Origin of the sequence: Nonomuraea sp. B10E15 (genome assembly GCF_039871615.1) — a bacterium.
Lineage (GTDB): Bacteria > Actinomycetota > Actinomycetes > Streptosporangiales > Streptosporangiaceae > Nonomuraea.
The window spans coordinates 56190-171532 of sequence record NZ_JBDPMB010000005.1 but is presented as its reverse complement, the minus strand read 5'-3'; the positions used below and the strand labels follow the sequence as shown (position 1 = coordinate 171532).

90 protein-coding genes (2 of these 90 cut by a window edge) are annotated in these 115343 nt (G+C 72.8%); 47 read left to right on the top strand and 43 right to left on the bottom strand.

Features of this window, described 5'->3' with window-relative positions; translation table 11 throughout:
- The 3 genes from ABGB14_RS18625 to ABGB14_RS18615 form a co-directional block, all read left to right on the top strand.
- Positions 1 to 826, top strand: partial view of an extracellular solute-binding protein gene (locus ABGB14_RS18625; protein WP_347644934.1) — the 3' portion only. The gene continues 470 nt to the left of window position 1, outside the view; the window shows 826 of its 1296 coding nt (coding positions 471-1296); its start codon lies beyond the left edge, outside the window; its stop codon occupies positions 824 to 826.
- 62 nt (positions 827 to 888) lie between these two features.
- On the top strand, positions 889 to 1734 hold the full coding sequence (locus tag ABGB14_RS18620) for a sugar ABC transporter permease (RefSeq protein ID WP_347645172.1): 846 nt from the start codon (positions 889 to 891) through the stop codon (positions 1732 to 1734).
- Positions 1735 to 1737: 3 nt separating this feature from the next.
- Positions 1738 to 2637, top strand: coding sequence for a carbohydrate ABC transporter permease (locus ABGB14_RS18615; protein WP_347644933.1), 900 nt, complete (start codon positions 1738 to 1740; stop codon positions 2635 to 2637).
- Here the strand turns inward: ABGB14_RS18615 and ABGB14_RS18610 are convergent.
- Positions 2606 to 3403: an aminoglycoside phosphotransferase family protein gene (locus tag ABGB14_RS18610; RefSeq protein ID WP_347644932.1), complete on the bottom strand. Its 798-nt coding sequence runs from the start codon at positions 3401 to 3403 to the stop codon at positions 2606 to 2608. The genes ABGB14_RS18615 and ABGB14_RS18610 overlap by 32 nt on opposite strands.
- Before the next feature lie 125 nt (positions 3404 to 3528).
- Here ABGB14_RS18610 and ABGB14_RS18605 point away from each other — a divergent pair, with 125 nt between their 5' ends.
- The 5 genes from ABGB14_RS18605 (at position 3529) to ABGB14_RS18585 (ending at position 9170) form a co-directional block, all read left to right on the top strand.
- Positions 3529 to 4263 (top strand): response regulator transcription factor, encoded by a 735-nt coding sequence (locus ABGB14_RS18605; protein WP_347644931.1) that lies wholly within the window; start codon positions 3529 to 3531, stop codon positions 4261 to 4263.
- Positions 4260 to 5873, top strand: a complete 1614-nt coding sequence (locus ABGB14_RS18600; RefSeq protein ID WP_347644930.1) for a HAMP domain-containing sensor histidine kinase — start codon at positions 4260 to 4262, stop codon at positions 5871 to 5873. Before ABGB14_RS18605 ends, ABGB14_RS18600 begins: the two co-directional genes overlap by 4 nt.
- Before the next feature lie 187 nt (positions 5874 to 6060).
- Positions 6061 to 6954 (top strand): polyphosphate polymerase domain-containing protein, encoded by an 894-nt coding sequence (locus ABGB14_RS18595; protein ID WP_347644929.1) that lies wholly within the window; start codon positions 6061 to 6063, stop codon positions 6952 to 6954.
- A 3-nt stretch (positions 6955 to 6957) separates the two neighbouring features.
- Positions 6958 to 7635 carry a DUF4956 domain-containing protein gene (locus ABGB14_RS18590; RefSeq protein WP_347644928.1) on the top strand — a complete coding sequence of 226 codons (678 nt, stop codon included), beginning with the start codon at positions 6958 to 6960 and terminating at the stop codon, positions 7633 to 7635.
- 2 nt (positions 7636 to 7637) lie between these two features.
- Positions 7638 to 9170 (top strand): CotH kinase family protein, encoded by a 1533-nt coding sequence (locus ABGB14_RS18585; protein WP_347644927.1) that lies wholly within the window; start codon positions 7638 to 7640, stop codon positions 9168 to 9170.
- Here the strand turns inward: ABGB14_RS18585 and ABGB14_RS18580 are convergent, their stop codons facing one another.
- Positions 9171 to 9746, bottom strand: a complete 576-nt coding sequence (locus ABGB14_RS18580; protein WP_347644926.1) for a hypothetical protein — start codon at positions 9744 to 9746, stop codon at positions 9171 to 9173.
- A 2-nt stretch (positions 9747 to 9748) separates the two neighbouring features.
- Positions 9749 to 10516 carry a hypothetical protein gene (locus ABGB14_RS18575; protein ID WP_347644925.1) on the bottom strand — a complete coding sequence of 256 codons (768 nt, stop codon included), beginning with the start codon at positions 10514 to 10516 and terminating at the stop codon, positions 9749 to 9751.
- A gap of 246 nt (positions 10517 to 10762) precedes the next feature.
- Between ABGB14_RS18575 and ABGB14_RS18570 the strand changes: the two genes are divergently transcribed.
- Complete coding sequence (locus tag ABGB14_RS18570; RefSeq protein ID WP_347644924.1) at positions 10763 to 11098, top strand: hypothetical protein; 336 nt, start codon at positions 10763 to 10765, stop codon at positions 11096 to 11098.
- 66 nt (positions 11099 to 11164) lie between these two features.
- Here ABGB14_RS18570 and ABGB14_RS18565 read toward each other — a convergent pair whose 3' ends face one another.
- Entirely contained in the window at positions 11165 to 11794 is a 630-nt protein-coding gene (locus tag ABGB14_RS18565) for an Lrp/AsnC family transcriptional regulator (RefSeq protein WP_347644923.1), read from the bottom strand.
- A 109-nt stretch (positions 11795 to 11903) separates the two neighbouring features.
- Here ABGB14_RS18565 and ABGB14_RS18560 point away from each other — a divergent pair, with 109 nt between their 5' ends.
- From ABGB14_RS18560 to ABGB14_RS18535, 6 genes are all read left to right on the top strand, one after another.
- Complete coding sequence (locus tag ABGB14_RS18560; protein ID WP_347644922.1) at positions 11904 to 13481, top strand: ABC transporter substrate-binding protein; 1578 nt, start codon at positions 11904 to 11906, stop codon at positions 13479 to 13481.
- A gap of 12 nt (positions 13482 to 13493) precedes the next feature.
- Positions 13494 to 14561 carry an ABC transporter permease gene (locus tag ABGB14_RS18555; protein WP_347644921.1) on the top strand — a complete coding sequence of 356 codons (1068 nt, stop codon included), beginning with the start codon at positions 13494 to 13496 and terminating at the stop codon, positions 14559 to 14561.
- Positions 14558 to 15433 carry an ABC transporter permease gene (locus ABGB14_RS18550; protein WP_347619285.1) on the top strand — a complete coding sequence of 292 codons (876 nt, stop codon included), beginning with the start codon at positions 14558 to 14560 and terminating at the stop codon, positions 15431 to 15433. The genes ABGB14_RS18555 and ABGB14_RS18550 overlap by 4 nt, the downstream gene beginning before the upstream one ends.
- A gap of 253 nt (positions 15434 to 15686) precedes the next feature.
- Positions 15687 to 16508 (top strand): ABC transporter ATP-binding protein, encoded by an 822-nt coding sequence (locus tag ABGB14_RS18545; protein ID WP_347644920.1) that lies wholly within the window; start codon positions 15687 to 15689, stop codon positions 16506 to 16508.
- Complete coding sequence (locus tag ABGB14_RS18540) at positions 16505 to 17416, top strand: ABC transporter ATP-binding protein (RefSeq protein ID WP_347644919.1); 912 nt, start codon at positions 16505 to 16507, stop codon at positions 17414 to 17416. Before ABGB14_RS18545 ends, ABGB14_RS18540 begins: the two co-directional genes overlap by 4 nt.
- Complete coding sequence (locus ABGB14_RS18535; RefSeq protein WP_347644918.1) at positions 17413 to 18486, top strand: M24 family metallopeptidase; 1074 nt, start codon at positions 17413 to 17415, stop codon at positions 18484 to 18486. Before ABGB14_RS18540 ends, ABGB14_RS18535 begins: the two co-directional genes overlap by 4 nt.
- Before the next feature lie 45 nt (positions 18487 to 18531).
- Here the strand turns inward: ABGB14_RS18535 and ABGB14_RS18530 are convergent, their stop codons facing one another.
- Positions 18532 to 19593 (bottom strand): hypothetical protein, encoded by a 1062-nt coding sequence (locus tag ABGB14_RS18530; RefSeq protein ID WP_347644917.1) that lies wholly within the window; start codon positions 19591 to 19593, stop codon positions 18532 to 18534.
- A 229-nt stretch (positions 19594 to 19822) separates the two neighbouring features.
- On the opposite strand from ABGB14_RS18530, the gene ABGB14_RS18525 reads away from it, so the two are divergent.
- Both ABGB14_RS18525 and menC read left to right on the top strand, forming a co-directional pair.
- Positions 19823 to 20596, top strand: a complete 774-nt coding sequence (locus ABGB14_RS18525) for a GNAT family N-acetyltransferase (protein WP_347644916.1) — start codon at positions 19823 to 19825, stop codon at positions 20594 to 20596.
- Positions 20593 to 21693 carry an o-succinylbenzoate synthase gene (menC, locus tag ABGB14_RS18520; RefSeq protein WP_347644915.1) on the top strand — a complete coding sequence of 367 codons (1101 nt, stop codon included), beginning with the start codon at positions 20593 to 20595 and terminating at the stop codon, positions 21691 to 21693. The genes ABGB14_RS18525 and menC overlap by 4 nt, the downstream gene beginning before the upstream one ends.
- Here menC and ABGB14_RS18515 read toward each other — a convergent pair.
- From ABGB14_RS18515 to ABGB14_RS18480, 8 genes are all read right to left on the bottom strand, one after another.
- Positions 21683 to 22360, bottom strand: coding sequence for an ATP-binding cassette domain-containing protein (locus ABGB14_RS18515; RefSeq protein WP_347644914.1), 678 nt, complete (start codon positions 22358 to 22360; stop codon positions 21683 to 21685). The two genes, menC and ABGB14_RS18515, sit on opposite strands and share 11 nt — an antisense overlap.
- A complete protein-coding gene (locus ABGB14_RS18510; RefSeq protein WP_347644913.1) occupies positions 22357 to 24162 on the bottom strand; it encodes a dipeptide/oligopeptide/nickel ABC transporter permease/ATP-binding protein in 1806 nt (601 codons plus the stop codon). The genes ABGB14_RS18515 and ABGB14_RS18510 overlap by 4 nt, the downstream gene beginning before the upstream one ends.
- Entirely contained in the window at positions 24162 to 25220 is a 1059-nt protein-coding gene (locus ABGB14_RS18505) for an ABC transporter permease (protein ID WP_347644912.1), read from the bottom strand. Before ABGB14_RS18505 ends, ABGB14_RS18510 begins: the two co-directional genes overlap by 1 nt.
- On the bottom strand, positions 25221 to 26840 hold the full coding sequence (locus tag ABGB14_RS18500; RefSeq protein WP_347644911.1) for an ABC transporter substrate-binding protein: 1620 nt from the start codon (positions 26838 to 26840) through the stop codon (positions 25221 to 25223).
- Between the two features lie 97 nt (positions 26841 to 26937).
- The gene (locus tag ABGB14_RS18495; RefSeq protein WP_347644910.1) at positions 26938 to 28536 is read right to left on the bottom strand and encodes a helix-turn-helix domain-containing protein; all 1599 of its coding nucleotides are present in this window, start codon (positions 28534 to 28536) and stop codon (positions 26938 to 26940) included.
- A gap of 94 nt (positions 28537 to 28630) precedes the next feature.
- Positions 28631 to 29971 carry a serine hydrolase domain-containing protein gene (locus ABGB14_RS18490; RefSeq protein ID WP_347644909.1) on the bottom strand — a complete coding sequence of 447 codons (1341 nt, stop codon included), beginning with the start codon at positions 29969 to 29971 and terminating at the stop codon, positions 28631 to 28633.
- Positions 29935 to 31803, bottom strand: a complete 1869-nt coding sequence (locus ABGB14_RS18485) for a S9 family peptidase (protein ID WP_347644908.1) — start codon at positions 31801 to 31803, stop codon at positions 29935 to 29937. Before ABGB14_RS18485 ends, ABGB14_RS18490 begins: the two co-directional genes overlap by 37 nt.
- A 454-nt stretch (positions 31804 to 32257) precedes the next feature.
- Complete coding sequence (locus ABGB14_RS18480; protein ID WP_347644907.1) at positions 32258 to 32803, bottom strand: hypothetical protein; 546 nt, start codon at positions 32801 to 32803, stop codon at positions 32258 to 32260.
- 80 nt (positions 32804 to 32883) lie between these two features.
- Here ABGB14_RS18480 and ABGB14_RS18475 point away from each other — a divergent pair, with 80 nt between their 5' ends.
- Positions 32884 to 33075, top strand: a complete 192-nt coding sequence (locus ABGB14_RS18475; protein WP_347644906.1) for a DUF397 domain-containing protein — start codon at positions 32884 to 32886, stop codon at positions 33073 to 33075.
- Positions 33076 to 33408: 333 nt separating this feature from the next.
- A complete protein-coding gene (gene tuf, locus ABGB14_RS18470) occupies positions 33409 to 34575 on the top strand; it encodes an elongation factor Tu (RefSeq protein WP_347644905.1) in 1167 nt (388 codons plus the stop codon).
- A gap of 247 nt (positions 34576 to 34822) precedes the next feature.
- Here tuf and ABGB14_RS18465 read toward each other — a convergent pair whose 3' ends face one another.
- The gene (locus ABGB14_RS18465; RefSeq protein WP_347644904.1) at positions 34823 to 37591 is read right to left on the bottom strand and encodes a glycoside hydrolase family 2 TIM barrel-domain containing protein; all 2769 of its coding nucleotides are present in this window, start codon (positions 37589 to 37591) and stop codon (positions 34823 to 34825) included.
- Positions 37592 to 37655: 64 nt separating this feature from the next.
- The gene (locus ABGB14_RS18460) at positions 37656 to 38810 is read right to left on the bottom strand and encodes an amidohydrolase family protein (protein WP_347644903.1); all 1155 of its coding nucleotides are present in this window, start codon (positions 38808 to 38810) and stop codon (positions 37656 to 37658) included.
- Positions 38811 to 39015: 205 nt separating this feature from the next.
- Between ABGB14_RS18460 and ABGB14_RS18455 the strand changes: the two genes are divergently transcribed.
- The 7 genes from ABGB14_RS18455 to ABGB14_RS18425 all read left to right on the top strand — a co-directional run bounded on the left by ABGB14_RS18455 (position 39016) and on the right by ABGB14_RS18425 (position 45233).
- Entirely contained in the window at positions 39016 to 39390 is a 375-nt protein-coding gene (locus ABGB14_RS18455) for a YbaB/EbfC family nucleoid-associated protein (RefSeq protein ID WP_347644902.1), read from the top strand.
- Positions 39387 to 40292 (top strand): hypothetical protein, encoded by a 906-nt coding sequence (locus ABGB14_RS18450; protein ID WP_347644901.1) that lies wholly within the window; start codon positions 39387 to 39389, stop codon positions 40290 to 40292. Before ABGB14_RS18455 ends, ABGB14_RS18450 begins: the two co-directional genes overlap by 4 nt.
- A 10-nt stretch (positions 40293 to 40302) precedes the next feature.
- Positions 40303 to 40662: a hypothetical protein gene (locus ABGB14_RS18445; protein ID WP_347644900.1), complete on the top strand. Its 360-nt coding sequence runs from the start codon at positions 40303 to 40305 to the stop codon at positions 40660 to 40662.
- A 147-nt stretch (positions 40663 to 40809) separates the two neighbouring features.
- Positions 40810 to 41814: an NAD(P)-dependent oxidoreductase gene (locus tag ABGB14_RS18440; RefSeq protein WP_347644899.1), complete on the top strand. Its 1005-nt coding sequence runs from the start codon at positions 40810 to 40812 to the stop codon at positions 41812 to 41814.
- A complete protein-coding gene (locus ABGB14_RS18435; protein WP_347644898.1) occupies positions 41801 to 42490 on the top strand; it encodes a PIG-L family deacetylase in 690 nt (229 codons plus the stop codon). Before ABGB14_RS18440 ends, ABGB14_RS18435 begins: the two co-directional genes overlap by 14 nt.
- Positions 42487 to 43431: a methionyl-tRNA formyltransferase gene (locus ABGB14_RS18430; RefSeq protein WP_347644897.1), complete on the top strand. Its 945-nt coding sequence runs from the start codon at positions 42487 to 42489 to the stop codon at positions 43429 to 43431. The genes ABGB14_RS18435 and ABGB14_RS18430 overlap by 4 nt, the downstream gene beginning before the upstream one ends.
- Positions 43416 to 45233 (top strand): NAD-dependent epimerase/dehydratase family protein, encoded by a 1818-nt coding sequence (locus ABGB14_RS18425; RefSeq protein ID WP_347644896.1) that lies wholly within the window; start codon positions 43416 to 43418, stop codon positions 45231 to 45233. Before ABGB14_RS18430 ends, ABGB14_RS18425 begins: the two co-directional genes overlap by 16 nt.
- A gap of 70 nt (positions 45234 to 45303) precedes the next feature.
- Here the strand turns inward: ABGB14_RS18425 and ABGB14_RS18420 are convergent, their stop codons facing one another.
- The 3 genes from ABGB14_RS18420 to ABGB14_RS18410 are packed head-to-tail and all read right to left on the bottom strand — an operon-like array spanning position 45304 to position 48786.
- Positions 45304 to 47253 (bottom strand): N,N-dimethylformamidase beta subunit family domain-containing protein, encoded by a 1950-nt coding sequence (locus ABGB14_RS18420; RefSeq protein WP_347644895.1) that lies wholly within the window; start codon positions 47251 to 47253, stop codon positions 45304 to 45306.
- Positions 47250 to 48542, bottom strand: a complete 1293-nt coding sequence (locus ABGB14_RS18415; protein WP_347644894.1) for a condensation domain-containing protein — start codon at positions 48540 to 48542, stop codon at positions 47250 to 47252. The genes ABGB14_RS18420 and ABGB14_RS18415 overlap by 4 nt, the downstream gene beginning before the upstream one ends.
- Before the next feature lie 10 nt (positions 48543 to 48552).
- A complete protein-coding gene (locus tag ABGB14_RS18410; RefSeq protein ID WP_347619463.1) occupies positions 48553 to 48786 on the bottom strand; it encodes an acyl carrier protein in 234 nt (77 codons plus the stop codon).
- A 147-nt stretch (positions 48787 to 48933) separates the two neighbouring features.
- Here ABGB14_RS18410 and ABGB14_RS18405 point away from each other — a divergent pair, with 147 nt between their 5' ends.
- The 4 genes from ABGB14_RS18405 to ABGB14_RS18390 are packed head-to-tail and all read left to right on the top strand — an operon-like array spanning position 48934 to position 63678.
- A complete protein-coding gene (locus tag ABGB14_RS18405; RefSeq protein ID WP_347644893.1) occupies positions 48934 to 50385 on the top strand; it encodes an AMP-binding protein in 1452 nt (483 codons plus the stop codon).
- A 2-nt stretch (positions 50386 to 50387) separates the two neighbouring features.
- Positions 50388 to 51890 carry a condensation domain-containing protein gene (locus ABGB14_RS18400; RefSeq protein ID WP_347644892.1) on the top strand — a complete coding sequence of 501 codons (1503 nt, stop codon included), beginning with the start codon at positions 50388 to 50390 and terminating at the stop codon, positions 51888 to 51890.
- On the top strand, positions 51887 to 58219 hold the full coding sequence (locus tag ABGB14_RS18395) for an amino acid adenylation domain-containing protein (RefSeq protein WP_347644891.1): 6333 nt from the start codon (positions 51887 to 51889) through the stop codon (positions 58217 to 58219). Before ABGB14_RS18400 ends, ABGB14_RS18395 begins: the two co-directional genes overlap by 4 nt.
- On the top strand, positions 58216 to 63678 hold the full coding sequence (locus ABGB14_RS18390) for an amino acid adenylation domain-containing protein (protein ID WP_347644890.1): 5463 nt from the start codon (positions 58216 to 58218) through the stop codon (positions 63676 to 63678). The genes ABGB14_RS18395 and ABGB14_RS18390 overlap by 4 nt, the downstream gene beginning before the upstream one ends.
- Here the strand turns inward: ABGB14_RS18390 and ABGB14_RS18385 are convergent.
- The 4 genes from ABGB14_RS18385 to ABGB14_RS18370 form a co-directional block, all read right to left on the bottom strand.
- Positions 63649 to 64839: a 2-oxo acid dehydrogenase subunit E2 gene (locus tag ABGB14_RS18385; protein WP_347644889.1), complete on the bottom strand. Its 1191-nt coding sequence runs from the start codon at positions 64837 to 64839 to the stop codon at positions 63649 to 63651. The two genes, ABGB14_RS18390 and ABGB14_RS18385, sit on opposite strands and share 30 nt — an antisense overlap.
- Positions 64832 to 65992, bottom strand: a complete 1161-nt coding sequence (locus tag ABGB14_RS18380) for an alpha-ketoacid dehydrogenase subunit beta (protein ID WP_347644888.1) — start codon at positions 65990 to 65992, stop codon at positions 64832 to 64834. The genes ABGB14_RS18385 and ABGB14_RS18380 overlap by 8 nt, the downstream gene beginning before the upstream one ends.
- A complete protein-coding gene (locus ABGB14_RS18375) occupies positions 65989 to 66870 on the bottom strand; it encodes a thiamine pyrophosphate-dependent dehydrogenase E1 component subunit alpha (RefSeq protein ID WP_347644887.1) in 882 nt (293 codons plus the stop codon). The genes ABGB14_RS18380 and ABGB14_RS18375 overlap by 4 nt, the downstream gene beginning before the upstream one ends.
- 164 nt (positions 66871 to 67034) lie before the next feature.
- Positions 67035 to 70439, bottom strand: a complete 3405-nt coding sequence (locus tag ABGB14_RS18370) for a phosphodiester glycosidase family protein (RefSeq protein WP_347644886.1) — start codon at positions 70437 to 70439, stop codon at positions 67035 to 67037.
- A gap of 97 nt (positions 70440 to 70536) precedes the next feature.
- Here ABGB14_RS18370 and ABGB14_RS18365 point away from each other — a divergent pair, with 97 nt between their 5' ends.
- A complete protein-coding gene (locus tag ABGB14_RS18365; RefSeq protein ID WP_347644885.1) occupies positions 70537 to 71736 on the top strand; it encodes a cytochrome P450 in 1200 nt (399 codons plus the stop codon).
- 21 nt (positions 71737 to 71757) lie between these two features.
- On the opposite strand, the gene ABGB14_RS18360 is transcribed toward ABGB14_RS18365, so the two are convergent.
- The 4 genes from ABGB14_RS18360 to ABGB14_RS18345 are packed head-to-tail and all read right to left on the bottom strand — an operon-like array spanning position 71758 to position 77287.
- Complete coding sequence (locus ABGB14_RS18360; RefSeq protein WP_347644884.1) at positions 71758 to 74100, bottom strand: hypothetical protein; 2343 nt, start codon at positions 74098 to 74100, stop codon at positions 71758 to 71760.
- A gap of 53 nt (positions 74101 to 74153) precedes the next feature.
- Entirely contained in the window at positions 74154 to 75005 is an 852-nt protein-coding gene (locus ABGB14_RS18355) for a carbohydrate ABC transporter permease (RefSeq protein ID WP_347644883.1), read from the bottom strand.
- Positions 75002 to 75997: a sugar ABC transporter permease gene (locus ABGB14_RS18350; RefSeq protein ID WP_347644882.1), complete on the bottom strand. Its 996-nt coding sequence runs from the start codon at positions 75995 to 75997 to the stop codon at positions 75002 to 75004. The genes ABGB14_RS18355 and ABGB14_RS18350 overlap by 4 nt, the downstream gene beginning before the upstream one ends.
- A gap of 3 nt (positions 75998 to 76000) precedes the next feature.
- The gene (locus tag ABGB14_RS18345; RefSeq protein WP_347644881.1) at positions 76001 to 77287 is read right to left on the bottom strand and encodes an extracellular solute-binding protein; all 1287 of its coding nucleotides are present in this window, start codon (positions 77285 to 77287) and stop codon (positions 76001 to 76003) included.
- A 384-nt stretch (positions 77288 to 77671) separates the two neighbouring features.
- On the opposite strand from ABGB14_RS18345, the gene pulA reads away from it, so the two are divergent.
- Together pulA and ABGB14_RS18335 are read left to right on the top strand one after the other, a co-directional pair.
- A complete protein-coding gene (pulA, locus tag ABGB14_RS18340) occupies positions 77672 to 80305 on the top strand; it encodes a pullulanase-type alpha-1,6-glucosidase (protein WP_347644880.1) in 2634 nt (877 codons plus the stop codon).
- Positions 80306 to 80501: 196 nt separating this feature from the next.
- Positions 80502 to 81095 (top strand): hypothetical protein, encoded by a 594-nt coding sequence (locus ABGB14_RS18335; RefSeq protein WP_347644879.1) that lies wholly within the window; start codon positions 80502 to 80504, stop codon positions 81093 to 81095.
- Between the two features lie 111 nt (positions 81096 to 81206).
- Here the strand turns inward: ABGB14_RS18335 and ABGB14_RS18330 are convergent, their stop codons facing one another.
- The 5 genes from ABGB14_RS18330 to ABGB14_RS18310 are packed head-to-tail and all read right to left on the bottom strand — an operon-like array spanning position 81207 to position 87172.
- A complete protein-coding gene (locus ABGB14_RS18330; RefSeq protein ID WP_347644878.1) occupies positions 81207 to 83180 on the bottom strand; it encodes a sugar isomerase domain-containing protein in 1974 nt (657 codons plus the stop codon).
- Positions 83177 to 84121 carry a BadF/BadG/BcrA/BcrD ATPase family protein gene (locus ABGB14_RS18325; protein ID WP_347644877.1) on the bottom strand — a complete coding sequence of 315 codons (945 nt, stop codon included), beginning with the start codon at positions 84119 to 84121 and terminating at the stop codon, positions 83177 to 83179. The genes ABGB14_RS18330 and ABGB14_RS18325 overlap by 4 nt, the downstream gene beginning before the upstream one ends.
- On the bottom strand, positions 84118 to 84948 hold the full coding sequence (locus ABGB14_RS18320; protein ID WP_347644876.1) for a carbohydrate ABC transporter permease: 831 nt from the start codon (positions 84946 to 84948) through the stop codon (positions 84118 to 84120). Before ABGB14_RS18320 ends, ABGB14_RS18325 begins: the two co-directional genes overlap by 4 nt.
- On the bottom strand, positions 84945 to 85922 hold the full coding sequence (locus tag ABGB14_RS18315) for a sugar ABC transporter permease (RefSeq protein ID WP_347644875.1): 978 nt from the start codon (positions 85920 to 85922) through the stop codon (positions 84945 to 84947). The genes ABGB14_RS18320 and ABGB14_RS18315 overlap by 4 nt, the downstream gene beginning before the upstream one ends.
- The gene (locus ABGB14_RS18310) at positions 85901 to 87172 is read right to left on the bottom strand and encodes an extracellular solute-binding protein (RefSeq protein WP_347644874.1); all 1272 of its coding nucleotides are present in this window, start codon (positions 87170 to 87172) and stop codon (positions 85901 to 85903) included. The genes ABGB14_RS18315 and ABGB14_RS18310 overlap by 22 nt, the downstream gene beginning before the upstream one ends.
- A gap of 142 nt (positions 87173 to 87314) precedes the next feature.
- Between ABGB14_RS18310 and ABGB14_RS18305 the strand changes: the two genes are divergently transcribed.
- The 5 genes from ABGB14_RS18305 (at position 87315) to ABGB14_RS18285 (ending at position 92595) form a co-directional block, all read left to right on the top strand.
- Positions 87315 to 88088, top strand: coding sequence for a GntR family transcriptional regulator (locus ABGB14_RS18305; protein WP_347644873.1), 774 nt, complete (start codon positions 87315 to 87317; stop codon positions 88086 to 88088).
- Positions 88089 to 88240: 152 nt separating this feature from the next.
- Positions 88241 to 89284: an endonuclease/exonuclease/phosphatase family protein gene (locus ABGB14_RS18300; protein ID WP_347644872.1), complete on the top strand. Its 1044-nt coding sequence runs from the start codon at positions 88241 to 88243 to the stop codon at positions 89282 to 89284.
- A gap of 11 nt (positions 89285 to 89295) precedes the next feature.
- Positions 89296 to 91095, top strand: a complete 1800-nt coding sequence (locus ABGB14_RS18295; RefSeq protein WP_347644871.1) for a metallophosphoesterase — start codon at positions 89296 to 89298, stop codon at positions 91093 to 91095.
- A 190-nt stretch (positions 91096 to 91285) separates the two neighbouring features.
- A complete protein-coding gene (locus ABGB14_RS18290; protein WP_347644870.1) occupies positions 91286 to 92008 on the top strand; it encodes a VIT1/CCC1 transporter family protein in 723 nt (240 codons plus the stop codon).
- A 44-nt stretch (positions 92009 to 92052) separates the two neighbouring features.
- Positions 92053 to 92595, top strand: a complete 543-nt coding sequence (locus tag ABGB14_RS18285) for an N-acetyltransferase (protein ID WP_347644869.1) — start codon at positions 92053 to 92055, stop codon at positions 92593 to 92595.
- A 15-nt stretch (positions 92596 to 92610) separates the two neighbouring features.
- On the opposite strand, the gene ABGB14_RS18280 is transcribed toward ABGB14_RS18285, so the two are convergent.
- Both ABGB14_RS18280 and ABGB14_RS18275 read right to left on the bottom strand, forming a co-directional pair.
- Positions 92611 to 94128, bottom strand: coding sequence for a protein kinase (locus ABGB14_RS18280; protein WP_347644868.1), 1518 nt, complete (start codon positions 94126 to 94128; stop codon positions 92611 to 92613).
- A gap of 112 nt (positions 94129 to 94240) precedes the next feature.
- On the bottom strand, positions 94241 to 94777 hold the full coding sequence (locus ABGB14_RS18275) for an XRE family transcriptional regulator (RefSeq protein ID WP_347644867.1): 537 nt from the start codon (positions 94775 to 94777) through the stop codon (positions 94241 to 94243).
- Between the two features lie 76 nt (positions 94778 to 94853).
- Here ABGB14_RS18275 and ABGB14_RS18270 point away from each other — a divergent pair, with 76 nt between their 5' ends.
- The gene (locus ABGB14_RS18270; RefSeq protein ID WP_347644866.1) at positions 94854 to 95999 is read left to right on the top strand and encodes an aminotransferase class V-fold PLP-dependent enzyme; all 1146 of its coding nucleotides are present in this window, start codon (positions 94854 to 94856) and stop codon (positions 95997 to 95999) included.
- A 20-nt stretch (positions 96000 to 96019) separates the two neighbouring features.
- Positions 96020 to 97393 carry an amino acid permease gene (locus ABGB14_RS18265; protein ID WP_347644865.1) on the top strand — a complete coding sequence of 458 codons (1374 nt, stop codon included), beginning with the start codon at positions 96020 to 96022 and terminating at the stop codon, positions 97391 to 97393.
- Here ABGB14_RS18265 and ABGB14_RS18260 read toward each other — a convergent pair whose 3' ends face one another.
- Positions 97394 to 98029 carry a LysE family translocator gene (locus ABGB14_RS18260; protein ID WP_347644864.1) on the bottom strand — a complete coding sequence of 212 codons (636 nt, stop codon included), beginning with the start codon at positions 98027 to 98029 and terminating at the stop codon, positions 97394 to 97396. It lies immediately after the preceding gene.
- A gap of 464 nt (positions 98030 to 98493) precedes the next feature.
- Here ABGB14_RS18260 and ABGB14_RS18255 point away from each other — a divergent pair, with 464 nt between their 5' ends.
- Positions 98494 to 99300, top strand: a complete 807-nt coding sequence (locus tag ABGB14_RS18255; RefSeq protein WP_347644863.1) for a hypothetical protein — start codon at positions 98494 to 98496, stop codon at positions 99298 to 99300.
- A gap of 264 nt (positions 99301 to 99564) precedes the next feature.
- Here ABGB14_RS18255 and ABGB14_RS18250 read toward each other — a convergent pair whose 3' ends face one another.
- Both ABGB14_RS18250 and pgi read right to left on the bottom strand, forming a co-directional pair.
- Entirely contained in the window at positions 99565 to 99921 is a 357-nt protein-coding gene (locus ABGB14_RS18250) for a spore germination protein GerW family protein (protein WP_347644862.1), read from the bottom strand.
- Positions 99922 to 99974: 53 nt separating this feature from the next.
- Complete coding sequence (gene pgi / locus ABGB14_RS18245; RefSeq protein WP_347644861.1) at positions 99975 to 101618, bottom strand: glucose-6-phosphate isomerase; 1644 nt, start codon at positions 101616 to 101618, stop codon at positions 99975 to 99977.
- A 165-nt stretch (positions 101619 to 101783) separates the two neighbouring features.
- Here pgi and ABGB14_RS18240 point away from each other — a divergent pair, with 165 nt between their 5' ends.
- Together ABGB14_RS18240 and ABGB14_RS18235 are read left to right on the top strand one after the other, a co-directional pair.
- Positions 101784 to 104087 (top strand): phosphoketolase family protein, encoded by a 2304-nt coding sequence (locus ABGB14_RS18240; protein WP_347644860.1) that lies wholly within the window; start codon positions 101784 to 101786, stop codon positions 104085 to 104087.
- Positions 104063 to 105271, top strand: a complete 1209-nt coding sequence (locus tag ABGB14_RS18235; RefSeq protein WP_347644859.1) for an acetate kinase — start codon at positions 104063 to 104065, stop codon at positions 105269 to 105271. The genes ABGB14_RS18240 and ABGB14_RS18235 overlap by 25 nt, the downstream gene beginning before the upstream one ends.
- Before the next feature lie 118 nt (positions 105272 to 105389).
- On the opposite strand, the gene ABGB14_RS18230 is transcribed toward ABGB14_RS18235, so the two are convergent.
- Entirely contained in the window at positions 105390 to 105800 is a 411-nt protein-coding gene (locus ABGB14_RS18230) for an ATP-binding protein (RefSeq protein ID WP_347644858.1), read from the bottom strand.
- 235 nt (positions 105801 to 106035) lie between these two features.
- Between ABGB14_RS18230 and ABGB14_RS18225 the strand changes: the two genes are divergently transcribed.
- From ABGB14_RS18225 to ABGB14_RS18215, 3 genes are read left to right on the top strand one after another with little or no spacing between them, the layout of a single operon-like run.
- Positions 106036 to 106518, top strand: coding sequence for a cation:proton antiporter regulatory subunit (locus ABGB14_RS18225; protein WP_347644857.1), 483 nt, complete (start codon positions 106036 to 106038; stop codon positions 106516 to 106518).
- Positions 106519 to 106526: 8 nt separating this feature from the next.
- A complete protein-coding gene (locus tag ABGB14_RS18220) occupies positions 106527 to 107687 on the top strand; it encodes a cation:proton antiporter (protein WP_347644856.1) in 1161 nt (386 codons plus the stop codon).
- 17 nt (positions 107688 to 107704) lie between these two features.
- Positions 107705 to 108298 carry a pentapeptide repeat-containing protein gene (locus ABGB14_RS18215; protein ID WP_347644855.1) on the top strand — a complete coding sequence of 198 codons (594 nt, stop codon included), beginning with the start codon at positions 107705 to 107707 and terminating at the stop codon, positions 108296 to 108298.
- A gap of 12 nt (positions 108299 to 108310) precedes the next feature.
- Here ABGB14_RS18215 and ABGB14_RS18210 read toward each other — a convergent pair whose 3' ends face one another.
- A complete protein-coding gene (locus ABGB14_RS18210; RefSeq protein WP_347644854.1) occupies positions 108311 to 109168 on the bottom strand; it encodes a helix-turn-helix transcriptional regulator in 858 nt (285 codons plus the stop codon).
- 169 nt (positions 109169 to 109337) lie between these two features.
- Here ABGB14_RS18210 and ABGB14_RS18205 point away from each other — a divergent pair, with 169 nt between their 5' ends.
- Positions 109338 to 110324, top strand: coding sequence for an aldo/keto reductase (locus tag ABGB14_RS18205; RefSeq protein WP_347645170.1), 987 nt, complete (start codon positions 109338 to 109340; stop codon positions 110322 to 110324).
- Between the two features lie 75 nt (positions 110325 to 110399).
- Here the strand turns inward: ABGB14_RS18205 and ABGB14_RS18200 are convergent, their stop codons facing one another.
- The 5 genes from ABGB14_RS18200 to ABGB14_RS18180 all read right to left on the bottom strand — a co-directional run.
- The gene (locus tag ABGB14_RS18200; protein ID WP_347644853.1) at positions 110400 to 111038 is read right to left on the bottom strand and encodes a copper resistance protein CopC; all 639 of its coding nucleotides are present in this window, start codon (positions 111036 to 111038) and stop codon (positions 110400 to 110402) included.
- Between the two features lie 76 nt (positions 111039 to 111114).
- Entirely contained in the window at positions 111115 to 111687 is a 573-nt protein-coding gene (locus ABGB14_RS18195; RefSeq protein WP_347644852.1) for a hypothetical protein, read from the bottom strand.
- A gap of 125 nt (positions 111688 to 111812) precedes the next feature.
- On the bottom strand, positions 111813 to 112781 hold the full coding sequence (locus tag ABGB14_RS18190; protein ID WP_347645169.1) for an acyl-CoA desaturase: 969 nt from the start codon (positions 112779 to 112781) through the stop codon (positions 111813 to 111815).
- Between the two features lie 306 nt (positions 112782 to 113087).
- Positions 113088 to 114227 carry an FAD-dependent monooxygenase gene (locus ABGB14_RS18185; RefSeq protein ID WP_347644851.1) on the bottom strand — a complete coding sequence of 380 codons (1140 nt, stop codon included), beginning with the start codon at positions 114225 to 114227 and terminating at the stop codon, positions 113088 to 113090.
- A 25-nt stretch (positions 114228 to 114252) separates the two neighbouring features.
- Positions 114253 to 115343, bottom strand: partial view of an MFS transporter gene (locus ABGB14_RS18180; RefSeq protein WP_347644850.1) — the 3' portion only. The gene runs 550 nt beyond the window's last position; only the last 1091 of its 1641 coding nucleotides appear in the window; its start codon lies beyond the right edge, outside the window; its stop codon occupies positions 114253 to 114255.

Here is a 115343-nt window from a genome sequence, read left to right as displayed (position 1 = left end):
CAAGATCGGCGCGCAGCCGCCCCAGACGTGGGGCGACATCATGGACCTGGTGCCCAAGTTCAACGCCAAGGGCATCGCGCCGTTCGCGCTCGGCGGCCAGTCGCGCTGGACCAACATGATGTGGCTGGAGTTCCTCTTCGACCGCCTCGGCGGCCCCGAGGTGTTCCAGGCCGTGTTCGACGCGGAGAAGGACGCCTGGAACAACCCGGTCGCCATCGACGCCCTGGGCAAGATGCAGGAGCTGATCAAGGCCGACGGGTTCATCAAGGGCTTCTCCTCGATCACCGCCGACTCCAACGCCGACCAGGCGCTGCTCTACACCGGCAAGGCCGCGATGATGCTGCACGGCGGCTGGACGTACGGCAGCATGAAGACGGACGGCGGCGACTTCGTCTCCGGCGGCAACCTCGGCTACATCAACTTCCCGCCGATCGACGGCGGCAAGGGCGACCCGAGCAACACCGTCGGCAACCCCGGCCAGTACATGTCGATCTCCTCCAAGGCGACCCCCGAGCAGAAGGAGATCGCCAAGAAGTTCTTCGCCACCGAGCTGATGGGCGACCAGGCGGTCAAGGAGTGGGTCGCGACCGGCGCGGTGCCGATCGTCAAGGGCGCCGACAAGGAGTTCGCCGCCTCCGACGACGCCGAGTTCCTCAACTTCGTCTACAACATCGCCGTCAACGCCAAGACGTTCGCGCAGTCGTGGGACCAGGCGCTCAGCCCGACGGCCGCCGAGGTGCTGCTGGACAACATCGCCAAGTTGTTCCAGCTGTCGATCTCCCCGAAGGAGTTCGCCACCAACATGAACGCGGTCATCGGCAAGTGAGCGCGCTCGCGACCTCCGCCACGGCCCCCAAGCGGGAGGGCCGTGGCGGCTCGCTCGCGTGGATGTCCGTGCCCGCGCTGGTGGTCTTCACCGGGTTCGGGCTGATCCCGCTGATCGGGGTCCTCGTCCTCAGCTTCACCTCGTGGGACGGACTTGGCGACATCCACTTCGCGGGCGTCGACAGCTGGAAAACCGTGCTCGCCGACCCGGGGCTGCCGCACGCGTTGTGGGTGACGTTCCTCGTGATGGCCATGTCCTGGGCGGTGCAGACGCCGGCCAGCATCCTGCTGGGCACGTTCCTCGCCAACCACCACCGCTACCGCGCGATCCTGTCCGTGGTGTACTTCATCCCGTTGCTGCTCAGCTCCGCGGCCATCGCCATCGCCTACAAGGCGCTGCTCGACCCGAACTTCGGGCTCGGCGCCGGGCTGCAGATCCCGCTGCTCGTGCAGGACTGGCTCGGCGACCCTTACCTCGCGTTCGGCGTGGTGATCTTCGTGGTGTCCTGGCAGTTCATCCCGTTCCACTCCCTGATCTACCAGGGCGGCGTACGCCAGATCCCGCGCTCGATGTACGAGGCCGCCGAGCTCGACGGCGCCGGCCGGGTGCGCAGGTTCTTCAGCATCACCCTGCCGCAGCTGAAGTACACGATCATCACGTCCTCGACGCTCATGGTCGTCGGGTCGCTGACCTTCTTCGACCTGATCTTCGTGCTGACCGCGGGCGGGCCGGGAGACGCCACCAGGGTGCTCGCCCTGGACATGTACGTGCGCGGATGGCAGGCCAGCCAGATGGGCCTGGCCAGCGTGATCGCGGTCATCCTCGTGCTCGTGGGGCTCGTGCTGGCGCTGGTGCTGCGCCGGCTCGGCGGCCGCGACACGAGCCACAGCCAGCTCGAAGGGGCCTAGAACATGGCGTCCACGCTCACCACGAAGCCCGAGGTCATGGAGGGCGGGCCCCAGCCGCGGCACCGGCGCCGCAACCGGCCCAGGGGCCGGCCCAACTGGCTGGCGGGCCTGGGCTCCTGGATCTGGCTGGCGGTCGTGGTCGTGCCGATCTACTGGATCGTCATCACCAGCTTCAAGTCGCAGAGCAACTACTACGCCGAGAACCCGCTCGTGCCGCCCGGCGAGCCCACGCTGGCCAACTATGTGATGGTCATCGAGTCGGACTTCCCGCTGTACTTCGTCAACAGCGTCGTCGTCACGCTGGGCGCGGTCATTCCCGCGGTGCTCATCTCCTTCATGGCGTCGTACGCGATCATCCGGGCCGGCAAGCGGAGCCGGTTCCTGCGGTTGACGAACTCGCTCTTCCTCATGGGGCTGGCCATCCCGCTGCAGGCCACGATCATCCCCGTCTACTTGATCATCATCCGGCTGCACCTGTACGACTCGCTGCTGGGGATGATCCTGCCGTCGATCGCGTTCGCGATCCCCCTGTCGGTGCTGGTGTTGTCCAACTTCATCCGCGACGTGCCCAAGGAGCTGTTCGACTCGATGCGCCTCGACGGCGCGACCGAGACGGCGATGCTCTGGCGGCTGGCGTTCCCGCTGACGCGGCCGGCCGTGGTGACGGTGACGATCTACAACGCGCTGACGATCTGGAACGGCTTCCTGCTGCCGCTGGTGCTCACGCAGAGCCCCGACAAGCGCACGCTGCCGCTGGCGCTCTGGTCGTTCCAGGGCCAGTACAGCATCAACGTGCCGGCGGTGCTGGCGTCCGTGGTGCTCACCACGCTGCCCATCCTGATCCTCTACGTCGTGGGCCGCCGCCAGCTGCTCAGCGGTCTGACCGTGGGCTTCGGCAAGTGAGGTCACGCCGCAGCGCGGCCTCGTGCAGCGCGAGGTGGGCGAGGTCGCACTCGTAGTAGACGTCGTCGCCGCGGGCGACGTGGCCGGCGAACGCCTCGTCGCCCGCGGCCGCCCGCTCGTGCATGTGGCGGACCAGGTGCTCCAGGCGGGCCCGCGCGGTCGCGACGAGCGCGGCGCGGTCGTCGTCGCCGAGCTCGTACGCGCCGGCGAACAGGCGCAGCCGCCGCGCCTGCTCCTCGACCGGGCGTGCGCCGGCGTGCCGGGGGTCGCTGAGCGGCACGAACCGGTAGGCGGCGTAGGCCACGTCCCAGACGCGGGGCCCCGGGTGGGCGGTGTCGAAGTCGATGAACGCGACCGGCAGCCCTCCGCGGAACACGCAGTTGTACGTGGCGACGTCGCCGTGGCAGATCACCTCGACCGGGCTCACCGGCGGGAAATACCAGACGGCGCCGGGAGGAACGGAGAAGCCGGCGGTGGCGTCGTGGTAGCGGCGCAGCAGCCGGCCGGCCGCGACCAGGGCGTCGTCGGAGCGCACCCATGCGGGCAGCGGATAGTCGGCGGTCCGGCCCGGCACGAAGTCGAGGATCTCGCGGCCCTGGTCGTCGATGCCGTGGCTCCTTGGCGCCCCGGAGAACCCGCGGGCCGCCAGGTGGTCGAGCAGGGCGTGCACGGCCGGCGTCCACGGGCCGGCCGGCCTGCGTACGGTGGCGCCGACCCTGACCACGTGGTTGACGCCGCCTCCGGCCAGCACCTCTTCGTCGGCCATCACATCCCCCTGATCACCGCCGGTCCGGCGGCCAGTGTGGCACGCGGCGCGCGGACCGAGCACGCGAATATCCGGCCTAGGCTGCTCACACACAACTCCCAGGCAGACCGGATACAACAGCCCGCATGGACGCACCGAGCCCCCGCACCGCCGGCAACCCCGTGGTCCTGGTGGTCGACGACGAGCCCAACATCCGCGAGCTGCTCCAGGACGCCCTGGAGCTGAACGGCTTCGCCGTGCGCACGGCCGCCTCGGGCACGCAGGCGCTGGCCCGCGTCGGCGAGGAGCGTCCCGACCTGATCGTGCTGGACGTGATGCTGCCCGACCTCAACGGGTTCGCGGTGGCGCAGAGGCTGCGGCCGGACGGCGGCGGGCCGCCGGTGTTGTTCCTGACGGCGCGCGACACGGTGGCCGACCGGATCGCAGGGCTGACGGCGGGCGGCGACGACTACGTCACCAAGCCGTTCAGCCTGGAGGAGGTGGTGCTGCGCATCCGCGCCATCCTGCGCCGTACGAGTCCTCGCGAGCAGGCGCACGACGACGGGCTGCTCCGCTACGCCGACCTGGAGCTGGACGAGGAGACCCACGTCGTACGGCGGGCCGGGCGTCACGTGCACCTGTCGCCGACGGAGTTCGCCCTGTTGCGCTACCTGATGATCAACGCGGAGCGGGTCGTCAGCAAGCCGCAGATCCTCGACCGGGTGTGGGACCACGGTTTCGGCGCCGACAGCCGGATCGTGGAGTCCTACATCAGCTACCTGCGCCGCAAGATCGACGTGGCGGGCCCGCCGCTGATCCACACGTTGCGCGGCGTCGGCTACTCGCTGCGCGACCAGAGCCTCCTGGACCGCGGCCGATGAGGCCGATCGCGCGGGCCTGGCCGCTGCGCCACCGGCTGCTGGCCGCCCTGCTCGGGTTGTCGGCGGCGGCGCTGGCGGTGTTCGCGACGGCCGGGGTGATCCTGCTCGACCGCTCGCTGCTGTCCCGGGTGGACACGCAGCTCACCGCCTTCGCGGCCACGTTCGGCAAGGGACGGCCGCCGCCCCCTCTCGTGCGGCCGCCGCGCAGGGGTGAGGTGGAGCTGCCCAGCCAGTTCCGGGTGGACTTCCACCGGCCGTCGGGGGCGCCCGCCCGCGCGAGCCCCCGCCCCGCCGACGGGCCGGACGTCCCCGCGGACACCATCGCCGCCCTCCCGCCGCGCCCCTTCACCGTGGCCGGCAGGTCGGGGGACACCGACTGGCGCGCGCTCGTGGTGGCCCTTCCCGACGGCAACCGCGCGGTGGTGTCGATGTCGCTGGAGGCGGCCAGGAGCACCGTGCGGCAACTGCTCGTCATCGAGGTGGCGGCGGGCGCGCTGGTGCTGGTGCTCCTGGGCGCGGTGGCGCTGGCTGTCGTACGGCTCGGCCTGCGCCCGCTGACCCGGATGGAACGCACCGCCACCGCGATCGCCGGCGGCGAGCTCGACCGGCGGGTCTCCGACAGCGACCCGCGCACGGAGACCGGGCGGCTGGGGCACGCGCTCAACATCATGCTCGGCCGCCTCGGCGAGGCCCTGCGCCAGCGCGAGCACTCGGAGCAGCGGCTGCGCCACTTCCTCGCCGACGCCTCGCACGAGCTGCGTACGCCGCTGACGTCCATCCGGGGGTTCGCCGAGCTGTACCGGCACGGCGACCGCGAGCCGGATCCCGCCGTGGCGCGCATCCTCAGCCGCATCGAAGACGAGGCCGAGCGGATGGGCGTGCTGGTGGAGGACCTGCTTCTGCTGGCGCGGCTGGACCAGGAGCGGGCGCTCGACCTGACGGAGGTGGACCTGCACGTCGTCGCGGGCGACGTGGTGCACGGTGCGCGGGCCCGCGCACCGGGACGGCCGATCGAGCTGGTCCTGGACGAGCGGCCGGTACGGGTGACGGGCGACGAACACCGCCTGCACCAGGTGGTCGCCAACCTCGTCGGCAACGCCGTGGCCCACACCCCCGAGGGCACGGCGGTCCGGGTGACCGTCAGCGAGGCCGGCGCCGACGCACGGGCCCCGGCCCGGACGCCGGGAGAGGGCCCCGCCTCATGGGCCGGCGACGGGACGGCGAACGCGAGCACGACCGCGCGGGCCGGCAACGGGACGACGGGCGCACGGGCCGGGAACGGGACGACTGACGCGGGCGGGGTCGCGGGCGCGTGGGTGGGGGCTCGGGTGACCGGACGGGCGGCGGTCATCGAGGTGCACGACGCCGGGCCGGGCATCGCGGCGGAGCATCTGCCGCACGTCTTCGACCGCTTCTATCGGGCCGACGCCGCCCGTTCCCGCGGCAGCGGCGGCACCGGCCTGGGGCTGGCCATCGCGGCGGCGCTGGTCGAGGCGCACGGCGGCCGCATCGAGGCATGCAGCGGCGGCGGCACCACCTTCCGCGTCGTCCTGCCGGTCGAGGGACCGGTCGAGCCGCCGGTCCAGGGGCCGGTCCAGGGGCCGGTCTAGGGGCCGGTCTAGGGGCCGGTCTAGGGGCCGGTCGACGGCCCGGTCGACGGGCCGGTCGAGCCGCAGGCCCAGGGCCGGCGACGTCTGACGCGGCCGCGGCGCGCGTGTTCATCGCCCGGTGCGACAGGGTTCACACACTATTCCCAGGTTGTTGCTGTCCCCTATGGGCTGTCACGAAGGGAGAGACATGCTGCGAAGATTCCGCAGGCGCCCCGTCCCCGCACACAGGCCCGAGGTCCCGGCGGCCGGCGCCCCCGGCGAGGCGGGGCACGCGCTGCGCGCCCCCAGCCGGCTGCACGCGTTCAACAGGTACGAGATCAAGTATCTCGTCGACGCCGCCGTCGCCCGCGAGCTGCGCGACGAGATGGACACCGTGCTCGACCGCGACCGCCACAGCGGCGACGGCGGATACGGCGTCTGGAGCGTCTACTACGACACCCGCCGGCTGCGCTTCTACTGGGAGAAGATCGAGGGCCTCAGGTTCCGCAGGAAGCTGCGCATCCGCCATTACGGCGACCGCTTCGCGGTGACCGGCGAGACCCCGGTCCATGTCGAGATCAAGCAGCGGGTCAACCGGGTCACGCAGAAGCGCCGGGTACGCCTGCCGTACCGGGACGCCCTGCGCCTGTGCGACGGGCGGGAGCAGGTGGGGCACGAGCCGTCCGAGCGGGGCTTCCTGGAGGAGGTGCTCGACCTGGTCTGCCGGCTCGACCTGCGCGCCACCGCGATGACCGGCTACCAGCGGCACGCCTACGTCGGGCGGGGCGCGGACGTGGGCCTGCGGGTCACCTTCGACCAGCGCGTACGCGGCCGCGACCGGGACTTCCACCTGGGCGCGAACGCCGCGAACCGGTTCATCGTCCCGCCCGGCAAAGCGATCATGGAGGTCAAGGCGAACGAGCGCGTCCCCTACTGGCTCACCGACCTGACCGCCGAGCGGAACCTGCAGGTGGTGCGGCTCTCGAAGTACTGCCAGAGCGTGGAGGCGCACGGGCTCGCGCCACGCTCGATCTTCCACATCCCCGGCCACGACCTGGATTCCGGACTCTCGTCGGCCCTGACCGCCCCCGCGGAGGCATGACCCATGGACCTCTCCTTCCAGGACCTGTCCGGCACGTTCAGCGTGGCCGACATCGCGATCGCGATGTCGCTGTCGTTCGTGCTCAGCGCCATGATCGGCTGGGTGTACCGGGCGACGCACCGCAACGTCTCCTACAGCCAGTCCTACGTCCAGACGCTCGTCGTCCTCGGCATGCTGATCTCGCTGATCATGCTGGTCGTCGGCTCGAACATCGCCCGCGCCTTCGCCCTGGTGGGCGCCCTGTCGGTGGTACGGTTCCGCAACGCCATCAAGGAGACGAGGGACGTCGGGTTCATCTTCCTGGTGATGGGGGTCGGCATGGCCGTCGGCACCCGCTTCTACCTGCTGGCCGTGGTGGCCGCCGTGACGATCTCGCTGATCATCATGATCATGAGCAGGTTCAACTGGTTCCAGCTGAACGTGCGCCGCCAGGTCGTCAAGGTGCAGGTGCCGTCGGACGAGGACTACACCCACGCCGTCCAGGACGTCCTGGTCCGGCACACCGACGAGTTCGAGCTGGTCAGCATGGAGTCCATCAGGGCCGGCGCGCTGACCGAGCTGATGTACACCGTCCGGATCAAGAAGGGCAGCGAGCCCGCCGACCTCATCTCCGGGCTGCGGGAGCGCAACCACGGCCAGCAGGTCACGGTGCTGACCGGCTACGACCAGAGCGACCTGTAGCCGTGGCCCGCCTCAGACACCGCATCCCCGTCAGGCTCCGGCACCACTGGAAGCTCGTGGCGGCGTGCGTGGCGTTCCTGGCCGCCTGCTACGGGGTCTTCGGCAGCGGCACCGTCCGCCCGTACGTCACCAGCGTGCGGACCGCCTCGGCCGGCGTCGTCGTCCGGGACCTCGCCGGGTCCAAGGAGCTGTTCGACGCCGCCACGCCGCACGAGGTGGCGCTCACGTTCCGGGACGAGGGCTACCAGGACATGCTGGCGGAGTACTTCAAGGACGGCGACAAGAAGTACGTCGAGGCCGACCTGACCATCGACGGGACCACGATCCCGAGCGTGGGCATCCGGCTCAAGGGCAACTCGACCCTGCACGCGCTGACGTGGAAGGGGGAGACCCGGCCGCGCGACACGTCCGGCCGCGGGAACCCGCCGGAGGGGCTCCGCCCGCCTGACGGAGCCGAGCCTCCCGCCGGCTTCCAGCCGCCGGCAGGCGGGCAGCGGCAAGGCCGCGGGCGCGGCGCGGCGCTGAAGGCCGAGGAGCCGGAGAACCTGCCCTGGCTGATCAGCTTCGACGAGTTCGTCGAAGGACGCCGTTACCAGGGCCATTCCCAGGTCGCGGTGCGCCCGTCCTTGGGTTCGTCGGCCCTGCTGCACGAGGCCGTGGCCATCGCCCTGGTCGGCGCGGCGGGCGAGCCCTCCCAGCGGTCGGCCTATACGTCCTTCTCCGTGAACGGCCGCGCGTCCGCTCCGCGCCTCCTGGTCGAGTATCTGGACGAGGGGTACGCCGAGCGGCTCGGCGACGGCGTGCTCTACAAGTCGCTCGCCTCCGGGAGCTTCACGTACAAGGGCGAGGACCAGACGGCGTACGTCGACGACTTCAAGCAGGTCAACCTGGTGGGCCAGCGCGACCTGCAACCGGTCATCGACCTGATCAGGTGGGTGGAGCAGGCCTCGGACGAGGAGTTCGCGTCGGGGCTGGCCGAGCGGCTGGACGTCGTGTCGTTCGCCCGCTACGCGGCCCTGCAGAACATCCTGCTGAACCACGACGACATGGCGGGCCCCGGCCACAACTACTACCTCTGGTACGACCTGGGCACGAAGAAGTTCAGGGTGATCAGTTGGGACCTGAACCTCGCGCTGAGAGGGGATGCCACAGCCGGTCCCGACGACGCCGTCGGCAGGAGGAGTCCCGGCGACCGAGGCGCCCGCACAGGCCTGCCCGGGCAGGGTGAGCAGGCGGGACAGCAGGGCCGCCCGACCGCCGGTCAGCAGCCCGGCGCCCGGCGTGCCACCGGGCCGCGCGGCGGCCACGCGCTGAAGGAGAGGTTCCTCAAGGACGCCGGTTTCAAGAAGCTCTACGAGCGGGAGCACGCGGCCCTCGCCCGCGACCTGCTGGCCGGCGGCACCGCCACGGCCCTGCTGGACCAAGCGCTCAAGGCGTACGGCCTCAATGCGGGCGCCGACCGGGCGAAGGCGGCCGAGGAGGCGGCCGACCTGCGCGCCACGCTGGAGACCCGCGCCACGTCGCTGGCGGGTTGATCACCGGCGGGAGCGGAACGCCACGGCCGTCGTCGAGGTGATGGCGGTCACCAGCACGACGGTGAGCAGGACGCCGCCCAGGGGGTTGTCTCGGCGGCCCGCCGGCGGGAGGGGACGCCGCGCGCCGGCCCACCCCGACACGGAGGGCGTGAGGCTGGGCGAAGGGGTCGGGGTGAGCGCGGGAACGCGCACCGGCCCCGCCTGGGGCACGGGCAGGGGGGCCACGCGCACCCGCCGGCGCGGACACTCCCCCACCCGCACCCCGCCCGTGCACAACCCGTCGCGGTAGACCGTCACCCGTGGCAGCGCCACCTGGGGTGTGGCCCGCCGCTGGCGGGGCGGCACGGAGATCGAGACTTTCGGGACGGGCCGTCGCCGGGCCGAAACCCTGGGCACGGTCACGCGGCCCGGCCCGGCGGTGACGCCCTTCGGGGGCACGGGGGCGCGTACGGTCACCCGCGGCGCCGGGCCCGGCCACGGCGCCCGGTCGGCCGCCGCACCGTTCGCGTCGGCGCCGGTGACGCCGGCCACGAGCAGGGCGGCGGCGAGCAGCAGCGGAACGCGCCTGAAGGCCACGGTCACAACCCCCCGGCGATCCGGCTGAACTCCTGCAGGGCACCCGCGAACGCCTCGGGCCCGACGGCCAGCGGCCCCGCGAAGACGTGCGCGATGTCCCACGTGAGATAGGTGCCGAAGCCGAGCAGCCCCGCGGTCGCCAGCAGCGGCAGGATGGCCAGGCCGCGCGGCCTGGCCCCGGCCAGGAACGGGAAGACGACGACGAGCGCCCCGGTGAGGATGGTCAGGATCAGCAGCCCGTCGGGCGGTGTCGCGGCGGCGTCGGCGGTGCGCTGGGCGCGCGCGGCGGCGATGCCCCTGATGTGGTCGAGCACGGCCGCCTTGGCGTCGGACTCCTCGTCGCCCGCCACCTCGAGGGCGTGGACCGCGCCGCGCAGCTGGTCCATCCTGGCGCCGCCGACCGGGTCCATCACGCCCTCGGCCATGAGCGGCCACTCGTCCCTGACCACGAACGTGACGTAGTCGTGCAGAGCCCTGCGCACGTCCTGGGGCCCCGTGCCCGGCAGCTCGCCGGCGGCCCAGTAGGCGTCGACCGCGGCCTGGCTCTCGGCGTGGGTGTTGAGCCTGGCGGCGTCGGCCGTGGTCCACGGCACGATGATGGCGATGGCGAACACCAGCAGGAACATGGCCGACAACATCGCCCCCGCGTGGGCGGCGGAGGGGCCGCTGGGATCGCGGTCCTCACCCGCCGCCCTGACCCGCCTGAACACCAGCGCGGTGAGCGCCACGGCGCCCACCGCCGCCAGGATGGAGAGTGTGTACGCCACCATGAGGATCTCCCGAACCCTGTCGACTACGCAGTGCGACATTACTATCACATAGGGCGACGATGGCGGCAGGCGGTGATCGGTAAAGTCCCGGGCGGGTTCCGCGCTCGTGAGGGTTCAGCCGAAGTACTCGCCGTACGGGCCGCCGTGCCGGTGCCGGCTGGACGGATTGCCGATCATTGAGGGGCCTTCCTCGCCATATGTCCAACGAGAGGCTGATATTTCGGGACTTGCAGGGAGCATGGGGGCGTGAATCTCAACGGCCGCAAATTCGTGATGGTGAGCTCGACGGCGAGCGAGGTCGACCTGGACAGCCCGACGGAGTTCCAGTACTGGGAGGCGGACGGGGTGGTGTGGGGCCACTACTCCGGCGACACCGTGACCCACGGGCGCTTCGTCGGCACGCGGGACGGCGACCTGGTGTCGATCAGTTACGCACACGCGCTGAAGGCCGGGGGCACGGCGGGCGGGCACAGCAGCAGCCGCGTCGAGGCCGGGGACGACGGGCGGCTTCGCCTGGTGGAGGAGTTCTCGTTCGAGGGGGACGACACCGTGCACGTCAGCGTGTGCGCCGAGGTGTCCTGACCGGCCCTCGTCACGCGGGCAGCCGTGGCGTCCTGATCAGCCCTCGTCATGTGGGCAGCCGGCCGCTCAGCCCTCCTTGTGGAGGGTGGCGCGGCCCTCGGCGGCGCCGACGAAGCGCATCTTGCCGAGCGGCACCTCGCCCTGCGTCTCCTGGGCGGGCCGCCGCGCCGGCCTGGCCCGGTCGCTGGGCAGCACGTACGGCCGCCTGAGCACCTCGTCGAGGATGAACACGGTCTCGGTCGCCTTCACCGCCGGGATGTTCGCCAGCCGGTCGGTCACCATGGTGTGCACCTCGGCCACGTCGGACACGCGTACCTGGATCATCGCGTCGTGCTGGCCGGTGGTGATCGCGCAGTATTCCACCTGCGGCATCCTGGCCAGCTCGGCCCTGAACTGCTTCCACATCTGCTGGCGCACGGTCACGAAGATCAGCGCGGTGATGCCGAGCCCGGCCCGCACGTGGTCGATCTCGGCCGTGAACCGCTTGATCGCGCCGTCGGCGCGCAGCGCCTCGAAGCGAGTGTAGGCGTTGGCCCGGGAGATGCCCACCCGCTCGGCCAGCGCCGCGACCGAGATCCTGCCGTTCTCGCGCAGGACCTCGAGGATCTTCAGGTGGACGTCGTCCAGTTCGAGACCGATGCCGATCCGTCCAGACTGACCGCCGTCGCCGCCGCCATTTCTAGAAATTTCACTCATCATTACCTCACCGACCTTTATATACGTCTCGCTGGGCGCACGGCGCCTGGACGTTCTGCCGGACAATCCTCCGCATCCCCTGCTGAACGTCCCATCATGGAGGACCTACATGGCGACCCGCTCGCAGACGGCGGCTGTGCTGCTCGCCGGTGCACTCGCCCTCGCCGCCTGCGGAAGCGGCGGCACGTCCCGGACCCCCGCCTCCGGCGGCGGCGGCAAGACCCTCGTCATCGACACGTCCTTCGACCTCAAGACGGCCGACCCCGGCCGCACGTACGAGCCGACCGGGCTCATCGTCGGCAAGGCGGTCTACGAGACCCTCCTCACGTTCGACGGCGCCGACGTAACCAAGCCGGTGCCCGCCCTCGCCGAGTCGTACGAGCTGGCCGAGGACGGCAGGAAGCTGACGCTGGAGCTCAGGCAGGGCGCCACCTTCGCCGACGGCTCGCCGGTGACGGCCGACGACGTGGTCTTCTCGCTGACGCGGGTGCGTGACATGAAGGGTACGCCGTCGTTCCTGCTCGACGGGGTCGAGGTGGCCAGGACCGGCGACTCCACGATCACGCTGACGTCGAAGGCGCCCAACCCGGCGCTGCCGTACATCCTGCCGAACCCGGCGCTCGGCATCATCAACAGCAAGGTCGCCAAGCAGCACGGCGCGACCGCCGACGCCCAGGACAAGGCCGAGCAGTACCTGAACGCCAACTCGGCCGGCTCGGGCCCGTACCGGATCGAGTCCTTCAACGTCAGCAGCCAGGTCGTGCTCACCTCGAACCCGAAGTACTACGGCGCCAAGCCCGCCTACGACAAGGTCGTCATCCGCAACGTCGAGGCCGCCACCCAGAAGCTGAACGTGCAGCGCGGCGACAGCCAGATCGCGCTGAACCTGTCGGGCGACCAGGTCACCGGCATGCCCTCGACCCTGCAGGTGAAGAAGACCGCCTCGGCCAACGTCATCTTCCTGCTGGCCAACCAGGACTCCGCGATCAGCAGGACCACCACGAACCCCAAGTTCGTCGAGGCGGTGCGCAAGGGCGTCGACTACGCGGGGCTGCTGGAGCTGGCCGGCGAGGGCTCGACGCAGGCGCCGGGGGTCATCCCGTCGCAGCTGCTCGGCGCGCTGCCCGCCGACCAGGGCGCCGAGCGGGACGTCGCCGGCGCCAAGGCGGCGCTGGCCGCCGGCGGGCTGTCGAACCCGACCGTGAAGCTGGAGTACCCGACCGAGCTGACCGTGAACGGCCTGTCCTTCCAGCCGCTGGCCGAACGCATCCAGGCCAACCTCAAGGAGGTCGGCATCACGGTGGACCTCCAGCCCGCGCCGGTCAGCACGGCGCTGGACAACTACCGCAACGGCAAGGAGGAGATGGGCCTGTGGTACTGGGGGCCTGACTACCCCGACCCCAGCGACTACCTGGCGTTCCTGCCGGGCAAGACGGTGGGGCTGCGGGCCGGCTGGAAGCCTGGGGCGGCCAAGGAGATCGAGGAGGCCGGGGAGAAGGCGGCCGCGGCGATCGGCGACGGCGCCCGCGAGGAGGCCTTCGCCGACGTGCAGACCAAGCTCAACGCGTCCGGGCCGTTCGTCCCGCTGATCCAGCCGAGCCAGAACATCGTGACGGCCGGGTCGGTGACGGGCCTGGACTACCACCCCGTGTGGACGGTCGACGTCGCCGACCTCGGCGTGAAGTAAGGGATCAGGCAGGTGCCCGACAAGGAGGGTCCGCCCGCCCCGCGACCGCGGCGGACCGCGCATCCGCTGGCCCGCTTCCTGATCCGGCGCCTCCTCCTGGCCGTGCTCATGGCCTGGGGGATCACGCTGGTGACGTTCGTGCTGACCAACCTGGTGCCCGGCGACCCCGTGGCCGCGAACCTCGGCCAGCGGGCGCTCGGCGACCCGGCCATCGTCGCGCAGTGGCGGGCGGAGCACGGCCTGGACAAGCCGCTGTGGCAGCAGTACCTGATCCACCTGCGGGGACTGGTGCAGGGCGACCTGGGCACCAGCCAGCAGAGCCACCGCCCGGTCGCCCAGGACCTCGCCGAGTACGTGCCCGCCACGCTGGAGCTGGCCGGCGCCGCCATCCTGGTCTCCCTGGTGCTGGGCGTGGCGTTCGGCGTGATCGCCGCCCTGCGCAGGGACCGGCTGCCCGACCACGCGCTGCGGGTGCTGAGCCTGGTCGGCATCTCCGTCCCGACGTTCTGGCTGGCGCTGGTGGCGTTCTACGTGTTCTTCTACCGGCTGCAGCTCACCCCGGGCAGCGGCCGGGTGGACGCGGCCCTCGGCTCGGCCCCGCCCGTGACGGGGCTGCAGACGGTGGACGCGCTGCTGGCCGGCCGCTGGGACATCTTCTCCTCGGCCGCCGGCCACCTGGTCACGCCCGCCCTCGTGCTGGCCCTGTACACGATCGGCCTGCTCACCCGCTTCACCCGCTCGGCGGTGCTGGAGGTGCTCGGGCAGGACTACGTGCGCGCCGCCCGCGCCAAGGGCCTGCCGGGGCGGACGATCCTCTTCCGGTACGTCCTGCGCTCGGCGCTGGTGCCCATCATCACCGTGGCGGGCCTGGCCTTCGGCAGCCTGCTGTCCGGCACTGTGCTCGTCGAGGCGATCTTCGCCTGGCCCGGCATCGGGCAGTACGCGTACAAGAGCGCCACCACGCTCGACCTGCCCGCCGTCATGGGCGTCGGCCTGGTGGTGGGCGTCGTCTACCTGGTCATCAACCTGATCGTGGACGTCCTGTACGGCGTCATCGACCCCCGAGTGAGGCTCCAGTGACACGGGACCCCCTGGCCCGCCGGGGCCTGCTCAGGCGGCTCCCCGAGGCGTGGCGGCAGCCGCTGGCCGTGGTCGGCGCCGTACTGGCCGTGGCCTGGATCGTGATCGCGCTGGCCGCGCCCGTGCTGGCGCCGCACGATCCGCTGGCCCAGGACCTGCCGCGGCTGGCCGCTCCAGGACCCGGCCACTGGTTCGGCACCGACCAACTCGGGCGCGACATCCTGAGCCGGGTCCTGCACGGGGCGCGGGTGTCGATACCGCTGACGTTGCTGCTGGTGGCGCTGTCGGTGCTGATCGGCGGGCTGCTCGGGGCGTGTGCCGGATATTTCGGCAGGTGGGTGGATGAGACGATCATGCGGGTGGCGGACCTGGTGTTCGCGTTCCCGACCGTGATCCTGGCCATGGTGGTGGCCGCCGCCCTGGGCGCGAGCCTCGGCAACGCGGTGCTGGCCGTGCTGGTCGTGGCCTGGCCCGCCTACGCCCGGGTGACGCGCGGGCTGGTGCTGGGGGTCCGGGAGCGGGAGTTCGTGCTGAGCGGGCGGCTGCTGGGCTTCTCGGTGTGGCGGTCCCTGCGGGTGGACGTCCTGCCGAACGTGACGGGTCCCGTCCTGGTGCTGGCCACGCTCGACATCGGCACCGCCCTGCTGCTGCTGTCGGGGCTGTCGTTCCTCGGCCTGGGCGCCAAGCCGCCGTCCCCCGAGTGGGGGGCGATGGTGGCCTCGGGCGTGGAGGTGTTCGACAGCTGGTGGGTGGCGACGTTCCCGGGCCTGGCGATCTTGACCGTGGTGCTGGCGTTCAACTTCCTGGGTGACACGCTGCGGGACGCGCTCGATCCCCGGACCGCCCGCGCGATCAAGGAGCGTGCCCTTTGAGCGAGCGAACGAGCCCGCACGGCGACCTGGCCGCAGCTCCGACGGAGGAGGACCGTGACCGAGCGGAGCGAGGGAACCACCCAGCACGGCGACCTGTCGCAGCTCCGACGGAGGAGGACCGTGACCGAGCGGAGCGAGGGAACCACCCAGCACGGCGACCTGTCGCAGGTCCGACGGAGGAGGACCGTGACCGAGCGGAGCGAGGGAACAAATCAGCACGGCGACCTGTCGCAGGTCCGACGGAGGAGGACCTGTGACGTTGGACATCAGCGGGCTGAAGGTGTCGATCGGCGGCAAGGAGATCCTGCGCGGCGTCGACCTGAAACTGGCCGCGGGCCGGGTGCACGGCCTGGCCGGGGAGAGCGGGTCGGGCAAGACCATGACCGGGCTGGCCGTGCTGGGGCTGCTGCCGCACGGCGCCCGGGCGTCGGGCACGATCCGGCTCGGTGAGCGCGACCTGCTGGCGCTGCCGGCCAAGGAGCTGAACCGGGTGCGCGGCGGCGAGGTCGCCATGGTCTTCCAGGACCCGGCGACCAGCCTGCACCCGATGCTGACCGTCGGCAGGCAGCTCACCGAGCACATGCGGCACCACCTTCGCCTGGGCAGGGCCGAGGCGAAGGAGCGGGCGGTGGAGCTGCTCGGCAAGGTGCGCATCCCCGGGCCCGCGGAGGCGTACGGGCGGTTCCCGCACCAGTTCTCCGGCGGGATGCGGCAGCGCATAGCGATCGCCGTCGCGCTGGCCTGCTCGCCGAAGGTGCTGATCGCCGACGAGCCGACGACGGCGCTGGACGTGACCGTGCAGGCGGGGGTGCTGCGGCTGCTGCGCGGGCTCTGCGACGAGCTGGGGCTGGCCGTGCTGCTGGTCACGCACGATCTGGGGGTGATGTCGGCGGTGGCGGACGAGGTGAGCGTGATGAAGGACGGCCTGGTCGTGGAGTCGGGGCCGCGCGGGCGGGTGCTGCGGGAACCGGCCCACGCCTACACCCGCGCGCTGCTCGGCTCCCTGCCCGGCGCGGGCACAGCCGAACCCGGCGAACAACCCGGCTCCGGCCCCGTCCCGGAGGGTGAACGATGAGCCTGCTGAGCGTGGACGACCTGGTCGTCGAGCACCGCTCCCCCGGCCGTCCCGCGGTCCGCGCCGTGGCGGGGGCGAGCCTGACCGTCGGCGCCGGCGAGGTCGTCGGGCTGGTCGGCGAGTCGGGGTGCGGCAAGTCGACGCTGGCCCGCGCCGTCTGCGGGCTCAACCCGGTCACCGCCGGCTCGATCACGTTCGACGGGCAGCCGGTCACCCCGCTCGGGCTGCGGCGCAGGCGGCTCACCGGGATCCAGATGGTGTTCCAGGACCCGTACGCGTCGCTGAACCCGCGCCGCCGGGTCGGCGACCAGGTCGCCGACGGGCTGCGCACCGCGCGGGACACCGTCACCTCACCCGCCGACCTGCTCGAACGGGTCGGTCTGCCGCGCGAGTTCGCGGGCCGGCACCCGCACGAGTTCTCGGGCGGGCAGCGGCAGCGCATCGCCATCGCCAGGGCGCTGGCCGCACGGCCGCGGCTGCTGATCGGCGACGAGCCCATCTCCGCCCTGGACGCCTCCGCCCAGTCGCAGGTGGCCAGGCTGATGCGGGACCTGGCCGTGGACGCGGGCGCGGGACTGCTGTTCATCAGCCACGACCTGTCCGTGGTGCGGCTGATCGCCGACCGGATCGCCGTCATGTACCTGGGCAGGATCGTCGAGGTGGGCGACACGGCGGAGGTGTGGGCGGAGCCGCGGCACCCGTACACGAAGGCGCTGCTGCAGGCCATCCCGCAGCCGGACGGGAGGGGCGTGCTGCCCGCGGAGCTGCCCGGCGACGTGCCCGATCCGGCGAACCCGCCGCAGGGGTGCCGGTTCCATCCGCGCTGCCCGCACGTGATGGACGTGTGCCGCGGCAAGGAGCCGGACTTCGGGCCGGTGGCCTGCTGGCTGCACGAGCCGCCGCGGTGACGCCCCCACCGCGCTCCCCGCAGGACGCCGCGCAGGACGCCGCGCCGGGCGGCGGGTCGGCGGTCAGGGCGGAGGTGGAGGAGGCCCAGCTGATGAGCGGGCGGATGAGCGGGCGGATGGTGGCCGTGCGGGAGGCCATGGCCGGCGCCGGGGTGGATGCCCTGGTGTTGCGGCCGTCACCGGACTTCCGGTTCCTCGGCGGCGGGGAGGGGCCGTACCTGGTGGTGACCCGCGACGCCGTCGCCGAGACCGCCGAGCCCGCCCGGCTGGTGCCGGAGGGGGCGCGGCGGGTCGGCGTGGACCCGGAGATGCGGGTGCGCGAGCTGTTCGGGCTCGCCGTCGAGGCCGAACTGGTGCCCGCCTCCGCCGTGCTGGCGCCGCTGCGGCTGCGTAAGGAGCCGTACGAGATCGAGGCCGTCGCGCGCGCGGTGGCGGCCGCGGAGGAGGTGCTGGGGCAGGCGCGGGAGCTGGCCTGGTTCGGGGCGGGTGAGCGGGCGATGGCCCGCCGGCTGCGGTCGCTGCTGGTGGAGTCGGGCTGCGAGGAGGTGCTGTCGCTGCGGGTGGCGGCGGGCGAGCACACCGCGCGGCCCGCGCACGCGCCCGGTGAGCGGGTGATCAACCCGGGCGACGCGCTGCTGGTCTCGGTGTGCGGGCGGTGGGACGGCTACTGCGCGGAGGTCGCCAGGGTGTTCGCGGTGGCGGAGCCGCCGGAGGACTTCGAGGCGATGTACTCGGTGGTGGCCGCCGCGCACCGGGCGGGCCTGTCGGTGATGCGTCCCGGTGTCCCGGTGGCCGCGGTGTCCAGGGCGGTCGGCGAGGTGATCGACGGCAGCGGGTACGGGCGGTTCGCGGCGGCGCACGCCGGGCGGGGCATCGGGCTCGGGCACGACGAGGGGCCGCGGCCGGGCGAGGACGCCGTGCTGGCGGCGGGGATGACGTTCTGCCTGGAGCCGGCCATCTACGTGCCCGACCTGTTCGGGGCACGGGTGGCGGACGTGGTGGCCTGCACGGACGGCGGGCCGCTGGCGCTGGGCACGAGCCCGCACTCCCTGACCGTTCTGGACCGGTGAGACCGCCCGCACCTCGCACACGGTCCGGTGAGGCGGTCGCGCCGGTCACAGGTGCTCGGACAGCCGGCGGGCCTCGTCCGCCCAGCCCGCCAGGTACATCAGGGCCGCGCCGCGTTCGCGGTAGCGGCGGGCGGCGACCACCGGCCTGCTCCCGCCGTAGTCGAGTTGCTCCTCCCCCGCCCGCGCCAGCATCAGCGGGGCCAGGAAGTCGTACTTGACCGCCGACGCGCAGACCGCCAGCCGTACCAGGCGCTCGTCGCCGCGCCAGCCGGACTCGCGCAGCCCCCGCAGGTAGGACCCGTAGACGGCCGCGTCGAGCTCGGGCAGCAGGGCGGCGGGGAGGAACAGGTCGAAGACGCTGTCGGGGATGTGGTTGCCGACGTCCTCCCCGAGCGCGCCGTCGCCGGTGAACGCCCAGTCGAGCAGCACGGTCTCGCCGTCGCCGTCGATGACGTTGCTGGGCCACAGGTCGAGGTGGCACAGCGTCCTCGGCAGCGCCTCCATGATCGACAGGAACTGCTCGCGGTCGCGGTGCAGGCGTACCAGCTCGGCGCGCAGGCCCGGCGGGAAGTTCTCCGCGACCAGGGGGTGCCGCCAGGCCGCGTCGTCGTCGAGCAGTGCGTACGGCACCCGGTGCGTCGCGGTGTAGTCGCGCAGGAACGACCGGCTCAGCCAGGGCCGCTCCACCTCCCCCGCCGCCCCCTGCGCCAGGCCGAGCCGGAGCCCGAGGCGGGCGTGGCGGTCGACGCCCCAGGAGGTGCCGGGCGCGCCGGACACGTCCTCGATCCACAGCGCGAGGTCGCCGTCGTCCCGCTCGACCAGGTCGAGCAGCCTCGGAGCGCGCAGACCGGCGCCCGCCCACAGCTGCGGCAGGCCGCCGGCGTAGACGTCGGCCTCCCTGCGCCAGTAGTTCCAGTGGCGCGGGTCGTCGGAGTGCCGCCACCCGTCCGGGGCGTCCTTCCGCCGGGTCAGCAGCTTGAGGACGGCCGAGCGCGAGCCCCTGCGGACCCGCCAGATGCCGCCGGTGACACCGTTCTTCGGGTTGTGCGTGAGCGGCTCCATGACGGCGTCGGCGCCGCCGAGCACCCGCGTGAACTCCTCTTCCACCCGGGAAACTCTAGACCGTGACGACGTGAGGGCCGGGTCCCCGGCGGCCCGTCCGGTCGGGCGCGAGGTGCGGGCGAGTTTGAGTACGACGATACAGGCGGGCTCGCGCGCGCCCGCTAGGGCAGCTCGACGAAGGACCGCCGTTCTCTTGGTGGCCGGGCACGAATCCCGGCGGGCGCACCATGGCATACCGTCGCCAGTGAACGCGTCCACGAGGAGGAGCGGCAGGTTGATCGAGGTCAGGGAGCTCCACGAGATGGCGGAGTTCGAGCGGGTCAACGACCTGTTCGAGGACATCTGGCACTTCGGGCCCGGCGACCCGCCCATCACGATGGAGCTGATGCGGGCGCTGTCGCACGCGGGCGGCTACGTCGCCGGCGCCTTCGAGGGCGACCGGCTGGTGGGCGGCTCGGTCGGGTTCCTCGCCGCGGGAGGGGCGCTGCACTCGCACGTCACCGGCACGACGCGGCGCGGCGCCGGGTTCGAGCTGAAGCTGCACCAGCGCCGCTGGGCCCTGGGGCGCGGGATCGAGCGCATCACCTGGACCTACGATCCGCTCGTGCGCCGCAACGCCCACTTCAACCTGGCGAAGCTGGGCGCGCGGCCCCAGGAGTACCTTCCGCGCTTCTACGGCGTCATGGGCGACGCGATCAACCAGGGCGACGAGTCCGACCGGCTGCTCGCGGTGTGGCCGCTGACCGCGCCGCACGTGGAGGCGCTGGCCCGGCGCGAGCCCGGCGAGAGCGCGGCGCCGGAGGGCGCGGTGGTCGCGCTGGCCGACGACGGCGGCCGGCCGGTGCCGGGGCAGGCGCGGGGGCAGGCGGGGGCGGGCGCCGTGCTGGTCGCCGTTCCCGCCGACATCGAGGGGTTGCGCGGCAGCGACCCGGGAACGGCCAAGGCGTGGCGCCTCGCCGTGCGCGAGGTGCTGGGTGGCCTGATGGCGGAGGGCCGGGCGGTCACGGGGTTCTGCGGCAAGTCCTACTACGTAGTGGAGCACGCGTGAAGATCACTGGAGTTGAGCTGCGCCGGATCGCGATGCCGCTGGTGGCGCCGTTCCGCACCTCGTTCGGCACCGAGACGTCCCGCGACGTCCTGCTGGTCAGGGTCGTGACGCCGGACGCCGAGGGCTGGGGCGAGTGCGTGGCGATGTCGCAGCCGCTCTATTCCTCCGAGTACGTCGACGGCGCGGCCGAGGTGATCCGCCGTTTCCTCCTGCCCGCGTTGCCGCAGAACGTCGACGCGCAGGGCGTGGCCCGCGCCCTGGAGCCGGTCAAGGGTCACCGCATGGCCAAGGCCGCGGTGGAGACGGCCGTGCTGGACGCGCAGCTGAGGGCGGCGGGCGAGTCGTTCGGCCGGTTCCTCGGCGCGTCGCGCACCCGGGTGCCGTGCGGGGTGTCGGTCGGCATCATGGACTCGATCCCGCAGCTCCTCGACGCGGTGGCGGGCTACCTGGACGAGGGGTACGTCCGCATCAAGCTGAAGATCGAGCCCGGCTGGGACGTCGAGCCGGTCAGGGCGGTGCGCGAGCGGTTCGGCGACGACGTGCTGCTCCAGGTCGACGCGAACGCCGCCTACTCCCTGACCGACGCCCGGCGGCTGGCCCGGCTCGACGCGTTCGACCTGCTGCTGATCGAGCAGCCGCTGGCCAACGACGACCTGGTGCAGCACGCCAGGCTGGCCGGGCAGCTCGCGACGCCGATCTGCCTGGACGAGTCGATCGAGTCGGCCGAGCACGCCGCGGCGGCGATCGCGCTCGGCTCGTGCTCGATCATCAACGTCAAGCCGGGCCGGATCGGCGGCTACCTGGAGGCGCGGCGCATCCACGACCTCTGCCGGGCCAGCGGCGTGGCGGTGTGGTGCGGCGGCATGCTGGAGACCGGGCTCGGCCGGGCGGCGAACGTGGCGCTGGCGGCGCTGCCCGGGTTCACCCTGCCGGGCGACACCTCGGGGTCGCGCCGCTACTACGCGACCGACATCACCGAACCGTTCGAGCTGGCGGACGGGCATCTCGAGGTGCCGGCCGGGCCGGGTCTCGGCGTCGAGCCGATCCCGGCCGTGCTCGACGAGGTGACCACGGCCACGGAGTGGATCACCCTCTGAGGCGGGGCACCGCGGCCAGGAGGGCGCGCGTGTAGTCGTGCGCGGGCTCGCCGACGACCTGCTCGGCGGGGCCCGCCTCGACCAGCCGGCCCTGGTGCATGACGGCGACCACGTCGGCGACGTACCTGACCACGGCCAGGTTGTGCGAGATGAACAACATCGGCAGGCCCAGCTCGTCGCGGAGCCCGCGGACGAGGTTGAGCACCGCGCCCTGCACCGACACGTCGAGCGAGCTGGTGATCTCGTCGGCGACGAGCAGGCCGGGGTCGCCGCCGAGGGCGCGGGCGATCGCGACGCGCTGCCGCTGCCCGCCGGACAGCTCGCGGGGATAGCGGCCGGCCACCTCCGCGGGCAGCCGCACGAGGTCGAGCAGCCGCTTCACCTCGCTGTCGCGGTCGCGGCCCCTGATGCCCTCCGCGACCGTGTCGCCGACGGTCATGCGGGGGTTCAGCGACGCGTACGGGTCCTGGAACACCATCTGCACGCGGCGGGCGCCCTCGATGCTCCCCGTGTACGGCACGAGCCCGCAGACGGCCCTGGCCAGCGACGACTTGCCGGATCCCGACTCGCCGACGAGCCCGACGACACGGCCGTCGGGGATCTCCAGCGTGACGTCGTCGACGGCGGTGAAGCCGCCGAAGCGCACGGTCAGGTTCTTGATGATCATGAGACCTCCCAGCACGCGACCCGCCGGCGGGGACCGTGCGCGACGAGTTCCGGGCGCTGCGTGGCGCACCGCCCGGTGGCCAGGGAGCAGCGGGGGGCGAAGGCGCAGCCGGGACCGACCTGGTCGGGCGCGGGCTGCGTGCCGGGGATGCCGGCCAGCGGCTTGCTCCTGTCGGTGTCCAGGTCGGGCAGGGAGGCGATCAGCGCCCTGGTGTAGGGGTGGGCGGCCCCCTCGACGAGCCGGTCGGCGGGCAGTTCCTCGACGACGCGGCCGGCGTACATGACGACGACGCGGTCGCACAGCTGGCCCACGACGGCGATGTCGTGCGAGATGAACAGCGTGGCCGCGCCGGTCTCCTCCACGACCTCGCGCAGCAGCCGCAGGATCTGCCGCTGCACGGTCACGTCGAGCGCGGTCGTGGGCTCGTCGGCGATGATCAGGCGGGGCGTGCCCATCAGACCCATGGCGATCACGGCGCGCTGCCGCATGCCGCCCGACAGCTCGTGCGGGTGCTGGGCGGCGCGCCGTTCCGGCTCGGGCAGGTGCACCTGGCCGAGCCGGTCGACGGCGCGGCGGCGGGCCTCGGCCCGGCTCGCGCCCTCGTGCACGACGGCGACCTCGGCGAGCTGGCCGCCGACCCTGAGCGCGGGGTTGAGCGCGGCGAGCGGGTCCTGGAAGACCATCGCGAGCGAGGTGCCGAGCTCCTTGTCCGACAGCGTGGCGACGTCCTTGCCGCCCAGGTGCAGCCGGCTGTGGGTGACCTTCCCCGGGTAGGGGACGAGCCCGCCGACGGCGGCGGCGGTCAGGCTCTTGCCGCTGCCGGACTCGCCCACGAGCCCGACGACCTCTCCTGGCGCGACGGTCAGCGACAGGCCCCGCACGGGTGTCGCGCCTCCGGGAAAGGTGACGGTCAGGTCCCGCACGTCCAGCACGGCGCCGGGGTCCGGCTCTCCCGGCTCGGGCGGCGGCGCCGGCGGCTCCTCGGCCCTGCGCACGGTCGTGCGCGCGGCGGCCCTGGCCAGGGCGTCCCCCAGCAGGTTGAAGCCGATGCCGGCGAGCGCGACGGCGGCGGCGGGGCCGAGCGCGACCTCGGGCGTCACGTAGATCCGCGAGAACCCGTCGAACAGCAGCCGGCCCCAGTCGAACGAGGGTGGTTGCACGCCGAGCCCCAGGAACGACATGCCGGCCAGGCCGAGCAGGGCGCCGCCGAGCGCCTGGGTGAGGTTGAGGATGAGCGGCTCGGCGATGTTGGGCAGCACGTGCCGGGAGAGGATGCGGCGGCGGGGCACGCCGAGCATGCGGGCGGCGGAGACGTAGTCGGCGCCGGCGACCGTGGCGGCCAGCGTCTGGGTGAGCCGGGCGAAGCCCGGCGCGATGGCGGCGCCGATGCCGAGCACCGCGCCGCGCGCGCCGAGGCCGGCGACGACCGCGGTGAACATGGCCAGCAACAACCCGGGAAAGGCCACCAGCGCGTTGACCGTGCCGGTGGCCAGCCGGGCCGCGCGTCTGGGCAGCACGGACGGGAGCGTGCCGAGCAGGATGCCGGCGACGGCGCCGATGAGGGTGGCGGCCAGCGCCAGCGCCAGCGAGAACCGGCCCGCGACCAGCACCCTGGCCAGCAGGTCGCGGCCGAGGTTGTCGGTGCCGAGCGGGTGCTCGGCCGAGGCGCCCTGGAGGATGGCGCCGGCGTCGATGCGCTCGGCGGCCTCGCCCCAGATGATCGGGCCGGCGACGGCGAGCGCCGCCATGAGCGCGACGATCACGGCTCCGGCCACGGCGGGGCCGCTCCATCGGACGGACATCAGGACTGCTCCCTGATCTCAGAGGTGGGGTCGAGGGCGCCGAGCAGGAGGTCGACGGCCAGGTTCACGACCAGCACGATCGCGCCGTAGACGAGGATCACGCCCTGGGCGACCGGGTAGTCCTTCTGCGTGATCGACTCGACGATCTTCAGCCCCAGCCCTGGCCAGGCGAAGACGTACTCGACGAGCACGCTCCCGGCGATGAGCGAGGTCAGCAGCAGCCCGCACACGGTCAGGGTCGCGGTGAGCGTGTTGGGCAGCACGTGCCGCAGGTGCAGCCGGCGCGCGGGCAGGCGCTTGGCCCTGGCCAGGCGCACGTAGTCCTTGCCCAGCTCGCGCAGGGTCTCCACGCGGGCGATGCGGGCGATCATGGCGACGGGTCCGGCCGCGAGGGCGAGGACGGGCAGCACGTACGTGATCGGCCCGGCCTTGCCGGCGGGCGGGAACCAGCCGAGGCCGATGGCGAAGGCGGACACGAGGCCGATCGCGTACAGGAACTCGGGGACGGCCACGGCGGTGCCGGTGACGGAGCCGAAGGTCAGCTCGGAGCCGCGGTTGCGGCCGTTCTGGGTGCGGACGGCCGCCCACATGCCGAGCGGGACGCCCGCAAGCAGGGCGAGGAGGGTGGCGAGGAGGGCGAGGGCGAGGGTGTTGGGGAGCCGGGCGGCGATGACCTCGCCGACGGGCTCGCTGGTGATGAACGAAGTCCCGAAATTTCCTGACAGGACGTTGGTCGCGTAGGTCACGAACTGCTCCGGGAGCGGGCGGTCGAGGCCGAGCGCCGCCCTGCGCGCCTCCACCAGCTCCACCGGCGCCGTCGGCCCGAGCGCCGTGCGCACGGGATCGCCGGGGATGAGGTGGATCATCGCGAAGGAGGCGGCCAGCAGCACGGCCAGCGACACGGCGAACCGCACCGCCCGCCGCACCGCGACCCGAGCCCTGCGCCGCCCGGCCCCTTTCCCGGCCGCCTCGGGTGCGCGGCCCGGAGGAGGGCCGGGCGGGGAGAGCGGCGGGTCGGTGACGGTCCCGGGCGTCTCGAGACCGCTGGTGTCGCGCACTCAGCCTCCCTGGGTGAGCCTGATCGAGGTGGGCACGAACTCTCCCGCCTGCATGTCGTACGTCGCCCCCTTGGCCGCGTGCAGCACCGTGTTCTCCACCACCGGCACCAGGTCGGCGGCCTCGAACAGGGCGGACTCCGCCTCGAGCCATTGGCCGCAGCCCTCGGCCGACGGCAGCTGCCCGGCCTCGGCGATGAGCGACTCGTAGCGCTTGTTGTCCAGGTGGGCGAAGTTGGCCCCCTTGGGCGCGGCCGGGCCGGACAGGAAGCCGATGAGCTGGGAGGGCAGGGTGACCCCGATCGGGAGCCAGACGACGTCCCAGTCCTGCGTGGCGTTGAGCGACTCCGACAGCTTGGCGTCGATGATGCCGTTCAGCTTCACCTCGGCGCCCGCCTTGCGCCAGGCCTGGCCCAGATACTCGACCGCGGCCTGCACCCCGGCCCCGCGCGTGGTGGCGTACATCACCCGCAGCGTCAGCCGCTTGCCGTCCTTGACCCGGACCCCGTCGGGCCCCGCCTTCCAGCCGGCCGCGTCCAGGGCGGCCGCGGCGGCCGCGGCGTCGTGGGCGGGGACGTGCCCGGTGACCGAGTCGCCCTTGCAGGGACGCGGCTCCATGACGAGCCCCGTGGCCGGCCTGCCGGTGCCGCTGGAGGCGATGCCGGCCAGCTCCTTGAGGTTGACGGCCTGGGTGAGCGCCCTGCGCACGTCCGGGTCGTGCGCGGGCCTGTCGTCGCCCTGGTGGTAGAAGTACTGGCCGTTGGTGAAGGGGACGACCTTCTTGACCACGCCCGGTGTGGCCTCCAGGCGGGCCCGGTCGGGGCCGTAGACGGTCGCGCCGTTGATGGTGCCCGAGACGAGCAGGTTGGCGGCGGTCTGCTCGTTCGGCACGACCTTGAGCACGACGGTCTCGGGCAGGTCGGCGGCCGTCGCGCCACCCGGGCCCCAGGCGTACTCCCTGCGCACCTTGAACGTGTAGTGGTCGCTGGGCACCGCCTCGGTCAGCCGGTACGGGCCGGAGCCGGAGGTCCCGCGGGCCAGCAGCGAGCGGTCCTTGACGCCCTTGCCGCACACGATGAACAGCGACCGGGCGCTCTCCAGGATGAAGCTGAACGGCTCCGGCATGGACAACGTCACCGTGCCCGCCGCGTCGTCCGCGGCGGCCTTCATCCCGGTGGGCACCAGCACGCCGTAGATGGGCGACTTCGTGGCGGGGTCGGTGATGTGGTTGACGCTGTCGGCGACGTCGGAGGCGGTCAGCGGGGAGCCGTCGGAGCAGGTGACGCCCTTGCGCAGGGTGAACGTGGCGCTGTCGGGCTCGACCTCCCACTTCTCGGCCAGCCTGGGCACGATCTTGCCGTCGTCGGAGGCGGTGACGAGCGTGTCGTACGCGAGCGAGAGCGTGGTGTTCGTGATGGAGAGCACGCCCATGGCGGGGTCGAGGCCGCCGGGGTCGGCCGAGATGGCGTAGGTGAACGTGCCGTCCCTGACCGGCGCGCCGGCACCGGCGCCGTCACCGGCACCGTCACCGGCACCGGCACCGTCACTGGCACCGCCGGTTCCTCCGCAGGCGGCCGCGAGCAGGGCGAGCGAGGTGAGAGCCGCAGCTGCCGGTCTTCTCATGGGGACTCCCGTCGGGCGTGGGGGGTGTGCACCACCTTCGTCCCTCGCCGGGCCCGGTGCTTCGTGCCGGGTGACGAAAAAGCCGGGCGGCCTCGTGCTAGCGGCCGAAGATCCGCATCTGCAACATCACCGTGAGCCGGGCGTCGGGGTCCGACAGGTCGAGGCCGCTGATCTCGACGAGACGCTTGAGCCGGTAGCGGAAGGTGTTGGCGTGCACGTGGACCCGGGCGCAGGCGGCGTTGACGTCGCCGAACGCGTCCAGGTACGCCCGCAGCGTGGCGGTCAGCTCGGTGCCGTGCTCCGCGTCGTGGTCGAGCAGCCGCTGGTAGGGGCCGGTGGGCGTCTGCTCCTCCGCGGCGGCCACGTCGGCGACCTGGAGGAGCAGCGCTTCGAAGTGCACGGAGGTGTATCCGGCGACCTGGCCGGTGACGCCGCGGGCGCGCAGCACGCGCAGCGCGCGGTCGGCGTCCGCGCGCGACCTGGCGACGTGCGCCAGGTTGGGCGCCAGGCGGCCCGCGCCGATGTTGGCGGCGTGCCGGGGCCCGACCCTGGCCAGGAAGCTCTCGGCCACGCGTACGGCCCGGGCCTCCTCCCCGCTGCTGTCGGACCCGCCCGGCTGCAGGGGCAGCACCGCGTACGCGACGGAGCCGACGAGCGCGGCGGCGGCCTTGGGATGGATGGCGCCGACGTGCAGCGCGAGCGCGTCGCAGAAGCGCTGCCGGTCGCTCTCGCCGCGTGCCGGGTCGGCGGCGGAGTCGCCGGTCAGCTGGGCGGCCAGCACGCACAGGCGGGTGGTGGCGATGCCGAGCCGTTCGGCCGCCTCGGCCGCGTCGGTGCCGCCGGCCAGCACGGTGGACAGCAGGTCGGCGCGGAGCCGCCGCCGGGTGTCGGCCCCGGCCCGCTCGCGCAGCAGCTGCAGCGCCACGATCTTGGCGGCGTCGGCGAGCGCGCGCTGCCGCTGCTCGCTGAGCGGCTCGTGCACGGCCACCCAGATGGACCCGAGGATCTCGTCGCCGGTGCGGACCGCGACGGCGACCCGGTTGATGACGTTCTCGTCGTCGAGCTCCATGTAGACGGGCTCGCGGCTCTGGTAGAGCTGCTTGAAGAAGCCGCGTTCGTCGAGCATGCGCAGGTAGCGGTCGGGGACCTGGCGGCCGAGCACGGTCTCGACGCGGCCCTGGTCGGCCTCCTCCTGGCGGCCGGAGTAGGCGAGCACCCGCGACGACCTGTCCTCGATCGTGACGGGCGCGTCCAGCAGCGCGCAGACGGCGTTGGCCAGGGAGAACAGGTCGTCCGGCGGTCCCTCCCCCGGCTCGGCCAGGTCGCCCTCGGCCAGCAGCGAGCGCAGCAGCGCGGCCACCTGCGACCAGGAGGCCGCCCTGGTGAGCCCGAGCACGGCCACGCCGGTCTCCAGCACCACGGCCCGCACCCGCTCGTCCACGTCGACGGGCAGCTTGACGACGACGCCGGCGGCCTGCCCGGCCCGCTCGATCAGGGCGCAGATGTCGTCCGCGCGCTGGACGCCGACGGCCAGCAGGATCCCGCCGGGCGGGACGATCAGCTCGTCGAGCGGGTCGTAGACGTGCACGCCGGTGACCTCGGTGTCGAGGTCACCGGGTGACGCGGCGACGTCGAGCAGCGTGGTGCCGAGATCCTGGAGGATGCGCCCGAGACTGGCACGCGGACGATTCCTCATCCGATCACGATAATCCACGAAAACGGAGTTCACCCGGGCACGCCGCGCGCGCGGGCCGCCTCGCCCGGCCCGTCCCGCAGGTCCATGCCGCCCCTCAGCCGGTCTTCGGGGTGGCGCGGGCGCCCATGTGCACGTACGGGGAGCCGTCGGGCAGCTCGTAGAACACGACGGACGTCCAGTCGGGCGAGCCGGCCATCCGGCAGACGAACGTGACGTCGTCCACGGGCACCAGCTCGCACTCCTCCGGCTCCTTCTGCAGGGCGGCCAGCGCTCCCGTGGCCTCGTACCGCAGCCAGGGCCTTCCGCCGCGCGACGACACCGTGATGCGGGCGCCCACCCGCTCGTAGACGCCGGTGTGGCGGGAGGCGTCCCCGCCCACGTCCACGTCCGCGTCCTGCTCGGGCGGCTCCGGCTGCCGGGGCACGGTGAGGCCGTCGAGCTCGGCGAACAGCTCCGCGGCCACGGCGCGGGCGAAGGGGCCCGAGTGGCCGCCGTTGGCGGTGACGCACGCGATGGTGCCGGTGCCGGGCACGGCCCAGAGCATGGCGTGCTGGCCGATGGTGTTGCCGCCGTGGGAGATGACGCGTTGCCCGTCCCACTCGTCCAGGATCCAGCCGATGCCCCATTGCTTGCCGAGGGTGTGCGGGTTGGGGATGTCGATCTGCGGCTCCCACATGGCCCGCGGGTCGTCGAGCAGCCCGCCCTCCCCGGCCGTGCGCAGGTGGGCCTGGGCGAAGGCGACCACGTCGGCGGGGCGGGCGCAGATCAGCCCGGCCGGACCGGCCGAGCGCATGAGCCCCCACGCCGGAGCCGGCGCCCCGCCGTCCACGTGGCCCATCGCGGCGCGGAAGCGCAGCACGTCCTCGGGCAGGGTCCAGGTGTGGGTGAGGCCGAGCGGCTCGACGATCTCCTTCCTGAGCGCGTCGTCCCAGCGGTCGCCGGTCAGCCGCTCCACGACGCGGCCCGCGATGACGAACCCGGAGTTGCAGTAGGACTGGGTGACGCCGAGCGGGTGGTTCTGGGCCAGGTCGGCGCACGCCTCGACGTACTTCTCGACGCAGTCGTCACCGCGGCCGGTGTCGAGGAACAGGTCGCCGTCGATGCCGCTGGTGTGGGAGAGCAGGTGCCTGATGGTGACGGTCTTGGTGACTTCGGCGTCGGCGACCTTGAACTCCGGCAGCACCTCCGCCACCGCCGTGTCCAGCGTCAGGCGGCCCCGCTCGATCAGCCGCATGAGCAGGGTGGCGGTCCACACCTTGGTGACCGAGCCGATCTGGTAGAGCGCGTCCGGGGTCGCCTCGACGCCGGTGGCGGTGTTGAGCGTGCCCGCGGCGAACTCGTGCAGCTCTCCCTCGTGCAGGTACGCCAGCGCCGCGCCGGGCACCTCGTACTGGGCGATCAGCTCGGGGAGCCGCTGACCCATTGCTCCAGCCACGTGATGATCCTTTCGTTGTAGTCGTACCGGTGTGAGGGCCGGCCGTTCAGGATGAACAGGTGGCTGGCGCCGGGATAGCGCACCAGCCGCACGGGCACGCGCCGCTCGCGCAGCGCGGCGAACCACTGCTCCGACTGGCCGACCGGGCAGCGGTCGTCGCTCTCGCCGTGCAGGAGGAGCGTGGGCGTGCCGACCTCGGACACGTACGTGATCGGCGACTGGGCGGCGAGGTCACCGGCCCATTCGTGCACCTTCATCACGTGGCCGAGGTCCGAGGTGCCGGCCAGGCTGGTCAGGTCGCTCACGCACCCGCCCGGGATCGCGGCCTTGAAGCGGCCGCTGTGGCTCGTCAGCCAGCACGTCATGTAGCCGCCGTAGCTGTAGCCGGTGACGGCCAGCCGGTCAGGGTCGGCGACGTTCTCCTCGATCAGAGCGTCGACGGCGGCGAGGAAGTCCTGGGCGTCGGCCAGCCCCCACGCGCCGACGGCGGCGGTGTAGAAGTCCTCGCCGTAACCGTCGCTGGCGCGCGGGTTGAGCGCGAGCACCGTCCAGCCCCTGGCCGCGAGGGCCTGGTGGTAGAGGTGGAAGCCGTCGAGCACGGGGGCCCAGGCGTTGTGCGGGCCGCCGTGCACGTCGAGCAGCAGCGGGCCGGGGGTGGCGGCGTTCTCGTCCCGGAGCACGAAACCCTCGACGAGGGTGCCGTCGGGGGCGGTGAACGTGCGGCGGGCCGGCGTGAACAGGTCGACGCCGTCGAGCGCGTGGTCGGTGAGCCGCTCCGGGGTCTCCCCCGGCCGGCCGAGGTAGACGTCGCCGGCGCTGTGCGGGGTCGCGGCCACGTACGCGATCCGGCCGGCCGCCACGCTCGCCCCCGACACGCTCGCCTCCTCGGGCACCAGCCGCTCGCCTGTGGCGCGGTAGAGGTGGGAGCTGCCGCGGTCGCGCACGCAGAACATCAGGTCGTCACCGTCATCGGTGAGCGGCGCGGGGGCCGCGCCGGGGTAGCCGGGGGCGCCGGTCATGACGTTGCGGTCCAGCCCCGTCTCCACCTCCTCGGGCACACCGCCAGGGGTGAGCGTGAAGAGCCGTACGTGCCCGACCGGGCCGCCCTTCACGCCGGTGACGACCAGCCGCTCGCCCGGCCACCACACGCCGGTGCAGACGAGCTCGGGACCGGTCAGCCGCTGCGGCTTCTCGCCGGGCGCCACGGTGTGGACGGCTCCGCCCGCCTCCAGGTCGCGGTCGGCCTCCATGTCCGCGACGAACGCCAGCCGCGTCCCGTCGGGACTCCACGACGGCTCCCCCGCGAAGAAGTCGCCCTCGGTCACCTGGGTCGTCTCCCCGCTTGCCACGTCCACCACGAACAGGTGCGCGCTCATCCCGCGCAGCAGCCCCGTGCCGTCCGCCTTGTACTCCAGCCGGTCGGTCACCACGGGCGCGCCCGGATCGGGGGCCTGCCCGCCGGGCCCCACCGGGGCGCTGAACGCGATGCGGGTGCCGTCCGGCGACCATCGCGGCGCCCCCGCTCCCAGAGCCGCCGTGGTGAGCGCGGCCGGCTCGCCGCCGTCCATGGGCAGCAGGTGGATCTGCGGCCTGCCGTCCACGGGCCGCAGGAACGCCAGCGTCCGCCCGTCCGGCGACCACCGGGCCGCGCTCCCGCCGGCCAGCCTGCGCGGCGCGGCGCCGGGGGCGGCGAGCCAGATCTCCGTGCGGTTCTCGTCGGCGTCCTGGTCGACGGTGGTCAGCGTGTACGCGACCGCGCCGCCGTCGGGACGCAGGGAGGGATCGGAGGGAACGGCGAAGCGGTAGAGATCATCCAGGGTGAGTCGCGCCATATCCGAACCGTAGAGCAGCACCATCGCCCCTTCTTCGGACTATCCGACGAACGGCGGAGGTTCCGTTGTGCCCGGGCCCAACCAGCAGAGAGGTGGCCACATCCCTCCACCAAGGCAACGACGACATGCTCGTGCCGCGGCCTCATCATGCCTCCATGGAAATGGCCGACGCATCCGGCCCGGCCGACGGCGCGTCCTCCACTGACTCCGACGCCCTGCGGATCAGGTCGGAGCGCAACCGTTGGGACTTGCACACCCTCGACGGCCAGTTGCCGGAACGGTGGCCGAACCACCCGCACGTGGAGGCGGTCCACGAGGTGCTGGCTGAGTGGCCGGGGAAGAAAAGCGGCACAGGACGGACCCCTGTCCCGGTGGTCAGGTTGGTGCGGCGTACGTTCGCCGGCCGGACGGCCACCGGTCGGTGCTCACCCGCCAACGGAATCATTCACACCACTCAGCCGGCTGAAGAATCGAATGGAACGCCGATGTGTGCGGATCTTGCCCATTCGTCGTCAATCGCAGCACGGCACAGTGCTTCGGCGGTGATCAATGTGGCGAGACCCCAGCTGTTGGCCCACGTTTCCCGGCCGGCCGGGGTCGCGGTGATCCATCGCTCGACACTGGCGAGATCGGGAACTGGATCCCAGTCCCGATCCATCGCGTCGAACTCGACGACGAGGCCGGTTTCCGTGCGGTAAGAGACTAACGGTGGGACGTCGTCGATCCATTGAATACTCAGACAAGGACCGTACTGCGCCAGGGCGGGAAGAGCTGCGCGGGTGGTGGGATCAACGCTGTAGTCCATGATGACGGCGCCGTTGCCGAGGCGCCCGATGAGCATGCGGAGGCCCCAATCACCGAAGTATGCCCGCTGAGCGCTCTCGGGCGAGATGCCATAGGCCGCCAGAACATCATCGATCTTGGTGGCGGAACACCAAGTCAAGACGACGACGTCCGAAGTGTGCTGACTAAACCACTCCAGATAAGCAGAATCGATCATAGATGTACCTCTTGGTTGACAGCACTCCGCCGGCGACCACGCCTTGAAAAAACCGTACGAAGTAGGACGATATACACCATTTGATCATTTGCGCGCACAGCACTATCGGCAAGCGATTCCAGCGCGCTGATCGAGCAAGTGCACGCGATCTCCCTGGCATTGTGCCCGAGCGCGACAGTAAGGACCCGGATGGCCCCGTGCTGGTGTTCAACCACCGGGAGTGGAAGGCGTTCCTTGACGGCGTGAACAAGAACGAGTTCGGCCTGCCCTGAGCCTGAGCATGGCCCCGGAGTCAGTCCGGACCTGAACACCTGTGACGCTTTCCCCTGTCCCGTGCCGTCCAGGAGCGGCCGCTGCGCGCCCACGACAGCCGGACACGGCGCACGGGAATAATGTGTTGCGTTGCCGTGCTGATCCACGCACTATGTTCCGCATGTTCCCGCGCGCTCACCTGACGACGCCCGCCCTGCCGGCGGGCGCGTTCGAGCGTGCCTGCGACGGCCTGGAGCGCTGACCTCTTCCCGTTCGTCCTGAAGTGACCCGGCGGGGGGAGGTCGACCGGCCCTGACGGGTCACGAAGCTCGGGAGTCTCAAGAGAGGGAATCATGGCCAAGCAGGCCTATGTGCGCAACAAGCCGCACCTCAACATCGGCACGATGGGCCACGTCGACCACGGCAAGACCACGCTGACCGCGGCGATCACCAAGGTGCTCGCCGCGCGGGGGCAGGCGACGTTCACGCCGTTCGAGCGGATCGACAGGACCCCGGAGGAGGCCTCCAGGGGGATCACGATCAACATCTCGCACGTCGAGTACGAGACCGCCACCAGGCACTACGCGCACGTGGACATGCCGGGGCACGCCGACTACGTGAAGAACATGATCACGGGGGCGGCGCAGCTCGACGGCGCGATCCTCGTCGTGTCCGCGCACGACGGGATCATGCCGCAGACCAGGGAGCACGTGCTGCTCGCCAGGCGGGTCGGCGTCGAGCACCTGGTGGTGGCCGTCAACAAGGCCGACGGCGCCGACCCGGAGCTGCTCGACCTGGTGGAGCTGGAGCTGCAGGACCTGCTCACCGGGCAGGGCTACGACGGCGTCCCGATGGTGCGGGTGTCCGGGCTGCGGGCGCTGGAGGGCGACCCGGTCTGGACGGCTTCGGTCGACGCGCTGCTCACGGCGGTGGACGAGCACATCCCCGTGCCGGTGCGCTACGTCGACGCGCCGTTCCTCATGCCGGTGGAGAACGTGCTGACGGTCACCGGCCGCGGCACGGTCGTCACCGGAGCCATCGAGCGTGGCGCGGTGCGCGTCGGCGACGCGGTGGACGCCGTCGGGTTCGGCGAGGGGTTCGGCGCCGTCGTCACGGGCGTGGAGACGTTCGGCAAGACGATGGAGCGGGGCGAGGCCGGCGACAACGCCGCCGTGCTGCTGCGCGGCGTGCGCCGCGAGCAGGTGCGGCGGGGGATGGTGCTGGCCGCGCCGGGCACCCAGCGGGCCCGCTCGTCGTTCACCGCCCGCGTCTACCTCCTGACCGCGGAGGAGGGCGGGCGGCGCAGGCCGGTCGTGTCCGGGTACCGGCCGCAGTTCTACGTGCGCACGACCGACGTGCCCGGCGAGCTGGCGCTGCCCGAGCCGGCGCAGCCGGGCGACACGGTGGAGGTGGCGGTGGAGCTGGGCAAGGCGGTGGCGCTGGAGCCCGGGCTCGGCTTCGCGATCCGCGAGGGCGGGCTGACGGTCGGCGCGGGCACGATCCTCACCGTGCCCGACTGACGATCCCGCTCCGGACCGGTCAGCCTGGTCAGGCTCGGCCGGTCCGGACGGTCTCGCGGGTGCGCGGCGACGGCGGCCCGGCCTGCCGTCGTCGGGTCCGGGTGCGAGGACCGGGTCCGGGTGCCAGGGCCGGGTGCGGGTGCGGGTGCGGGTGCCAGGGCCGGGTGCGGGTGCGGGTGCCAGGGCCGGGTGCGGGTGCGGGTGCCAGGGCCGGGTCCCGCGGCGCGCGGGGCCCGGCCCGCCGGGGTCAGGTCCGGTCGAAGCGGATCCGGAGCGTCGACCGGCGGGCCCGCAGCTCGTACGCGGGCAGCACCCCGGGGCCGCAGGTGGCGGTGCCGACGCCCTGGTGCGCGAGGTCCAGGTGGAGGTGCACGCGGTCGTCCGCCACCAGGTCGGGCCGGTGGCGGGCGCGGGTCAGCGCGTCGTTGCTCCACGGGCGCGCCGTCATCCCGAACACGGGATCCCCCGTGACCCTGAACCCGCCGAGGTCGGCCCACCGCACCTCGGCGCGGTGGCCGTTCTCCTGCGGCTGGACGTACGGCGTCTGGAGCTCGTCGATCGTGGCCGACCAGCGGCCCACGCGGGCGGCCAGCCCGGTGTCCGGGTACGCCTCGCCGGGCCCCATCCCGAACCACGTGACCCGGTCGAAGGTGCGGGGCAGCGACATGGTGACGCCGAGCCGCGGGATCGGGTCGCTCCAGTCGCCGGTGGGCTCGATGTCGAGGAGCAGCCGGAGCCCGCCGTCGAACGTCCACCGGTACGTCGCCCGGATCCCGTGGTCGGTGGCCGCGGGCGCGACCCGGGTGCGGACGGTCAGCTCGTCGCCCTGTTCGACCGCGTCGACCCGGTGCGTGAGCCGGTGCAGGCCGAGCCCGCGCCAGGCGCCTTCGAGCCCGCCGTACCTGTCGTTGTCGGTGGGCGGCCGCCACAGGTCGAGCCGCGGGCCTTCGACGTCGATCCCGAAGAGCCGGACGAGCCGGCCCGACGCGGCGTCGAACGCGCAGTCGCCGGCGGTGATCTCCGAGCCGCCGCGCACGAGCGCCGCGGCCGGCCGTTCGAAGCGGGCGGGGTGCCGGACGAGCAGCGCCTGCCCCCACGCGACCTCGTGGCCGGCCCGCGCCCACGGCTCGTCGCGGGCGAGCACGGCGCGCACGGTCAGCCACCGTTCGCCGTCGGGGCCGCTCGCGCCGGGCACCTTGCACTCGCCGCCGCCGGCGGGCACGTCGAGCCGGTGCTCGGCGACGGTCTCGCCCTCCACCTCCACCGAGGCGACGAACTCCAGGTGGGACAGGTCCCGGAAGCCGTGTCCGTTGACGATGCGCACGACCCCGTCGCCGAACTCGAACCGGACCGGCTCGAACACCTTCTTCAGGTCGAGCAGCCCGGGGGACGGCGTGCGGTCGGGGAACACGAGCCCGTCGATCACGAAGTTGGAGTCGTGCACGGGCTCGCCGTAGTCGCCGCCGTAGGCGTACTCGTGGTCGGGGTGCTCGAGCCCGTGGTCGATCCACTCCCAGACGAACCCGCCGGCCAGCCGCGGGTAACGCTCGAACAACTCCTGGTACTCGGCCAGCCCGCCGGGCCCGTTGCCCATGGCGTGGGCGTACTCGCACTGCAGGAACGGCATCGCCCGCCGCCGCGCGTCCTGGCCGGGGTCGTCGAGCGCCTCCTCCTCGTAACGGCCGATGGCCTCGACCTCGGCGTGGGAGGCGTACATCCGCGAGTAGACGTCGGTGTGCGCGCAGGAACGGTCACCCTCGTAGTGCAGCGGGCGGGACGGGTCGCGCTCGCGGGTCCATGCGGACATGACGGCCAGATTCCTGCCGACGCCCGCCTCGTTGCCGAGCGACCACATGATGACGCTGGGGTGGTTCTTGTCGCGTTCGACCATGCGGCGCATGCGGTCGAGCAGCGCGTCGGCGTAGCGGGGGTCGTCGGTGGGGTTGCCGTACCAGCCGACCTGGCCGAATCCGTGGGTCTCGAGGTCGCACTCGTCGATCACCCACAGGCCCAGCTCGTCGCACAGGTCGAGGAAGGCGGGGTGCGGCGGGTAGTGGCTGGTCCTGACGGCGTTGACGTTGTGCCGCTTCATCAGCAGCACGTCCTCGCGCATCGTCTCGTAGGTGACCGCGCGGCCGTGCCGGGGGTGGAACTCGTGCCGGTTGACGCCCTTGAGCAGCAGCGGGCGCCCGTTGGCGAGGAGCACGCCGTCCGCGATGGAGATCGTCCGGAAGCCGACGCGCAGGTGCACGGCCTCGCCCGGACAGGCCAGCACGGCGTCGTACAGGCGGGGGGTCTCGGCCGTCCACGGCTCCGCCTCGACCGTGATCTCGGCGCCCGGCTCCAGCCCGGCGACGCCGAGCTCGGGGACGCTCAGGGTGCCCTCGCCGTCGAAGCGGAGCGTGCCGCGCCCGTCGGCGTAGGACGCGTGCACGAAGACGTCGGCGGTGGAGCGGGTGAGCGTGACGTCGCGGAAGATGCCCGGCAGCCACCACATGTCCTGGTCTTCCAGGTAGCTCGCGGCCGACCACTGGTGCACGCGCACGGCGAGCACGTTGCGTCCCGGCTGCAGCCACGGGCCGGCGTCGAACTCGGCCGGCACTCTGCTTCCGGTCCAGAAGCCCAGCTCGTGGCCGTTGAGCCAGACCCTGGCGAAGGATTCGGCGCCGTCGAACCGCAGGCGGCCGCCCGTCCACCCCTCGGGCAGGTCGAACGCGCGGCGGTAGTCGCCCGTGGGGTTCTCCCCTGGCACATGGGGCGGGTCGACGGGGAACGGGTAGGAGACGTTGGTGTAGGCGGGGGCGCCGTGGCCGTGCAGCGGCCAGTGACTGGGGACGGGCAGGTCGTGCCAGCCGGCGTCGTCGTAGTCGGGCCGGGCGAAGTCGTCGGGGACGCCGGCCACGGGCGAGAGGCGGAAGCGCCACGTGCCGTTGAGGTCGATGGCGGGGGCGTCGGAACGGAGGGCCGCGCGGGGTTCGAGCAGGCCGGAACCGGGGCGGAAGCTTTCGAGGTCCATCGCCGCCGAGCCTAGGGCTTCGCCGCGGTTTCGTCATGGTCGCGTTGTCTGTCCGGTGCTCCGTTCACGTGCCGGGGCCCAGGTCGTAGACGCGGCGGGCGTTCTCGACGCCGATCATCGAGGCCACCCGCGCCGCCTGGGCGGCCGACCACTCCCCCTCGGCCACGAACCCGCCGAGCACGCGCGCCATCGCCCGCCGCCACAACAGGGCTCCGAGAAGGTGCAGTTCGGCCGGGCCCCAGGCGTCGGAGGAGAAGAGCACCTTCGAGAACGGCGCCACCTCGAGGCTCTCGGCCACCAGCGCGGTGCTCCGCGCCCCCGTGTGGGGGACCCCGAGGCCCACGTCGAAGAAGACGTTCGGGTACGCCTCCGCCAGCAGCCCCGCGTGCCGGTGGTAGGGGTAGCAGTGCAGCAGCACCAGCGGCACCCCGGTGGGCTCGGCCCGCTCGATGAGGCCGCGCAGCAGCAGCGGGTCGGAGCGGCGCAGGTCGATGTCGGGGTCGCCGTAGCCGATGTGGAACTGCAGGGGCAGCCCCTGGTCGAGCCCGGCCCAGATCAGGTGCCGCAGCAACACGGGATCGTCCAGCCGCCCGCCTCCCCCGGCCAGCCAGCGCCCGGCGGCCTCGGCGACCTCCGCCGCCGGGGGCGGCTCGGGGTCGAAGTCGAGGCCGTGCCGGTAGGCGACGATGGTCTTGAGCCCGCGCGCCGTGCGGGCGCGCTCCCACAGGGCCTCCGCGAACCGGCCGGCGAACGCGCCCGCCTCGCATCCGGCGGCGGCGACCTGCTCGGCCACGGTCTCCAGCCGCACCACCTCGTCGGCGGGCGAGCCGCTGGCCTCGGCCATGCCGGCCGGCCCGAGGAGCTCGTCGCCGCGGTAGCCGGTCTCGACGAGGAAGTGCCCGGCGCCGCAGGCCGTCAGCAGCAGCCGGTTGACCTCGCCGGTGCCGAGCCTGGCCCGCCTGGCCAGGTATTCCTCCGGCGCGCAGTGCGGGGCGAGGCCGAGCACGGGCGCGCAGTGGCGCAGGATCGCGTAACCGAGCTGGGAGTCGAAGCGGGTCATCCACTCGGGCACCGGCCGGTCGGACTCGCCGATCATCTCCTCGAACGCCCTGCGCGGCAGGTCGCGGGTGGTGGCGCCGTGCACGTGGTGGTCGACCAGCGGCAGCTCGTCGATGACCCGCGCGAGGCCGCTGGGCACGAGGTCGAGCTCCATGGACATCGGCGATGTCTCCCAAGGTCAGCGTAGGCGACCAGGATAGGCGAAGCACCGCGCCCGCCGGGGTTCACGCGCCGCCGCCCGGCGGACGGCCCACGCAAAAGGTCCGGGACGTCCATATATGTCCGGCTTTGTTTGTGGATAAGGTAGAAGATCTTCAATGACAGCAGCGACGTGCCAGGGCAGGGTTGTGAGCCAGGAGACGGGGATGACACCACCGGCGGAGCCTCTCGACGCAGCAGGAGATCAGGAGCTCGGAAGGCTGCTCAAGGGCTACCACGAGGACGTGGCGGCGCTGGAGCGGCTGAACGAGCAGGTCACCGCGGTCAAGGGCCGCGGCGAGGCGGCGCAGGGACGCGTGGTCGCCGAGACCTCACAGACCGGCGGGCTCACCGGGCTCACCATCGACCCGCGTGCCATGCGCCTCGGCTCGGAGGCGCTTGCCGAAGCCATCCTGGAGGCGGCGGGCGAGGCGGCGCGCGACGCCGGGCAGGCGGCGGCCGACCTGGTGACTCCGTTCCTCGCCGGAACGCCGCTGGACGACGGCATGCAGGACGACCCCCGCGGGGGTCGCAGGCGTTGAAGTTCAACTTCGGCCGCGCGGGCATCCTCGGTTTCGGGACCCTCGGACTGGCCGGCTTCGTCTTCCAGATGCTCGCCGTCGACTATCCGAAAGGGGATCCCGCCAAGGCCCGCCAGGCCGCCGGCGTCTGGAGACGGCTCGCCGACCGCATCGAGCAGAGCCCGCGCCACACGTTCCCCGCGGCCGAGGCCGTCTGGCGGCGCAACGGCGGCGACGGGGTGGACGCCTACAAGCGCGCCGTCGCCGCCGATCTGTATCCCGCGGACGAGGGCGCGGGGTACGCCGCCAGGCTCGGCCGCCGCTGCCGGCAGAACGCCGCGGCCTGCGAGGAGTTCGCCGACCTGGTCGACGCGGCGCGGCGCACGTACGAGACGCTCGCCATGGCCAACTTCGCCAGCTTCGTCTACATCGCCACCTTTCCCTGGCAGGCGGGAGCGGCGTACCAGGTCACCCAGTTCCTCATGCGCCGGGCGCAGGCGGGCATGCTGGCGAAGCTGCTGGAGCACAGCATCGCCAGGATCGTGCTGAGCAAGCTGACGGAGTACTCCCTCGGCAGCGCCATCTTCGCGGTCGGCGACGTGTCGGTGATGGCGGGGGTCAAGGCGCTGCGGGGCGAGGACGTCGGGTCGTTCGAGGAGAACGCGACGCGCGCGATGAAGGAGTTCGCCGCGTCGGTCGCCTTCTACGGCGTGTTCGACGCCGCGGCGCCCCTCGTGAAGAGGGTGAGCGCCAACCCTGACGTGCAGTACTACCTGAGCCGGCTGGCCGGCGGATCGATCGGCTACGGCCCCACGTACGACGTCCTGAGCGGGGAGACGGGCGCCGAGCTCGTCCCCACCTTGAAGGAGACCATCGGCAGGACGCTGGTGTATTTCGCCATGGCTCACAAACCCGCGCAATGAAGGGACCCACATGGAGATCGACCGACCGGGGATCGAATCGTCGGCGGAGGCGTTCGAGATCGAGGCCGGCGAGTTAGCCGCGTTCGTCACGCTGATGGGGGAGGAACTCGACGCCATCGGCGACTTCTGGGGCGACGGCAAGGAGGGCGTGACCTTCTTCAAGGGCCAGGGCGGCGGCATGGGGTACGAAGCGGTCACCGGCCAGGTCATGGAGGGCATCGACGTGTTCCACTCCGCGCACCAGGAGATCGCCACCCGGCTGCGGGCGATGTCCGGCAGCGTCGCGGTGGCCGACTGGGAGAGCGTGCTGGCCATCCTCGAGACCCTTCCTCCGCCCGACCCCGGCACGCCGGTCTGGGGCACGATCTAGCCGCGTGGACGTGCCGATACCCGGGCCCGGTGAAAAGTTGTGGCCATGGGTGACAAGAAGGGCGAAAACTGTTTTAATCCCGCCTAGATGACAAAGGGGCTACATAGCCCCGTGTGACCGTTTTCCTCGAGCGGGAAAGGCGGGTCCGTGCGAGCACCAGGTGGCGAAGTCGTCATCACCGGCGGTCTCGGTTTCATCGGCTCTCATCTCGTGGACGCCTACCTCGCGGCCGGCCACCGCGTACGGATCATCGACTCGAACGCCGGCGCGGTCATCGACGGCGAGGACTACGACGCCGACCCCCGATGCGCCGTCATCAGGGAGCGCGTCGAGGACTACCTGGCCGCGGGCGGCGACTTCGCGGGCGTGGACCGGGTCATCCACGCCGCCTCCTACGTGGGCCCGGCCAGCATCCTGTCACGGGCGGGACGGCTCGGCCACGACATCATCGGGAGCACCGCGCCGGTCATCGAAGCGTGCATGAACGCGGGGACGCCGCTGTGCGTGTTCAGCTCCGCCGAGGTGTACGGCCGCAGCGGCGTCCTGGACGAGAAGGACGACATCGTCGTCCCGACGCAGTACAACACCCGCATCGAGTACGCGGTCGCCAAGACCCTCGCCGAGGCGATGGTCTGCAACAGCCGCAGGCACGGGTTGCGCGGGATCGTCATCCGGCCGTTCAACGTGGCCGGGACGCGGCAGTCGCGGGCCGGCGGGTTCGTGATGCCGACGTTCGTGCAGCAGGCGCTGGCCGGGCGGCCCATCACCGTCTTCGCGGGCGGTGACCAGATCAGGGCGTTCATCGCGGCGGGCGACCTGACGGGCTTCCTCACCGGCTACATGGACCTGGCGCTGCAGGGCGACGAGGTCATCATCAACGTCGGCAACCCCGCCAACGCCGTCACCATCATGGACCTGGCGCAACGCGTCAAGAGCCTGCTCGCCAGCCCCTCCCCCATCGTCAGGGTGGACGGCAGGAGCGTGCACGGCCCCCACTACGCGGAGGCCGAGTCGTTCCACAAGATCCCCGCGCTCAGGGCGGCCACCGACCTGGGCTGGCGGCCCCGGATCCCGCTCGACGAGCTGATCCTGAGCACCGCCGACTACTACCGTGCCAGAGAGGACCGAAGGGCAGTGAATGCGCCGCTTTGACCGCGTCTTGGTGATCTCCCCCCACGCCGACGACGAGGTTCTGGGCTGCGGCGGCCTGATGGCGGCGCAGGCCGACGCCGGAGCCGAGGTGCACGTCCTGTACCTGGCCGTGGACGGCATGCGCCACTACGGGCTCGACGGGGCCACCACCTACCGCCAGCGCCTGGACGAGATCGAGAACGTGCGCGACGTGCTCGGCTTCACGTACGAGATCGCGTACGGGGACCGCGGGCTGACCGAACGGCTCGACACGCTGCCGCGCAGGGAACTGGTCGACCTGTTCGAGCAGGCACTCAACGAGCGGCGGCCCGACCTGCTGCTGCTGCCCAGCTTCGCCGACTACGACCAGGACCACTGCGCGGTGTTCCACGCCGCCTTCGCCGCGGCCCGGCCGATCGCGCCGCAGTTCGGCAAGTGGCTGGTGCCCAACGTGTTCATGTACGAGATGTCGAAGATCCAGTGGGCCTCGGAGCCGATCCCGCGCTCGACGGCGTACTGCGACATCGGCCCCCACCTGCGGCGCAAGCTCGACGCGTTGCGCGGCTACAAGAGCCAGCACCGGCCCTCGCCGCACATCAGGAGCGAGGAGTCGGTGACGGCGCTGGCCACGCTGCGCGGGGCGGAGATCGGCGTCGCCCACGCCGAGGCGTTCGGGGTGCTGAGGGAGGTCCTGTGAAGACGTTCGCGTTCGCCACCGGCATGGAGTTCGCCGCCCCGGCCGTGGACGTGCTGGTCGCGCAGGGCACGCCGCCGTCGCTGCTGATCGGCTACCCGCCGCGGCTCAGCCACCGCTCCGGATACGCGCCGCTGCGCGAGGCGTCGGACAAGCACGGCATCCCGCTGCTGGAGACGGACGACATCAACGACGGGCAGGCCTACGAGCGGGTCAAGGACATGGACCTGTTCGTCATCGCCGGATGGTCGCAGCTCGTCCGCGAGCCGCTGCTGTCGGCCTGCCCGAGGGGGTCGATCGGCCTGCACCCCACCCGGCTGCCCGAGGGGCGGGGACGGGCCGCGCTGCCCTGGACGATCATCAAGCGGCTCACCACGAGCGCGGTCAGCCTCTTCTTCCTGGACGAGGGCGCCGACACCGGTGACCTGATCGCGCAGCGGGAGTTCACCGTCAGCCGGCGCGACGACGTCACCGCGGTGTACCGCAAGGTCACCGAGATCAACATCGACCTGCTGGCGACGTACATCCCGCTGCTGCTGGACGGGCGGGTGGTGGCGCGGCCGCAGGAGCCCGGCGGGTCGTGGTGGGAGAAACGGCGGCCGGACGACGGGGTGATCGACTGGTCGCGGCCCGCCTCCGACCTCTACGACTGGGTGCGCGCGCTGGCCGCCCCCTATCCGGGCGCGTTCACGTCCGTGGCGGGGCGGCGGCTGTACGTGCACAGCGCCGACCTCATCGAGCACGGCGGGCCGGGAGCGGGGGCGGAGCACCCGGGCACGGTGCTCGCGCCCGTCTGGTCGACCGGCACCGGCGGGATGCTGGTGGCGTGCGGGTCGGGGCTGCTGGTGGTACGCGAGGTCCAGTGGGAGGGCGGCGACCGGCGCGACGCCCTCGGCCTGCTGGAGTCGGACGAGCTCGCGGTCGGCGCATGCCTGGGCACCTGAAGCCGTCCACGGTGCGGCTGACCGGTGCGGTGATGGCGCATCCCCGGCGCAGGGAGGCGGCCGCCCGGCTGGCCGGGGACGTCCTGGACGTCGTGACCGACCCCGATCCCGCGGGCACGCCCTCGGCGTTCCGCACCTCCCTGCTGGCCTGGTCGAGCATCCCCGAGCACGCCACCCACCACGTGCTGCTGCACGACGACATGGCCCTGTCCGGCCGGTTCTTCGAGCGCGCCGAGCGCGCCGCGCGCGCCATGCCGGGCGCCGCGCTGGCCCTGTTCGCGTTCTGGAACTCGCGCAACGGCGCCGCCGTGCGGATGGGCGCGCTGGCCGGGGCACGCTGGGTGCGCGGGGCGGGCGAGTACACACCGGTGGCCGCGCTGCTGCTGCCCAGGCACGTCGCCGCGGGATACGTGGAATGGGCCGGGGACCGGGGCGGGACCTGGCCGGACGACGTGCTCATGGGCCGCTACCTGCGCCAGGCCGGCGTGCCGGTGTACGTGGCGGTGCCGAGCCTGGCCGAGCACGAGGACCTGGCCAGCCTGGTGGAGAACGACTTCCAGGGGGTGCGCCGCTCCCCGTGCTTCTTCGCCGACGACCCGCCGGCCGGCGCGGGCGAGGAGCGGGTGCTCGACCGGCTGCCGGTGATCCCGTTCTTCAAGCGCGGCGTGGCCCAGTGCGCGGTACGCGTGCCGGAGACCGGCCGGTGGCGGGACCTGCGCTGCGACGACTACCTGGCGGGCCTCGGGATCGACGCGGGCCCGCTGCGGAACCAGGCAGGTGCCGGGCCGCACTTCCCGCTGTGGCTGGCGGCGTACACGATGGGGGTCGTCCACCGCGGGCCGCGCGGGGACGCGCGGGTCGTGGACGAGGCGCTGGCCACCATGGGCCCCGGCGGGCTCTGCCACGAGCTCGGGGCGCGCGAGCTCGCCCGGCTGTGGCCGGAGATGCATGACGTCGCCCGGGCGGGCCTCGAAGCGGGGCTTTCCCGCGCGCCGGCCGCGCGCGGGCCCCGGCCGCTCCCGGCCACCGCCCGCACACCGCCCGCCGCCCTGGAGCGCGTCGGGGTGGCCGTGAGCGGCGCGGCGACGTTCGTGCGGCAGCACGTGGCGGACGCGCTGGCCGACCGGGGCTTCCGCCTGTCCGGGGGCGGCGGGGGCGATGCCGGCGTCGTGGTGCACGTCTGCGCGCTCGGCTGGGACGCGGACGCGGACCCCGAGGAGGAGGTACGGCTCGCCCGCGCCGCCTTCGCGGGCGGCCGTGGCGGGGTGCTGCTGAGCTCGTGCCGCGTCTATCCGGCGCGGAAGTGGGTGGACGAGGAGACGCCTGTCGACCCGGCGGCCACACCCCTGGCCCGGGCCCTCAGCGCCGTCGAGTCGGCCGCCCCGGGCTCCGTGGTGCTGCGGCTCGGCGAGCCGTACGGGCCCGGCATGCCCCAGCGAGGGGCCGTGGCGGAGCTGGTGCTGCGCTCGTCGCTCAACCGCCCGGCGCCCGTCGACGGCCCTCCCGTGCAGCTCGTGCACGTCCGGGACGTGGCTCAGGCGGTCCTTGCGGCGCTGGAGAACGGGGTCGCGGGGCGGGTGTACAACGTCGCGGGGCGGCGGCGGTGGCGCATGCGGGAACTGGCCGAGGCGGTGTCCAAGGCGGTGCGGCCGGTCCACATGGAGACGTCGGAGAGTCCCGGCGGGCCGCTGGTCAACGTGGAGCGGGCAGGTGTGGAGCTGGGCTGGCGGGCCGAGGTGACGCTGGACTACGGGCTGCACACCTTCGCGCAGTGGCTGGCGTACGAGAGCGACCGCGCCTGACCCGGCCCCGCAGAGCACCCCCGCCCGGCCGTCACCCGCGGACCACCACCGGCCGCGCGCCCGGTCCCGTTCATGCGATCGGCCGCCAGCGGAGAGCGCCGCCGGGGCCCGTGCCGATGAGGCGGCCGGACGCGGCGGCGAGGACGGTCTGTCCGGCCGCGGGGCCGAGATCCGCCCATGGGGTTTCGTGGCGGCTCACCGATCTGGTGAGGACACGGTCGCCGGCGACGCCGAACAACCTGCCGTTCATCGCGGCCAGGGCTGCCGAACCGACCACTGTGCCGATCTCCGGGCCGATCTCCGGGCCGATCTCCGGGCCGATCGTTGCGCCGGGCGCCGGGCCGATCAGGGTCCAGTCGTGTGCGGGGAGCCGCCGGACGGGGAGGTGCCAGAGCTCGTTCGCGGTGGTGACGGCGAACAACGCTTCGTCGGCGGCGGCGAGTCCGGTGGTGCCCTCAGGTGCCAGGCCGACGTCCTGCCAGGGTGCGGGACCCGGCACGGGGTCTCGGTAGCGGATCGTCGCGTCGGGGGCGACGCCGTAGAGACCGGCGGGCGGGCCGCCGTGCCCCTCCCTCGGAGCGGCCAGGGCGATCGCGTCCGTCTCGTCGATCGTTCGCCACGGAAGGTTCTGGCCGGAGATGTCCCGGTACGCGAGCGTGCCGTCCGCGCAGGCGGCGAAAAGCCGGCCCTCACAACACACCAGCGCCCGGACGCCACCGGCGCGCGGGGCGGGCACGGCGGGGGTGGGGCCGATCGGTTCCCAGGTGGGTCCGGGCGGAGGTTGGGAGAGGCGGTCGAGGACGTTGCGGGTGATCCGGGCCAGCGCCGGGTCGTGCAGGGTGTTGCCCCAGTTGATGGTGCCCGCGTTGAAGACGGTGCCCGCGCCGAGGCGGTGCACGCTCATGGTGGCCGCCCCGGCCCTGCCGTAGCGGCGCCAGCGGGCGAGGTCGGCGGTGGCGAGCACGACGAGCGACGCAGGCGCGCCGTCGCGGCCGGAGGCCCGGGGGACGCCGTCCACCCAGTCGAGGTCGGCGGCGTCCGTCTCGTAACCGATCGCCCCCCGCCCGAACGTGTCGCCGTCGGCCAGCCCGGCGCCCTCGAACACCCAGTGCCCGGCGAAGCGGACGGTGTAGGACTCCTCGGCCATGACGCGCGAGTCGACCCAGCAGCCGGCGCCGTTCCTGAAGGACAGGCCGGTCAGGAGGTTCTCCGGGCGGTTGACGGGCTCGCTGGGCCATTCGACGGTGACGCGGCCAGGGTCGGTGGCGGCCATCGGGTCGGCGACGGCGTCGCGGTAGCAGACCATGGTCCGCAGGTCGTCCTCGAAACGGACCTGCCACCAGCAGGTGTTGCCGGAGAAGATGGCGATGTTGCCGCCGCGGCGGGCGAACTCCTCGGCCGCGTCCCGCATCTCCCACGACCAGTACTCGTCGTGCCCGTTGACGACCAGCAGCCGGTAGCGGCTCAGCAGGTCGAGACCCCCATGCGGGCCGGGGCCCTCGCGAGGGGCGAGGTCAGGGCGGTCGAGGGCAGGACCGGCGGGGGCGCCGTGCAGGTCGAGGGCCGAGCAGTAGTCGACGGTGTAGCCGGCCGGCGCGAGCCAGCGGAGCAGGCCCAGCTCCCACTCCTCCATCTGCGGCCCGGCTCCCGGCCGGTCGAAGGTGACCTTGACGGCGCGGTCGGGCTGCTCCGACTGGTAGAGGCCCTCGCCGGGGACGCCGGGCCGGTTGTACGCCTCCCAGGTGGGGAACGGGATCGACACCAGAATCGGCGAAGCGGCCATAACACTGCGTACGACGAAATATGCCGGAATTTCGTGGTAGACGGCTCGGTAGAGCGAGCTGGGCCAGTCCGCCCCCACCTTCAGCGTCCAGCCCGGCCCGGGCGCGGCGGCGCCCTCCAGGACGGTCCGCCCGGACGGCACGTCCTCCACCCTGATCGGCCCGCCGCCCTCGTCGAGCAGGCGGAAGCGCAGTGCCTCGCCCTGCGCGCACGACGTCGCCGTGGCGTACAGGCTCATGAGCGGGCCTCCCCCACGACCAGCGTCTCCAGGTCGAGCAGGTAGCGCTCGGCCCCCGGCGGCGGCAGCAGCGCGGTGTCGGCGTAGCACGACACCTCCATCCGGCCTGGCTCGCCGCCGACGTGCACGCGGAAGTCGCAGATGTTGCGGTCCATCGCGTCCGTCCTGGCCACCTCCGTCACTCCTGGTACGGGCTCACGCGGCGCGCCGTCCACCTGCACGAGCCGCTGGTCGTTGAAGCAGCCGAACGACCTGATCCCCGGCCCGGCGGCGCCGACCGCCTCCGCCATCGCGCACGGGTCGTACTGGGCCAGCCGGTAGGCGCGCAGCGCGCTCCCCCACGCCTGGCGTACCAGCGCGTCGAACGACTCCGTACGGAGGTCGAGCACCACGAGCGCCTCCTGCGAGATCGTGCCCACCACGTCGCGGCGGCCGGCCGCGAACCGGTTGTTCACGATCACCCGCATCCCGTGGAACCGCTGCCCGGTGAGCCCGCCGGCCAGCCGCATCGCGGCCGCCAGCAGCACGGTCGAGGAGCTGACCCGGTTGCGGGCGGCGACGTCCTGCGCGGCGGCGTCGAGGGCGGTCGAGCGGAGGGTGACCTCCACGAACCGGGGCCGGCCCGGCGGGTGGGACGGCGGCGGGACCGGATCGAGGCGGGCGTGCTCGGCGAGCCAGGCGGCGATGGTCTCGCGCGACAGGCGCAGGCCCCCGGCCGAGCCCTGCCAGGCGGCCAGTTCCCTGGGGGTCGGGCCCTGCGGGGGCGGCAGGGAGTCGCGCAGCAGGAGCAGCCGGAAGTCCTTGACGACGAGGTCGGCCGCGTGGCCGTCGGCGGCGAGGTGGCTGAGGACCAGGACGACCTGGCGTACGTGTGCTCCCTCCGTCACGAACGCCACCCGCAGCGGCCACTCCTGCTCGTACCGGAACGGCACGGCGGCCAGCCGGTCGCACACCTGCTGGGCCGGCTCGTCCCCGGTCACCTCGAAGGCGGGCCGCGCCTCGGGGAAGATCCGCTGCAGCGGCGCGTCGCGCGGTCCGGCGAGCCGGGTGCGCAGGGACTCGTGCCGGGCGACCAGCCGGTCGAGGGCCTGGGCGGCGCGCTCCACGGTGACGGGCCGCTTCCTGGGGGCGTCGAACACGCGGCCGATGCTCAGGTAGTGGTCCTGCGGCTCGGCCGCGCGGACGGCCCGCCAGATGTCCTGCTGGCCCCAGGTGAGCGGCACGGTGAGCGGCACGGTCAACGGCGCGGCGAGGGGCGCGGCGAGGGGCGCGCCGACCGGTTCAGCCATGCCGGGCGGGTCAGCCGTGCAGCCGTACGTAGTCCACCAGCTCGTCGAGGCCGTCCAGGGTGGCGGGTTCGAGCTGCACCCCGAACTCGGCCTCCACCGCGTCGATCAGCCGCAGGTAGGCGAGCGAGGTGACGCCGAGATCGCTCAGCCGGGTCCGCCCGGCCATCACCTCGGCCGGGTCGACGGCGCCGTCCGTGGCCTTGACGATCATGCCGGCGAGCCGCTCGCGGAGCTCTCCATCCATCTGCACCTGGCGAACCCTCCGTGATCGGGGAATCCGCGGCGAGTGTGTCACGCGTGACCAGATGTCGGCAAGCGCCAGAAGGTGAGGGCTTGACGCCTTTGTGCATTTTTTCTAGCGTCAAGCGGCACGACGAAAAAAATTCTGGGGGTGGTTCCGTCGGCCCTTCCAGTCCCCGAACTCCTGTCGTCCCGAGCAGCCACCGAACCCGAGCACGAAGCGCTCGTCGTCGCCGGCCAGGGAGCCCTGACCCTGCGCGAATGGGACGAGCGCTCCACCGCCGCCGCCCGCGGGCTGCCGGGGCCCCTCCAGGGTGATCGGGTGGCGCTGGTGTTCGGCGGCCAGGACTGGCTGGACTACGCGGTGACCTGGATGGCCGTGCTGAAGGCGGGCGGCGTGGCGGTGCCGCTGCCGGACCGGGCGGCCCCTCCCGAGCAGGCGTACATGATCGGGCACTGCGGCGCCGCCGCGGTGGTGCACGGCCGCGACGCGCTGCGCGAGCCGCCGGCGGGGCCCGCCGTCATCGCCTTCGAGCAGCTGTCACGCCCCTCGGAAGCGCCGCCTCCGCCCGCGCTCGACCCGCTCTCGCTCGCCCAGATCCTCTACACCTCCGGCACCACCGGCCGGCCCAAGGGCGTGGCCGCAACCCACGCCAACCTGACCTCACCGACGGTGCACCCCAAGCGCCGCCCGTTCGCCCATTCCCGGCATCTGGTGCACGCCTTCCCGATCGGTACGAACGCCGGCCAGGTGATGTTGCTCCACGCGCTCACCGCGGCCCCCACGGTGGTCACGCTGCCGGTGTTCACCCCGTCCCGTTTCGCCGCCCTGATCGAGGAGCACGCGGCCGGCACCTGCTTCGTGGTGCCCGCGATGGCGATCGAACTGCTCAACGCCCGCGTGCAGGACCGCCACGACCTGTCGAGCGTGCTGCTGCTCGGCTCGGCCGCCGCGCTCCCGCCGGCCGTGGCCGCCGAGCTCACCGGCGCGTTCCCCAACGCGACCGTGGCCAACTACTACACCTCCACGGAGGCGGCGCCCGCCCAGACCATCATGATCTACGACGGCGACCGGCCCGGCTCCCTCGGCCGCGCCGCGGGCGGGTCGCGGCTCAGGATCTCCGGCCCCGCGGGCGAACCCGTACCCGCCGGGACGACCGGCGAGGTGTGGCTGCGCGCGGCCGACCACCCCCGCGCCTACTACGGCGAGCGGGACGACGCCTTCCAGGACGGCTGGGTGCGCATGGGCGACCTGGGCTACCTCGACGACGAGGGCTACCTGTACCTCGTCGACCGCGGCGGCGACGTGATCAAGTCGGGCGCGTTCAAGGTCTCGACGCTGCAGGTCGAGGCCGCGCTGCACGAGCATCCCGCGGTGGCGGACGCGTCGGTCTTCGGCGTGCCGCACCCGGTGATGGGCATGGCGGTGGCCGCGGCGGTGGTGGCCCGCGAGCCGCTGGCGCTCAGCGACGTGCGGTCCTTCCTCGGCGGCCGGCTGGCCGGGCACGCGCTGCCGTCGAAGCTGCTCTGCCTCGACGTCCTGCCGAGGAACGCCGCGGGCAAGGTCATCAAGCGGGAACTGCGCCGTCTGGCAGAGGAGTGAACATGGTCCTGGCATCGCAGGCGCAGCACGGCATGTGGATCACCGAGGTGCTGCACGGCACCGGGACGGCGTACCACATGCCGTTCGCCCTCTGGTTCGACGGGCCGCTCGACCGGGAGGCGATGGTGCGGGCGTGCGAGGCGGTCGTCGACCGCCATCCGGTGCTGAGGTGCGCGTTCGAGCAGCGCGACGGCGAGCTGCACCTCGTGCCGGCCGCCGGTCGGCCGCCCGTGGTGTTCACGACCGCGCCGGATCCGGGGCACCTGCTGCGCACCGAGACCGCGCGGCCGTTCGACCTCGGGCGCGGGCCGCTGGCGCGGTTCACGCTGGCCGAGGTGAGCAGGGAACGGCACGTGCTGCTGTTCGTCGGGCACCACCTGGTGTTCGACGGCATGTCCAAGGACCTGCTGACGCGCGACCTGGCGGCCGCCTACGCGGGCGAGGCGCCGCCGCCGCTGCCCATGCCGTACGGTGCGCCGCCCGCGATCCCGCCGGAGGCCTCCGCGTACTGGCGGGCCCGCTGGCGGGACGCGTCCGAGGTGGTGATCGGCGGGACGGTCAGGACCGTGGGGACGGCGGGCCGCGCCGAGGAGGTCCTGCTCGACCTGACCGGCGAGATGGCCGCGGCGCAGGCGGCCGGGGTCACGCGGTTCGAGGCGTTCCTCGCCGCCGTGCACGGCCTGCTGTACTCCTACGGCAACGCGGAGGTCGCGGTCGCCATCGCCATGTCCACCCGGCAGGCGGGGACGCGGGACCACATCGGTCTGTTCGCCACCGAGCTGCCCGTCTACTCCGCCCCCAAGCCGGACACCACGTTCAGGGAGCTCGCCCACGCCCTCAGGGCGGAGGTGCGCGAGCTGAACCGCTTCCGCGACGTCCCCGCGGCCCGCGCCGCGGGCGGGGTCAGGCCGCGGCCCGCGCTGGCGCCGGTGTCGATCAGTTTCCGGCGGCGGGCGGCGAACGTGGTCTTCCCCGGCCTGCGGACGTCGGCCGAGTGGAAGATGTCGAGCCGCACGGTCAGGAACGTGCTGCACCTGCAGGCCGTGGACGGCGACGACGGGCTCCGGCTCACCCTGCACTACAGCCCGGACCTCGTGTCCGCGCGGGACGTGGAGGCGGCAGGCGAGGACCTGAGGGCCGTGCTTGCCGCCGCGAGCGCCGCCCCCGACGTGCCCCTGACGGCTCTGGCGCCGGCTCGCGCGCGGCCCGCCGCCCCGCCGCCGGTCGCCGCCGGCTCCGGCGGCCCGCCCGCGCCGGCGCGGGAGACGGGAGCCGTGGACGGCGAACTGGTCGAGCAGGTACGGCTCATCTGGATGGAGGTCCTGCGGATCGACGACGTCGCCCCCGACGAGGACCTGTACGACCTGGGCGGCCACTCGCTCACCATCACCCAGATCAGCGCCAGGATCAGGAAACGGCTCGGCGTGGAGGTGCCGTTCGACGTGTTCCTCGACGATCCCACGGTCACCGGGGTGGCGGCGGCGGTGAGCGAGCTGCGCGCATGATCTCTTTCGGGCAGGAGCGGCTCTGGTTCCTGCAGCGGCTCGACCCGGCCGACCCCGCCTACCGGGTGGTCGTCGCGCGGCGGCTGCGCGGCCCGCTCGACGCCGGGGCGCTGACCGGCGCGTTCGCCGACGTGGCGGCCAGGCACGAGGCGCTGCGCACCAGGTTCCCCGAGGCCGACGGGCAGCCGGTCGCCGTGGTCGACCCGCCGGGTCGCGTACCCGTCGAGCTGGTCGAGCTCGCGACGCCCGAGCAGGCCGAGCGGCTGTGCGAGGAACGCGCGAACACCCCTTTCGAGCTGGGCGCCGCGCCGCCCCTGCGGATCACGCTGATCCGGCTGGCCGGCGGCGACCACGTGCTCTGCGTCGTGCTGCACCACATCATCGGCGACGGCTGGTCGCTCAACGTGCTCATGGACGACCTGGCCAGGTGCTACGCCGCCCGGGTCCACGGCACGCCGGCCGCGCTGCCCGAGCTGCCGGTGACGTACGCCGGGTACGCCGGCGCGCAGCGGGCCGCGGACGCCGACGTCGGTTACTGGACGGGCAAGCTCGCCGGCGCCACCCCGCTGGACCTGCCCGCCGACCGCCCGCGCCCGGCCCGTCGCGGCAGCAGGGGCGGCGAGTCGCACTTCGACCTCGATCCGGCGCTGATGGGCGGGCTGCGGCGGCTGGCGCGGGCGGGGCGCTGCACGCTGTTCATGGTGCTGCTGGCCGCCTACCAGGCGCTGCTGGCCCGGCACACCGGGCAGGAGGACATCCTGGTCGGCACGCCCACCGCCGGGCGGGCCCGGCCGGAGCTGGAGCCGATGGTGGGGCTGTTCGCCTCCACTCTGGTGCTCCGGGGCGATGTGTCGGGCGATCCGCCGTTCACCGAGCTGCTGCGCAGGACCCGGCGTACCGTGCTGGAGGCGATGGCGCACGGCGAGACGCCCGTCGAGCGGGTGCTGTCCGCGCTCGACATCGACCGCGACCTCAGCCGCACGCCGCTGTTCCAGACCATGTTCGGGCTGCACAACGCGGCGGTCGGCTTCGGCGAGGCGGCGACGTTCGCGGGCCTGGAGAGCACGCCGTTCCCGCACGGGGTGCCGCCCGCCATGGTGGACCTGCGGGTGGACCTGTGGCCCGACGGCGACGGGCTGCACGGCGCGTTCGTCTACAGCGCCGACCTGTTCGACCAGGCGTCCGCCGACCGGCTGGCCGCCCGTTTCCGCACGCTGCTCGCCTCGGTCGCGGGCCGCCCTGAGGCGCGGCTGTCCGAGCTCGACGTGCTGCCGTCCGGGGAGCGCGAGCTGGTCGCCACGACCTGGAACGCCACCGCGCTCGCCGTGCCTGACGGCACCGTGGTGGACCTCTTCCTGCGGCAGGCGGGGGCGCGGCCGGACGCGGTGGCCGTCGAGTGCGACGGGGAACACGGCGGGGAGCAGGGCGGGGAACACGGCGGGGAACACGGCGGGGTGCGGCGCACGTACGCCGAGGTCGCGGAGCGGGCGCGGGCGGTCGCCGGGGAGTTGCGGGCGTGCGGGGCCGGGCCGGGGTCGGTGGTGGCGGTGTGCCTGCCCCGCACCGCCGACCTGCCGGGGGCGCTCCTCGGCGTCATGCTGGCGGGGGCCGCCTACCTGCCGGTGGACCCGGCGCTGCCGGCGGCGCGGGTCGCCGGGATGCTGGATCGGGCGGGGGTACGCGTGGCGCTCGCCGGCCCGTCGGCCCCGCTCCCCGAGCACATCAGGACGCTGCCCCTGACCGCGCCGGCCGGCACGATGCCGGGAGGCGCTCCGGCCGGGACGGGGCCGGGCGGCGGAGCGCCGGAGGCCGGTCCCGGGCCTGGCGCGGCCGCCTACGTGTTGCACACGTCGGGGTCCACCGGGGTGCCGAAGGGGGTGGCGGTGCCGCATTCCGCGCTGGTCAACCTGCTGGCCGGGATGGCGGACCTGCTCGGATCCGGCCCGGGGGACGCGTGGCTGGGCAGCACGTCGCTGTCGTTCGACATCGCGGGACTGGAGCTGTACCTGCCGCTGGTGACGGGCGGGCGGCTGGTGCTGGCCGGCGACGCCGCCGCGCGGGACGGCGTGGCGCTGGCCGGGCTGGTCGCCCGGTCCGGGGTGACGCACGTGCAGGCGACGCCGTCCGGGTGGAGCATGTTGCTGGCCGGCGGCCTGGACCCGGCCGGGCTGGTCGCGCTGGCCGGAGGCGAGGCGCTGCCGCTCGCGCTGGCCGGAAGGCTGCGGCGGCGGGCGCGGCGGCTGTTCAACATGTACGGGCCGACGGAGACCACGATCTGGTCGACCGCCTGGGAGGTGCCCGAGTCACCCGGGCGGATCAGCATCGGCAGGCCCCTGGCCAACACGACCGTCCAGGTGCTCGACCGGTGGGGGTCGCCGGCGCCGGTCGGCGTGCCGGGAGAGCTCGTCATCGGCGGGGCGGGGGTCGCCCTCGGCTACCTGCGCGGGCCCGGGGAGCCGCCGGAGCCGTTCGAGGGCGGCCGGTACCGGACGGGCGACCGGGTCCGGTGGCTCGGCGACGGCACCCTCGAGTTCCTCGGACGGGACGACGGCCAGGTCAAGGTGCGGGGCCACCGCGTCGAACCCGGCGAGATCGAGGCCACGCTGCTGCGGCATCCGCGGGTGCGCGAGGCCGCCGTGGTGGCGCGGGACGACGTGCTCGTGGCCTACGTCGCGCCCGGCGCTCCCGGCGACCTGCTGGATCGGGCGGCGGAGTGGCTGCCGGCGGCCATGGTGCCTTCGGCGGTCGTGGCGCTGGACGCGCTGCCGCTGACCCCGAACGGCAAGGTGGACCGGCAGGCGCTGCCCGCGCCGTCGCGTCCCGCGGCGGGGCGGGGCGGGCGGCCGGCCACCGCCAGGGAACGGCAGGTGGCGCGGATCTTCGCCGAGGTGCTCGGCACCGGCGACCTCGGCGCCGGCGACGACTTCTTCGCGCTCGGCGGCCACTCGCTGCTGGCGACCCGGGTCATCGCCCGGCTGGCGGCCGCGGGCACGCCCGCGCCGCTGCGGGCGTTGTTCGCGCACCCGACCGTGGCCGGGTTCGCCGCGACGCTGGACGAACAGCAGGACGCGCCGGGCAGGCCGCTGCTGCCCCGCCCCGCGGGCACGCTGCCGCCGCTCTCCCCCGCCCAGGAACGCCTGTGGTTCCTGCACCGGCTCGATCCCGGCGACGCCTCGTACAACATGTACGTCGTGCGCAGGCTCCGGGGCCCGCTGCACGAGGAGGCGCTGCGGCGGGCGCTGACCGGGGTGGTCGCCAGGCACGAGTCGCTGCGAACCCGCTTCCCCGAGGTGGACGGCCGGCCGGTGGCCGTCGTCGAGCGCCCCTCGCCCGTCCGCGTCGAACGGCTCGGCGCCCGCGACGAGGACGAGGCCCGCGCGCTGGTCGCCGCCCGCACCAACGCGCCGCTGGATCTCGGTGCGGCGCCGCCGCTGCGCGTCTCCCTGATCCGGCTCGGCCCCGACGACCATGTGCTGTGCGTGGTGCTCCACCACATCGTCGCGGACGGCTGGTCGATCACCGTCCTCCTGGACGACCTCGCGGCCCTGTACGAAGCGGGCCTCCACGAAACGGCCCCGTCCGGAGCGGCCCCGTCCGGAGCGGCGGGCGCCGTCGGGTCGGGCCCGCCGGGGCTGCCCGCCCTGGCCGTGCAGCACGGGGACGTGGCCCTCTGGCAGCGGGAGCAGGACACCGGGGAGGCGCTGGAGTACTGGCGGGCCCAGCTCGCCGACCCGACGGCGCTGGACCTGCCCACCGACCGGCCGCACGGCGCGGAGCCCTCGCGCGGCGGCGTCCACCTGCTGGACGTGCCCGGCGACCTGCTGGCCGCGCTGGAGGCGACGGCGCGCCGGCATCAGGTCACGTTGTTCATGGTGCTGCTGGCCGCGTACCAGCTCCTGCTGTCGCGGCACACCGGGCAGGACGACGTGCTGGTGGGCTCGCCCACGGCGGGGCGGAACCGGGTGGAGCTGGAGCCGCTCGTCGGTTACCTCAGCACCACGCTGGTGCTGAGGGGCGACCTGTCGGGTGACCCGACGCTGGAGGAGCTGCTGGCCCGCACGCGCGGCACGGTCCTGGACGCGATGGCGTACCAGGACGTGCCCTTCGAGCAGCTGCTGGCGGAGCTGGACGTGGAGCGGGACATCACCAGGAAGCCGATGTTCCAGACCCTGTTCGCGCTGAACGGCCAGGCGGCCGACCTCGCCGGTCGCGACGGGGCGCGGGACCGGCTGGGCGACCTGCGGATGTCGTTCTTCGACGACGGGTACCGGCAGGCGAAGTTCGACCTGACCGTGGAGGCGTGGCGGGCGCCCGGGCGGTTGCGGGTGGCGTTCGGGTACGACGCCGGGCTGTTCGACGCGGCGACGGTGGCCGGGCTGGCGGCGCGGTTCGAGGTGCTGCTGCGCGGGGTGGCCGACGCCCGCAACCGGCACGCGCCGCTGTCGCGCCTGCCGGTGCTCACGGCCGCCGACGAGGCGCTGATCGAGACGGCGAGCTGCCCTCCGCCCGGCTGGGCGGCCGCGGGCGGGGACGGCCCCGATCCCGCGGCCCGGGTGCCGGAGTTGATCGCGCAGGCGGTGGCGGCGTACCCGGACCGGGTGGCCCTGAGCTGCGGCCAGGACGCCGTCACGTACGCCGGCCTGGAACGGCGCGTGGCCCGGCTGGCCGGGCAGCTGGCCGGGCGGGGCGCAGGGGGCGCGGGGGGCGCGGTGGGGCTGCGGATGGCCGGCGGCTCCGTCGACGCGGTCGTGGCCATGCTGGCGATCTGGCGGGCCGGCGCCGCCTACCTCCCGCTGGATCCCGCCTACCCGGAGGAGCGCCTGCGCGCCATGGCCTCCGTGGCGTCCCTCGTCGTCACGGACGGCCTCGTCATCGAGGACGGCCCCGCGCGAGGGCCCCACGTCGCGCCGCGGGGTGAGGCGGGCGGGGCGGTGCACGAAACCTCCGGCGGCCCGGCCCGCGACCACCGCGACGGGGCGGCGTGCGAACACTGCGGCGGGGCCGCGTACGTCCTCTACACCTCGGGATCGACCGGCGCGCCGAAGGGCGTCGTGGTCGAGCACGCCGGGCTGGCCGAGCGGGTCCGGTGGATGCGGGCCGTCTACGGCCTGCGTCCCGGTGACCGCGTCGTCCAGCTGGCCGCGCTCGGCTTCGACACCCACGCGGAGGAGATCTACCCGGCGCTGGCGGCGGGCGCCACGGTCGAGCTGCTGCCCGGTGGCGGAACCGCCCTGCCGGAGCTGCTCGCCGGACGGCCCGACGTCACCGTGCTCGACCTGCCGACCGCCTACTTCCACCACCTGGTGGGCATGATCGACGAGGTGTCCTGGCCCGAACGGCTGCGCCTGGTGATCCTCGGCGGCGAGCAGGTGCGGGCCGGGGCGGTGGAGCGCTGGCGGGAGCGGTTCGGCGACCGGGTGCGGCTGGTCAACACGTACGGGCCGACCGAGACGACGATCATCGCCACGGCCGCGGAGTTGCGCGGCGGCGACCCGCGCCCGCCCATCGGCCGGCCGGTCCGGGCGACCACGGTCAGGGTGCTCGACGCGTACGGAAGCCCGGTGCCTCCTGGCGCGCCGGGCGAGCTGCACGTCGGCGGGCCCGGCGTGGCCCGCGGCTACCTCGGTGGGTACGACCCGCGTTTCGCCGGCGGGCCGGGCGGCCGCGTTTTCAGGACCGGCGACCGGGTGCGCCTGCGGCGGGACGGGCAGCTGGAGTTCCTCGGGCGGCTGGACGACCAGGTGAAGGTGCGCGGGTTCCGGATCGAGCCCGGCGAGGTCGAGCACTGCCTCCTCGGCCATCCGGACGTGCACCAGGCCGCGGTGCTGGCCAGGGACGGCGACCTCGTCGCCTACGTCGTCCCCGGCACGTCCTGCGGGTACGCGCCCGAGCCCGCCGAGTACGTCGCCCGCAGGCTCCCCCCGCACCTCGTCCCCACCCGCTGGGTCGTGCTGGACGCCCTCCCCCTCACCCGCAACGGCAAGCTGGACAGGCGCGCGCTGCCCCTGCCAGGGCCTGCCGAGGGCGGCGGCGTGCCGCCGCGCACCGACGCGGAGGAGCTGGTCGCGGACGTGTGGGCGGAGGTGCTCGGCGCCGGCAAGATCGGTGCCTTCGACGACTTCTTCGCGCTCGGCGGCCACTCGCTGCTCGCGATCAGGGTGGCCGCCAGGCTGCGCGCCCTGGCGGGCGTGGACCTGCCGATCCGCACCCTGTTCGACCGCCGTACCGTGGCCGCGCTGGCCGTCGCCGTCGAGGAGGCGCTGGCCGCCGAGGTGGCGGTGCTGTCCGACGAGCAGGCGAGGAGCCTGCTGGATCGGGAGGGTCCATGACGGAACTGAGCGAGGCGCAGCGGGCGCTGCTGACCCAGCGGCTGCGCAGGCGCCGCCCGCCGGCCGGGCCGTCGATCCCCGCGCTGCCGCCCGGGCAGGCGCCGCCGCTGTCGTACGCGCAGGAGCGGCTGTGGTTCATGGAGCAGTACGCCCCCGGCAGCCCGGCGCACACCGTTCCCCTGGTGCGGCGGGTGCGCGGCCCGCTCACCGCGGACGCGCTGGAGGCGGCGCTGGAGCGGATCGTGTCCCGGCACCAGCCGCTGCGCACGACGTTCCCCACGGGCCCTGACGGGGAGCCGTCCGTGCTGGTCGCGCGGGAGGCGGCGGCGCCCCTGGCCGTCGCGGACGCGGAGTCGGCCGCGGCCGCCAGGGAACTGGTGGGTCCGTTCCTGGCCGAGCCGTTCGACCTGGCGTCGGGGCCGGTCATCAGGGCGCTGCTGGTGCGGCTGGCCGCCGACGACCACGTGCTGGCCATCGCCGTGCACCACATCGCGGCCGACGGCTGGTCGGCGAACGTGCTGCTGCGCGAGATCGTGGCGCTCTGCGGCGGGGAGCCGTTGCCCGGCCTGCCCGTGAGCTACGGGGACTTCGCCGCCTGGCAGCGGGACCGGCCCGGCGGCGACGTGGAGTACTGGCGGGAGCGGCTGGCCGGGCTGGAGCCGCTGGAGCTGCCCACCGACGCGCCGCGCCCTCCCGAGCTGACCCACGCGGGGGCGGCGCACCATTTCTCCGTCGGCGCGGAGCTGGCCGGGCGGCTCGACCGGGTGGGGCGCGAGCACGGCGCGACGCCGTACATGGTGCTGCTGGCGGCGTTCGCGGTGCTGCTCGGCCGGTACGCGGGCCAGCGGGACGTGACGATCGGCTCTCCCGTCGCCGGCCGGATGGTGCCGGAGCTGGAGGGGCTGATCGGGTGCTTCGTCAACATGCTGGCGATGCGGGTGGACCTGTCGGGCGAGCCGACGTTCGCGGAACTGCTGCGCCGGGTGCGCGACACGGCCACCGACGCGTACACGCACCAGGAGGTGCCGTTCGAGCGGCTGGTGTCGGAGCTGAACGTGGCGCGGGAGCCGTCGCGCTCGCCGGTGTTCCAGGTGATCCTCGCCATGCAGAACTACGGCGGCGAGCCGGAGGCGGGGGCGCTGGCGCTGGAGGGGTTCGAGCCGGGACGCTGGGCGACCCGGTTCGACCTGGAGCTCTACACCGGAGGCGACGGGTCGTTCCTGTTCGTCTACAACACCGCGCTGTTCTCGGCCTGGCGGGTCGAGCGCATGGCGGGGCACCTGGCCACGCTGCTGGCCCAGGTGGCCGACGCACCGGAGACGCCGGTGGCGGAGCTCGACCTGCTGACCGCCGCCGAGCGGGAGGAGCGGCGGCGCTGGAACGACACCGCGGCCGACCTGGGCCCGCCCGGGCTGCTGACGGACCCGGTCCGTGACTGCGGCGCCGTCGCCGTGGTCCACCCCGGCGGCGCGCTGACCTACGCCGAGCTGCTCGGGCGGGCCCGCGCGCTGGCCGCCGGACTGGTGAGCGCCGGCGCCGGCCCCGGGCGGCTCGTGGCGGTGGTGATGGAGCGCGGCTGGGAGCAGGTCGCCGCGGTCCTGGCGATCAACCTGGCCGGGGCCGCGTACCTGCCGGTCGACGCCGACCTGCCCGACCAGCGGCGGTTCGAGCTCATCGAGCGCGGCGGGTGCGAGATCGCCGTCACCCAGCCGTGGCTCGGCCTCGCCTGGCCGGCCGGCCTGACCCGCCTCACCGTCCCGGACGCCTGCGGCGACCCGCTGGACAACCCGGCCACGCCCGGCGACCTCGCGTACGTGATCTTCACCTCGGGCTCGACCGGCGCCCCCAAGGGCGTGGTGATCGAGCACCGGGCCGCCGTCAACACCGTGCGCGACCTCAACCACCGCCACCGGATCGGCCCCGCCGACCGGTTCCTCGCCCTGTCGGCGCTCAGCTTCGACCTGTCCGTGTACGACGTCTACGGCGCCCTCGCGGCCGGAGCCACCCTCGTGATGGGCGACCCGTCGGGCGACAAGGACCCGGCCGCGTGGGCCCGCCTGGTCGCCGAGGAGCGCGTCACCGTCTGGAACTCCGTGCCCGCCCTGATGGAGCTGCTCGTCGACCACGCCGAGCACGAGGGGACCGACCTCGGCTCGCTGCGCCTGGTGCTGCTCTCGGGCGACTGGATCCCGCTGACCCTGCCGGACCGCATCCGCGCGCTCGCCCCTGACGCGGAGGTCGTCAGCCTGGGCGGCGCCACCGAGGGCTCGATCTGGTCCATCTCCTACCCGATCGGCGCGGTGGACCCGTCCTGGACGTCCATCCCGTACGGCCGCCCGCTGGCCAACCAGACCTTCCACATCCTCAGCCCCGGCCTGCGGGACGTCCCCGTGGGCGTGCCCGGCGAGCTGTACATCGGCGGCGCGGGCGTCGCCACCGGCTACTGGCGCGACCCGGACAGGACGGCCGCCTCCTTCGTCACCCTTCCGCGCACCGGCGAGCGCCTCTACCGGACCGGCGACCTGGGCCGCTACACCGGCGACGGCACCATCGAGTTCCTCGGCAGGGCCGACGCCCAGGTCAAGATCCGCGGCTACCGGATCGAGCTCGGCGAGATCGAGACCCACCTCGCCCGTCACCCGGACGTCGCCGAGTGCGTGGTGACCACCGACGGTGAGGGCAACGGCGCGCAGCTCGTCGCGTACGTGGTCGGCGCCGGCCCCGACCCGGTGCGGCTGCGGGCGCACCTCGTCGAGACCCTGCCCGCGTACATGATCCCCACCCGTTTCGTCCCGCTCGACCGGCTGCCCCTCACGGCCAACGGCAAGGTGGACCGGCGCCGCCTGCCCGCGCCGCCGCCTGCCCGCGCCGCCGCCCGCGAGGGTGGCGACGGCGCGGGCGGCGCCCGCGCCGAGCCGGGCACCGGCACCGAGCGCCTGGTGCACGCCGTCTGGGCGGACGTGCTCGGCGGCGCGGACTTCGGCATCGACGACGACTTCTTCGGCGCCGGCGGGCACTCGCTGCTCGCCATCAAGGTCGTGGCACGGTTACGCAGGGAGCTGCCGCGGGGCTCGGCGCCGGTCGCCGTGGTGGACCTGTTCAAGCACCCGACCGTCAGGGAACTGGCCGCCCACGCCGACGGCGGAGCCACCGGGCCGCGCCCCCTCCTGCACGAGCTGACGCCGCGCCGGGCCGGGCCCGCCGACCTCACGTACGTGTGCGTCCCGTACGGCGGCGGCGCGGCGGTGGCGTACCAGCCGCTGGCGGACGCCCTGCCGGCGACGCACGCGTTGTGGGCGGTGTCCATCCCCGGGCACGACGTTGGCCTGGACGAGGACCCGCAGCCCCTGGAGGAGGTGGCGGAGCGCTGCGTGGAGGAGATCCTGCGGAACGTACGGGGACCGCTGGCCCTGTACGGTCACTGCGGGGTCGGGTCGGCGCTGACCGTGGCCATCGCGCGGCGGCTGGAGGCGGCGGGGCGGTCGCTCGAAGCGGTGTACATCGGGGCGATCTTCCCGTTCGCCCAGCCGGGGAACCGGGTGCTGGCGGCCCTGTCGCGGCTGGCCAGGCGCGAGTACATGCGCAGCGACCGCAGCTACGCCAACTGGCTGACGTCGATGGGGCTCGACATGAGCGACCTCGACCCGGGCCAGGCGCGGCACATCATCAGGAACATGCGCGAGGACACGGAGGCGGCCGAGGAGTATTTCACCGGCCTGTTCCGGAGCTCCGTGACGCCGCTGCGGGCGCCGATCATCAGCGTCGCGGGTGAGCGGGACCCGGCGACCGAGTACTTCGAGGAACGGTTCAGGGAGTGGCACTTCCTGACGCCGGTGGCAGCCGTGGTGGAGCTGGACGAGGCTGGCCACTTTTTCCTGAAATATCGGGCGGAAGAGCTCGCCGAGATCGTCACCAGCGTCCACGGGGCCGTGGCCTCGGGAGGCGAGACGTCAGGACCCAACTGGCGCCTGCGCGAGGTGTCCAGGACGGACCCCGGCCACCGGCCCGCAGCCCGCGAGCACTCCGGCGAGCACCCGGGCGAGCAGGCCGGCGGGCGGTCCTGTGAGCGGTCCGGCGGGCGGTCCGGCGGGCGGTCCGGAGTGGCGGGCCGCCCCGGCGGGCGGGCGGGGGCCCCGGAGCCGAGCATGCGGCGCTTCCTCGGCGTCGTGAGCGGGCAGCTCATCTCGATCATGGGGTCGGCCCTGACCGAGTTCGCCATCCCCATCTGGATCTACCTGACGACGGGCTCACTCGCCCAGTTCGCCCTGCTCGCCGTCATCGGCCTGGTGCCGGGGATGCTGGTGGCGCCGCTGGCGGGAGCCGTGGTCGACAGGAACGACCGCCGCACCGTCATGCTCGCCGGCGACTACGCCGCCATGGGCACCCAGCTCATGCTGGGCGTCCTGCTCTGGACGGGCAACCTGCAGACCTGGCACGTCTACCCGCTGCTGGCGGTGTTGTCCGTGGCGCTCACCTTCCAGCGCCTCGCGTACAGCTCCGCCATCCCGCAGCTCGTCCCCAAGCGATACCTCGGCCACGCGAACGGCATCGTGCAGATGGCCGGGGGCATGACGCAGCTGCTCGTGCCGCTGGCCGCCGTCGGGCTGATGGCCGTCATCGGGCTGGAGGGCATCCTGATCCTGGACGTGGCAGGATACGCGTTCGCGATCGTGGTGACGTCGCTGGTGCGCTTCCCCGCGAGGCTGGCGTGGCGGCGCAAGGAACCGGTCGTGGCCGAGCTGGTCGCCGGGTTCCGTTACTCCTGGGGCCACCACGGCTTCCGGCGGATGTTGCTGTTCTTCGCGGCGCTGAACATCTTCCTGTCGCCGCTCTTCCTCATGCTCTCGCCGCTGGTGCTCTCGTTCGCCGAACTGCAGGACGTGGGGCGCATCTCCTTCCTGTCGGGGCTCGGGGTGCTGATCGGCGGCCTGGCCATGACGGTGTGGGGCGGGCCGGGGCGGCACCGCATGCGGGCGGTGCTCTGGTGCACGCTCGCGCTGGCGGCGTTCTGCCTGGTCACGGGTTTGCGCGCGGATCTCGTGACGATCGGCGTCGGCGCGTTCGGGATGTCGTTGTGGCTGACGCTGCTCAACGGCATCTACGCCACGATCGTGCAGGTGAAGGTGCCGCAGCGGTTCCACGGCCGGGTCTTCGCGCTGAACACGCTGATCGCCTGGTCGACGCTGCCGCTCGGGTTCGGGCTCGTGGCGCCGTACGGGGCGGCGGTGTTCGACCCGCTGGTGGCCCCGGACGGGCCGCTCGCGTCCACGGCCGGCGCGCTGGTGGGCACCGGGGAGGGGCGCGGCGTCGGGCTGATGTACGTGCTGTTCGCGGTGGCGATGGCGGGGCTGGCGCTGGCCGCGCTGCGCTCCCGGCTGCCGTCGCTGGTCGACGACGGCGCCGACGCCCTGCCCGACGACCTGGTGGGCCTACAGGCCCTCGGCCGGCGTCCCCTCTAACGTCTCCTGGAGCGCCTGGAGGAACAGCACGGCGTCCCTGCCGTTGATCAGCCGGTGGTCGTACGAGAGGCCGACCACGGCCACCGTGCGCCCTCCCTCCGGCTGCGGGGAGGTGAGGGCGACGGCGCACGCCTGGCCGGGGAAGATGATCGGCACGGCCATGACGACGCCGGCGTCGTGGTGCAGGGTGACGACGATGTTGCCGCCCGCCAGCTGCTCCTCCCTGAACCCGCCGCGCTGCGCCAGCCTGCGGTACGCGCCCAGCTCCCCGGCGATCTCGGTCACGGACTTCGTGTTCGCGTCCCGGATGACGGGGACGTACAGGCCGGTGCCGAGGTCGATCGTGACGCCCACGTGCGGCGCGTCCGGGACCCTCGCGGTGCCCTCGTCCACGAGAGTGGCGAAGAACAGCGGGAAGTCGTGGTGCAGGCGGGCGACGGCGGAGATCAGCAGGTCGGGCAGCCCGACCAGCATGCGCAGCCGCCGGGTGAGGTCGCGGGCCGCGGCGGCGGCCGCCCCCACGTCCACCTTGACGGCGGCGAACGCGGCGGGGACGGTCCGGTGCGAGAGGCTCACGGTCCTGCCCACCGCGCGCTGGTTCGCGCTCAACGCCCGCGGGCTCCCACCGCCGGTCCTGGGCGCGCCCCGGTCGACGGTCACCTCGCCGCCGCCGCGACCACCTTCACGGCCTGCCGGGCTCGCGTGCGGGCCGGCGGCGGCCAGGCGTTCGACGTCGGCGCGGCGCACCACCTTCACCGGGAGCGCGCGTACCCGCTCCGGGTCGATGCCCAGCTCGTCGATGAGCGCCTGGGCGGGCGCGGTGACCAGCGGCCCGCCACCGGTCCCCGCGGCCACCGGAACGGCGGCGGGCACGGCGGACGCGGCGGCGGACGCGGGCGGGTGGCGGGGAGGCGGGCCAGGGGCTTCGGCCGGGGAGGTGACGCGGGCGATGGGGTCGCCGGGGGCGATGTCGCGGCCCGCCGGCGCCAGGTGGGTCAGAACGCCGTCGTGCTCGCAGACCAGCTCCTCCACCGTCTTCGACGTCTCCACCTCGGCCACCACCTCGCCCGCGCGCACCGCCGCCCCGTCGGGTGCCAGCCAGGCGACCAGCACGTACGCCGAGTCGTTGGAGTTCAGCTTGGGCACCCGGATCTCAACCATCGAGCCCTTCCAGTACGGCGCGGCGGATCGTGCTGTCCTGCACCAGCACGTCCCGTTCCAGGTGGGCGGCCGTGGGGATGACGCTGTCGGCCGAGCTGACCAGCTTGACCGGCCGCCGGAGCCGCCCCCAGAGCCGGGTGTGCAGGTCGGCGGCGACGTGGCCGCCCCAGGTGCCGCCCGCGCTGCCGTCCTCGGCGACGCAGATCAGCGGCGCCCGCCCGAGCAGGTCGAGAAGCGGCGCCGGGTCGAAGGGGTACAGGCGGGAGGGGACCAGGAGCACGCCGGCCAGGTCGTGGCCGAGCAGCAGGGCTCGCATGGCCGCCAGCGCCCGGTGGGCCAGCCCTCCGGGAACGATGACGACGTAGTCGAGGTCGCCGGGAGGGATCTCCGGAGCACCGGCGAGCGGCGGTGAACCGGGGCCGGTCACAGGGCCGGTCACAGGGCCGGTCACCGGGCCGGTCACCGGGCCGGTCACCGGCGGGTCGAGGCGCACCACCGCCACATCGCCCACGAGATCCCATCGGAACAGCTCCTCCGCCACTCCCGGCGGATACATGCGCCGCGTGTAGAGCACCTTGTCCTCGAAGAGCAGGCACGGCTCCCCCAGCGCGAGCATGCGGTCGAGGACGGCCCGGTTGTCGTGGAACGGCGACATCTCGAACAGCGACAGGCCGGGGATGCCGATGAAGTGCTTCTGCGGGCTCTGGCTGTGCGTGGGGCCGTAACCGCGGTGGCCTCCGGAGGGGCAGCGGACCACCAGCGGCATGGGGACGCGGGCGCCGTACATGGTGACGGACTTGCTGGCGAAGTTGAGGATCTGGTCGAAGGCGAGCGCGGCGAAGTCGGCGAACATGATCTCGGCGATCGCCTTGCCGCCCGCGAGGGCCAGCCCGGAGGCCGCCCCGACGATGGTCCCCTCGCTGAGCGGGGTGGTCAGGACGCGGTCGGGGAAACGCGTCGACAGGCCCTTGGTGATCTTGAAGGCGCCTCCGTAGGGGTCGAGCAGGTCCTCGCCGAGGACGTACACGGAGGGGTCGTCCTCCAGAAGGCCGTGGAGGGCGCGGTTGAGGTCCTCCCCCACCCGGGCGCCGCCACGGTCCGCGACCGGCTGGACGGCGGGCCCCGGACGCCCGGCGGGCTCCCCCGGGCTCACGCCGCCGTCCAGGCCGCCGGTGGGCGGGCGGCCACCTCGGCGGCGACCTCGTCGACGCGGGCGCGGGCCTCGGCTTCGACCCGGGCCGCCTGGCCGGGGTGGGCGGCCCGGTAGGCGGCGTACCAGTCGGTGCGGGGGAAGCCGGGCGGGCGGGTGTCGTCGCCCTTGCTGTGGGGGCCGAGGCGGTGGGTGGCGAACTCGACGACCAGGGGCCGGGGGTCGGCGCGCACGGACTCGATCAGGGGCGCCAGGCCGTCCCGGATGCGGGGGATCTCGAACCGGTCCACGCGGTGGTGGCCGATGCCGAACGCCCGTGCCCGGCCCTCGATCGTCCCCGCCATCTGGAGGGCCGTCGGCGTGGACTGGGCGATGCCGTTGTGCTCGACCACGACGAGCAGCGGCAGGCGCCACAGTTGCGCCAGGTTCATGGCCTCGTACACGGAGCCCTCGCCCCACGTGCCGTCACCGATGTACACGCACGTCAGCGCGCCCGGCTCGTGCCGCTTCAGCCGCAGCGCCACCCCCGCGGCGACGGGCAGGCTCTGGCCCTGCACCCCGGTCGACAGGTAACGGTCCCGCCGCAGGTGCTGGCTGCCGCCGACGCCCTCGCAGACCGCGCCCTTCCTGCCCATGATCTCGGCGAGCAGCCCTTCGGGGTCGCCGAACCTGGCCAGGTAGTGCCCGTGACCGCGGTGGTTGCTGAACACCCAGTCGGGTTCGCGCAGGAGCGGGCGCAGGGACACGGGGACGTACTCCTGCCCCAGACAGGTGTGGGTGGTGCCGTCGAGCTCGCCCCGCTCGAAGAGCTCGAGGAGTTTCAGCTCGAAGGACCGGATGAGGAGCAGCAGCGCCAGGTCGTCGTCAGAGAGTCTGTCCATAGGCTCCTCGAGCACCAGGAAAACCTCCTGAAAGCGTATACAACACCCGCATATCGCGTCCAGGACGGGGATGCCGCCGGGCCGCGCCGCGTCTCGACGACGCGGCCCGGCCCCGGCGTGGAGCGGCCCGGCCGGAACGGGATCAGGCGGGAATCAGGCAGGGCTCAGGCGGCGGCCTTGGCGGTGGCCGCCACCGACGCCCGCTCGGTGACGCCGTTGACGGTCACCGCGACCGTCACCTTCCCCTCGCGCAGCGCCGTGAGCGTGCCCTTCTCCGGGTCGAGCACGGCGACGTGCCAGGGTTTGGCCGTCTTGCGGCTGCCGACGTGCAGGTTGGGCGAGCCCGACCACGCCGCCGAGACGGGGTAGGCGGCGGGCACCGTCCTGTCGTCCTGCCTGACGGCGGCGCTCACCTCGGCGGGCGCGCCGACGGCGACGGTGGCCGGGGCGGTCAGCGTGAGCGCGTCCACGTGCGGGCGCACCTGGGTGCCGATCCAGTCGGGCGCGTCGGCGAACCAGTTCCGCCTGACGTGCTCGGCCTCGGCCGGCGTGACCGGGTCGACGCCCCACAGCGACCAGCCGGTGAACCCGCCGTCCTCGGGTGCGGTGGCGGGGTTCTTGCCGGAGTTGCCGTTGATGAAGTACGGCACCGCGTCCACGTGGGCGGCGTGGAACGTCCCCACGTGCGCCCCGATGTGGGCGGCGCCCTTGCCGGTGGTGCGCTGGAAGTCGGCCAGCCAGCCCTCCACGAGCGCCGCCTCCTTCCGGTCGCCGAGCTGGCTGCCCTTGCCCGGTGTCGGGTCGCGCGGCGGCACGTGGAACAGGACGGTGACCGACCCGATCGAGGCGTCCTTCGCCGCCTTGTCCAGCTCGGACCTGAGCATGGCCACCTGCTCGAAGCCGCCGCCCCGCAGGCTCAGGCGGGAGGTGTCGAGCGTGATGAAGCGGGTGCCCTTGTGGTCGAAGGTCCGGTACGTGTCGCCGAAGGCGGCCTTGAAGTTGTCGATCGCTCCGCCCATGACCTCATGGTTACCGGGGATGTAGTGATATTTCAGCTCTCCGCCCAGTTCCTCGTCGAGGATCCGCTTGGCCAGCGCGAAGTCCTCGGGCGACGCCTCGTCCACCAGGTCACCGTTGATGACCAGGAAGTCGGGCCTGACCGCCTTGATCTCGCGCAGCGTGCGGCGGGCGTTCTTGACGAGGTCGCTGTCCGGCTCCCTGGCCACGAACTGCGCGTCCGACATGACCGCGAACCGCCACGGCATCGTCGCCACGTCGTCCCTGACCACCGGGTCGGCGACCTCGGGCACGGGCGGCGCGTCGACCGGCGGCGGCACCTTGGCCACCAGGCCGTCGATCATGATCTCGTTGGTGTACCGCACGTCGGCCTTGGTCTCGGCCACGTAGAAGCGCCGCAGCCGCAGCGGGTGGTTGACGCCGGGCGGCACGGCGAACTCGACGTACTTCCAGCCGGTCCACGTCATGTACGGCCCGCGCAGGATCTGAGACTGCCCGAGCGCGTCGTAGAACTCCAGGCTCGGCCACTCCCCCTTGCCGGTGGAGTGGATCCAGAGCCCGAACGCCTGCGGCTGCCCCTCCACCACGATCTCCTCCGGCGGGCTGGCGTACGCGGCCCGGGTGGCGGTCGAGGTGCTGAAGTCGTATGACAGCTTGAGCCCGCCGCCGTCGTGACCGGGTGCGGCCGACAGCGAGCCGGTGGCGCGGGCGGCGGCGAACTTCCAGGTGGCCGCGTCCTCGAAGTCGGCGACCGCTTTCTCCTCGAACCCCACGGTGACGGGCACGGCGGTGGTGAGCTTGCCGACCTTGGCGGTGATCAGCCCCGCGCCCGAGGCCTGCTTGGCCTTGACGGTGAAGGAGCCGTGCTCGGCGGCAGTCACCTCGAAGAGGTTCCCGTCGTAGTCGAGCTCGAGGTCGGCGGGCTCGATGGGCGCGGAGTTGCCGTTGCGGTCGTAGCCGACCACGCCGAACGTGGCCGCGCCGTCCGCGCCGGCGATGGCGAGCCGGTCGGCGGTGGCGCCGAGCCGCTGGAGCGGCTGCAGGACGGTCAGCTCGATCTCGCCCTTGGCGCGGCCGCGGGAGGCGGTGACGGTGGTCTGGCCGGGCACCAGGGCGTGGAACCTGCCGTCGCGGACGACGCCGTGCACGGCGGGCTTCGCTCGCCAGGAGGGCTCGCCCTTGGCGGGACCGTACGTCTCGTCGTACCCGGCGGCGGTCAGGCGCCTGGTGAGGCCGGGGAAGACCCGGTCGGGGCGGCCGCCGGCGACGGGCGCGACGCCGGGCGCCTTGGACGGGTCGCTCGCGGTCTCCAGCCAGAAGCCCTTCAGCTTGCCGCTGCCTTCGGGCGCGTAGAGCGCCAGGCCGTTGGGGACGTGCCGCTCGCCGCCGTCGGAAGGGCTGTTCTCCACCTGGACGTCGGCGGAGCCGGGCTCGCGGGCGAGCATGGTGGAGGAGCCGCCGCCGTCCAGGTTGAGCGCGTTGGCCGCGCCCAGCTCGACCATCATGGCCGCGAGCTCGTTGAGCGTGACGCCGCGGCTGTCGGCCTGGCGGCCGTCCACGGTCAGCAGGTACATCTTCCTGCCGTCGGCCGAGAACCCGACGGCCGTGCGCGGGTGGGCGCTGGTGTCGGTCGAGTTCTGTACGGCGCCGTCCTTGACCAGCACCCAGTTGCCGCCGACGGCCGCCTTGACCGTGCTGCCGTCCGACGCCTTGGGCTGGTACTTCACGTCGATCCGGTCGCCCTGCTCCAGCGCGGACAGCGCCTCGGCGCCGGCGTCGCGGCCGAGCAGGATCGAGGTGCCCGCCGGGATCGGTCCGGTGCCCGCGGAGGTGCGCACCTCGGTGACCACGCCGTCTTTCATGACGACCTCGGCGACGGAGGTGGCGCCCTCGACGGCGCGGGCCCGGTTGTAGGAGCCCCACAGCGGCGTGAAGAGCCCCACGCCGCCGTCCTGCACGATCTGGTTGAACTGGGTGAGCGTGATCGGCGGGCCGCCGTCAGGCGTGGCGGTGCCCTCGAAGTACATCTTGAGCACGCGTCCGACACCGTCGCCGGTGATCGCGACCGCGTTCTCGTGCCCGGCGACGGGCGACTGGACGAGCGTGCCGTCCTGGACGCCGATGCCCTGGGCGGCGCCGGAGTTGTTGATGTCGAAGAAGTCGCCGTTGACGGCGGCGACGGCGTGGGAGCGCTTGGCGGGCCCGGACAGCGGCTCGGTCTTGGACACCTCGCCGGAGAACACGTAGTCGGCCTTGGCTCCGTGCTGTCCTGCCAGGTCTGCGGTGATCGCGTCGGCGCGCAGCCAGCCGAGCGGGTCGTAGGTGTCGAACGAGGTCAGCGAGATCCCCGGCGCGACCGGCCGGGTCCTCTTGGCCGTCTCCAGCCGCTGCCGCCCTTCGGCGGCCCGGGTGACCAGCGTGGACGGCGGCGGGTAGGACGACGCCTGGGGAGCGTCCTCCGCGGGGGGTGCGGCATCGGCCTGCGCGGGCACGCTCAGGGCCACGGGGGCTAACACGAGCGCGGCGGCGGCCAGCAATCTGAGGGTCTGCACGACCGAACTCAATCGTTCATGGATATAACTTTCAAGGCTTACACATGAACCAAAAGAAAATTTCAGATCTTGTACGCCCCCCGCGGGGCCCACCACGATGGAAGGTGTGGATCGAGAGGCCTTCTACCGCGACCCGTACCCCGTCTACGCCCGCGCCCGCGCCGCCCCCGGGCTGACCTTCACCGGCGAGCTGGACGCCTGGCTCGTGGCCCGGCACGCGGACGTGCGCGAGGTGCTGGCCCGGCCGGCCGACTTCTCCTCCCAGGGCGCCTTCCGCGGAGACGTGACGCCGAGCCCGCGCGCGTTCGCCGAACTGGCCGGCGCGCCCGGCAACGCCCCCGTGGTGCTCAGCTCCGACGGCGAGGCCCACCAGCGTTACCGCAGGCCGCTCACCCGCGGCCTGTCGGCCGCCCGGGTGGCCGCCGCACGCCCGTTCATCCAGGCCACGGCGGCGGAGCTGCTCGCGTCGTTCGCGGCCGCGGGCCGGGTGGAATGGATGGGCGGCTACGCCAGGCCGCTGCCCGCGACCGTCATCGGCCACCTGCTCGGCCTCGACCCGGCCGACGTGCCCGCCGCCGTCCGGGCGGGTGACCGCGCCGAGGACCTGATCTTCACGCCCATGCCGGAGGACGAGCAGATCGCCGCCGTCCGAGAGGTGTCCGCGCTGCGGCACCTCCTGGCCGCGCACGCCGCCCGTTCGCGCGACCAGGAGAGCCTGACCGGCGAGCTGGTCCGCGGCCTGGCCCCCGGACCCGGCGAACCGACCGACCGGCAGCGCGACGAGATCGTCTCCAACACCCAGAACCTCATGCTGGCCGGCCACCTGACCACCACGGCGCTGCTCGGCACCGCCGTGCACCGCCTGCTGCGCGACCGCCGCCAGTGGGAGCTGCTGTGCCGGCGGCCCGAGCTGATCCCGGCGGCGATCGAGGAGGCCGCCAGGTTCGAGGCGCCCGTGCAGGGCTTCCGCCGCCGGGTCACCAGGCCGCTCACGCTGGGCGGCACGGAGCTCGCCGAGGGCGACACGGTGTTCGTGTCGTTCGCCTCGGCGGGCCGGGACGAGGCCGTGCACGTGGATCCCGACGTGTTCGACATCGCGCGGGAGCCGGCGCGTCACCTGTCGTTCGGGCACGGCGTGCACGGCTGCCCCGGCGCGCTCCTGGCCCGCGAGCAACTCCGCATCACGCTGGAGCTGCTCGTACGCGAGCTGCCCGGGCTGCGCCTGGCCGAACCCGAGGTCACCATGGCGGCCACCCTGATCCACCGCGCCCCCGAGAAGCTCGTCCTGTCGTGGTGATCCGCGCCCGTTCACGGGCCCCTACAGGGCCGTACGCTCGGGCGGCAGGCTCGGGGTGATCAACCGGTCCAGCTCGTCGCGGTAGGGCGGGTCGAGCCAGTAGCCCGAGTGCCAGCGCGCCTCGGGCAGCGGCTCGCCCGGCGCCGGCCGGAGCGGATCCCAGCAGAACCGGTCCACCGTGTTGCCGCGATCGGGTTCGGCGGCGAGGGGGTCGACGCGGCGGAACGCGGGCCCGCCGATGGGATCGCTCAGGCGGTACAGGTTGCGCCACGCGACCGCGTCACGCAGGACCGGCAGGCCACGGCCGGCGAAGTACGCGGGGAAGAACGGGGCGTACAGGCGGCGCAGCGGCGACCCGTGGGTGAGCAGCCTGACCTGCCGGCGCACGTCAGGGTCGAGCTGCAGGACCAGGGCGGCCGCGATGACGCTGCCCTGGCTGTGCCCGGACAGGACGACGGTGTCCCGATCGGTCGCGGCCAGCCGGCCGAGGCGGGCCATCAGTTCGGGGATGACGCGCTCGGTGTAGCAGGGCGGGGCCAGCGGGTGGATGGCCCTGGGCCAGAAGGTGGACACGTCCCAGACGATCCCGACGGTCCTGCGCAACCGCGAGCTGCCGTACGTGCGGCGGCCGAGCAGCACCAGGCCGACGACGGCGGCCGCCGTGGCCCAGCTCCCGATCGAGGCGAGCAGCCCCGCGAACCCCGCCGTCGGCGTGTACAGCCGCAGCTGGTGGATCACGGTCACCACGGCGAACCCGGCCACCCCGATGCCGGTGAGCAGGCCCAGCACCAGCCCGGCCCGGTCGGTGAGCGCGGCCAGCGCCCACTTCCGCGCGACCTTGGCGCCGCCGCGCTCCCCGTAGTGCTCCTCCAGCTCGGGCGCCAGCCTGCCCGCCTCGGCGCGGCGGACCAGCCAGAGGGCGATCGCCACCCCGGCCGACGCCGCCCCCAGCAGCGGCACCAGGGCGGCCGTCCACCAGACCGGGTCGTCGATGAAGAGCTTCCTGCCGGGCGGCCCCGGGTCGGCCAGGCTGCCGGGGACGCCGAAGAACGTGGCGGTCCAGAACAGCACGCCGAGCGCCAGCACGTTCGCGCAGCCCGCGGCCACCATCAGCATGAACCACGCGGCGAGCCCGCCCATCGCCGGCCGGTCGAGCGGGTCCCGGCCGCCGCCTGGCCGGTCCATGCGGGCCAGCACCCACGTGGCGGCCAGGATGAACGCCCCGAGCCCCAGCATGAGCGCGAACTGCACCGGACCCGCGCCCACGCTGGGCAGCACGAGCCCCTCCACGCCCACCGGCAGACCGGCCAGCGCCGCCCAGAACGTGGCCAGGAACACCAGCGGCGCGGCCACCCGCAGCACGTGGCACGCGACCTTGAGCCAGGTGGGCTCGCGCCCGCCGGAGTGCGGGTCCAGCCGCCGGCCGGTCCACGGCAGGACGACCAGCACGGCGGCGGCGAGCTCGACGCCCGCGTTCGCCGAGGTGAGCGCCAGCCCCAGCGGGGTGGCGGCGAAGGGCGCGGCGACGGCCATCCCGATCGAGGCGATCGCGAAGGCGACGTGCACGATGCGCAGGCGCCACACCGGCGCGCCGCCGTGCCACAACCGCGCCCGCGCCAGCAACAGCCGCTCACCAGCAGGCCCGTCCTCAGGTCCCTCGGTGGCGCCGCCGGGACCGCCGCCCGGATCGCCGCCCGGATCGCCGCCCGGATCGCCGCCCGGATCGCTGCCGGAAGCGGCGGGGACGACCTTGCTCTCGTCGCGGCGCCAGGTGCGGCGGGCGAGCCACCACAGCAGGACGACCACCAGCAGCGGCGCCAGGGCGGTGACGGCCAGGCGCTTGGACGGCTCGTGCCCCCACATCTCGCCCATCCACCGCAGCCAGACGGGCGCGAGCACATCGGTGCAGGCCCGTCCCGCGGCCGTGCACTGCCAGCCGACGAGGTCCACGCAGGCCCTGGTCACGGCGCCGACGAGGGTGCCGGTGAGGAGCAGGGCGAACAGCCGCTGCGCCGCCTCCGTCACGTGCCGCAGCCGGTCGCCGCCCCGCGGCCTGGGCAGCATGAAGTAGGACAGGTTCGCCAGTGAGAACGGCAGCAGGAGCAACCACAGCGCGATCGTGCGCCCGCCGGAGGTGAGGCCGCCCCACGCGTACGCCTCCCGCCGGCGGACGCCCGGCACGTCGGCCCGGTCGCCCACCGGCTGCCCCGCCGTCCACCAGCGCCGGTAGAACCCGGTGGTGCCGTCGCCCGCGACCAGCCGGGGATGGGGGTGGTTGAGCATGCCCGCCGGCGGCGTGCCGGAGACACCGTGGACGCGCAGCTCCGTCACCCCGCCGCAGGTCTCGTCGAGGAATCCGTCCATGTGGACAAGGATCCTGCGACAATCCCGTCACGTACAGTTATCGGCCGAATACTTTACGCTTTGGTCGCGCCGGCGGTGAGCCCGGTGACCAGGTGGCGCTGCACGAGGAGGAAGACCGCGCCCGCCGGGATGGCGATGAGCACGGCGGAGGCGGTCATCAGCCCCCAGTCCGACCAGTGCTGGCCGACGAACTGCTGCAGGCCCACCCCCAGCGTGCGCTTGTCCTCCTGCGACATGAACACCGTGGCGTAGCCGACCTCGCCCCAGGCGGTCATGAAGCAGTAGAACGCGGTCACCGCGATACCCGGACGGGCCAGCGGCAGCACGACCCGCCAGAACGTGCCGAACGGCGTCAGCCCGTCCACCATCGCGGCCTGGTCGATCTCCACCGGCACGGTGTCGAAGTAGCTCTTCATCATCCAGGCGCAGAACGGCACCGCGATCGTCATGTAGGCGATCACCAGGCCGGGGATCTGGTTGAGCAGGCCGAGCCCGGCCATCAGGTTGTACAGGGGGACGATGAGGATGGCCACCGGGAACATCTGGGTGATCAGCAGCAGCCACATGACCGAGCGGTGGCCGGGGAAGCGGAAGCGGCTGACGGCGTAGCCGGTGGTGGCGGCGAGGAACACGCCGAGCACCATGGTCAGCCCCGCCGTCAGCACGCTGTTGAGCAGCCACTGCGGGAACGCGGTGGCGGTCAGCACGCGGGTGTAGTTGTCCAGCGAGGAGTCGTCGAACAGCCGGAGCTCGGCCGACAGCCAGCTGTCACGCGGCTTGAGCGAGGTGAGCACCAGCCACACCACCGGGAACAGCGAGATCGCCACGGCGACGAGCAGGCCGGCGTGCAGGCCGATGGAGGCCAGCGGTCCCCGCTCGCCGCGGGGCCGGGTCGCGCGGGTCACCAGGGGCCTCCTTGACTGCGCAGGGTGCGGCGGTAGCCGATGGCCAGCACGACCAGCATGGCGAGGATGATCACGCCCCACGCGGCCGAGCCGGAGTAGTTGCGGATGCCGGTGAAGGCCTCGCGGAAGGCGTAGGTGACGAGGATCTCGGTCTCGCTGCCCGGCCCGCCCCGCGTGACCAGGAAGATGATGGGGAACATGTTGAACGTCCAGATCGTGCCGAGCAGGACCACGGTCGTGGAGACCTGCCGCAGCCCGGGCAGCGTGATCGCCTTGAAGCGCTGCCACGGGGAGGCGCCGTCGACCTCGGCCGCTTCGTACAGCTCGGCGGGGATCGACTGCAGGCCGCCGAGCATGGCGACCATCATGAACGGCACCCCGATCCACACGTTGACCGCGATCACCGCGATCCTGGCGGTGACCGGGTCGTCCAGCCAGCCCACGCCGGACAGCCCGGCGACCTCGAGGAAGCCGTTGATCACGCCGTAGTCGCTGTTGTAGAGGTAGCGCCAGATGAACGCGGCCACGAACGCCGGCACCGCCCACGGCAGGATCAGCAGCACCCGGTAGACCGAGCGCAGGCGCAGCTTGCGGTTGAGCATCACGGCCAGGCCGAGCCCGATGCCGTAGTGGAGGCCGACGCACACCACCGTCCACGTCACGGTCCAGAGCACCTTGTCCCAGAACAGGCTGCTGGTCAGGATCTGGAGGTAGTTGTCCAGGCCGACGAACTCGTACGTGGACGGGATCACGTTGACCCCGATGGTGCGGCCCATGTTGGCCTCGGTCGCGTCGGTCAGCGACAGGTAGACGCCCCTGGCCAGCGGCCAGCCGATCAGCACCAGCATCACGACCGCCACCGGCGCGATCATCGCCCAGGCGTACCAGTGGGCCGACAGGGCGCGTCTCAGCCGTCCGGGGCTGTCATGGCGGCGGCTCCGGCCGCGGGCGGACTCGCCCGCGGCCGGAGCCCGTCCGGTCGAGACTGCCACCGGTCAGCTCCAGTCCTTCATGATCCCGTGGTACTGCTCGTCGACCTTCTTGAGCATGTCGGCGGGCGTGACCTGGCCGCCCACGAGCGACTGGTAGCCCTCCAGCAGCGGCTGGAACAGCTGCCCGCCCTCGGGGATCCACGGGCGCGGCACGGCGGTGTCCATGATCGGCTTGAACACCGCGACGTCCGGGTTGCCCTGAACGTCGGGGTCGGCGTAGGCGGAGGTGCGGGTGGGCAGCAGGCTGATCTCCTTGGCGATCTTCGCCTGGGCCTTGGCCGTGGTCATGAACCGTACGAACTCGTACGCGGCCGGGATGTTCTTCGACCCGGCGTAGATCGCGAGGTTCCAGCCTCCCGTCGGAGCCCCTGCCTTGACCGAGCCGGCCGGGACGGGGGCGATGCCGAGGTTGGACTTGTCCTTGAACTCCTTGCCCTGGTAGATCTCCGACAGCGCCCACGGCCCGTTGTAGATCATGGCCGCCTTGCCCTCCTTGAGGGCCGTCATGGCGTTGGCGTAGCTGTCGGTCGTGGCCGGCTTGGGCGCGGCGCCGGAGTTGATCAGGTCGGCCACCGTCTCGATGGCCTTCACGTTGGCCGGCGAGTTGACCACGATCTTCTTGCTCTGCACGTCGAGCAGGTCGCCGCCCTCGCCGTACATGAACGGCAGCAGGAAGTAGGAGTCGACGTTGAGCGCCAGGCCGTCGGCGTCGGTCTTGTCCTTGACGTCGAGGGCGGCCTGCTTCAGCTCGGCGATCGTCCTGGGCGGCTCCTCGTGGCCGGCCTCCTTCAGCAGCCGCTTGTTGTAGATCAACGCCAGCGTGTCGGTGACCTGCGGCACGGCGTAGGTCTTGCCGGTGTACTTGGTGCTGCTCAGCGGCCCGGGCAGGAAGTCGGACCCGTCCTCCACCGCCCGGGTGCCGTCAAGGGGCTGCAGATAGCCCAGCGAGGCGAACTGCGGTGTCCACGCCACCTCGGAGCGGATCACGTCGGGCGCGCCGGTGCCGGCCTGCGCGGCCGTCTGGAACTGGTTCTGGGCCTGGTCGGACGGCACGTTCACATATTTGACCTTGATGCCGGGGTATTGCGCCTCGAACTCCTTGATCAACGCCTGGAACGTCGGGCCCTCGCTGTCGGGCCTGGTCGTGTCCCACCAGGTCAGCTCGCCGGTGATCTTCGACGGGTCGGTGACGGAGGCGGTGGGAGCGGCGGCCTCACCACCCCCGCCGCCGCAGGCGGTGGCCGTCAGGGTGAGCGCCGCCACGGCCGAGGCCGCTAAGAGTCGTCGCATGTCCTTGTCCTCACAGCTGTCTGTATCAGAGGTCGGGGTACGCCGGAGGTTACGCCGAGGCGGCGTTCTCGGATAGATGGGGACGCAAGATTTCTGCAAGTTGTTACATTGATCCGCACGCGCGGCCTCGGGCCCGCCATTCGCCGCACCCGCAGGCGTTTCCGCAGGTGCAGGCAGAGCCGTTTCCCCATGGCGGACGGCCGGACGGCGTGCCACCGCCGCCGGACGAGCAGGGAACCGGACGTGGCGTTGCAGAAATTTCCAGAAATGATTGCAAGCGACGCCGGCCGCCAGGTCGCTCAGGCGTTCCGCCCGAGCCCGACATGAATGGTAATCTCACGATTGCACAGGGTGAACATCGGGAGTGGGGATGCGGGGTTCCGCGTGATCCGCCGTCGGCCGGCTCGCACCGGCGCCGAAGGCGACCGGCCACGATCCCCGCGCGCGGACGTCGACCTGACCGGGGCGAGAGCCTGCTGGATCGACCGCGACACGGTGGCCTGGCGCGTCGAGCCGTCGCTGCGGCACGCGCTCGCCTGCAGCGCCGGCGGCGACATCGCCCTCGACGAGGGCGAGCTGACCGGCGACCCGCGGCTCATCCGGCTCGCGCCCGGCACGATGAGCGAGGAGCAGCGACGCCGCTGGCCCCACCTGGCCTCCTTCACCGCGCTCAAGGTGGACCCTCGCGACGCCGGCCTGGTGAAGGACGCTCTGCGCGGCCAGATCGTGGCCGTGGAGCGCGACGCCGCGGGCGAGCTGCTGGCGGCGACCGGCGTGCAGCTGCCCGGCGTGCTCGACGACGTCTACGCCGAGGCCGCCACCGCCAGGCTGGGCCCTGCGGGGCGGATGATCCCGTCGTTGTCGTTGTGGGCGCCGACCGCCCGCACGGTCGAGCTGGCGCTCTACGCGCCCGGCACCGACCGGCGCCGCGTGCGCCGGATGCGGCGCGACGACCGGACCGGCGTCTGGTCGGTGCGCGGGCTGCCGACGTGGCTGGGCCGCGAGTACACGTTCCTCGTCACGGTCTACTCCCCCAGGGAGGGCAGGATCGTGACGAACGAGGTCACCGACCCGTACGGCCTGGCCGTCGCCCCCGACGGCGGGCGCAGCAGGCTCGTCAGCCTGGAAAGCGCCGCGCACAAGCCGCGCGGCTGGGACCGGCTGGTCAAGCCCGCGGCCGTGCCGCAGCACCGGGCGTCCATCTACGAGCTGCACGTACGCGACTTCTCCGCCTCCGACGCCACCGTCCCCGCCGCGCTGCGCGGCACGTACGCGGCCTTCGGCGGCGACGGCGCCGGGATGCGGGAGCTGCGTGCGCTGGCCGCGGACGGGCTGACCCACGTGCACCTGCTGCCGGTCTTCGACTTCGCCACCGTGCCCGAGCGGAGGGCCGACCGCACCGAGCCCGGCTGCGACCTGGCCGCGTTCCCGCCGGCGTCCGAGCGGCAGCAGGAGTGCGTGGCGAGGACCGCGGCGAAAGACTCCTTCAACTGGGGGTACGACCCGCTGCACTACACGGTGCCCGAGGGCTCGTACGCGACGGACCCCGACGAGCGCACGAGAGAGTTCCGCGGCATGGTCGCCGGGCTCAACCGGGCCGGGCTGCGCGTGGTGATGGACGTCGTCTACAACCACACCCACTCCACCGAGGTGCTCGACCCGATCGTGCCCGGCTACTACCACCGGCTGCTCGACGACGGCACGGTCGCCACCTCCACGTGCTGCCCCGGCACCGCGCCCGAGCACACCATGATGGGCAGGCTGGTCGTCGACTCCGTCGTCACGTGGGCCACCCGGTACAAGATCGACGGTTTCCGCTTCGACCTGATGGGCCACCACCCGAAGGCCGGCATGCTCGCCGTCCGCGCGGCCCTCGACCGGCTGACCCCCGGGAGGGACGGCGTCGACGGAAAGTCGATCATCCTGTACGGCGAGGGCTGGAACTTCGGCGAGGTGGCCTACGACGCCAGGTTCGAGCAGGCCACGCAGGCGAATCTGGCCGGCACCGGCATCGGCACGTTCAGCGACCGGCTGCGCGACGCGGTGCGCGGCGGCGGCCCGTTCGACGCCGACCCGCGCGTGCAGGGCTTCGGCTCCGGCCTCGCGGGCGCGCCCAACGGCGCACCGGCCAACGGCACCGAGGAGGAGCAGCGGGCCAGGCTGGCCGCCTGCACGGAACTGGTCAAGGTGGGGCTGAGCGGCAGCCTGCGCGACTACGTCCTGCCCTCGGGCAGGAAGGGCTCCGAGGTCGGCTACAACGGCTCGCCCGCCGGCTACACCGCCGCGCCGGGCGAGGCGGTGGCGTACGTCGACGCGCACGACAACGAGACGCTGTTCGACGCGCTGGCGTACAAGCTGCCGCAGCGGACGCCGATGGCCGACCGGGTGCGCATGCAGGTGCTCTCGCTGGCCACTGTGGTGCTGGCGCAGGGGACGGCGTTCGTGCACGCGGGCAGCGAGCGGCTGCGGTCGAAGTCGCTTGACCGCAACTCCTACGACTCGGGCGACTGGTTCAACCGGCTGTTGTGGGACTGCTCGGCGGGCAACGGCTTCGGCGCCGGCCTGCCGCCCAGGGCGGCCAACGAGGCCGCGTGGCCGTACGCGAGACCCCTGCTCGAAGACCCGGCGCTGCGCCCTGACTGCGCGGCCGTCGACGCCTGCCGGGCCGGGTTCGGCGAGCTGCTGCGGATCAGGGCGTCGTCACCGGCGTTCGCCCTGGGCTCGGCGGCCGAGGTGCGGCGGCGGTTGACGTTCCCCGCCTCGGCGGAGGGCGTGATCGCCATGCACATCGACACGACGGGCCTCGACCCGCGCTGGACGTCCGTCACCGTCGTGTTCAACGCGACGCCGTACACGCACGCGCAGGCGATGCCCGGCCTGGCGGGACAGGCCGTGTCGCTCCATCCCGTGCAGGGGTGCTCCGGCGACGCGGTGGTGCGGAGCTCGGCGTTCGACCCGGCCACCGCGACCCTGTCGGTCCCGGCCCGCACGGTCGCGGTCTTCGTCACGGCCCGGTGAACGAAGCCGGTAGACGGCGGGCGTGCTGGGTAGGGGAACCGCAGGTCGAAAACCCATGGCTTTCAGCCGCACGACAACGCAGACTGGATAGACGGCGATCGCGTGGAGCAGTGGAGCACCCGTGGACTATCACCTTGATCACATGCCGGTTCTGTCCCGAGGCAGACATCGCAACCCGAAACGCGGTGCCTGTTTCATGGAGCTGGCCTCATATCTGGCCGGAGAGCGCTGGAGCGACCATCCGGCCTGCACACACCCGTTGCTGGCCGCGCTCGCCCGCCTGGTCAACGACAACACCGGCGACGAGAGCCGGGCCGGCCTCGTCCACCTGGTTCCGTCCATCATCGGCCTGGCCAGCGACGACCTGCGCGTGGACGCGCGGATCGCGCTGCGCTGCGCCACCACGGCGCTGCCGGTGGCGGCGGCCGAGCGCCAGCTCGCGCTGGCGGTGTCGGTGCTGGCGGCCGAGGAGATGCTGGCCAGGCTCGACGGCGCCCCGTCGGGGCGGCTCAGCGAGTCGAGCGTGCGGGTGCTGGAGGATGTCCCGCACGCGGCCGAGCAGGCGCGCCGCTTCAGCCGCGCGGCCAGGATCACGCAGAAGGGCTTTCGCCGGTACGCCGCGCCCAACGCGGTGCAACTGTCGGTGGTCGGCATCGTGCAGGCCTGCATCCCCGACCCGGACGCGCTGCTGCGCCGGCTCCTGGAGGAGACCATCGCCGACTGCGACGCCATGATCCACGGCCGGCAGGCCGACACCTCCGGCGCCGTCACCACCCCGGCCCACGCCTGAAAGGGCGCGGCGTCCCCTGCGTCCGCCGGGGACGCCCCCAGCAGCCCGCCGGTAGCGGCGCGTGTCCTCGAGCGCGCCGTTCCCGAGGACGTCCGCGCCGCGCACCGCGGGCTACGGCTCGAGCGGGCGCACGCGTTCGCGATAGCGCTCGTACAGCGCGGCGTTGTGGTCGTCGCCGCTCGCCAGGTTCGCCGAGACGAACACCGGGAGGTCGGCTCCTCGTTCGAGCAGCTTCCTGCAGACGAGCTCGGCGAGCACCTGCGCTATGAGCACCCCCGTGAAGGAGGAGACCGCGCCGACGCGCGCCCCGGGGCCGAGCTCGACCGTGGCGTCGCCGGCCGGGGCACAGTTGTCGATCACGACGTCCGCGAGATCGGCCAGGCGTGCTCCCCCCGCCTTTCGCGCGAACGACGAGCGGGTGTGTTCGAGCGACGTGAGCGCGATCACGCGATGGCCGTTGCCGCGGGCGAGCCTCGCCATCTCGACGACCGCCGCGTTGAGGCCGGAGTTCGACACGATCAGGAACACGTCGGCCGGTTCCGGCCGCGCCAGCGTGTAGATCCGCTCGGCGAGGCCGGGCGTGCGCTCGTACGCCGGATCCAGGATGAGCGCCGGGTCCACGCCCCCGAACATCACCAGGTCCTTGACCGCGAGCATGCTCACGGCCGCCAGGCCGCCGGCGCGACCGGTGAGCTCCAGCGCGACCGCCCGCGAGTGCCCGGTGGCGAACGCCTGGAGCACCCCGCCGGCGGCCATCGAGCCGGCGACGAGCTCGGCCGCCTGGTGAATGGCGGTCATCTGCGTCGTCACCACCTGGTCCACGAGTGACCCGGCACGGGCTGCGAACTGTGATCCGGCCATGGAGCGTCCCTTCCTTCCCGATGTCTCGACGGCATGGACCGCGGCCGCCACGACGCGCTCGCCGCTGCCCTCCGCGACCGGGCTGACGAGGGTCTCGTACGTGGCCGGAGTGCCGCGGCTGGGCAGGTAGCCCAGGTAGCCGTTGGCGTAGCCGAGGACGACGGGTGGAGCGTGCGCAGGGAACTCCGCGCGGACGGCCTCGCCCAGGTCGAGGAAGAGCTCGCCCGGCACGGCCACGAGGGTGACGTCGCCGAGCCGGATCGCCTGGACCTCGATCTCGTAGGGTCGTGTGCGCCCCCGGCTCTGGAGATCACGGGCGATTCGCCGGCCCTGGTGGACCACGCTCCGGTGGCGTTCGCCGGCGCCCTGGGCGTCCGCCGCCGCGGCGATGGCGGCGGCGAACTCCTCGGGCCGCTTGGGCGCGAGCTCGACCCGGACGGAAGCCGGTGCGAGGACGGGCGCCTCCCCCGGCTCACCCGTGGGGGGCGCCGCGACGGGGAGCCGCTCGGCCACCAGCATGCCGAGCCGATCGATCTCCGCCCGGTCCCGCGCCTGCCGCGTGTGCCGCGTGCTGATGTCGCCCGCGGCGCCGGTCGCCACCACGATCCACCGGTCACCGGCCTGGAGGGCACGGCGGATGCCGCCGGTGAGGTCCGCGCCGGCACCGCTGTTGCCCGCCGGGAGCACCGTGGGATGCACGGGCGAGACCACGATGACGCCGACGGTCTCTCCCGCGGGGGACGAGACGACGAGCGCGTCGACCGGCAGGTCGGCGGCGTGGCGGTCCGGGAACGCGCGCCGCCCGCCCAGGTTCGGGACATCCGCCCGTACGGTGTGGAGCCGCGCGTCCCGCTCGTCGGCGAGCGCGGCCCTGACGGCCTGGAGCGACGCGCGGACCAGGCGTTCGGCCAGCGAGGCAGGGGTCGGTGCGCCCCCGGGGACGCATCCGGCCTCCGGGCTCGCGTGGGTGTGCGTCGCCGCCACCCAGCAGGAGTCGACGCCCAGGTCACCGACGGCGGCCCGGATCCGCTCCACCACATCGGTGTTCACGCACACGAGGTCGGCGACGATCAACGCGAACCGGTGCCCGCCGTCGGTGAAGGTGACGGCGTGGACCTCCAGCGGGTCGAGGGTGGCGGTGATGCCCTCCGTCCGGTCGGCGTACCCGCCCATGGCCTCGCCCACGACGACGTCGAGTCGCTCGGCGCCGTGCCCGGCCCTCACGCCTGGCCTCCCGGCTGGGTGGTGAGCCGCCGCAGCAGGCCTCGATACGGTTCTTGCGAACGGAGCAAGGTCAATCCACCTTCCAGAGATGTGGCGAGCGGCGCGGCCAGGTCCAGCCCGCGGCCGGACAGACTCGCGACCAGAGCAGTGTGCAGGAGGTTGCCGGGAGCCAGGAGGCGCCCGTTGTAGGAGACCCGCCGGCCCGCGTCCGGCAGGCGGGACACCGCCGCCGCCGCGGCGGCGGCGAGGGCCTCGGCCGCCTCGACGCAGATGCCGCGGGCCACCGCGTCGCGTTCCGCGGCCTCCAGGACGGCACGCGCGAAAGCGGCGGTCCGCGCGACCAGCGCGGCGTCCCGGTAGAAGCGCTGCAGGCCGGCCAGATCCGTGCCGCCCAGTTCCGCGACGAGCCGGTCGGCCAGCTCGGTCGCCGGCCCCACGCCGTCGTACGCCGCCGTGGCGGCGCGCAGCCCGGCCAGGCCGATGGCGTGGGCGCTGCCGCGGTCCCCCAGCAGCGGCCCCCAGCCGTCGATCCTGACGCTGCGCCCGGAGTCGCCGACCGCGAGAACGGTGGTCCCGGTGCCCACGCACAACACCGTGCCCGCGCCCTCCAGGGCCCCGGCGTGGGCGAGCAGGCTGTCCTCCACGACGAGGGCCGGGCATCCGAAGAACTCCTCGAGGAGGGAGACCAGCCGGCGCCTCGCCGCCGGGTCGCCGGGGACCCCGGTGAGGCCGGCGGCCACGCCTGCCGCCTCCGCGGGCAGGCGGACCGCCTCGGCGGCGGCCCGGACGCTGCCGAGGATGCGGGCGACGCCGTCCTCGCCCGGCTCGTACGACATGCCAGGCCCGACGCCGTACTGCCGGTCCCGGCCGGTGCTCACGAGCAGGCGAAGCTCGGACTTGCCGCCGTCGATGCTGATGCGGGCCTTGTGATCCGCCGTCAACGGGACATCCCTGCCGTCAGCCCTGCGATGATCTGCTTGGTCGCGAGCGCGAACACCAGGGCCAGCGGCACGAGGGCGATCACCAGCCCGGCGAAGAGCGTCGCCCGGTCGGTGGCGAACTCGCCGAAGAAGCGGGTCAGGCCGACGGGGACGGTGTACTTGGAGTCGCTGCGCAACAGGACGAGCGGGTAGAAGAAGTCGTTCCACGTGGGCGCGAACTGGAAGACGGTGACCACGGCCAGGGCCGGTCGCATGAGCGGCAGCGCGATCGACACGAAGAGCCGTCCCTCGTTCGCGCCGTCCAGGCGGGCGGCCTCTTCGAGTCCGGTGGGCAGCCCCCGCATGAAACCCATGATCACGAAGATCGAGAAGGGCACGCCGCTCGCCGCGTACAGCAGCATCAGGCCGGGCCGCGTGTCGATCAGCCCCATGGACAGGTACATGTAGAAGACCGGGAGCAGCCCGAGTTTGGCCGGGATCATCAGCCCTGACAGGAAGAAGGCGGCCAGGAGCGCGCGCCCGCGAAACCGCCAGCGCGACAGCGCGTAGGCGGCCGTGGCCGACACCGCCACGCACAGCGTGACGGCGCCGACGGTGACCAGGAGCGAGTTGGCGAAGTACGTGGAGATCGACGCGGTCTCCCAGGCCCGCAGGTAGTTGTCGAGGGTGAGCGACTCCGGCAGCCCGACCGGCTGCCGCAGGATGTCGGCGTTGGTGCGGAACGAGCCGATCGCCACCAGGAGGAGCGGGCCGAACGCGACCGCGGCGTAGGACCACAGCAGGGCGTGGACGACCAGGACCCGTAGGCCCCGGCGTCTCGTGGTCACGAGGTCACCTCCCGGCGCCGCAGGAAGCGCTCCAGGACCGCGGAGGCGCCGAAGACGAGGATGAAGATCATGATGGCGAGCGCGGAGGACTCCCCGATCGCGTTCGTGCCGCCCTCGAAGGCCGTGCGGTAGTAGAGCAGGCCCAGCACGTCCATCGCGCCGCCAGGGCCGCCGTCCGATCCGCCGAGCGCGTAGACCAGGTCGAAGAGGTTGAAGCAGCCGATGAAGGTCAGCACGGTGATGACCCCGACCGCGGGCATGAGGAGCGGGAACCGCACGCTCCAGAAGGCCCGGAACGGGGAGGCGCCGTCCATCGCGGCGGCCTCCTCCAGTTCCCTGGGGATGCCGCCCAGCGCGGCGAGAAAGATCAGCATCGGGCCGCCGATCCACTGCCAGGCGTTCACCAGGACCAGGACGGGGAGCGCCGTGTCGGGGTCGCCGATCCACGGCCGGGCCCACGCGTCCAGGCCGGCCGCCCGCAGCAGGAAGTTGATCGGCCCGAACGTGGGGCTCAGCAGCAGGGACCAGACGTATCCGACGATCAGCGGGCTGATGAGGTACGGCAGGGAGAAGATCGTCTGGAGGAAGCGCTTGCCGCGGGGGTTGCGGTACAGCAGCACCGCGAGGCCGAGGCCGACGGTGTTCTGGATGGCCATCGTGCCGGCGAAGAACAGCACGTTGTGCCAGAGCGCGGCGGGAATCTCCTGGTTGAGCGGATACCTGGTCAGCACCTCGAGATAGTTGCCGAGCCCGGCGAACTCCCCCTGGCGGATGCCTTCCCACCGGAACAGGCCGTAGTAGAAGGCCGTGACCAGCGGGACGACGACGAACATGCCGTAGAGCACGAGGGCCGGCAGGCAGAACGCCGCGATCCAGGCCGGGGAGGTGCGGCCGGCCCGGTAGCCGGCCGGGTGGCCGGTACGGTGGCGCGCCGGCTCGGGGCGCTCGGCGGTCACTGGGTCGGCTCGAACCACTGGTCCACACCCTGCTGTACGTGTTCGGCGGCGTCCTCGGCGCCGGAGCGCCCGGTGACGAACGTCGAGAACGCCTCCGAGGCCAGGTCCCAGGCGGTCGGCGAGCCGCCGGAGAAGTACGCGTAGGTGACGTACGGGCTGGGGTCGGCCTGGTAGGCGGCCAGCGCCTGGGCGAGCAGCGGGTCCTGGGGCCGCACGCCCGGCACCGCCGAGATCTGCCGGAGCTCGGTGGAGAACGCCTGGCCGAACTCGGGGGAGGCCATCCAGCGCACCAGGTCCATGGCTGCCTTCTGGTGGGGGGACTTGGCCGAGACGCCGAACGAGCCGTCGACGTAGCCGGGGACGAGCGTCCGGGTGGCCGCCGCGCCCGGCGGCGGTGGGACGTTGAAGATGCCCAGCTCGAGTTCCGGGTTGGTTTTCTCGAAGACCGCCAGCTCCCAGACCCCTCCGGGGAACATCGCCGCCCGCCCGGAGGTGAACAGCGCCTGGGCGTCGACGTAGCTCACGCCCTCGTACTGCTCGGGCCAGTACTTGCTCGTGCTCTTCCACTTCGTCAGCGAGTCCACCCAGGGCCGGTCGGTGAACGTGGCCTGCCCGGCCAGCATCTTGCTGAGGTAGTCGTGGCCGCCGTAGCTCGTCGCGCCGAAGATCTCCTGCTGGATGGGGAGCATCCACGTGTCGGTCACCGTCGTCGCGAGCGGGACGAGGCCGGCCGCCGCCAGCTTGTCGAAGGCCGCGATCATCTCGTCCCAGGTCTTCGGCGGGGTCAGCCCGTGCTTGCCGAAGAGGGCTTTGTCGTAGATGACGTGCAGGGTCTGGATGGCGAACGGCACGCCGTACACCCGCTTGTCGCGCTCGCCGCGGGCGCCGTCGAGGACCGGCTCCGGGAAGCCGGCCAGCTCCTGGACCTGGCCGTCCAGGGGGACCAGGCTCTTGGCGGCGACGAGCGGCTGGAGCAACCCGTACGAGCGCAGCTGGGCGACGTCGGGGCCGTTGGCGTCGCTGAGCCCTGTCCGCAGGATGGTGTCGTACTCGTCGGCCTTGTAGGGCACGTACTTCACTTTCACGCCCGGATGGGCGTCTTCGTAGATCTTGAAGATCTTCTCGTAGGCGGCGACGTCCTCCTGGCGCCATCCCCAGACGTCGAGAGTGACCTGTTCGGAGGTGGTGCCGGAGCTCGTCTGCCCTTCGGGGGCGCTCGGGGCGCAGGCCGACAGAGTCATGGCCAGCATCCCGGCAGCCGCGATCAAGCCGCGCCGTGTACGAAACATACGCATTTCTCCATATCGGGCGCTCATGCGATGGTCTGGAACGTAATACTGGTATAGACCGTAAGTCAACAGGCGCGAGGCCATAAGATGGTGCGCCGACAGGACTGGGAGGGAGCCGGCGGTGGCGAGGCCGCGACACGAACCGCGTGATGTCGCACCAGAGGTGTTCTCCGCGGGAGAGGGAGGCCCGAAGGGCAAGCACATCCAGGACGTCCTCACCGCGCTGGTGCTCGACATGCGCGACGGCGCCCTGCTCCCCTCCGAACGCGTCCTCGCCGAGCGGTTCGGCGTGGCCAGGATGACGGTCCGCGGAGTGATCAACGACCTGGAGGCGCGCGGGCTGGTCAGGCGCGTGGCGGGGCGGGGCACGTTCGTGCAGCAGCCCACCCTCACCCACTCGGAGAACTTCCGCTCCTTCAGCGAGGACATGCGGATGCGCGGGATGGTTCCCGGCGCCAAGAGCTACCGCGGCCGCACCCGGCCCGCGCCGCGCGACATCGCGGCCCGCCTCGGCCTCGCCACCGGCGATCCGGTCCACTCCATCGAGCGGGTGCGGACCGCCGACGGCGTCCCCATGGCGCTTGAGCGCACGAACCTGTCCGCCGCGCGGTTCCCTGGCCTGCTCTCCGAGATGGGACGGGACGACTCGCTCTTCGAGCTCCTGGGACGCCTGTTCGGCGTGCGGCTGGAGACCGCGGAGCAGACCGTCTCCATCGCCCGGCTGAGCCGGTCGGAGGCCAGACGGCTGGAGGTGCCGGACTATGACCCGGCGTTCCTCGTGGAGCGGGTCGCCGTGGACAACATGGGCAACGTGGTCGAGTTCGGCCGCTCGCTCTACCGCGGCGATCGCTACGTCATCCAGATGCACGTCAGCCGGCCTCCGGCCGCCGGCTGACCCCGGCCCGGCGGGCCCGCACCGCGAGCTGCCCGGTGCCTTTCCTGCGCACGCCTCCCCCTTGTCACTCCCGCCACGCGGTGTTACGTTTCCGCCAAATACTGGTCTAGACAGGAATGTTCGAGCGGAACTCACCCCCCGGGAGACGCACCATGAGATTCGGACTCACCGCGATCGTGGCAGCTGCCGCATTACTCCTGGCGACGCCCGCCGTCGCCGCCGCGGAACCGTCGGACGCCGCTCCGGCCGGCAAGGCCGAGCGCAGGATCCGGATGCTGGACTTCAACTTCGCCGGAAACGGCTTCAACGGCGGGAGCACGGGCGCCCCGGTCGACGACGCCGCAACGAAGATCTACGAGCAGGGCGCCGAGATCATCTCTCTCAACGAGATGTGCTACACGCAGTGGGTCGCGTTGCGGGACCGGCTGAAGGCGAAGCCGGGCTACGGCGGCCTCACCGAGCAGGTCGTCGTGACGAACCACGACATCCCCAACTGCCACGACCCGGACGTCAATCCCGGTGGCTGGTACGTCATGGGACTGCTGAGCAAGCACCCGTCCGACCGGGTGATGTTCGGTGACACGCCGTACCTGGATCTCGGCTACCACTATCGCCAGCGGTTCCGCAAGCTCGTCTGCGGCGACGTCCACGTGCCCCGCGCGGCGGCCGTGCGCGCGTGCGTGACCCATACCGAGGTGCCCCTGGTCATCATCAACGAGGACTCCTTCCCCGACGACCCGGACATCGCCGCCGACCCCCATTACGGCCGCTCCATCAACTACGCCCAGTCGAAGCTGATCGCCGACACCATCACGCCGATGGCCGCCCGGATGCCGGTCGCCCTGCTCGGCGACCTGAACGAGTTGCCGTTCCTGCCCTCGCTCTCCCACTTCTACGCCAGGTGCGGCGGGACCGGGGTCTTCGACGAGGTCGACGGAGCGGACCCGCGCTGGCGCGGCAACATCAGGCGATGGCACCTCGGGACGGAGGCGTGCCCCCACCGCCAGGGCGAGTGGACCATGGGTGCCGAAGGCCTGCCCGACGACTACCACCGGCCCTACGAGAGCAACCGGAAGATCGACTACATCTTCGTGGACCGCCGTCACTTCAGGGTCGGCCCCACGTCCGGCTGGGTCGTCTCGACACCGTACTCCGACCACCGCATCGTCGTCGGCGACGTCGCGCTGAAGCACTGAAAGGTCCGCACATGCCCAGGCGAACGAGACTGTGCGCCGCGGCGCTCACCGCGGCCCTCCTTCCGGCGGGGACCCTGACCGGTCAGGCCACGGCGGCCACCCGGCAGGCGGACTTCCGCATCCTTCCGTATCTGCAGAGCCCGAGTTCCTCGGGCATCACCATCACCTGGTTCACCGAGGACGGCGAGCCGGGCCGGTTGACCGTCCGCGGGCCGGGCCTCCCGGGCCGCCAGGTCGCGCGGGTCGCCGGCGAGCCGCAGCCGGACCTGGCCTACACGGCCGCCGAGCTCACCCAGGAGATCCCCGGGCTGGAGCAGGGATCATGGCTCGGAGGGCCGGACAGCTACAAGCACTCCAGGCAGGTGAGCGGCCTGCGACCGGGCGCCCGGTACCACTACACGGTGGAACAGGGCGGGAAGACCTTCCGCGGCCGCTTCCGCACCGCCCCGGCCGCCGACCGCTGGCAGCACATCAGGCTGATCGCCATGTCCGACTCCGAGACCGAGCCGCGCGGGCGCGTCCAGCGCCGGGAGTGGGCGCCGGGCGCCGGCGCCGCCGGCCGGCCCCCGGCCGATGCTGACGCGCTCTGGGACCGAACGTACGGCACCACGGTCCTGTCCGGGACGCGCGTCCTGCGCTATCCGCTCACCGAGGACGAGGGCCTGCGCCGCAACCTCGCCGTCGTGCGCGGCAGATCGCCCGACGCGGTGCTCTTCACCGGAGACCTCGTCCAGGGCGGCGGTTACCAGCCCGGCTGGGACGAGTTCTTCCGTCACACCGCCGGCGCCTCCGGCGACCTGCTGACCGGCGTGCCCATCATCCCCGCGTTCGGGAACTGGGAGAGCTTCGGGGCGATCAACGGCGGGTACGGCACGCCGGAGGACCGCACGCCGGTCGCACGATCGCGCGCCAAGTTCCACGCCTACTTCGACGCGCCGCCCAACGGAACGCCGGAGCACCGCGACAACTACCACCGCATCGACTACGGGCCGGTCACCGTGCTGACGCTCGACAGCAACAACGGCGAACCGGATGACAGCGCGGCGAGCTACCCGCCCGAGGAGAAGCTGACCGGCCGCGAGTACACCGGACCGGGCACCGACACCCAGGAGAACTTCACGCGCTCGGAGTACGAGGCGGCCGGCGGCCGTGACCTGTCGGACTACAGCCCGGGCGGCCGGCAATGGACGTGGGTGGAGCAGCAGCTCCGCGATGCCAGGGCAGCGGGTCAGATCGTGCTCGTGCAGTTCCACCACGTCCCCTACAGCAGCGGGGAACACGGCCTGCCCATGAACCACGCGCTGACCTCGGGCCAGGGCGGCACCCCGATGCGGGTCTACCATCCCCTGTTCGAACGGTACGGGGTGAGCGCCGTCATCTCCGGGCACAGCGAGATGTTCGAGCGGAGTTTCGTCGACACGGACGGCGACGGCACCGGTGTGCACTACTACGACGTGGGTGTCTCGGGCGACGGCCTGCGGGGCGTGCGCAGGGACGGCCCCACGCTCGACAGCCCGCCCCTGGCGTACAACGCGTTCAGCCGGTGGACGGCTGACCAGGGCGAGCCCGAGGTGTGGGACGTCGCCGGCGGGACGCCGCGGCTGCTCTCGGGCGGCAAGCACTACGGCCATCTCGAGATCGACGTCGACCGGGTCCGGGGAAAGGGCGGCCGGAAGGCGCGGATCACCCTGACACCCGTCCATGTCTTCCCGGTCATGGACGACAAGCTCGCGGTGCTCCGTACCGAGCGGCGAACCTACTCCGACCGCGTGGTGATCGACGTCGACGCCGGCGGGAGGCCCGCGCGCTAGCCGCCACCACGGCCGCACGCCGGCCGCGCGGCCGGCGGAGGCCGGCGGAGGCCGGCGGGCACCGCCGGACCGCGCCCGCCGAGCCGTTCTGGCGGCGGAATGCCTGGCCAGGGAAGGCTTTCCTTCGTTGCGGATCTTGGCGACATATGCCTACATTTCCGGATAAGGCACCCGAAAGCGGAGGAATTGCATGACCGTCGAGCTCGCCCGGCCGTACTCGCCCGAGAAGCATCACAGCCACCGGGACGTCACCGGCGGCTGGCTGCGGCCGGCCGTGTTCGGGGCGATGGACGGGCTCGTGTCCAATTTCGCGTTGATCGCCGGGGTCGTGGGCGCGGCGGGCGCCGGGCGCGGCGCGGTGCTGGCGGGGTTCGCCGGTCTCGTCGCCGGCGCGTGTTCCATGGCGGCCGGGGAGTACACGTCCGTGAAGTCCCAGACCGAGCTGATGCGGGCGGAGATCGCCGTCGAGCGGCAGGAGCTGGTCAGGAACCCCAAGGGCGAGCTGGCCGAGCTGGCGGCTCTCTACCAGGCGCGCGGGCTCGACCCCGCGCTGGCGCACCGGGTGGCCGAGGGGCTGTCCGCCGATCCCGAGCAGGCGTTGCGGGTGCACGTCCGCGAGGAGCTGGGCGTGGATCCCGACGACCTGCCCTCGCCGTACGTGGCCGCGGGGTCCTCGTTCTGCGCGTTCGCGGCCGGGGCGCTGGTGCCGCTGGCGCCCTTCCTCTTCGGAGCGTCAGGGCTGGCCGTGGCCGTGGTGCTGAGCGTGCTGGCGTTGTTCGGGTTCGGGGCGGCGGTGGCGCGGATGACGGCGCGGCCGTGGTGGCTGGGCGGGCTGCGCCAGCTCGTGCTGGGCGTGGGGGCGGCGTCCGTCACCTTCGGGCTGGGCCACCTGCTCGGGGTGGCCGTCTCCTGATCGCGGGCGACCGCGCGGGAAGTTCCCGGGTACGTTTCCGGAGTATGAGCATGAGCAGTCCCCGCGAGCACACCTTCCGCCCGGCCCGCCGTTCCGACGTCCCCGCGCTGGTCGACCTGGTGCAGTCGGCGTACCGGGGAGAGACGAGCAGGAGCGGGTGGACCGGTGAGGCGGACCTCCTCCAGGGACAGCGCGTGGACGCGGCGATGGTGACCGAGATGATCGACGATCCGTCCACGACCGTGATCGTCGCCGAGGCCGACGGCGTCATGGTGGGGTGCTGCCAGCTCGAACGCCATGACGGCCACGCCTACTTCGGGACGTTCGCCGTCGCGCCCGACCTGCAGGGCGCGGGCACGGGTCGGGCGCTGCTCGCCGAGGCAGAGCGGCTCGCCCGCGACGAGTGGGGCGCCGGCGAGCTGCGGATGACGGTGATCGTCCAGCGCGAGGACCTCATCGCCTGGTACGTGCGCCGCGGCTACGTCCGCACCGGCGAGCTGTCGCCCTTCCCGTACGGCGACGAGCGGTTCGGCGTGCCCATGCGTGACGACCTGGCGTTCGAGACCCTGGCGAAGAAGCTCGGCTGACGCCGCGTCCGGCGGTCAGCACATGGTCCACGAGGTGGACCGGCTCTTCCGCACCGGCGACGTGAGCTGGAAGACGACCGTGTGCTCGGTCCCGAGGTCGGGGCTGATCTGCTTCTTCGAACCGAAATAGTCGGACCTGGCGTGGGACGGGATGCGCCTGGAGCCGCTCTCCACCACCTGGCCGTCGACCACCCACTGGTAGGAGAACGGGGCTCCCGTCTCGGACGCGTCCAGCCCGATGCCGAAGCCCAGCGAGCCCGTGTAACAGGTGACACCCTCGCTGTTGATCTTGGACGAGCCGGCGACCCGGACGTAGGCGAGGGTGAACGACGCGGCCTTCGCGCGCTGCTTGCTCGGGGTGGGCGACGGCCGCCTGGTCGCCGGCCTCCTCGTCGGCTCCGGCGTGCTCGTGGGCGTTCGCCGGGCGGCGGTGCGCTCCCGTGACGGCTGCTTGGCGGTGCGCAAGCGCGTGGTCTCGGGAGCGGCCGATGGAGTACGCGCCTTTCTTCTGGGCGGGGCGGTCCTCTCGCGCCGGGGCGTGGTGGTGGCGGAGGGGGACGGCTCGCTGGAGCCGGCGGCCAGCACCGGCGGGGCGGGACTCCTGTCCGCCGAGGCGGTGTACACGACGGCGCCGGCCGCCAGGCACACGGCGACCGCCCCGGAAACGGCGGCGACCAACGGCACCCGCGCTCGTGCGCGCCGCGGCGGAAGCGTGCGGCGCGGATCGCCGCCCTCCGCCGGACGGCCGGGCCGTGACCCGCCGAGCAGGTGCAGCAGGACGTCCCGCATCCGCGGGCGGGCGTCCGGATCCTTGGCCAGGCAGGCGTACACGACCTGGCGCAGCGGCTCCGGCAGGTCGCCGAGGAACGGTTCCTGGTTGAGCACCCGGTTGATGACCGCGGGCAGCGAGTCCTCGCCGAACGGCGGCGTGCCCGTCCCCGCGAACACCATGACCGCCGCCCAGGCGAAGACGTCCGCAGCCGGTCCGACGTACGCGCCCGCCAGCTGCTCGGGGGCCATGTACGCGGGCGTCCCGACCACGCTGCTGGTCACGGTGACCGCGGAGTCGGCGAGCCGGGCGATGCCGAAGTCGACGACGCGCGGCCCGTCCCGTCCGAGCAGCACGTTGGAGGGCTTGAAGTCGCGGTGGACGACCCCGGCCTCGTGGATGGCGGCCAGCGCCGTGGCCGTGCTGACCGCCAGGCGCTGCAGATCGGCGCCGCGATGGGGGCCCGCGTCCTGCAGGGACGGGCCTTCGACGTACTCGCTGACGATGTACGGACGCCCGCTCATGGAGGCGTCGAGCACCTGCGCGATGCAGAACGGCTCCACGCGCCGGGCCGCGGCGATCTCCTTGGCGAAGCCGTTGCCCCCGGCGACGGACTGGCGCAGCACCTTGACGGCCACCGGCCGGCCGTCGGGAGCCTGTCCGAGGTAGACGGTGCCCTGGCCGCCCTCGCCGAGCCGCCCGACGAGCCGGTAGGCCGCGATCGCCTCTGGATCGTCTGGGCGCAGCGGCTCGGCGTTCGGCATGAGGGGGATGACTCCTGTGATGGCTGGGACGGACCTCATGCACATTAACGGGATATATCCCGACGCGTGGGCGTGTTACGTGATCGACGCGCTCATCTGCCGGCGCACCGGCTCAGTAGCTGGGCGGAGTGGCGACGATCAGGAAGTCGACCGGCTCTTCCCCGGGGTTGAGATACCGGTGCGGCAGCGACGAGTCGAAGGAGCAGCTGTCCCCCGCCTCCAGCACGTGCTCGGCCCCGGACACCTCGACGACGAGCCGGCCCCGCAGCACGAGCACGCACTCCTCGGACGGGTGCGACCACGGCTCGGCGGCCGACGATCCGCCGGGCAGCAGGTGCCCTTCCAGCACCTCCAGCCGCCCGCGCCCGGGCGACACGCGGGTGTAGGCGATCCCGCCCGCGGGGGACCTGACGAGCATCCGCCCCTCGCGCCTGACCACGGCCACGGTGGCCGCGTCGGGCTCCTGGAACAGGCTGAACAGCGGCAGGTCGAGCACCTTCGCGATCTTCCTGAGCGTTTCCAGGCTGGGGTCGGCCAGATCGCGCTCGACCTGGCTGATCAGCCCGCTCGACACGCCCGCCTCCGCGGCCAGCTGGGCGAGGGTCAGCCCGCGTACGGTGCGGAGCTCACGGATCCTGGCGCCAATCACGCGCAGATCCTATCGGGCATTAATACCGTTGAAGGTGTATTGACCTGGTTAAAACAGTCCGGATAAGGTGCCCGAAATGTCGCATCTGCTGAACGCCACTCAGTTCCGGGCCGAGTTCCCCTCCCTGACCGACTCCGTGCACCTGGCGAGCTGCAGCCAGGGCGCCCTGTCGTCGCGGCTGGCGTACGCGCTCCAGGAGATCGGCCACACGCTGCGCGACGCGGGTGCTCCCTGGGAGGTGTGGATGGGCGAGGTCGACCGTGCCAGGGAGCGGTTCGCCCGGCTCATCGGCGCCGAGCCCGGCGAGGTGGCCGTGCTGTCGTGCGCCTCCGAGGCGGCCTTCCAGGCCGCCTCGTCACTCGACTGGTCGCGCCGCCCCCGCATCGTCACCACCGACCTGGAGTTCCCGTCCATCGCCCACGTGTGGCTGGCCCAGCGCGGGCGCGGCGCCACGGTCAGGATGGCCGCGGACACCGGCGAGAACGTCACGGCCGAGGCGTACGAGCAGGTCGTCGACGAGAGTGTCAACCTGGTGTCGGTGCCGCTGCACACCTACCGCAACGGCGCCCGCCTCCCGGTCGAGGACGTCGTCCGCCTGGCGCACGAGAAGGGCGCGCGCGTGTTCGTGGACGCCTACCAGGGCGCCGGCGTCACCCCGATCGACGTGAAACGGCTCGGCTGCGACTACCTGGCGGCCGGGTCGCTCAAATACCTGCTCGGCCTGCCCGGCATCGCGTTCCTCTACGTACGCGGCGGCATGGAGCAGCAGCGCGAACCCGAGCTCACCGGCTGGTTCGGCCGCACCGACCCCTTCGCCTTCGATCCCCGGCTGCTCGACTTCCCCGCCGGCGCCCGGCGCTTCGAGACCGGCACGCCGCCCGTCCCGTCCGCCTACGCGGCCAACGCCGGGTTCGACCTCATCGAACGGGTCGGCGTGGACGCCGTGCACGAGCACGTCTCCGCCCTGGTCGAGGAGGCTGCGGAGCGGCTGGCAGCGGCCGGCGAGCGCGTGGCGAGCCCGGCGGGCGCCCGCGGCCCGCAGGTGGCCATCGCCGACGACGACCCGGCCCGGCTGGCGGCCCGGCTGGCCGAACAGCGCATCTGGACCGCGCCGCGGGGCGACCTGCTGCGGCTGTCCTTCCACTACTACAACGACCGGTCCGACGTGGACGCGGCCGTCGAAGCCATCAGCACCTCCCGCCGGGCCTGCAGCCGGGCCTGATCACCCCCGAAAGGTCTCTCGTGGACAACGCATCCGGACTGCGACGCAGGCTGACCGGGCGCCAGCTCACCATGATCGGGCTGGGCGGCGCGATCGGCACCGGGCTCTTCCTCGGCTCCAGCCTGGCGATCTCCCAGGCCGGCCCGGCGACCATCGTCGCCTACATCATCTGCGCGGGCGTCGCCCTGGTGATCGGCTGGTCGCTGGCGGAGATGGTCGTCGTCCACCCCGAGGCCGGCGCCTTCGGCGTCATCGCGCACCGGTACCTCGGCCCGTGGGCCGGATTCGTGGTCCGCTGGACGTACTGGACGATCCAGGTCATCGCCATCGGCGGCGAGGTCATCGCGGCCGGGATCTACGTGCAGTTCTGGTGGCCGTCGCTGCCGCTGTGGTTGCCCGTCACCGTCTTCTCGGCCGTGGTGCTCGTCGTGAACACCGCCGCGGTCAAGCTGTTCGGCGAGGTCGAGTACTGGTTCGCCATGATCAAGGTCGTGGCGATCATCGTGTTCATCCTGCTCGGCGTGCTGCTCGTCACCGTCGGCCTGCCCGGCGCGGAGGCCACCGGGGTCTCGAACCTCACCGCGCACGACGGATTCCTGCCCAACGGGATGAGCGGCCTGTTCCTCGCCATGGTGTTCGTGCTGTTCAGCTACATCGGCACCGAGGTCGTCTCGGTCACCGCCGCCGAGTCGGAGAACCCGGTGCGCGACATCCCGCGCGCCGCCCGCCGCATGGTCACCCGGCTGGCCCTGTTCTACGTGCTGGCCATCGCGGTCGTGCTCACGGTGGTGCCGTGGACCACCACCGCGCAGGGCGGCTCCGTGACCGAGAGCCCGTTCGTCAGCGTGTTCTCCGCCGCGGGCATCCCGGCCGCGGCGACCGTCATGAACTTCGTCGTGCTCACCGCCGCGCTGTCCAGCGCCAACACGAACCTCTACCTGACCACCAGGATGATGCACTCGCTGGCCGCCAACAGGTACGCCCCCGCCTGGACCGGGCGGCTCAGCGCCGCCGGCGTGCCGCGCAACGCGCTCGCCCTGTCGGCGCTCGGCCTCGCGCTCGCCGCGGTCGTGTCGGCGGCCAGCGAGAGCGACGCCTACCTGGCGCTGTTCGGCGTGTCGGTGTTCGGCGCGCTGGTCGTGTGGCTGCTGATCCTCCTCACGCACCACGCCTTCCGGCGCACCCGCGCCGCGCAGGGGCTGCCGCCCTCACCGGTCCGGCTCTGGGGCGCGCCCGTCACGTCGGGCGTCGTGATGCTCTTCCTCGCCGCGGTGCTCGTCTCGACGTTGTTCATCGAGTCGCTGCGGCCGGCGTGGTGGGCGGGCGTGCCGTTCTTCGTGATCGTCAGCCTGGCGTACGCCGTCGTCTCCCGCCGCTCGGCGTCATCGGTGTAGCTAGGGGTTGCCGGAGCCGGCCAGCTTGACGCCGAGGGCGATCAGGGCGGCGCCCGTCAGGCCGTCCACGGTCCTGCGTACGGCGGGCCTGGCGAAGACCTTGCGCAGGGTCCCCACGATGGTGGCCACCACCAGGAACCACGCGACCGTGCCCGCCAGCGCGATCACCGACAGCACCAGGGTGTCCGGCAGCGAGGCGCCGGAGCTGAGGAACTGGGGCATGAGGGCCACGAAGAACAGGGCGGCCTTGGGGTTGAGCACGTTGGTGAACAGCCCTTCCGCGAACGCCGCCCACGCGCCCCGCCCTCCCGGGTCCGGCGCGTCGAACGTCAGGTCGCCGCCCCGGCGCAGGGCGGCGCGCAGCGCCCTGACCCCGAGGTAGAGCAGGTAGGCCGCGCCGGCCACCTTCACCACGGTGAACGCCATGGCCGAGGCGGCCAGCAGCGCCGCGACGCCGGTGGCCGCGGCCACCACCCAGGCGAAGACGCCCACGGAGATCCCCGTCGCCGCCGCCATGCCGTGCCCGCGCCCGGAGACGGCCGAGCGGCGTACGACGACCGCGAAGTCGGGGCCGGGCGACATCGCGCCGAGCAACACCACCCCACCGAAAGCGACAAGCTGCGTCACAGAGGTCATGGCGTCAACTCTAGCTTGATCTTCAACCTTGGCGGTCTGGGAGACGACCCGCATACTTTCGTCGTCGAGTCGGCGAACGTAGGGAGCCGAATGTGTACGACATGGAGTTCCCGACCACGAGCGCTCTGTTTATCGACCACATGACTGGACAGGAAATGGGTGGACCGCGCACATGGAATCCCATATCGCCCGAGCAAGGGATATGCATATGCCCATAGGTCCTTCCGTCCCAGGCTGGCAAAACATACGGGAGGCTGAGGCCAATGCCAGGATCAATCGGAACCGCACCCACCGAGGATGGAGTGGTTGCGTTCACCGCGTCAAGCGCGAAGTCAGGGATCTTCGCCAGGAACGAATCCAAGGACCCTCCTCCGCCTGGAAGCGTTGGAGGCAGCGGGGTTTTCGGGCTCACCGTAGCACCCGCGTCGGGAGTCTTCGGCGCCTGCAACCATCCGGAGCAGGGCGTGGGTGTGCAGGGCAACGGGCCAGAGGCGGGAGTGAGCGGTTTCAGCGAGAGAGGCGCCGGCATCCGTGCGCATAGCAATCACGGCAACGCAACCGAGTCGTTCGCCCATGACAGCAACGCCAGCGCGCTCCTGGCCATCAACGATTCCAAGGCGCCCGTCCCAGAGGGAAGCCTCGGCGGGAACGGTGTCTTCGGCGTCACCGATGTTCCCGGCGGCACGGGCGTGTGGGGAGCCTGCAATGCGCCATCCGGTAGGGGCGTCTTCGGGACGGGACCCGAGGTGGGCGTGGCCGCGTTCACCGAAGGCGGGGTAGGGGTACAGGCCCATAGCAATCACGGGGACGCCGTGCAGGCGTTCGCCCACGACAGCGCTCGTAACGGGCTTCTGGGCCATAACAGCGCCACAGCCGCCGCACCAGCAAACGGCGCTCCGGCAGGCAACGGAGTGTTCGGCTTCACCGAGGTCCCTAATGGCAGCGGTGTAGTCGGCTCGGTCTCAGCCACCAACCGCGATGGCGCGGGTGTGTGTGGCATCGGCCCGGTCGCGGGACGTTTTATCGGCGACGCCGTCGTCACAAAAAATCTGTTCGTCCAGAACGTCAACATTCTGCAGCGGCTCATCGAACTCGAACAAAAGATTACTGCCGCATCTCAAGTCCAGCAGCAGATATCTCAGCTCACTGGGAAACTCAACACGCTGCAAGACCAGGTAAATACAGCCGTCTCGAACCTGACGAACCGGATCTCTGCTGTTGAGTTCCAGGTCGCCGGTCTGCAAACGACCGCCCACACGCATAGCGGATAACAAAATCCATCGCGATGAATGTACAGCCGGAGCTACCGCACACCCGGCGAGTTCAGCTGCGGCAACGAGGGGGCGCGGACCGTCACTACGGCCCGCGCCCCCATCCGCGACAACGGTTACGGCTGACGCCTGGCCACCTCCGATGACGTAGCCGAGCACCGCGTTCAGCGCCTTCGCCGGCAGGCCCCTCGCCTGAGCAACGTCCGTCTTCAGCGCCCTCTCGATCGCCGGGGTCACCCGTCCGTCCCGGCGGCGGGACGGCGGTCAGTGCCTGCGCCGCCGGCGCCGCCTGAGGATGGAGCGCACGGTCAGCAGGAGCGCGACGGCCACGATCTGGCCGCCGATGACGATGCGGTTGACGTCGACGGCGGGCCGCCACTGGGCCTCGCCGTTCTTGAGCACGAACACGCCCGCGGGAGTGGCGCTGAACCCGAAGCCGCCGCCGCTGCCCTCCCCCTTCTCGTCCTTCTCCTTCGTGCCCCGCCCCTGGCCGCCGCCGCCTCCCTGGGCGACCCTGGCGACGGGGATGACGACGATGTCACCGTGGTGAATGGGCTCGCCGAACACGCGGTTGACGGTCGCCGCGTCCTTGGACTGCTCCACCAGCTGCATGATGTCCATGCCCCCATCGTGGCCCCGCGCCGCCGGCCTGGCCAGCGACGCGGGGCGGAGCCTCAGACGCGGCGGCCGCGCAGCTCGCGGTATCGGCGTACGAGCCGCTCGGTGGAGGGGTCGGGCAGCGCGGCGCCGCTCACCTGCGGCGGCTCGCCGGAGGTGAGCGCGGGCGCCAGGTCGAGCGCCATCTTCTTGCCCAGCTCCACGCCCCACTGGTCGAAGGAGTCGACGCCCCAGACGGCGCCCTCGACGAAGACGATGTGCTCGTACAGGGCGACGAGCTGGCCCAGCGTGGACGGGGTCAGCTTGGGCACGAGGATGGTCGAGGAGGGGCGGTTGCCCGGCATGACCTTGTGGGGGACGATCCCGGCCGCGGTGCCCTCACCCGCGATCTCCTCGGCCGTCTTGCCGAACGCCAGCGCCGAGGTCTGCGCGAGCAGGTTGGCGACGAGCTGGTCGTGCATGCCCTCACGGTCCTCGAAGGGCTCGGCGAATCCGATGAAGTCGGCGGGCACCAGCCGGGTGCCCTGGTGGAGCAGCTGGTAGAAGGCGTGCTGGCCGTTGGTGCCCGGCTCGCCCCAGAAGATCTCGCCGGTGGCGGCGGTCACGGGAGCGCCGTCGGCGCGCACGGACTTGCCGTTGGACTCCATCGTGAGCTGCTGCAGGTAGGCCGGGAAGCGGTGCAGCCGCTGGCTGTAGGGCAGCACGGCGCGGGTCTCCGCGCCGAAGAAGTCGTTGTACCAGATGCCGAGCAGGGCCATCAGCACCGGCAGGTTGGCCTCGAACGGCGCCGTGCGGAGGTGCTCGTCGACGGCGTGGAAACCGGCCAGCATCTCGCGGAACCGCTCGGGCCCGATCGCGATCATCAGCGAGAGGCCGATGGCGCCGTCGAAGGAGTAGCGGCCGCCGACCCAGTCCCAGAAGCCGAACATGTTGTCGGTGTCGATGCCGAACTCGGCGACCTTCGCGGCGTTGGTGGAGACGGCCACGAAGTGCCGGGACACCGCGTCCTCGCCCAGCGCGTCGACCAGCCAGCGGCGCGCGACCCTGGCGTTCGTCAGCGTCTCCAGCGTGGTGAACGTCTTGGAGCTGATCACGAAGAGCGTGGTCGCGGGGTCGAGCCCGGCGAGGGCGCCGGTGATGTCGGCCGGGTCGATGTTGGAGACGAACCTGGCGGCGATGCCCGCGTCCGCGTAGTCGCGCAGCGCTTCGTAGGCCATGGCGGGGCCCAGGTCGGAGCCGCCGATGCCGATGTTGACGACGGTCTCGATGGGCCTGCCCGTGGCGCCCTTCCACTCCCGCGAGCGGATCCGGCCGGAGAAGGCGCTCATCTTGTCGAGCACGGCGTGCACGTCGGCCACGACGTCCTGGCCGTCGACCACCAGCCGCCTGTCGCGGGGCATGCGCAGCGCGACGTGCAGCACGGCGCGGTCCTCGCTGACGTTGATGTGCTCGCCGCCGAACATGGCCGCGATCCGCTCGCGCAGCCCGGCCCGCTCGGCCAGGGCCAGCAGCAGGTCGATCGTCTCGCGCGTGGCGCGGTGCTTGGAGTAGTCGAGGTAGAGGTCGCCGGCGGCGGCCGTCATGCGCTCGGCGCGGCCCGGGTCGTCCGCGAACAGCTCGCGCAACTGCTTGCCGGCCAGCTCGCCGTGGTGCTTGTCGAGGGCCGCCCACTCCTGGCTCCGGGTGATGTCGCCGTTCACGCTCTTCCTCCTCGCGTCGCCAAACCGATCACCATCGTCCCGTAACCACGTACCCTCCGGGATTGATTCCGCGCGTGGCGGAGGAGACCTTTTGCGTACGCGGGACTCCCGCACCTTGCCCGGCGAAAGTGGATTCAGCTCGCTCTCCAGAGGAAGCAGCAGAGCATGGAGCATATAGACGCATACTGGCGGGCGGCCAACTACCTGTCCGTCGGACAGATCTACCTGCTGGACAACCCGCTGCTGAGCGAGCCGCTGCGGCCGGAGCACATCAAGCCGCGCCTGCTCGGCCACTGGGGCACCACGCCGGGCCTGAACTTCTGCTTCGCCCACCTCAACCGGGTGATCAACGAGCGCGACCAGGACATGATCTACATCGCCGGTCCCGGGCACGGCGGCCCGGCGGCGGTCGCGCACGCCTGGCTGGAGGGCACCTACACCGAGCGCTACCCCGACGTCTCGCAGGACGTCGCGGGCATGCGGCGGTTGTTCCGCCAGTTCTCCTTCCCGGGTGGCGTGCCCAGTCACGTCGCGCCCGAGACGCCCGGCTCCATCCACGAGGGCGGCGAGCTGGGCTACTCGCTCGCGCACGCCTACGGCGCCGCCTTCGACAACCCCGACCTGGTCGTGGCCTGCGTCATCGGCGACGGCGAGGCCGAGACCGGCCCCCTGGCCGCCGGCTGGCACGCCAACAAGTTCGCCGACCGCCGCCGCGACGGCGTGGTGCTGCCCATCCTGCATCTCAACGGATACAAGATCGCCAACCCGACCGTGCTCGCCCGCATCCCCGAGCACGAGCTGATCAAACTCATGGAGGGGTACGGCCACCGCCCCCATCTGGTCGGCCCCGACCACGCCGAGATGGCCGGCACGCTCGACACCGTCTGGGACGAGATGGCCGCGTACAAGGCCGGCGACGCCGACCGCCTGCCCATGATCATCCTGCGCACGCCGAAGGGGTGGACCGGGCCGCGCGAGGTGGACGGCAAGCCCGTCGAGGGCACCTGGCGGGCCCACCAGGTGCCGCTGGCGAAGGTGCGCGAGAACTCCGCCCACCTGGCCATGCTGGAGGAGTGGATGCGCTCCTACCGCCCCGAGGAGTTGTTCGACGCCGGCGGGCGCCCGGTCCCGGCGATCGCGGGCACCGTGCCGGCCGGGCCGCGCAGGATGAGCGCCAACCCGCACGCCAACGGCGGCGAGCTGCTGGAGCCGCTGCGGCTGCCGGACTTCCGCACCCACGCGGTCGAGGTCAAGTCGCCCGCCGTGCAGGAGACCGAGCCGACGCGGGTGTTCGGCGGGCTGCTGCGCGACGTGATCGCCGCGAATCCGCACACGTTCCGGCTGATGGGGCCGGACGAGACCGCCTCCAACCGGCTGCAGGAGGTGTTCGAGGTCACCGACCGGGCCTGGAACGCCGAGCTGCTGCCCACCGACGAGAACCTCGGCGCCGGCGGGCGCGTCATGGAGGTGCTCAGCGAGCATCAGTGCCAGGGCTGGCTGGAGGGCTATCTGCTGACCGGCCGCCACGGGCTGTTCAACTGCTACGAGGCCTTCATCCACATCGTGGACTCCATGTTCAACCAGCACGCCAAGTGGCTGGAGTCGTCGCGGAAGATCCCGTGGCGGCGGCCGGTCGCGTCGCTGACGTACCTGCTGTCGTCGCACGTGTGGCGCCAGGACCACAACGGCTTCAGCCACCAGGACCCCGGCTTCCTCGACGTCGTGGTCAACAAGAAGGCCTCCGTGGTGCGGGTCTACCTGCCGCCGGACGCCAACACGCTGCTCTCGGTCGGCGACCACTGCCTGCGCTCCCGCGACTACGTCAACGTCGTGGTCGCCGGCAAGCAACCCGTGCTCGACCTGTTCACCATGGACGAGGCCGTCGCCCACTGCACGCGCGGCCTCGGCATCCTGCCCTGGGCCTCCACCGACCAGGGGGGCGAGCCCGACGTGGTGCTCGCCTGCGCCGGCGACGTCCCCACCCTGGAGACGCTCGCCGCCGCCGCGCTGCTGCGCGAGCACCTGCCCGAGCTGAAGGTGCGCGTGGTCAACGTCGTCGACCTCATGCGCCTCCAGCCCCGGTCGGAGCACCCGCACGGCCTGTCCGACGCCGAGTTCGACACGCTCTTCACGACGGACAGGCCGGTCATCTTCAACTTCCACGGCTACCCCTCGCTCATCCACCAGCTCACCTACCGGCGCACCGGCCACGACAACATCCACGTGAGGGGGTACAAGGAGGAGGGCACCACGACCACGCCCTTCGACATGTGCATGCTCAACGACATCGACCGCTACCACCTGGTCATGGACGTCATCGACCGTGTCCCCGGGCTCGGCTCCACCCAGGCGCACCTGCGCCAGCACATGAGCGACGAACGGCTGCGCGCCCGCGCCCACACGCGCGAGCACGGCGAGGACCCCGCCGACATAAGGTCGTGGACGTGGCCGGCCGCATCCTCGTCCTGAACACCGGCTCCTCGTCCATCAAGTACGAGCTCATCGACGTCCGCACCCGCGAGCGCCCCGCCAGGGGCCTGGTCGAGCGCATCGGCGAGGACGAGGGGCGCCTGACGCACCATTGCGGTGACGGGCCCGCCCACGAGAGGCGGGCCCGCTTCCCCGGGCACGCCGAGGGCCTGGACGCGGTCATGAAGGCGTTCGAGACGGCCGGGCCCGAGCTGAGCCCGGTCGCGGTCGGGCACCGGGTCGTGCACGGCGGCACCACGTTCACCCGGGCCGTGCTCATCGACGACGCCGTGATCGCCGCCATCGAACGCCTGGCGCCGCTCGCGCCCCTGCACAACCCGGTCAACCTGACCGGCGTCCGGGTCGCGCGCGCGGCCTTCCCCGGGGTGCCCCAGGTGGCCGTGTTCGACACCGCCTTCCAGCTGACGCTGCCGCCGGCGGCGCACACGTACGCGGTGCCGCGCGACTGGCGCGAGCGGCTGGGCGTGCGGCGCTTCGGCTTCCACGGCACCTCCTGCGCCTACGTCTCGCGCCGCGCCGCCGCCCTGCTCGGCCGCGACCTGGCCGGGCTCGACCTCATCGTGCTGCACCTGGGCAACGGCGCCAGCGCCACCGCCGTCTCCGGCGGCCGCAGCGTCGACACCTCCATGGGCCTGACCCCGCTGGAGGGCCTGGTCATGGGAACGCGCTCGGGCGACGTCGACCCGGCGGTCAGCGGCTATCTCGCCCGGGTGAACGGGATGGACGCCGAGCAGGTGGAGGAGGCGCTCGGGCGCCAGGGCGGCCTGCTCGGCCTCACCGGCAGCGGCGACATGCGCGAGGTGCGGGCCCGCGACGACGACGAGGCGCGGCTGGCCCTGGAGATCTACACCCGGCGCATCCGCAAGTACGTCGGCGCCTACTACGCGCTGCTGGGCCGGGTGGACGCGATCGTGTTCACCGGCGGGGTCGGCGAGCACGACGCCGCCACCCGCGCCGAGTCGCTGGCCGGGCTCGGCCGGCTCGGCATCGCGGTCGACCCGGCGCTCAACCGGGCCGCGTCGGCCGGGGAGCGCGCGGTGTCCCCGCCCGGGGCCGAGGTGGCCGTGCTCGTCGTCCCCACCGACGAGGAGTGGGAGATCGCCCGGGAGGCCCTCGCCCTGATCGGCACGGGACCCGAGCAGGACACCGCGCCGGATCCCTGACGACCGGCCCCTGACGACCGGCCCGGATCGTCCGGGCCTGCATCGTCCGGGCCGCATCCTCCGGCACGGATCGTTGACCGGCCGCACGTACGGACGGGTCACGTCACCGGCGGGCGGATCAGAGCTCCGCCGGGCTCCGGGTGAGGTCGGCGGTGAGCTCGCACCACACCGTCTTGCCGTCCTCGGCCGGCGCGATGCCCCACCCGGTGGACAGCAGCCTGACGACGTGCAGCCCCCAGCCGTCGCCGGGGCCGGGCTCGCGGGGCCGGGGCAGCTCGGCGCCGGCGTCGCCCACCTCGATCCGCACGTCAGACGCGTCGGCCCGCATGCGCAGCGAGGGCGGGCCGTCGCCGTGCACGAGCGCGTTGGTGACCAGCTCGGAGACCACCAGGAGGACGTCCTCGTGCCGCCCCTGGTAGCCACGGGCGGCCAGGGCCTCACCGACGATCTGCCGCGACGCCGTGATGCTGCCCATCTCCTCCGGCAACCGGGTGTCCACGGTGTACGGCTGCGCCTCCTTGCTGCCCATTCCTCTGCTCTCGGGGGGTCTCGTGCGGCCGGTCGGCCGTCCGTCGAACGGGTTCGTCACGTTGCGCCGTTGAGCAGTCTCCCACGAGTCACCATCCAGCGCGCGGCTGGGGGCGCGACCGGCCGCGAACCGGCCCGCGCAGGTGTGGCCGGCGGGTTCGGTAAGCGTGTGTATAGCGCGGGTAATGCATTGGTAGGGTTGTCCGGAAAAATACGGATTTGAACAGGTGGGACAGGTGGAGGTCGAACAAACAGCACTGCCCGGCATCGGTCTGCGGCACGATTTCACGACGCGCAAAGGACAGCGGGTCGGCATCGTGTCCCACCGCACCGGGCGCCGGGACCTCGTGATCTACGACAAAGAGGACCCCGACGCCGTCTGCCATACGGTCAAGCTCAATGACGAGGAGGCGGACACCCTCGCCGAGCTCCTGGGGGCGCCCCGCATCGTGCAGCGGCTCAACCAGCTGCACGAGCAGGTCGAGGGCCTGGTCAGCGTGCAACTGCCGATTCCGGCGGACTCCCCGTACGTGGGACGCCCCATGGGGGACGCGCGTGTGCGCACGCGTACGAGCGCCTCCATCGTGGCCGTCGTGCGCAGCGGCAAGGTCGTCGCCAGCCCGGGACCCGACTTCGTCTTCACCGGTGGCGACGTCGTGGTCGTCGTCGGCAGCGAGGACACCACCGCCGAGGTCGCCGGCATTTTGGCAGAAGGGTAGGGCCGCGGGTGCACCATACCGCGATCCTTTTCCTCGAATTCGGTGCAGTACTGCTGGGTCTCGGAGTGCTGGGCGCGCTGGCGTTGCGCGGCGGCATCTCCCCCATCCCCCTCTACCTGATAGCCGGGCTGGCGTTCGGTACCGGCGGCGTGCTGCCGCTGGCCACCAGCGAGGAGTTCATCTCCGTCGGAGCGGAGCTGGGCGTGGTCCTGCTGCTGCTGACGCTGGGCCTGGAGTACAACGCCGACGAGCTCGTCACCAGCCTCACGAGCAACGCCCGCGCGGGCATCGTCGACCTGGTGCTCAACGCGGCGCCCGGCGCGATCATCGCGCTGCTGCTGGGCTGGGGCCCGGTCGCGGCGGTGGCCATGGCCGGCGTCACCTACGCCACCTCGTCCGGCATCACCGCCAAGGTGCTGTCGGACCTCGGGTGGATCGGTAACCGGGAGACGCCGACGGTCCTGTCGCTGCTGGTGTTCGAAGACCTCACGATGGCGGTCTACCTGCCGATCCTGACGACCATGCTGGCCGGGCTGAGCCTGGTGAGCGGGGCGATCTCGGTGGGCATCGCGCTGCTCACGGTCAGCATCGTCCTGGTCGTGGCGCTGCGGTTCGGGCGCTTCATCGAGGCGTTCGTGTCCAGCCCCAACTCCGAGGTGTTATTGCTCAAGGTCGTCGGCCTGGCCCTGCTGGTCGCCGGCCTCGCCCAGCAGCTGCAGGTGTCGGCGGCGGTCGGCGCGTTCCTGGTGGGCATCGCGCTCTCCGGCGAGCTGGCCGAGGACGCGCAGGCGCTGCTGGCGCCGCTGCGCGACCTGTTCGCCGCGGTGTTCTTCGTGTTCTTCGGCTTCCAGACCGACCCGGCGAAGATCCTGCCGGTGGCCGGGCTGGCCGCGCTGCTGGCCCTGGTCAGCATGATCACAAAAGTGGTCACCGGTATGTACGCGGCGAAACGGGCGGGCATCGCCAGGGCCGGTCAGGCACGAGCGGGCATCGCGCTCGTCCCCCGCGGTGAGTTCAACATCGTCATCGCCGGTCTGGCGGTCGGCGCGGGCGCGCATCCCGACCTGGGAGCGCTGGCGGCGGCGTACGTGCTGATCCTGGCCGCGTTCGGGCCCCTGGCGGCCAAGGCCGTGCAGCCGCTCATCACCGCCATCGCGAAGCGGGCCTGATCCGCTAGCTTGTTCGCATGGCACACCCCACAGAGAAGACGGTCTGGTCCACGGACTGGGACACGCTCGAGATCTCCGGCGAGAGCCATCGCCGGGTTCTCTTCCAGGACGTGGACATGACCGAGCTGGTCGACCATGGATCCTCGTTCGAGGAGTGCCACTTCAGCAACGTGCGGTTCAACGTGTCGGAGCACACCGACGCGAAGTTCCTCAACTGCACGTTCACGCGGTGCTCGCTGTTCGACGCCACGTTCACCGGGTGCAAGCTCACCGGGAGCGTGTTCGACGGCTGCACGTACGGCCTGCTGAAGGTCGAGGGCGGCGACTGGTCCTACACCGGCCTGGCCGGGGCCGATCTGCGGGGCAGCACCTTCCACGGCACCCGGCTGCGCGAGGCCGACCTGGCGGGCGCCCGGCTGGAGCGGGCCGAGCTGCGGCGGGCCGACCTGACGGGGGCGTCGCTGCGCGGCGCCGACCTGACCGGGTGCGACCTTCGCGGCAGCGACCTCAGCACGCTCGACCCGCGCGCGGTCACGATGACCGGCGCGGTCATCGACCCGTTCCAGGCCACGGTCGTGGCCGCCGCGCTGGGCTTCGACGTCCGCGAGTGAGCGGCCGCGAGGTCAGCCGCTCACCGTGTGCAGGGCCCCCGGGACGCGGCCCGTGAGGCGGTCGAGCGCGCCCGCGGCGTCGGCGCCGGCCGGCAGGTGGACGACGATGCTCTGCTCGCCGTCCGGCAGGTCGAGCGTCTCGCGCGACAGCCGCAGCTCGCCGACGCCGGGATGGGCCACCCGCTCCACCGGCACCGTCGGCGGCGTCAGCGGCGCGGCGGCGAACCACGACGTGAACGCCTCCCCCGCCGCGAACGACAGCTCGGAGACCAGGTCGTCGACGTAGAGGTCGTCGTAGCCGCTGACCAGCTTCAGCCGGGCGGCGTGCTCGGCCGCGACGCGCTCCCACTCCGGGTAGGCGTCCCTGGCCCGCTCGTCCCCGAACACGAATCTGTGCACGTTGGGCGGGTCTCCGTCCAGGAGGCCGAGGGGCTCGAAGAGCCGCGCGTACCCCTCGGTGTGGGCGATCACGTCGCCCAGCCTGTTGAGCACCGCGGCGGGGGCGGGCTCCAGGCGGTCGAGCAGGGCGCGCACGGTGGGACGCACGTCGCGGGAGGGCTCCTGCCCTGCCGACATGCACAGCGCGACGCCGCCGCCGGCCATCTTGGCCAGGTTGCGCAGGTGCAGGCGCTCCTCCTGTGTCATGCGCAGGGCGTCGGCGAGCGTGACGAGCACCTGCGTGGACGGGTTGCGGTCGCGCCCCTGCTCCAGCCTGGTCAGATATTCGACGCTGATGCCGGCCACCGTGGCCAGCTCGGACCTGCGCAGCCCTGGCGTGCGCCGCCGCGTGCCGCCGGGAAGCCCCACGTCGGCGGGCTTGACGGCCTCGCGGCGGGAGCGCAGGAAGGCGCCCAGCTCGTTGTCGCTCACGTGCCCGAGTGTACGGAACATCCGCCTCGCCCTATCGTGGCCCCGGCAGGGCCAGTCCCGGCGCGGTCTCCCTCGACCGCGCGGTTCCCGGGAGGGTGGTGCGCATGACGTCCACGACTCGACCGCAGGCCGGAGCACCGGCCGTCCGTGCCAGGAGGGTGCTCCCATGATGCGTTACCGTCTGCTGGGCCGTACCGGGCTCAGGGTCTCCCAGCTCTTCCTCGGCGCGATGACCTACCGCGAGGCGTCCCCGGAGGTGCGGCGCACCTTCGACCTGTACTCCGACGCCGGCGGCAACGTCGTGGACACGGCCTCCATGTACGGCGAGAGCGAGAACGTCGTCGGCCAGGTGCTCCAGGGCCGCCGCGACCGTTACGTCCTGGCCACGAAGTACACCGGCACCATCGACGGCACCGACCCGAACGCCGCGGGCAACCACCGCAAGAGCCTCGTCCGGTCGCTGGAGCAGAGCCTGCGGCGGCTGCGCACCGACTACATCGACCTCTACTGGGTGCACGTCTGGGACCGGCACACCCCGGTCGAGGAGACGATGCGGGCGCTGGACGACGCGGTCAGCGCGGGCAAGGTGCTCTACGCCGGCATCTCCGACGCCCCCGCCTGGGTGGCGAGCCGGGCCAACACGCTGGCCGAGTGGCGCGGGTGGACGCCGTTCGCCGGGTTGCAGGTGCCGTACAGCCTGCTGTCGCGGGACGTGGAGCGGGAGCTGCTGCCGATGGCGCAGGCGTACGGGATGAGCGTGGCGGCGTGGGGGGTGCTCGCGCACGGCGTGCTGTCGGGCCGCTACAACGCGCCGGACGCGGCGGCGTCGCGACTGTCGCCCGGCTCCCTAACCGAGCGGGACCGTACGGCGGCGCGAGCCGTGACGGAGGTGGCCGCCGAGCTGGGCGTCACCGCCTCGCAGGTGGCCATCGCGTGGGTGCTGCGGCGCGGGGTGCACCCGATCCTCGGCGCGAGCAGCGCCGAGCAGCTCAAGGACAACCTGGGGGCGACCGAGGTGGAGCTGCCCGGCGAGGCGGTGCGGCGGCTGGAGTCGGCGGTCGGCTTCGAGCTGGGCTTCCCCGGCGACTTCATCGGCGAGGCGGAGCGCAGCCCCGGCGTCTACGGCGACGCCGTCGACCGCCTCGACGGCCGGTGACCCCCGGTCAGCACAGCGACAGGCTCTCGTGGACGTCCAGCCGGCCGTGCGCGGCGAGCAGCCTGTCCGGCCTGTTCATTGAGCATCCGGCTCCTCTCCTCCTGGGCGGCGGCGGGCGGCCCTGAGCGCGACGACCGCGCCGAGCACGACGAGCACGGCCAGCGCGCCCCAGATCCACGCGGGCACGCCGGACGGCGCCGCCTCCGAGGAGGCGGCCGCCGAGGAGGCGGCGTCCTGCCCGCTCGCGGTGGCGGGCGCGGAAGGGGCCGGCTCGGCGGAAGCGGGCGGTGCGGACGAGGAGGGCGTGCCCTTCACGGTGAACGGGATCTCCCCCTCGATGGGGTGGCCGTCGGAGGAGACGACCCGCCAGGCGATCACGTACGGGCCGGGGTCGAGCGGCTGCGGCACGGCGGCGGACACCTTCGGCCCGTCGAGCCGGGGCTCGCCGAGCGCGACCTGCTCGCCCGCCGCGTCGCGCAGCACGACGAACGGGAACTTGACCGTCGCGGTGTACTCGAGCTCGATCTCCTCGACCGCGGACACCTCGGCGTCCTTGGCTGGAGAGCTGCTCTTGAGCTTGTCATGGGCGTGGGCGGGCGCGGCGGGAAGGGCGAGAGTGAGCAGGCCGGTGAGCATGCAGGCGAGCGCCGCGAGCGCCGCCGTGCGGATGCGTGTCATGCGGATCATGCGGATGGTGGATGGCAGGAATGCCATGAAAGGTCTCCAGAAGGGTCCCCCGGACGACCGCGCCCGTGGCGCCGGCGTCCGGATGCTGGCAGGGCGGCGAGCTTCAGCGCGTACGCTGGACCTTTCCTGGCGGGCCGCGCCTGCTGACCGTTCCGGAGACGATCTCTCCCGCGTACGCGGGGACGTCGGGAGTGGAGGGCCGCCATGACGGCAGGGCGACCTCGACGGGGGCGGCGACGAGCAGCCGGATGACCGGCGGCGGCGTGGCGTACAGGCGGATCATGAGCCACAACGCGCGCTCGCCGCGGTGCAGCCACCACGCCGTCAGCGCCGCGACCGTGAGATGGACCAGCACCATGCCCGGCCCCGGGTGCGCGTGCGCGAGCTCGGGAGCGGGGGCGGGGGCCAGCCGCTCGAAGAGCTGGTGCAGCAGCGTCTGAGTGCCCGTGGTCGCGGCGAGCACCGCCACGGGCCCGCGCTCGCGCCCGTCGATCAGGTAGGCCAGGCAGAGCGCCGCCAGCACCGCGGCGGCGTAGACCGGGAGCGGCACCGGCCCGCCGCCCGCCAGCGCGTGCCCGCCGGCCGACACCGCGCCGCAGGCGGCCGCGAACACGACGGCCCGCGCGAGCCGCAGCCCGGACGCCGCCGGGAGCGCGGATGATGGCGGAAGGGACACAGCGCCATCCTGACACAGGGGGCGGCCGGTCCCGCGTCCTCACCACCCGCGGCACATCGCCGGGCGGGCCGTCAGGCCCTGGCTGTCCCGCCTTCCACCACCCGGCGCCTCGCGGGGCCCGGCCCTCAGGCCCTGGCGGTCGCGCGCAGGGGCCGGCCCACCTCGTGCAGGTGGCGCAGTGCCTGCCCCCAGGACCGGAAGAGGCCGCATTCGACGTAGTCGATGCCGAGCGACTCGCAGTAGTCCCTGACGATGGGCTGCGCCTTGCGCAGGTTCGCGGTGGGCATGCTCGGGAACAGGTGGTGCTCGATCTGGTAGTTCAGGCCGCCGAGCGCGGTGTTGACCAGGCGGCCGCCGCGGACGTTTCGGGAGGTCAGCACCTGGCGCCGGAGGAAGTCGAGCTCGTCCTCGGCGGTGAGCACCGGCATGCCCTTGTGGTTGGGCGCGAACGTGCAGCCGAGGTAGACGCCGTAGCACGCCTGGTGCACGGCGAGGAAGGCCAGCGCCAGGCCGGGCGGCAGCACCAGGAGCAGCGCGCCCGCGTAGGCCAGCACGTGGCCGGTCAGCAGCAGCCCTTCGAGTCTCCTGTTCTTCAGCGACTTCCTGCGCAGCGCGCGGAAGCTCGACACCTTCAGGTTCAGCCCTTCGAGGGTGAGCAGCGGGAAGAACAGGAACGCCTGCCAGCGGCCCACGAACCTGGGCAGCCCCCGGCTGGCCTCGGCCTGCTTCTCCGACCAGAGGAGGAAGTCGGGCGAGACGTCGGGGTCGTGGTCCTCGTGGTTGGGGTTGGCGTGGTGGCGGGTGTGCTTGTCCATCCACCAGCCGTAGCTGAGCCCGATGGCCAGGTTTCCGGTGATCAGCCCGGCGATCCTGCTGGTGCGCCGCGAGCGGGAGATCTGCCCGTGCGCCAGGTCGTGGGCCAGCAGGGTGACCTGCCCGAACGCCACGGCCATGAGGACCGCGACGGCGAGCTGCCACCACGAGTCGCCGACCCAGGCGAACAGCGCCCAGCTTCCCGCGAACAGGCCGGCGACGAGGGTGATCCTGGCGGCGTAGTAGCCTGGCCGCTTGTCCAGCAGGCCCTCCTGCGCCATACGGCGCGCCAGCTTGGCGAAGTCGCTTCCTCTCTCTCCTGATGGCCGGGCACGGGACGTGTCCACCACGGTCAAAGTCTTCTCCGATGCTGATGCGTCGTACGGGGAATACGTACAGCATCGCTGACGATGCGACCTGGTGTGACCCCGCTGCCACCCTTTCCCGTGGTGGGGCAGGCCCTACCACGGGTGCCGGGACGACGCCCCCGCCGCCCGGGCCTGGGCTGCCGTACCCTCCGGGTGGGGCGGGCGGCGGGGACGCCCGGCTCGCATCGGCCGCTCGGATCGACGGCTCGGATCGACGGCTCAGATCGATGGCAGGGCCGGCACCTCCTCGGGCGCGGCGGCGTCGCCGTGGACGTGCAGGTCGGGGCGGAAGGCCCCGAGATAGGCGGCCCGGTCGCGGAAGGTGGCGGCCAGCGCGTCTCCGTAGTCGATGAGCTCCCTGTGCGCGTGCCTGCGGGGCTCGTAGCGGGCGTAGAGCAGCCGGTCGAGCAGGTCGTGGTCGCCGCCGGCCGTGCAGATGACGTCGGCCAGGATCTCGGCGTCGTGCAGGGTGTAGCTCATGCCCATGCCCGTCATCGGGTGGCAGGCGAAGGCGGCGGATCCGAGCAGCGCGGCGTTGCCCTTGTGGTAGGCGGCCACGCGCAGCGACGAGACCTTGATCCGCTGCCAGGTGGCGGGCTGCAGGGCGTTGAAGGCGTCCGAGCTGTCGGTGACGAACTTCTTCAACGTGTCGATGAGGACGGGGATGCCGTCCTGGAAGATCTCCTTGTCGTCCTCCGGCGGCAGGCCGACGAACACCCTGGCCTGGTCCCTGTTGAGCGGGTAGAGGTAGGCGAGCCAGCCTTCGGAGCTGAAGTAGAGCCGGTTGAGCCGGGCGACGCTGGCGGTCAGCGGCACGGTGGCCACCCGCATGAGCAGCCGCTCGTACGGCATCGTCTGCTGCTCGATGTCGAGCGCCCGGCGTACGGCGGACCTGGTGCCGTCGGCGCCGATCACGACGCCGGCCCTGAGCGTGCGGCCGTCGGAGAGCCTCAGCTCCTCCACCCGGCCGTCGCCGATCGCGATGTCGTCGATGCTCGTGTCGAACCAGAACTCGACGCCCTCCATGGCGCAGGAGGTGTAGATGAGCTCGACCAGCTCGCGGTAGGGGCGGATGAGGAAGCCGCCGTCGGGGAAGCGGCATTCCCTGATCGGGTCGCCGTCGTGGTAGTAGCGGATGGTGTCACGCCTGAGGCCATGGCGTTCGACGAGGTCCGCCAGCCCGTGACGGGCGAGCACGCGCTGGCCCGGAGGCTTGAGGAAGTCGGCGCCCGCGCTGGGGACCGAGGGTCCCTGCTCGATGACGACGACGCGCTGTCCGCGGCGGCCCAGTAACAGGGCCAGGAAGCAGCCGCCGAGCCCGGCGCCGACGATGGCCACGTCGCACGATGTGGTTGCCATGACGAGAGCCCTTCTGAAGGTTGAACTAGTTCGCAGGCCCGCGGGTGCCGGCGAGCGGGCCTGTTCCGGCCGCCCGCGGCAGCGGGACCCGGCCCATCCGGGTGTCCGCGGGGGAAACCGGCTGGGCGTCCGGCCGCGGGGCCGGTGGGGTGGTCGTGGGGGGTGTGCGGGTCTCGACCGGCAGCAGAGCGTCCGCCTCCGCCGCGACGGTGGCGAGGGTCATGCGCAGTTCGAGCAGGAGCTTGCGCGGCACCTTGACCATGACGTCGCCCGGGTCGGGGCGCATCTTGGTGATCTTGGTGAGGGCCAGCGCGCCGATCAACACGGAGATGGCCACGCACAGCGCCAGCGCGCCCGCGAGGCCGGCGAAGGGGCCGGTCATGAACGGGTGGTCGATGACGACCGACACCACGGCGACCCCCACGGCGCCGCCGACCATGCGCGCCATGGTCGCCGAGCCGACGGCGGAGGCGTACTGGTGAGGGCTGGCGGCGAGGGTCGTGGCGACGGAGGTGCCGGGCGCGAGCGCGCCGACGCCTACCCCGACCACGACGCTGGCGATCAGGCCCCACACGGTGGGCCCCGACTGCACCAGTACGAGCACGCAGGCGCCGCCGCAGAGCAGGGAGCCCGCGTAGATCAGCCCGTACGGGCCGACGCGCTTGATGAGCCGCCCGGCCAGGAAGCTCGACACGACGACGGCCACCGACGTGGGCGTCAGCCACATGGCCACTTCGAGCATGGGGTAGCCGAGGTGCAGCAGGTAGAGCGGCTGCACGGTCAGCAGCCCGTACGACAGCGCGCCGAAGCCCCAGGTCGCCAGCCAGCCCCAGACGAAGCGGGGCCGCCGCCACAGGGCCAGGTCGATCGCGGGGAGCCGGTGGTGCCTGGCCTGCGCGAGCGCGCCGCCCAGCAGGGCCAGCGCGGCGAGCGCGAGCCACAACACGTCCGTGCCCCAGGCCATCGCCTTGGAGATGGCCAGCACGATGATGGCGATGCCGGCCGCGAGCAGCCAGGCGCCCAGCACGTCGGGGACGCCCCTGGCGCCGCCCCGCCTGCCGGACGGGAGCCAGGCGCAGGCGATCAGCAGCGCGACGCCGATGACGACGTCGGGGA

Excerpts from the sequence above, each read along its gene's own strand:
- ABGB14_RS18620 (WP_347645172.1), top strand. The coding sequence starts at position 889 with ATGTCCGTGCCCGCGCTGGTGGTCTTCACCGGGTTCGGGCTGATCCCG.
- ABGB14_RS18615 (WP_347644933.1), top strand. The coding sequence starts at position 1,738 with ATGGCGTCCACGCTCACCACGAAGCCCGAGGTCATGGAGGGCGGGCCC.
- ABGB14_RS18610 (WP_347644932.1), bottom strand. The coding sequence starts at position 3,403 with ATGGCCGACGAAGAGGTGCTGGCCGGAGGCGGCGTCAACCACGTGGTC.
- ABGB14_RS18605 (WP_347644931.1), top strand. The coding sequence starts at position 3,529 with ATGGACGCACCGAGCCCCCGCACCGCCGGCAACCCCGTGGTCCTGGTG.
- ABGB14_RS18600 (WP_347644930.1), top strand. The coding sequence starts at position 4,260 with ATGAGGCCGATCGCGCGGGCCTGGCCGCTGCGCCACCGGCTGCTGGCC.
- ABGB14_RS18595 (WP_347644929.1), top strand. The coding sequence starts at position 6,061 with ATGCTGCGAAGATTCCGCAGGCGCCCCGTCCCCGCACACAGGCCCGAG.
- ABGB14_RS18590 (WP_347644928.1), top strand. The coding sequence starts at position 6,958 with ATGGACCTCTCCTTCCAGGACCTGTCCGGCACGTTCAGCGTGGCCGAC.
- ABGB14_RS18575 (WP_347644925.1), bottom strand. The coding sequence starts at position 10,516 with ATGGTGGCGTACACACTCTCCATCCTGGCGGCGGTGGGCGCCGTGGCG.
- ABGB14_RS18565 (WP_347644923.1), bottom strand. The coding sequence starts at position 11,794 with ATGAGTGAAATTTCTAGAAATGGCGGCGGCGACGGCGGTCAGTCTGGA.
- ABGB14_RS18560 (WP_347644922.1), top strand. The coding sequence starts at position 11,904 with ATGGCGACCCGCTCGCAGACGGCGGCTGTGCTGCTCGCCGGTGCACTC.
- ABGB14_RS18540 (WP_347644919.1), top strand. The coding sequence starts at position 16,505 with ATGAGCCTGCTGAGCGTGGACGACCTGGTCGTCGAGCACCGCTCCCCC.
- ABGB14_RS18515 (WP_347644914.1), bottom strand. The coding sequence starts at position 22,360 with ATGATCATCAAGAACCTGACCGTGCGCTTCGGCGGCTTCACCGCCGTC.
- ABGB14_RS18510 (WP_347644913.1), bottom strand. The coding sequence starts at position 24,162 with ATGTCCGTCCGATGGAGCGGCCCCGCCGTGGCCGGAGCCGTGATCGTC.
- ABGB14_RS18500 (WP_347644911.1), bottom strand. The coding sequence starts at position 26,840 with ATGAGAAGACCGGCAGCTGCGGCTCTCACCTCGCTCGCCCTGCTCGCG.
- ABGB14_RS18495 (WP_347644910.1), bottom strand. The coding sequence starts at position 28,536 with ATGAGGAATCGTCCGCGTGCCAGTCTCGGGCGCATCCTCCAGGATCTC.
- ABGB14_RS18485 (WP_347644908.1), bottom strand. The coding sequence starts at position 31,803 with ATGGCGCGACTCACCCTGGATGATCTCTACCGCTTCGCCGTTCCCTCC.
- ABGB14_RS18480 (WP_347644907.1), bottom strand. The coding sequence starts at position 32,803 with ATGATCGATTCTGCTTATCTGGAGTGGTTTAGTCAGCACACTTCGGAC.
- tuf (WP_347644905.1), top strand. The coding sequence starts at position 33,409 with ATGGCCAAGCAGGCCTATGTGCGCAACAAGCCGCACCTCAACATCGGC.
- ABGB14_RS18465 (WP_347644904.1), bottom strand. The coding sequence starts at position 37,591 with ATGGACCTCGAAAGCTTCCGCCCCGGTTCCGGCCTGCTCGAACCCCGC.
- ABGB14_RS18460 (WP_347644903.1), bottom strand. The coding sequence starts at position 38,810 with ATGTCCATGGAGCTCGACCTCGTGCCCAGCGGCCTCGCGCGGGTCATC.
- ABGB14_RS18455 (WP_347644902.1), top strand. The coding sequence starts at position 39,016 with ATGACACCACCGGCGGAGCCTCTCGACGCAGCAGGAGATCAGGAGCTC.
- ABGB14_RS18445 (WP_347644900.1), top strand. The coding sequence starts at position 40,303 with ATGGAGATCGACCGACCGGGGATCGAATCGTCGGCGGAGGCGTTCGAG.
- ABGB14_RS18435 (WP_347644898.1), top strand. The coding sequence starts at position 41,801 with ATGCGCCGCTTTGACCGCGTCTTGGTGATCTCCCCCCACGCCGACGAC.
- ABGB14_RS18425 (WP_347644896.1), top strand. The coding sequence starts at position 43,416 with ATGCCTGGGCACCTGAAGCCGTCCACGGTGCGGCTGACCGGTGCGGTG.
- ABGB14_RS18420 (WP_347644895.1), bottom strand. The coding sequence starts at position 47,253 with ATGAGCCTGTACGCCACGGCGACGTCGTGCGCGCAGGGCGAGGCACTG.
- ABGB14_RS18415 (WP_347644894.1), bottom strand. The coding sequence starts at position 48,542 with ATGGCTGAACCGGTCGGCGCGCCCCTCGCCGCGCCCCTCGCCGCGCCG.
- ABGB14_RS18410 (WP_347619463.1), bottom strand. The coding sequence starts at position 48,786 with ATGGATGGAGAGCTCCGCGAGCGGCTCGCCGGCATGATCGTCAAGGCC.
- ABGB14_RS18400 (WP_347644892.1), top strand. The coding sequence starts at position 50,388 with ATGGTCCTGGCATCGCAGGCGCAGCACGGCATGTGGATCACCGAGGTG.
- ABGB14_RS18395 (WP_347644891.1), top strand. The coding sequence starts at position 51,887 with ATGATCTCTTTCGGGCAGGAGCGGCTCTGGTTCCTGCAGCGGCTCGAC.
- ABGB14_RS18390 (WP_347644890.1), top strand. The coding sequence starts at position 58,216 with ATGACGGAACTGAGCGAGGCGCAGCGGGCGCTGCTGACCCAGCGGCTG.
- ABGB14_RS18385 (WP_347644889.1), bottom strand. The coding sequence starts at position 64,839 with ATGGTTGAGATCCGGGTGCCCAAGCTGAACTCCAACGACTCGGCGTAC.
- ABGB14_RS18375 (WP_347644887.1), bottom strand. The coding sequence starts at position 66,870 with ATGGACAGACTCTCTGACGACGACCTGGCGCTGCTGCTCCTCATCCGG.
- ABGB14_RS18365 (WP_347644885.1), top strand. The coding sequence starts at position 70,537 with ATGGAAGGTGTGGATCGAGAGGCCTTCTACCGCGACCCGTACCCCGTC.
- ABGB14_RS18360 (WP_347644884.1), bottom strand. The coding sequence starts at position 74,100 with ATGGACGGATTCCTCGACGAGACCTGCGGCGGGGTGACGGAGCTGCGC.
- ABGB14_RS18345 (WP_347644881.1), bottom strand. The coding sequence starts at position 77,287 with ATGCGACGACTCTTAGCGGCCTCGGCCGTGGCGGCGCTCACCCTGACG.
- ABGB14_RS18335 (WP_347644879.1), top strand. The coding sequence starts at position 80,502 with ATGGAGCTGGCCTCATATCTGGCCGGAGAGCGCTGGAGCGACCATCCG.
- ABGB14_RS18300 (WP_347644872.1), top strand. The coding sequence starts at position 88,241 with ATGAGATTCGGACTCACCGCGATCGTGGCAGCTGCCGCATTACTCCTG.
- ABGB14_RS18295 (WP_347644871.1), top strand. The coding sequence starts at position 89,296 with ATGCCCAGGCGAACGAGACTGTGCGCCGCGGCGCTCACCGCGGCCCTC.
- ABGB14_RS18290 (WP_347644870.1), top strand. The coding sequence starts at position 91,286 with ATGACCGTCGAGCTCGCCCGGCCGTACTCGCCCGAGAAGCATCACAGC.
- ABGB14_RS18285 (WP_347644869.1), top strand. The coding sequence starts at position 92,053 with ATGAGCATGAGCAGTCCCCGCGAGCACACCTTCCGCCCGGCCCGCCGT.
- ABGB14_RS18280 (WP_347644868.1), bottom strand. The coding sequence starts at position 94,128 with ATGCCGAACGCCGAGCCGCTGCGCCCAGACGATCCAGAGGCGATCGCG.
- ABGB14_RS18270 (WP_347644866.1), top strand. The coding sequence starts at position 94,854 with ATGTCGCATCTGCTGAACGCCACTCAGTTCCGGGCCGAGTTCCCCTCC.
- ABGB14_RS18260 (WP_347644864.1), bottom strand. The coding sequence starts at position 98,029 with ATGACCTCTGTGACGCAGCTTGTCGCTTTCGGTGGGGTGGTGTTGCTC.
- ABGB14_RS18250 (WP_347644862.1), bottom strand. The coding sequence starts at position 99,921 with ATGGACATCATGCAGCTGGTGGAGCAGTCCAAGGACGCGGCGACCGTC.
- ABGB14_RS18240 (WP_347644860.1), top strand. The coding sequence starts at position 101,784 with ATGGAGCATATAGACGCATACTGGCGGGCGGCCAACTACCTGTCCGTC.
- ABGB14_RS18230 (WP_347644858.1), bottom strand. The coding sequence starts at position 105,800 with ATGGGCAGCAAGGAGGCGCAGCCGTACACCGTGGACACCCGGTTGCCG.
- ABGB14_RS18215 (WP_347644855.1), top strand. The coding sequence starts at position 107,705 with ATGGCACACCCCACAGAGAAGACGGTCTGGTCCACGGACTGGGACACG.
- ABGB14_RS18205 (WP_347645170.1), top strand. The coding sequence starts at position 109,338 with ATGCGTTACCGTCTGCTGGGCCGTACCGGGCTCAGGGTCTCCCAGCTC.
- ABGB14_RS18200 (WP_347644853.1), bottom strand. The coding sequence starts at position 111,038 with ATGGCATTCCTGCCATCCACCATCCGCATGATCCGCATGACACGCATC.
- ABGB14_RS18190 (WP_347645169.1), bottom strand. The coding sequence starts at position 112,781 with ATGGCGCAGGAGGGCCTGCTGGACAAGCGGCCAGGCTACTACGCCGCC.
- ABGB14_RS18185 (WP_347644851.1), bottom strand. The coding sequence starts at position 114,227 with ATGGCAACCACATCGTGCGACGTGGCCATCGTCGGCGCCGGGCTCGGC.